Here is a 115,343-nt window from a genome sequence, read left to right as displayed (position 1 = left end):
TAGCATCTGCATTTGTAATTTCTGCAGCTGCAATAATGTTAGCAATTTTTAGATAAGATTCGCTACTTGCTGGTGGTCCAATGCAAACTGCTTCATCAGCAAATTTAACATGTAAACTATCTGCATCTGCCGTTGAGTAAACCGCTACGGTTTTTATACCCATTTCTTTGCAGGTTCTAATAACACGTAGTGCTATTTCACCTCTATTGGCAACTAGTATTTTTTTAAACATAACTTTTAAGTATTTAAAATTTCAAATTCCAAATTCCAACGTATTGGGATTTATGTTTTGGAATTTTAAATTTGGTTATGATGGATCAACTAAAAATAGAGGTTGATCAAATTCTACAGGTGAAGAGTCATCCACAAGTACTTTTACGATTTTACCAGAAATTTCTGATTCAATTTCGTTAAATAATTTCATCGCTTCAATAACACAAAGTACATCGCCTTCTTTAATTTCTGTACCAACTTCTACAAATACTGGTTTGTCTGGAGATGGTTTGCGATAAAATGTTCCAATAATTGGAGACTTAATCGTTATATATTTAGAGTCTTCACTAGCTGCTGGTGCAGCCGCTTCTGCCACTGGTGCAGCCGCCGCAACTGGTGCCGCTTGTTGAACTACTGGTGCCGCTTGCATTGGCACTTGCTGTACAATTGTTGTATCGTTTTCAGAGCCTGTTCTAATGGTAATTTTAACGTCATCCATTTCTAACTTAACTTCACTTGCACCAGACTTGGCAACAAATTTAATTAAGTTCTGAATTTCTTTTAAATCCATAATTTTTAGAGTTTGTTTAGTTAGTTTTTGTTAGGAATTATAAGCCCATTTAAAATAAATTGAGCCCCAAGTAAATCCACCACCAAAGGCAGCAAATACTATTTTATCACCTTTTTTAAGTTTTGATTCGTAATCGAATAAAAGTAATGGTAACGTCGCAGAAGTGGTATTACCATAACGTTGTATATTCATCATTACTTTTTCTTCTTCTAAATTAATTCTATTGGCTGTAGCATCAATAATTCGTTTATTAGCTTGATGCGCAGCTAGCCAAGAAATATCATCATTGGTAAGGTTGTTTCTTTTCAATATTTTTTCAGCAACATCTGCCATGTTAAAAACTGCATTTTTAAATACCGTTTTACCATCTTGAAAAACATAATGTTTTCCTTCTTTAAAAGTATCTTCAGTTATTGGATAAGAAGAACCTCCATAAGTTGCTTGTAAAAACTCTCTTCCTTCTCCGTTACTCCTAAGTAATTCATCCTGCAAGCCCAAACCTTCATTATTTGGCTCAAAAAGTACTGCTCCAGCTCCATCACCAAAAATAATACAGGTTGCTCTATCTTTATAATTAATGAAAGAAGAGTTTTTGTCTGCTCCTATTAATAGAATTTTTTTATAACGACCAGATTCTATATAAGCTGCAGCTGTGGACATTCCAAAAAGAAAACTAGAACACGCAGCTTCTAAATCGTAAGAAAACGCATTTATAGCTCCTATCTGTGTTGCTGTATAAGCTGCTGTTGCTGCTGCCTTCATATCTGGTGTAGCAGTGCAAACAATAACTAAATCAATTTCTTTTGGATCTAATCCTGTTTTTTGAATTAAATTTTCAGCTGCTTTTATTGCTAAAAACGATGTGCCTTTTCCTTCTTCTTTAAGAATTCTTCTTTCCTTTATACCAGTACGTGTAGTAATCCACTCGTCGTTTGTTTCAACCATAGTTTCTAATACTTTGTTAGTTAAAACAAAGTCTGGAACATAGCCTCCTACAGCTGTAATTGCTGCTGTGATTTTACTCATTATTAGGGTTTAGTTAATTAAAAGTATATAAAATTGCTAAAAATCAATGATTTTTAATCAATTTTCATCGTTTTGGGCAAATAATAGTGCAAAATAAGTAGTTTTTGCGCTAATCGGAAAATTAAAACAAAAAAAACGCTCACAAGTGAGCGTTTTCTTATATGCACGCATAATACTTATGCTACATTTTCTTCTTCTACAGAATTGTCAATTAATACTTGACCTCTGTAATATAATTTTCCTTCGTGCCAGTGAGCTCTATGGTATAAGTGTGGCTCACCAGTTGTTGGGCAAGTTGCTATTTGAGGTACAGAAGCTTTATAATGTGTTCTTCTTTTATCTCTTCTTGTTTTTGATATTTTACGCTTTGGATGTGCCATCTTAAATGTTATTTATCCGTTAATAGTTTTTTTAAATTATTCCAACGAGGATCAATATCCTCTGATGATTTTATTTTATTGTCCTCGCTAGGACTTAATTCTTCTAATTTTGAAAGTATATCAGATTGCAATGTGCCATCTTCAATACCTGGATGAATTCGTTTTGCTGGAACTGCTAAAACAATGAGCTCATATATATATTGTGCTACATTAATTTCATATTCTCCGTGAGGTACAATTAATATCTCCTCATTATCATCGTTATATTCATTACCAAACTTAACGACTAGTTTAAATTCGTCGTTAATAGGTTGATTATATGACTCGTTCGTCATATCGCAATTAACATTAACAGATCCTGAAGCAGAAAAATACAACTCTAAAAGCGTTGTTTTCTTTTCGAACTTGAGGTCAATTTTAACGTCTACTGCATTAAACTCATCATAGTCAAAATTTTGAAAGAACGTATTATCAATTTGATAATCAAAATGGTGCTCTCCGACTTTTAATCCCACAAAAGGGATTATATATTCCTTTAATGCCTTCATTACCACATTCATTTTGAGCGTGCAAATATATAAATTTTTCCTTATTTAATAGCTAGATATCAACAATTTTTGTTTATAACTATCTTGAGGCTTTTTTTAACGGATTTTTACTGTAAAAATTATAATCGTTTCTATTTCTAAAAATCTGAATTGCAGTATCAATGGCTTGCTTCATAGAGTTTTCGTCTGCAATACCTTTACCAGCTATTTCGTACGCGGTACCATGGTCTGGTGAAGTTCTAACTTTTTCTAAACCTGCTGTATAATTTACTCCTTGCCCAAAAGCAATCGTTTTAAAAGGGATTAAGCCTTGGTCGTGATAAGACGCAATAATTGCATCAAAATTTTTGTAAGTATTAGATCCGAAAAAACTATCCGCAGAATATGGTCCAAAAACCAAGTCCCCTTTAGATTTAATTTTTTCTAAAGTTGGCTTTAAAACTTTATCATCTTCATCACCTATTACACCATTATCACCAGCATGAGGATTTATAGCTAAAACTGCGACCTTGGGTTTTCTAATTCCAAAGTCTTGTTTTAGTGATTTTATAACGGTCGATATTTTTTCAGTTATAAGGTCTTCTGTTATAGTATTACTTGCTTCTTTTAGAGGTACATGATCTGTAAGAAGGCCAACCCTCAACTCATTAGAAACCATAAACATTAAACTTTTTCCGTTTAAAGCCTTGGCTAAATAATCTGTGTGCCCAGGAAAATTAAAAGTATCTGATTGTATATTATGTTTGTTGATAGGTGCAGTTACTAAAACATCTATAAAATTGTTTTTTAAGGCATTAGTGGCTGCCTCCAGCGATTTTATAGCATATTCTCCTATTTTTTTGTTTGGTTTTCCGAATTCAATCTTTACGGGTTCTTTCCATACATTAACAACATTTACTTTGCCATGAACAATTTTTTCTGGAGAATCAATATTAAAAAAATTGATTTTACTGTTAAAGTGATTTTTAAAAAATTGCATGGTTTTACCCGATGCAAAAATCACAGGAGTGTTTAATTCTAGAGATCGATTGTCTTCATACGCTTTTATAATAATCTCTGGTCCAATACCATTAAGATCTCCAACAGAAATACCAACAATTATATTTTCTTCTTTTTTCATGTATTTTCTCTTTCCTATTTTTTTATTGAAAATTGGTTATTGAGTTCGTTTATGTACTTAACTTTGTGATTGTAAATTTAACTAAATAAAATACAATTATGTTTACTGGTATTATTGAAGATTTAGGAGTTATTAATAACATTGTAAAAGATGATGGAAATCTTCATATTAGCGTTACATCATCCATTACTCAAGAATTAAAAATTGATCAAAGCGTTGCTCATAATGGTGTTTGTTTAACCGTTGTAAGTATTGATAATAATAGTTACACAGTTACGGCAATACAAGAAACATTAGATAAAACCAATCTTGGAATTTTAAAAAAGAATGATGTTGTAAATATTGAACGCGCTATGAAACTTGGAGATCGTTTAGATGGTCATATTGTGCAGGGACATGTAGATCAAACAGCGAAATGTACAACTATTACAGAAAAAGAAGGAAGTTGGGTTTTTACTTTTGAATATGATAAAGGACTCAACAATATCACCATAGAAAAAGGTTCTATTACTATAAATGGTGTAAGTTTAACCGTAGTTGACTCAAAGTTGCACAGTTTTTCTGTTGCAATAATTCCCTATACTTATGAGCATACCACTTTTAAAAATTTAGAAGTTGGTGATTCTGTAAATTTAGAATTTGATGTTATTGGTAAGTATGTAAAACGCCTAAATGACTTGAGAAATTAGGCTATTTTATTTTTAGATATCTTATTTGTTTTATAGATACCATAAACGAATGCAATTACGAATAAAACAATAATTCCACTATCGATTGGAAGTCCTGGTGGAGGAGGAGGTCCTGGAGGCGGAGGAGTCGCTCCTTGTGCCATGGACGCTAATCCTACGAAAGAAAGTGAGATTGAGGCTAACATATTTTTCTTCTGCATTCTATTATTAAAGGTGTAAATGTATAAAAAAATCTGAGCTAACAAAATTAATTTGGCTAAAAAACATCTTTAAACGGTAAATTTTATCGACAAAGTACTTAAAATGTAGTTGTTTTAGGGAAGATTCTTACATTTTAAGAAGATTATTTAACGTAAATATAATATTAATTCAATTATCTAAACCGTAGAATGATTCAAAAATAGAAATAAACGATTGTAATTAAATGTGTTTGAAATTATAACTAACTATATGATATAAAAAAAGAAAACCCTTCAATTGAAGGGTTTTTGTGTGGTCCCACTTGGGCTCGAACCAAGGACCACCTGATTATGAGTCAGGTGCTCTAACCAACTGAGCTATGGGACCTTTGACATGTGTCAATCACTTTATTTCTAAAGCGAGTGCAATATTACTACATATTTTAAAACTCTACAAGAAAAAATATACCGTTTTAATCCTTTATCTCTTGGCATAATTCTACCAAAACACCATTTGTAGATTTTGGATGCAAAAAAGCGATTAACTTATTATCCGCTCCTTTCTTTGGTGCTTTATGTATCATCTCAAAACCCTCTTTGGTTAATCTTTTAATTTCTTTCTCAATATTATCAACTGCAAAAGCGATATGGTGAATCCCTTCTCCTTTCTTTTCTATAAATTTAGCGATTGGGCTATTCTCGTTAGTAGCCTGAAGCAATTCTATCTTATTGGGTCCACACTTAAAGAAAGATGTTTTTACACCCTCACTTTCTACATCTTCTATTTTATAATGTTCCTTTCCAAATAGCAATGCGAAAAGGTCATTAGAACTATCTATATCCTTAACGGCAATACCTATATGTTCTATTTTTCTCATTCTGACTTCAATTTTGTACTGTAAAAATACTATAATACTTAAATAACCTCTACTTTTGCAGATGATTAGTGATTAATATTATCATGGAAGAATTTACACAGAGACAGAAAAAAATTGGAGGTATTCTCCAACAAGACTTAGCAGATGTTTTGCAAAAAGCAGCTATTGATGGTGGTTTAAGGGGTGTTATTATCTCTGTAAGCAAGGTAAATGTAACTACAGATTTATCTATGGCTAAGGTTTATCTAAGCGTTTTTCCCAATAAAGAGGCTAAACCTTTACTAGAAGGAATTAAATCTAATAAACCATTAATTAGGCATGAGTTAGCACAACGTACACGCAATCAATTAAGAAGAATGCCTCAGCTCGAATTCTTTATCGATGATTCATTAGAATATATTGATGGTATTGAGCGTTCGCTTAAAGGAGAGGACGACCCTCTTAAAGATCCAGATTTATTAGGTAAGCGCAAAAAATCTTAAGTGAATTTCCCTTTATATATAGCAAAACGTTATCTGTTTTCTAAAAGCAGTAATAATGCTATAAATATTATGACGGGTATTGCTTCTGGAGGAGTAATTATTGCCTCGGCAGCTCTTTTTATAGTTCTATCTGTTTTCGCTGGACTAAAAAATTATAGTCTTGAGTTTTCCTCTTTCGTTGATCCAGATTTAAAATTAATTCCTTCAGAAGGTAAATCCTTCTTGTTTTCTGAAGAAGATATATCTCAATTAAATGCTGTTAATGGAATTGCTTCTTATTCAAAAATAATTGAAGAGCGCATAATCATTAAAACGGAAAACAAGAATCTTTTAGCTACATTAAAAGGTGTAGATTCTAACTTTTTAAAGGTTACCAATATAGATTCAATGATATCGCGAGGTAATTGGATTTCTAATGAAAGTAATGAAGTTGTTGCGGGTTCTGGTATTGCTTATAATTTATCCTTTGGTGTATTAGATTATTTAAAACCATTATCTATCTATGTTCCCAAACCAGGAAAGGGACAAATTAGTTCTCTAAAAGGCGCATATAATTCTGCCTATGTTCAAAATGTTGGGCTTTTTAATATTAATGAAGAATTAAATAACGAATATGTTTTCGCGGATATTAATTTGGCTAAATCATTATTAAGTTATAAAACCAATCAATTAAGTGCCTTAGAATTAAAACTTAAACCTGAAATTGATGAATCTGAAATTAGAACAACATTAGAAAGCATTTTCCCAAATCGATTTATAGTTAAAAATAGAGAGCAGCTGAACGATGCTTTATTTAAAATGTTAAACACCGAAAATCTTGCTATTTATCTCATATTTACGTTAGTTATTATTATTGCTTTATTTAATGTAATTGGAGCTATTATTATGATGATATTGGATAAAAAGAAATCACTAAACACCTTATTTAACCTAGGAACAGAACCAAAAACAATTAAGTCCATTTTCTTTTGGCAAGGGAGTTTAATGACTATTGTAAGCGGAATTATAGGTGTATCAATTGGTTTGCTCATTGTATTTTTACAACAAACTTTTGATTTGGTAATGTTAACTCCAGAATTACCTTATCCTGTACGATTACATTTTATAAATGTGCTAATTGTATTGGCAACTATCTTTGCCTTAGGTATTATTGCATCGCGAATAGCATCTCAGCGTATTACCAAGAAGTTAATTCGGTCTTAATTGGTAAATTGGTAATCACCAAACTTCTCTAACACCTCATCAAAAGCAGCAAATACATCTTTAGAATCATCACTTGTTACCATTTTCATTCGGTATTCTTTAAAGTGTGGAATTCCCTTAAAGTAATTTGTGTAGTGTCTTCTAGTCTCAAAAACCCCAAGGACTTCCCCTTTCCAGTCTATAGACATTTGTAAATGACGTCTTGCCGCTTCAACGCGCTCTGCTAAAGAAATAGGTGGTAAATGCTCACCTGTTTTAAAAAAGTGTTTTACTTGTTTAAAAAACCAAGGATTTCCAATGGTGGCTCTTCCTATCATTGCTCCGTCTAATCCGTAGCTATCTCTCATTTCAGCTGCGCGTTCTGGAGTATTAATATCTCCATTACCAAAAACAGGTATATGCATTCGCGGATTGTTTTTTACCTCTGCTATAGGTTTCCAATCTGCATCGCCTTTATACATTTGAGCTCTAGTTCTACCGTGAATTGCGATTGCTTTACAGCCAACATCTTGCAAACGTTCTGCCACCTCAACAATTTTAATAGAATCATGGTCCCAACCCAATCTGGTTTTTACAGTCACTGGTAAGTTGGTGCGTTTTACCATTTCGGCAGTAAGCTGTTCCATCAAACAGATGTCTTTTAAGATTCCGGCACCAGCACCTTTTGAAACGACTTTTTTAACAGGACAACCAAAATTAATATCTATAATATCTGGATTAGACTTTTCTACAATATCAATAGTCTGCAACATACTTTCCATATTGGCACCAAAAATCTGAATACCAACTGGTCTTTCTTTTTCATAGATATCTAACTTCATAACGCTTTTTGCTGCATTACGAATTAAACCTTCACTAGACACAAACTCTGTGTATACTACATCTGCCCCTTGTTCCTTGCATAATGCACGAAAAGGAGGGTCACTAACATCTTCCATAGGTGCTAAAAGCAAAGGAAAGTCTGGTAATTCTATGTCGCCTATTTTAACCAACTCTTAAATTTTGATGCAAAATTAAGGTTTTTATTATTCATCATTAATTTGTTATAGAAAGTTTATAAATTTCGATTATATCTAAATATGTATATTTACCCAAAATATTTAAAATGAAAAAGATCCTACTTTCACTTTTCATTAGTTTTGGCATGCTCACAAGTTGCGATGTCATTGATGAATTAACCAAATTTGATTTAGACTACCAATCCAATTTTTCGGTCTCGTCTACAACTATAATCGATACTCCTTTTAGCTTTGATACACCAGATGTTACTACAGATTCTGAGTCGTCATTTGAAAATAATAATACGCACAAGGATCTTATAGAAAGTATTAAACTAAAGAAAATAAAACTGACCATTGAATCTCCTGAAGATGGTGACTTTAATTTTCTGAAAGAAATCCATGTTTTTATTAATGCCGAAAATGTTGAAGAAATAGAAATTGCAAATAGTTTTGATTTAGAAAACACCGATTCGAATGTTTTAGAATTAGACGTGTTAGGGCAAGAATTACAAGAGTATATTAAAAAAGATAGTTTTAATCTACGTGTTAAAACAGTTACTGATGAAACATTGAACCAAACACACGATATTATTATTGACAGTAAATTTAGAGTAGATGCTAAAATTCTGGGCGTGTAATTGAGTTTTATATATAAAATAATGTGCAAATCCCTTTTGAACCATACCTTTTTGGTTATCAAATAAATATTCACTTAATACTAGAATATTTAGCCTTTTTCGTTGCTTTTAGGTATTACATTTTTTTAAGAAGAAAGAGCACTGACAGTATAACTTCCAACAATCGATTATCTATTATTCTTGGTGCTGCTTTGGGTGCATTAATTGGTTCTCGATTGATAGGGTTTTTAGAAAACCCTTTAATTGAATTCTCTCAACAAAACCTGCTTCAATTACTCAATACAAAAACCATAATGGGAGGTTTATTTGGCGGTTTACTTGGTGTAGAATTAGCAAAGAAAATTATTGCAGAAAAACAGTCCTCTGGAGATTTGTTTGTACTTCCTATTATCCTCGGAATTTTTATAGGACGCATTGGTTGTTTTCTATCTGGCATCAATGAATTTACTTATGGAAAAGTAACAACTTCAGTATTTGGTATTGATTTAGGTGATGGCTTACTGCGTCATCCGACGTCCCTATACGAACTTGTTTTTTTAATTGTTTTGTTCTTTAGCTTAAAATGGATTCGGAACAATTCAAACTTAAAGAATGGAGAGCTATTCAAAATTTTTATGCTGCTTTATTTCGGATTCCGATTTTTTGTAGAGTTTTTAAAGCCGAATGTTTTTTATGTTATTGGAATGAGCACCATTCAACTATTATGTGTAATTTGTTGGTTGTATTATAGCTCTTTCATCATTCAAAAAATAAAAAATGCCCGTTAGAAAATATACGTATTACGATTTTACATTAAGTCTATGTCCTGAATGTTTAAAGCGTGTAGATGCAAAAATCGTGTTTGAAAATGATAACGTTTACATGCTTAAACGCTGTAACGAACACGGTAATTCTAAGGTGTTAATTGCAGATGATATTGAGTATTACAAAAACATTAGAAACTATAACAAACCCAGTGAAACTCCTTATACCTTTAATACAAAAACGCATTATGGTTGTCCTTACGATTGTGGTTTGTGTCCAGACCATGAGCAGCACAGTTGCTTAACAGTTGTAGAAGTTACAGACCGCTGTAATTTAACTTGTCCAACATGTTACGCAGGTTCTTCACCAACATATGGTAGGCACCGAACTTTGGAAGAGGTTAAAACCATGCTCGATACTATTGTGAAAAATGAAAAAGAACCAGATGTGGTGCAAATTTCAGGAGGTGAACCCACAATTCACCCTCAATTTTGGGAAATTATGGATTATGCAAAATCACTTCCTATTAGGCATTTAATGTTGAATACTAATGGAATTAAAATAGCCAAGGATTTTGAATTTGCTCAACGTCTAAAAACCTACGCACCAGATTTTGAAATCTATCTACAATTCGACTCGTTTCAAAATAGTGTTTTACAAGAGCTTCGTGGTGCTGATTTAAATTACATTAGAAAACAAGCGATTGAAAACTTAAATAAACTCAACCTATCAACAACATTGGTAGTAACGCTTCAAAAAGGTTTAAATGATGGTGAAATAGGAAAAATTATAGACTATGCTCTAAAGCAAAAATGTGTGCGAGGAGTAACGCTTCAGCCCACACAAATTGCTGGTCGTTTAGATAATTTTAATCCTGAAACGGATAGAATGACTTTAACCGAAGTCCGAAGAAAAATAATGGAACAAACCGACATTTTTAATCCTGATGATTTGTTGCCTGTTCCCTGTAATCCTGATGCTTTAGTTATGGGTTATGCACTAAAATTAGGAGATGAGGTCTTTCCTCTTACACGATATATAAATCCGAACGATTTACTCGACAATAGCAAAAACACAATTATTTATGAGCAAGATGATCAATTACAAGATAAAATGATTGAATTGTTTAGCACAGGAAATTCTGTTGAGGTTGCTGAAGAAAACTTAAAATCTATAATGTGCTGTTTGCCTAATATTGATGCACCAAATTTGGGTTATGATAATTTATTTAGAGTGATTATTATGCAGTTTATAGATGCCTATAATTTTGATGTAAGAGCCATTAAAAAATCATGTGTACATATCGTAGATAAAGACAATAAAATTATTCCTTTTGAAACCATGAATTTGTTTTATCGCGATGATAAGAAGGCTAGGTTAGAAGAACTCAGAAACGAAGTCGTATGACACGATTATTAATAGAGGGTAACGGTTTCGGTTTGTTTATTTTGTTGATGATATTTATTGCAATTGGAATTCCAATTGTCCTTTTTGTAGTTGGGCTATTAACGCTAAGAGAAAATAAAAAAAAGGCAAAGATTATTTTAATTATAGCTGCTGTTTACTCGATTATAAGTTTCGGTATTTGTGGAGGCCTATGATTTTAAATTATAAAATATGAAACTATTAGAGGTTGGAAATTTAGACGGTTTATTAACACTCATTATTGCCATAATGTTTGGGCCAGCTATTCTATTAGCAATTATTGGATTTGCTGTTCTCAAAAAGAATAAAAAGGCCGCAAAGATCTTGTTTATACTTGCAGTTGTTTATTTAATTATAAGTTTAGGAATTTGTGGTGCACTTATTAGTGGTTTTTAAAACCCAAAGTCCATAAAACCCCAAAAATAATTCTGCAAAAGCCCCAAATTGGTAACCAAAAGTTGGTGTGCCATCTATAAACCAACTCAGCATTCTTCCAAAACCTAAACCTAACATAAAAATGATGTTAGAAACTAATGCTAACTTTAAATAATTGGCTTTAAAAATTCCTAAAATCCACAAAATTGAAAAGCCTAAATACAGACCCATTATGGCTTTGAAGAAGTTGTGTTCGTCAATAGTGTTTAAATAAATATTAAACTCAGCGCTTGGTTTAAATCCATAAACAAACGAAACTGGAATTACAATCAGCACAGATATGATCAAATGAATTTTAGATATAAAGTCTTTCTTGTTCATTTGATTAGTGTTGCTTTAAAAAGCTTTTTAAGTAAATTATTGTCTAACCCAAACAGAGGATCCTTGGACGTTGCTAGTAACTGTAGTTCCTGTTGCAGCATCATCTGTTACAACAATCTCGTTTTGGGTAAACGTAAGTGTTTGGCCGTCTTCAGATAATTCAAAAGTTGCTGTCTGTTCACCTTCTAAGGCACTACTGTCCATTTCTCCTTCAAAAGAAAATTCAAAAAATTGTCCATCAACTGTCATTTCATTTCCATTAGTAGAATACGATCCGTTACCTGAAACATTATCTAAAGTATAAGGTTCATTTGAAAATTCTACTCCATCTACAACAACACTAGCGTTGTATGAATAATTTCCGTTAGTAGTAAAAGTATTTGCTGTAAATTCTAATATATAATTAGTCTCTGTACTGTAAACATCTAAATCGCTAGTAATTATTTGCCCGGCAAAATCCATTTCGTTACCTAAAGTTGTGCTAAATTCTACTAAATCCCAAGTGCCTATTAAATCTAAATTAGTATCTCCTGTTTCTAAATCTACATCAGAATCTAATGGCTCGTTTTCACAAGTAAAGGCTGTTAATAAAGTAAAAAGGCAGAAAAGTGATAAAAGTTTTTTCATGTGTTGAGGGAATTGGTTTTTTGGTAAAGCACCAAATTTACATTAATATTTTTATTAGCAATAATTATATTAAAATTTCACTTTAGTTTCAATTGTGTCTTCACCGCGCTTTACGGTAATAGCAGCTTCATCACCATTATCAAAAACAGACAATGCTCTCATATAACTCATCATATCTGTAACTGCACTATCACCTAGTTTTATTACCACATCCCCTTTTTGCAAACCTGCAGCAAAAGCCGGAGTATCTTCTCGTGTGCCATCAATTCGCATTCCTTTTCCGTCGTATAAATAATCTGGCACTACACCTAAACCTACTTTAAATCTTGGCGTTTCTTCACTTTCGTTCTTTGTTTTTCTAAAGGCTAGTTCACCGTTGTCATTTAAGTCAGTAATAATGTTAAAGATATAATCTGAAATCAAATTCATTCCTTCGTAATTCAACTTATCAGCATCATCACCTGGTTTGTGGTAATCTTCATGCTGACCAGTAAAGAAATGTAAAACAGGAATATCAATTAAATAAAAGGAAGTATGATCACTTGGACCTACTCCACTTTCATTTTCAACCAATCTAAATTTGTCGTTGTTAGATTTTAAAGTTTGTTTAAACATTGGCGAAGTTCCTGTGCCATAAACCGCTAAAGTGCTATCTGGTTTCATTCTACCAACCATATCCATATTAATCATGTAGTTGATAGATTTAGCCTCGATAGTTGGGTTTTTAGAAAAATAATTAGAACCTAATAAGCCCATTTCTTCACCAGAAAACGCCATAAACAAATAATTGTTTTTGTCTTTAATTTCGGTATTATCGTTTTTTACTTTTAAACGACTAGCTAAATTCAATAGTACAGCAACTCCACTGGCATTATCATCTGCTCCATTATGTACAGCTTTATCTTTTTCACGATATAAAGAACCTTCTCCTCCAAAACCTAAATGGTCATAATGTGCGCCGATTACAATGGTGGTTTTTGCTTTGTTGTCTATAAAACCAATAACATTGTGCCCTGTAATTGTGCTGTCTGCATTGGTGGTAAACTCTACTTCTTTATGAGGGTCCGTCTTTGGTTTAAAAGAAAATGATTGTAAAAAGCCTTCTGTTCCTTTTGGTTGCAGTCCAATAGATTTAAAACGTTTTATAATATATTCTGAAGCCAGTACTTCACCTTCTGTTCCGGTTTGGCGACCTTCTAATTTATCGTCTGCTAAAAACGCAACGTCGTCTTTAATTCTATTTTCATATATGAACTTACTTTCAGAACTATTCTTATCGTTTTTACACGATACTAATCCTACTAAAACAAATAAAAAAACAATTTTTTTCATATCTATACCTTATTTTTGCCCAAAATTAGGCATTAAAAGCCATTTATTATAATTCTTTATTATGAACAGATTTACTGTTGTTTTACTTCTACTTATAACATTTTCATCTTGTAAAAATGAAGCTTCAAAATACAATACAGATACGACATCTGGTGCAACCAAAAAAATGGAGTCTTTAATTTACCCTGAAGAAACTCACTTTAAATCTATAAGACAGGTCACTTATGGTGGTGATAATGCTGAAGCCTATTGGAGCTTTGATGATAAGCAATTAGTATTTCAGTCTAATAATGCCAAATGGAATGTAGGTTGCGACCAAATGTTTTTAATGAATGCTAATGAAACCTTTACAGACAGCATTGCTCCACCAATGGTTAGTACCGGAAAAGGAAGAACGACATGTGCTTATTTCTTACCAGATAATAAACATATAATTTATGCCTCCACACATTTAGGAGATGATGAATGCCCAGATACACCTCTACGTAAAAACGGAAAATACATTTGGCCAATTTACGATAGCTATGATATTTTTGTCGCTGATTTAGAGGGCAATATCGTTAAGCAATTAACCAATGAAGTGGGTTACGATGCCGAGCCTACTGTATCTCCAAAAGGTGATAAAATTGTATTTACTTCAACTAGAAGTGGCGATTTGGAGTTATACACCATGAATATTGATGGAAGTGATGTAAAGCAAATTACAAACGAATTAGGTTACGATGGTGGTGCTTTCTTTTCGCCAGATGGTACTAAATTAATCTTTCGTTCTTCACGTCCGAAAACGGATCAAGAAATTAAAGAATATAAAGATTTGCTAGCTGAAGGTCTGGTAGAACCAACAGATATGGAATTATATATCTGTAATGCAGATGGTTCTGAATTAAGACAATTAACCGAATTAGGAAATGCCAATTGGAGTCCGTTTTTTCATCCTTCGGGTGAGAAAATTTTATTCTCTTCTAATTTTGAAGCTGAGCGTGGCTTTCCTTTTAATTTATATCTCATTGATATTGACGGAAAGAACTTAAAACGTGTTACGCATGGCGAAACATTTGACGCCTTCCCAGTATTTTCTAATGATGGTAAGTATTTGGCGTTTTCATCTAACAGGAATAATGGCGGAGGACGGGATACGAACTTGTTTATTGCTGAATGGCAAGATTAATTTAAATCTTTAAGTCTTTCGCGTTCTTCTGCACTTGTTGTGCGTTCGTTAGTGTTAAGTTTGGTGTTACCAAAGTTATATCGAAAGCCTAGTTTTACATAACGATTATCTAGATCAATAAAACTTGAATTAAATTGATTTAAATATTTTGTTGAAGTATCAAAATCTTGTTTATTAAACAAATCGTGTATAGATAATGTTATCATTCCCTTTTTGCTAAAAATAGATTTAGTAATACTTAGCTCAGATATTAATTGTTCTTCAAGTAATGTAAAGTACTGTAGGTTTCTACTTCCATATACCAGCAACAAACTCACATTTAAACTTCTGTCTTCTAACAATGAAAGTGTGTTTGTTAGTTGACTATAATTAGACCATTGGTTTTGTTCCACAGACCCTTCTCCAAAATTAGTTTCTTCCTTAATATTATAAAACGACGTTAAAAAATACAAATTCCAAATATTTGTAGGATAATAATCAAATGCAAAGTCGAAACCATAATCTACCCTTTTATCTAAGTTTGTGGGTGAAAAAGCAATAATATTAGTGTCGTTATTTTGTCTTGGTAATTCTTCAAAGGCACCATCATAGTTCATATAATAAGCTTCAACAGTAAAATGCTCTAAAAAATTAGTTCCTATTTTATAATGATCTCTATAACTTGGCAATAGATTTGGATTACCCAAAACAACAGTGTTTTCATTTAAGAAAAACCTAAAGGGATTTAAATCCGTGTAACTCGGTCTAAGAATACTGCGTTTATAGCTACTATAAACACTTACTTTCTCTGCTAGTTGATAAGATAAGCTTGCGTTTAGAAACCAGTTTAAATAATCTTGTTTATTGGTTTCATTTAATGTTAAAGATTGACCTTCAATATTAGTCTGCTCTGCTCTTGACCCTAAATTAATGTCCCATTTACCCCAAGATTTAGTGTAATTTAAATAACCAGCAAACACTTTTTCGTCATATTTAAACGCATCCGTATTATCTGTATTTACAACTTCAGAACCATTAATAATATCCAATCTTGTGATATCGCTATCTGTGTTTATATTAGAATATTTAAAACCAGCATCAAAATTAGAAGACTCGTTAATCGGTAAACTATAATCTACCTTCCCTGTAATAATCTTTGTGTCTTGGTTTGCTAGTGTATTAAATTCAGAATCATCTACAAATGTGTTGTTTTGATCAAAAAAGTTGCTAAACACATTTTGGTCGCGCTCATAGTCGTAAACTGTAAAATGTCCATTAAACGTTATACTCGCATCATCATTAAACTCATGTCTAAATGTTAGGTCAGAACCAATGTTATATTTTGTATCTCTAGACAAGTTGTCTGATGTAAAACGTGATAAAAAGTTTTCGTTTTCATCAGAGATATTGGTGTTATTCTTTAATTTATATTTAAAATAAGGAGTGTATAAACCTGTACTGGTGAGGCTTATTGTGTTTTTATCGTCAATAAAGTAGTCGAAATTTAGATTAAGATTATGTGTTTCTGACCACGTGTTTCTATTTACGTTAGATTTCCAAATTTCATCAATTTGGTTAGAGTCATCTAAGAAATTAACTGTGTCATCTTGATCTCTATTGATCTTTTTATTAGAATAACTATAATTAACATTGAAGTTAACTTTATTGTTTTTAAAGTAATGACTAGTCCCAGCATTGTATCTAGGAAAAACACCTTGAGTGTAATTGGTTTCAACACTTCCGCGATAACCAGTCACTAAATTTTTGCTCATAATAATATTAATTACTGAGCCAGAATCAGCATCATAACTTGCAGGTGGATTTGTAATTACCTCAACCGACTTTATATTGTTGGCAGGTGAGCTTTCCAAGAGTTGAATAAGCTCATTTGTGGTCAATTGTACTTTGCGATTATTTATATAAACTGCGGCTGGTGCACTTTTAATATTAATACTACCATCCGAAACAATTACACTAGGTGTGTTTTTTAAAACACTAAGCGTTGAGCCCTCAGTTAAAGCAGTGTTTTCTATATTAAAAATTAATCGGTCTGGTTTTCGAGTTATTACTGGTTTTTTGGCAATAACTGTAACCTCATCTAAACTCTCAGGAATCACTTTAAGCTGAATGGTTTTTAAATCTAAATTTCCAGAGAGTACAATCTTCTGTTCAAAGTCCTCAAATCCTATATAGCTTATTTTAATAAAGTATGTTGTTACAGATAAGTTATCTAGTTTAAAAAAACCGTTGTCATCGGTTGAAGTTCCTTTAAAAAATGAATCTTCATTTTCAACAGAAATAATCACATTAGCAAACTCTATAGGGCTACCGTTTGCATCAATTACTTTCCCTGAAATGGATAAATTTTGAGCAAATAATGTAAAACTCAACGTAAAAAAAATTACGTTTAGGTAATATCGTAGGTGAGTGATCATTAGTTAGGCTTGTTCTGCAATATATAAATTGTTTTTTACTTTACATTACGGTTTTTACGTAATTACATTGCAATATAGCTACAATAACCGTAACTTTTATTGTGGTTTTAGATACTGTAAAGCTCGAGAAATCAATTATATTTGCACTCTTAATATTGCTATAGAAATCGATAGATGAAGAACATTCGCAATTTTTGCATTATTGCACATATAGATCACGGAAAAAGCACGCTTGCAGATCGCTTATTAGATTATACTGGCTCTGTAACTGCTCGTGAAAAACAAGACCAACTATTAGATAGTATGGACTTAGAGCGTGAGCGTGGTATTACAATTAAGTCGCATGCTATACAAATGGAATATGTACTCGATGGGCAAGACTATATCCTTAACTTAATTGATACACCTGGACACGTAGATTTTTCTTATGAAGTATCTCGTTCTATTGCAGCGTGCGAAGGAGCATTATTAATAGTTGATGCTGCACAAAGTATTCAGGCGCAAACCATTTCTAACCTGTATTTAGCTTTAGAGAATGATTTAGAGATTATTCCTGTGCTTAACAAAGTAGATTTACCAAGCGCAAACCCAGAGGAAGTTACTGATGATATCGTTGACTTATTGGGTTGTGATCCAGAAGAAGTGATACATGCTAGTGGAAAAACAGGTTTTGGTGTAGATGAAATTTTAAAAGCTATTATAGAGCGTGTTCCTGCTCCACAAGGAAATGTAGACGAGCCACTTCAGGCTTTAATTTTTGATTCTGTCTATAACACATTTAGAGGTATTGAAACCTATTTTAGAGTTTTTAATGGTGAAATTAAAAAGGGGCAAAAAATTAAATTTGTTGCTACAGGCAAGGAGTACTTTGCTGACGAAGTTGGAACTTTAAAATTAAATCAAGTCCCAAAACAAAGTGTAAAAGCTGGTGATGTTGGATATTTAATTACAGGTATTAAAACCGCTAAGGAAGTAAAAGTGGGAGATACCATTACAGATTTTGCAAACCCTACAACCAATATTGTAGAAGGTTTTGAGGATGTAAAACCGATGGTTTTTGCAGGTATATATCCTGTTGACACTGAAGATTACGAAGAATTGCGTGCCTCTATGGAAAAGTTGCAGTTAAATGATGCTTCTTTAGTGTTTCAACCAGAAAGCTCTGCTGCTTTAGGTTTTGGTTTCCGTTGTGGATTCTTAGGTATGTTGCACATGGAAATTATACAAGAACGTTTAGAGCGTGAGTTTGATATGACGGTTATAACAACAGTACCCAACGTATCTTACCATGCGTATACTAATAAAGAGCCAGATGTTGCTTTTATAGTTAATAACCCAAGTGATTTACCAGAAACAACCACAGTAAACCGTGTAGAAGAGCCTTATATTAAAGCTACAATTATTACAAAATCTGATTTTGTTGGTAACGTAATGAGTTTATGTATAGAAAAACGCGGTATGATTATTAATCAAACTTATTTAACCACTGAACGGGTTGAATTAATTTTTGAAATGCCATTAGCTGAAATTGTTTTCGATTTTTACGATCGTTTAAAAACGGTATCTAAGGGTTATGCATCTTTCGATTATTCGCCAATTGGTATGAAAGTATCTAAATTAGTGCGACTAGACGTATTATTAAATGCGCAGCCTGTTGATGCGCTTTCGGCTTTAATACACGCTGATAATGCACAGCATATTGGTAAAAAAATGTGTGAAAAATTAAAGGAGTTAATTCCGAGACAACAATTTGATATTCCTATACAAGCTGCTATTGGAGCAAAAATTATTGCTCGTGAAACTGTAAAAGCACTTCGTAAAGATGTAACAGCTAAATGTTATGGTGGTGATATTTCACGAAAGCGTAAATTACTCGAAAAGCAGAAAAAAGGTAAAAAACGTATGCGCCAAGTTGGTAATGTAGAAATACCTCAACAAGCGTTTATGGCTGTTTTAAAATTAAATGATTAGAACAACGTATTTGTTTTAATTAACCATTTATTCTTCTTGAGCCACTTTTTCTACGTCAAAAGGTTTACCTAAATACACAAGTTTAGATTCGGGTTCAATTGTTTCTATACCATTATTATTTGAAGAAATAATATGAAGTTCCCCTAGGTTATCCATAAAGAACAAAGGTATCATGTCTTTATCTTTATTAGTAATATCGATGAGGCTTTGGTAATGCGCTTTGTCTTTGATTTTTATTTCTTGAATTGATGGATATTTTCTTGTAACCTCAGAAAGATTTATATAATCATCGGTTTGAGAAAAAAGACCTTCTTTAGGATTATCATCTGGATTATTCATTTCATCTGTAGTAATTAATCTAAATGATCCATTCTCACCAAACTGTTTTCTAAACTTGTTAATAGCGTATTTATTGATATCAGAACTTCCAGTCATGGCCATTAAATAACCCACATCGTTAAGTTCTATATTATCTGTTAGTGTTTCGGAATAAATATTGGTGTCAAACGCTTCTAAACCTAATTCTTTGGCTTTAGCTATATTACTTTGATTGCTATCTATAAGAACAACATGTCTTCCATTTTTTTCAAGATAATGACCTAATAATCTCGAAATTTTAGACGCGCCAATAATTAAAATACCGTTAGAATTGGTTAAGAATACGCCAACTAATTTTGCAAACAGACGCGCTGTAGTGGCATTAAGTAAAACAGTTCCAAGAACTATCATAAAAACTAATGGAGTAATATACTCTGCACCTACTACTCCTTCTTTTAATAATTTGCTTCCAAATAATGAGGCAATACCTGCTGCAACAATACCACGTGGCCCTACCCAACTTATAAAGAGTTTCTCGTTTAAGGTAAGTTTAGAGCCCTGTGTACTTATAAAAACGGCCAAAGGTCTTATAACAAATACCACAATTGCAAAAAGAGCAGCAGTTTTCCATGTGTATAATAATTGTAAATCTTCAATATTTATATTAGCTGCTAACAAAATAAAAAGGATAGAAATAAGCAGCACACTTAAAGACTCTTTAAAGTATAGAAGTTCTTTAATATTATCTAATTTACTGTTGCCTAGCACCATACCCATTACTACAACCGCTAATAAGCCAGATTCGTGAGCAAATATTTCGGATTCTACAAAGACCAATAATACGGTAGAAAGTGACACCACATTAAGTAAGTAATGCGGAATAAATTTTTTGTTAATAGCAAAAGCTAAAGCATGTGCAAATGTGAACCCGAAAGTTGTACCAAATAGTACAATTTTTCCAAATTCTATCAATGCGGTTTTAGTAAAGCCACTATCGCCACCAACGCTTATAAACTCAAACACTAAAACGGCTACCAAAGCACCAATTGGATCAATTAAAATACCTTCCCATTTTAATACTGTAGAAATGTCTTTCTTTAAAGGAATATTTCGTAAAATAGGGGTAATTACAGTAGGTCCTGTAACTATAATAAGTCCAGCAAACAAAAAGGATAAGTCCCACCTTAAATTAAATATAAAATGAGCAACAATACCAGCTCCGAAAAAGGTCACAGCAGAGCCAAGTGTTATTAGCTTAGTAATTACAGGTCCGACATTTTTAATTTCTGATCGTTTCAATGTCAGCCCTCCCTCAAATAGAATAATGCTAATGGCTAATGATACAAAATAGTATAAGCTATCTCCAGGAAATAATCCTTTTTCACCATTCCAAATAGGTTCTATCCATTTACTACCATCTTCACTTAAGAATTCAGCCGCAATAGGGCCAACCAATAGACCAATTAAAATTAGCGGTAAAATTGCAGGAATTTTAAATTTCCATGCCACCCATTGCGCTAATATTCCTAATATAATGATTCCTGCTAACTCTAACATCTGCTTACTTTTTTGTGAAAATACTAAATAATTATAATTATTAAAGTATCATAATGTGATTTGGGTTCTTGTAAACGAAAATATAATAGATTATAAAGTGGAGACTTTGGTTTTTCTATTCCTAATGTGTGTTGAGTTTTAATTAAATTTTTAGTAATTGGTAAGCACTAAAAGACAATGATTTTTAATTAAACTCTATTTATTCTTTTATTTCGCTTTTATAATACAACCGCTTTAAACTTCTTTTTAAAAGCATAAATCGATAGACACCAATAGCAAAAAACACCACGCTAAAAATTAAAGCCACTAGTGCTAAATATTTGAAATTTTCAAATTCTTTTAGTTGATAAAACGCTATACTTCCAAGCAGTAAATATAATGATGATCTTACATAAGAAAGCAATGTTCTTTCGTTAGCTAAACGCGTACGCTCAATAGCCAAATAATCTCTTAAGATAACTTTTTGGTCTGGTTCAAAGTCACGGCCAAATCTCAATAATTTCATCTTTTTCACCTTTATTTTAGACTTTGCCATAATTTATTTAAAATTAGTTAATGAGCATAATATATAAATGTAACACTATTTTGAAAATACCTAAAAATCACCTTGATTAATTTTGTTAAATATCATTTAATTAATTGAGGTTTAGTTCTATTATTTTTAAAGCTTTTAGTAATTTGCGAGACTTTGAAAATTTTGTAGATGCAATTATATCCTATTAATGCTGGTAATTTTAAACTAGATGGTGGCGCAATGTTTGGCGTCGTCCCAAAATCATTATGGACTAGAACAAATCCAGCGGATAACAATAATATGATTGATATTGCGGCACGTTGTTTGCTAATTGAAGATGGTAATCGTTTAATTTTAATCGATACAGGGATGGGAAACAAGCAGAGCGAAAAATTTTATGGTTATTATTTTCTTTGGGGAAATGATACCATAGATAAATCACTTGCTACATATGGATTCCATAGAGATGATATTACTGATGTTTTTATGACCCATCTTCATTTTGACCATTGTGGCGGAAGTATTCAATGGAATAAAGATAGAACTGGTTATGAACCAGCTTTTAAAAACGCACACTTTTGGAGTAATAAAGACCACTGGGAATGGGCCACAAAACCTAATCGACGAGAGGCAGCTTCATTTTTAAAAGAAAATATCTTGCCCATGGAAGACAGTGGTCGGCTAAAGTTTACATCCGTTAGTAGAGACCCAATTTTGAAAAATTCTGAATTAGGATTTGACATTTTCTTTGCCGATGGCCATACTGATAAGCAAATGATTCCTATGATAAATTATAAAGGAAAAATCATTTGTTTTATGGCAGATTTATTACCAACCGTTGGACATCTGCCTTTGCCATTTGTTATGGGTTACGACACAAGGCCTTTATTAACGCTTAATGAAAAAGAGTTGTTTTTAAACATGGCAGCAGACCAAAATTTTTACCTATTTTTAGAACATGATGCGCATAACGAAATCATAACCGTTAAACACACCGAAAAGGGAGTGCGACTTAACGAAACTTATACTTGTAATACACTTCTTAACTAAATATATTTAAATGAAATTTAATCATAAACCCTTTGTTTATCTCTGTTTTTCCGCGACACTATTTTTAGCTTGTGGTGGTACATCAGATATTCTTTCCACTCCAATTGAAAATATTGATTCTTCACCATTAAAAGTAACTGACTTAACAGAAGCTGAAGAAAAAAATTGGGGACATTTAGACTTAGTCAATGATACTATTCCTGGTATGGCTGTAGATAAAGCCTATAAAGAAATCATTAAGAATAAAAAAGGCACTAAGGTTATTGTAGCTGTAATTGATTCTGGTATAGATATAGACCACGAAGATTTAGATGATGTTATTTGGACCAATAAAGATGAAATACCTAATAATGGAATAGATGATGATAATAATGGATATGTTGACGATATTCATGGTTGGAACTTTCTAGGAGATACCTATCACGAACAATTAGAATATGTACGTCTTTTAGCTAGTGGAAATACTTCTGACCCACGTTATAATGAAGCAAAAGCTTTATACGAAAAAGAATACCAGCAATACACTAGTAACAAAACACAATACGAACAAATTCTTCAAGTAGTTAAAAAATCTGACAATACATTAGCTAATCACTTTAAGAAAAGAGATTATACAATTGAAGAGGTTAATGCCATTGAAACAGAAAACCAAGAACTGGCTCAAGCAAAACAAGTTGCACAAAGTATATATGCTAGTGCAGACGGAGCAAGTTTATCTAAAGCAAAAGACGAAATTACTGGTATAATAGAAAGGGCTAATAATACATTAAATTATAATCTTAATAAAAACTTTTCTGGTCGTAAAACAGGTGATGATATTAATAATCTAAATGACATAGGTTATGGAGATGGTAATGTAAAACCAAGAGAAAAAACAGAATCTCATGGAACACATGTAGCTGGTATTATCGCTGCAGAACGTAATAACGGAAAAGGAGCAAATGGTGTAGCTAATAATGTAGAAATTATGGCAATTAGATCTACGCCAAGAGGTGATGAGTACGATAAAGATGTTGCCTTAGCAATTAGATATGCTGTAGATAATGGAGCTAAGGTTATTAACGGCAGTTTTGGTAAATCATTTTCACCTCATTCAGATTGGGTAAGAGATGCTATAAAATATGCTTCAGACAATGATGTTGTATTTGTACATGCGGCTGGTAATGATGGTGAAAATGTAGATGTAAAACCAAACTTCCCAGATGATAACGTTAATTTCGTTGAAGTTTCTAATACGTATATTAGAGTAGGTTCATTAGCCTCTAAATATGGCTCTAAAATGGTATCTAGTTTTTCTAACTACGGAAAAAAGAATGTCGATATTTTTGCTCCTGGCTCTGCCATATATTCCACAATGCCAGAAAATGAATATGATTTTAATAGTGGTACATCCATGGCAGCTCCAGCTGTTGCAGGTATTGCAGCACTAATTCGTTCTCAATATCCTAATTTAACAGCGGCACAGGTAAAACAAGTAATATTAGATTCTGGTTTATCTCTTACTAATAAAGTGGTTGTAGGTGGCGATGCATCAAACGTAAAACCATTTGCAGAATTGTCTAAATCTGGAAAAATAGCTAATGCTTATAATGCCTTAATAATGGCTTCAAAAATCAAATAAACATGAAAAATATTTTAATTCGTCTTTCAGTTATTGCGCTAATGTTTTCGTGTGGTGCAACGGAAAACCCAATTCAAAATTCTAAAAAAACTACAAAAGTTTCTGAAAATGGCTATTGGCAGCAACATGTTGATTACGCAATGGAAATTGATATGGATGTTAATAGTTTTCAATACAAAGGAAAACAGAAACTAGTTTATACCAATAATTCGCCAGATGTATTAAATCGTGTATATTATCATTTGTACTTTAATGCTTTTCAGCCTGGAAGTGAAATGGATGTGCGCTCACGTACCATTAAAGATCCAGATCCAAGAGTTGGTGATCGTATTAATAAACTACAACCTAATGAGATAGGTTATATTAAGGTAAATTCATTAAAACAAAATGGAACAACAATTTCTCATGAAACTGTAGGTACTGTTTTAGAAGTTAAACTAAATCAACCTATTCAACCGGGTGAAAGTGTAACTTTTGATATGGTTTTTGATGCTCAAGTACCTGTTCAAATTCGCCGTTCTGGTCGCAATAATAAAGAAGGAGTGGCTTTATCAATGACTCAATGGTACCCTAAGCTTGCTGAATATGATGATGAAGGTTGGCATGCCGATCCTTACATCGGAAGAGAGTTTCATGGTGTTTGGGGAGACTTTGATGTAAAGCTAACTATTGATAAAAATTATGTAGTGGGTGGTACTGGATATCAACAAGGAGAACCAAAAGTGAAATCTGGAAAGAAAACAATTCACTTTAAAGCACCAAAAGTTCATGACTTTACTTGGGCTGCAGATCCCGATTTTATCCATGATACAATGCAAGTGCCTAATGGACCAATGCTTCATTTTTACTACAAAAAAGACTTAGAGCAAAAATATCTAGATAACTGGAAAAATTTACAGCCAGAAACAGTAAAGTTAATGCAGTTTTTTAGTGAAAATGTTGGTAAGTATCCTTATGAGCAATATTCGGTAATACAAGGTGGAGATGGAGGTATGGAATATGCAATGAGTACTCTTATTACGGGTCAACGTAGTTTTGGTAGTTTAGTTGGTGTAACAGCACATGAGCTAGCACATACTTGGTTTCAATTTTTACTAGCAACAAATGAAGCTAAACACGAATGGATGGACGAAGGTTTTACAAGTTATATTTCTGCTTTAGCAATGAATTCTTTGCGTGAAGAACCAAGAGATAACCCATTAATAGGCTCTTATAGAGGCTACATAAGTTTAGCAAATTCTGGTATAGAACAACCGTTAACAACGCACGCAGATCGTTACGCCTTAAATGGAGCTTATGGCAGAGCTGCTTATAGTAAAGGAGCTGTTTTTATGGCACAATTAGGTTATATAATTGGTGAAGACAACTTAAAAAAGACCATAAAAAAATATTATAACGATTTTTCATTTAAGCATCCAAAACCAATGGATATTGTTCGTACAGCAGAACGAATTACAGATTTAGAATTGGATTGGTACTTAATCGATTTTGCGCAAACTACAAACACAATCGATTATGGTGTTAAAGCTGTTGAAGGAAAATCAATTATTTTAGAACGTATCGGTTTAATGCCAATGCCTATTGACCTTACAGTAACCTATACAGATGGATCTACAGAAGAATTTTACATTCCATTACAAATGATGCGCGGTGAAAAACCAACTTCTGCAACCATTATTAACGATTGGGCTTGGGCAATGCCAACATATACTTTTGAAGCAAATAAAGCTGTAAAATCAGTTGAAATTGATGCCTCGCAAATGTTGGCTGATGTAAAACGCGAAAACAATACATTTACCAAGGAATAATCACTAAATAGATATATGTATAATAAAACCGCATCTAATCAGTGCGGTTTTCTATTTTTGTAGAATCTTACTTTACTAAATGAGCTTCAAATATTCAAAAAAAGATAAACTAAAAAGTAAAAAACTTATTGAACAGCTTTTTACTGAAGGCAAGGCTATTACGGCTTATCCCCTTCGTTTAATCTACCTTAAAAACGAATTTGAAGACGGTAGTAAACTAAAAACAGGTGTTTCGGTAAGTAAACGCCTCCATAAAACTGCAGTAGCTAGAAATCGAATAAAACGCCTTTTAAGAGAAGCTTACAGGCTTAATAAACCACTATATTTTAACAATAGTTCAACATCTTATGCGTTTATGATTTTATACCTTAGCAAAGATGGAACAACTTTTGATAAACTAAACAAGAGTACGAAATTGTTGTTTGATAAATTTATCGACAAAACTTCTGAAACATGAAAAAACTATTACATAAAAAAATAATGCTTCCTCTATTGGCTGTAGTTATTTTTATAAGTACCACAGCTTTCAAAAACGATTTTTTTGAAATAGCGAAGCAAATAGAAATATTTACAACGCTTTTTAAAGAAATCAACATGAATTATGTGGATGACACTAATCCAGGTGATTTAATGGATACAGCCATTAAGAGCATGCTAGATGATTTAGATCCATACACTCAATTCTATAACGAACAAGATGTTGAATCTGCTAGAATTAATAACGCTGGTGATTACACAGGTATTGGTGCTAAAGTTTTAACTCTAAAAGATAAATTAGTTATTGTAGAACCCTACAAGAATTATGCAGCAGATAAAGCTGGTCTTAAAGCTGGTGATGAGATTATAAAGGTAGATAAAGTAACAGTAGCGGATTTTAAAGACGATGCAGCAAATTTATTACAAGGAGCAGCTGGTACAGAAGTGAGCGTAACCTATAAAAGACAAGGAAAAGTTAATACGGTTAAAATTACCAGAGAATCTTTAGAAATTAAAGCTGTACCTCACTACTCTATGGTTGATGATAAAACAGGTTACATTGTTTTAAGAAAATTTAATAGTAAAGCCTCTGCTGAAACTTTTAGCGCTCTAAAAGCTTTAAAAAATCAAGGAGCTACACAATTAATTTTAGACTTAAGAGGTAATCCTGGTGGCCTATTAAATGAAGCAGTAAATGTTACAAATCTTTTTGTTCCGAAAGACCAATTAGTCGTTACAACAAAATCCAAGGTTAAAAAGTATAATAAAACTTATTACACAAAACGCGAAGCTGTTGACACCGAAATTCCTTTAGTGGTATTAGTAGATGGCAGTAGTGCTTCTGCTAGTGAAATTGTATCTGGTGCATTACAAGATATGGATCGTGCTGTAGTAGTTGGCACACGTAGCTTTGGTAAAGGTTTAGTACAACGACCTAAACCTTTAACTTATGGTACACAAATGAAAATTACAATTTCAAGATATTATACTCCTTCAGGACGATGTATCCAAGCGTTAGATTACTGGAATAGAGATGAAAATGGCAAGGCAACTAGAACAAAAAAAGAAAACTATAATGCCTTTAAAACCAAAAATGGACGTGATGTATTTGATGGAGGTGGAGTTCAACCAGATATTGAGGTAGAATTTTCTAAGCAAACACCTATTACAAAAGCCATATTGAATGAAAACTTAGTTTTTAATTTTGCAACCGATTATTATTACAATCACAAGGCTGAAGATTTAAAAAGTTTTAAACTATCCGACTCGGAGTTTAAAAACTTTAAGAACTTTATAAAAGAAAGTGGATTTAACTTTGAAACTAAAACCGAAAAAGCACTACAAGATGCTATTGTAGTTGCTAAGGAAGAAGAGTTAGATGGAGTTATTAATTCTGAGTATAAAAATTTAACTTCAACACTACAGCAGTATAAATCTAATGCAATTAGTAGTAATAAAACACAATTAAAATCATTACTTACAGACGAAATTATTAAACGTTATTTCTATAGTGAAGGCTTATATACCTATTACACAGCTAACAATTTAGAAATAAAAAAAGCGTTAAGTATACTCAATAATCCTACACAATATGCAAGTATTTTGAGGTAGAAATTAATTTTTTTTATATTTAACATTATTTAAATTTTCGAATTGTAAGAAAATTAAAAGAAAATGAAAGCCCTACTTATTTTTTTAACCCTTAGTTTTCAACTTGCTTTTTCTCAGCAAGAGCTGAAACACGAAGTCTATTTTGACACTGATAAATTCAATATTCCAGAAACAGAACACAGTAGATTATTACTCTTTTTATCTGAAATAGAAAATATGGATATTGAAAAAATATCTATATATGGTTTCTGCGACGATAGAGGTAGTGATAACTATAATTTAGTCCTTTCGCAACAACGTGCAGACGCTATAAGAACCGTATTTTCTAATAACGAATTTGATGAATCCGTTATAACAAATGTTGATGGTAAAGGTGAAATTTTATTGAATATTGTACACGAAGAAAACCTCAGTAAAATAAGGGGTTTAAACCGTAAAGTTGAAATTATAGTAAAACCCGTTTTTCCTCCTAAACCAAAAGAGGTTAAAGAAAATAAAACAGAAAGTTTATTAAAAGGAGATTTAAAAGAAGGAGATAAAATTTTATTAGATAATTTGTTGTTTAGAACAGGTTATAGTTACCTAACAAAAGACTCTAAACCTGTACTTGATAAAATTGCTGAAATATTAGCAGAAAGAACAAATGTTTATTTTACAATAGAAGGTCATGTATGTTGTACACAAGGAGAAAGGGATGCAATTGATCGCAAAACTAAAAAAAGAAACCTTTCTGTAGCAAGAGCAAAATATATCTATGATTATCTTGTTAAAAAAGGTGTAAGACCTTACAGAATGAAGTTTGTGGGTATGCGAAGAAAAGAACCTTTAGGTGGAGCTCCAGAATTAGATAGACGTGTTGAAATATTAGTGACTAAAATTTATAAAAAAGATTCTGATTAAGATTTAATCATTACTATATGCGGAATACCATCTTCAAGGTACTCCTCTCCCACTTCAAAAAATTCTAAATTATTATAAAAACGTTTTAAATATGTCTGTGCAGATATTTTTATGGTTGTTTCATTATAATGCTGTTTTATAACTTCTATAGAGGCCTTCATTATATCATAACCGTATTTAAATTTTCTTTCGTTTTCTTTTACTACTACTCTACCAATGCTAGCATTTTCAAAATAATATCCTGGTTTAAACACGCGAGTATAAGCCACTAATTCTTCATCTTTATAGCCTAAAACATGAAGCGCTTTTTGATCTTTTCCATCCATATCTTGATATACACAATCTTGCTCAACCACAAAAACTTCAGATCTTAATTGTAGCAGATTGTAAAGTTCTTGAGTTGTTAATTCATTAAAGGTTTTAGTTGTTATCTTTATCATTAGTCTTGCACTATTACTTCTTTAGGATCTTCTTTATTATACTCAGGTTGAATGGTTACATGGTTAATACTAAATTCTTTATGTAGCACTTTTTCAATTTCTAATAGTAACTCATTAAATTCAGCAGTAGAAATATTTTCTCTTAAATCTAAATGCGCTTCTAAGTGTAATTCTTCATCGCTTAAATTCCAGATATGTACGTGATGTATTTTATTCACCTTAGGTAACTTATTTACTGCTCTTACCACCTCTTTAATATTAATATCATCTGGTGTAAATAACATCAACATTTTAGTAGATGTTTTTAGTAAGTCATAGCCAACCCAAATTAAATACAATGCAATTAACAATGTTAGTAGACTATCTACCCAGAACAATTGGTAATATTTCATTAATAATCCACCAATAAGTACTGCAACACTTGCTAACATATCTGTTAATAAATGTAGATATGCTGATCGCATATTTATACTGTTTTTAGAATCTTTTCTTAATAAAAGTACACTTAGACCGTTACCTATAATAGCAATAAGTGACAACCAAATTACTAAGTTAGACTCCACTTCTTGAGGATCTGTAAAACGCTTAATTGCTTCAATAATTAATAAGATAGCTACGATAACTAGAGTACTAGCATTAATAAAAGCAGCTAATATTTCGGCGCGCTTATAGCCAAAAGTTCTGTTTATAGAGGCTTTTTGTTTAGACAATTTAGCGGCAATATAACTTACTAATAAAGAAATAACATCGCTAAAATTATGTAAAGCATCACTTAATAATGATAAACTTCCTGAAACTAATCCACCTATAACTTGAGCTACAGTAATGACTATATTTAATACTATAGAAATTAAAAGCTTTCGACCTTGTAAATCTTTTTGATTGTGAGAATGATTATGAGAGTGAGAATAACCCATTGTATACCAATTTTATATTGGTATTAACAAGATAATGGAATTTTATCCACTCTATTTTGATGACGTCCTCCTTCAAATTTAGTATTTAAAAACGTATCAACCATTTTAATAGCCTGTGGTATTGACGTAAAACGTGCAGGAATACAGATTATATTAGCATTATTATGTAGACGTGTCAATTCAGTAATTTCATTTGTCCAGCAAACTCCAGCTCTTACATGTTGATATTTATTAGCCGTCATAGCAACACCATTAGCACTACCACAAATTAAAATTCCAAAATGGACTTTATTATCATTTACATCCTTTGCAACAGGATGTACAAAATCTGGATAATCTACACTATCTAAAGTATCAGTACCATAATTAGTAATAGTATAACCTTTGGTTTGTAAATGCTTAAGTATTGCAAATTTATAATCTGGACCTGCGTGATCGTTACCTATTGAAATTTTCATAATTTAAAATCTATGTTATATCCTTACAAAGTTAATAATTGCTAATAAGTAAGCATAACTAATAATACTATACTTATCCATAAGTTTTAAGTTTGATAATTAATTTTTAATAAGCAAGTATAGTTACTGTTCATAAGTGTATCTATAAATGATCACTACTTGTTAATAACTGTTTACAATTAGTGAAAAGATAAATTAGGATTATCTATTTATTTTTCCAATCAAATATTGTGTTGAAATAACCTAATTAGTTAGTCATTTTTTTAAAGTAAGTTATTAAGTATAATTTGTAAAGAAATGAACAGCTTTTTCTAATATATATATAAGCTTTTTATATTAACATCGATTATTAACAGATGTTAATAGCTTTTTAATTTAGCTTAAAAATGAAGTAGTTATATGTAAATTTAATGTTAACTAAATTATAGTAAAATGTAAACTACAACTTTTCAAAATAAAAGTCTAAAAAGTTATAGTAACTATTCACAGACTATAATAACCATTATTTTATTTTTTAAAATTTAAAAGAAAAATGATAATATGTATATATGTGTTGATAAGTAGATTTTTACCATTATTTAACATTGTAAATTTATAAGTATTTGTTTTAAAGTTTATTATTGTTATACAAATCTTTAAAATTTAGCTTTTATGAAAAAATTGTTACTATTATTTATTTTAATTCCTTTTATAGGTTTTAGCCAGACACAAATTGGTCAAGATATATTAGGAAATGATTATGAGAGTTCTGGAACAAGGGTTGATATTTCGTCTGATGGATCAATTATTGCTATTGGATCACCTGGTAACATTATTGGTAATAGTCCAGGGCGTATAAGTATTTATAGAAATTTAAATGGTACTTGGACTCAAATAGGACAAGATATAGTTGGTATTACTGGGGATGATGAAGAAGGTATTAGTCTCAGTTTATCTGGTGATGGATCAATTATTGCTATTAGTTCATATAGATATTATGATAATATTAATTCAGGTCATGTAAGAATTTTTAAAAATATCAATAATACTTGGACATTATTAGGTCAAGAAATTTATGGTACACCAAGTGTTGCTCAAAGTTTTGGTTACAGAGTTGAATTATCATCAGATGGGACTACTGTTATGGTTGCTTATGAATACACACCAGTTAAAATTCTTAGGTATATAAATGGTATTTGGACTCAAATAGGACAGGAAATAGATGGTGGTTATTCAAATTACAAATTTGGGAATAATATAGATATTTCAAGTGATGGAAATAGGATAGCTATTGGAGATCAAGATGGATTAAATGATTCAAGAGGAAAAGTACAAGTTTATGAATATAATGGGGTTAGTTGGACTCAAATAGGTCAAGATATAATTGGAACAGATATATTCGACACTTTAGGAGCTTCTCTTAGTTTATCTTCAAATGGTGAAATAGTAGCTGTTAGCGCATATTTTGCTGACCCTAATGGTTCAAATTCTGGAGAAGTAAAAGTTTTCAAACTAATAAATAATACTTGGACACAACTAGGTCAAAATTTAAATGGTGATGCTCAAGATAATAATTACGGTATGGGAGTAGCATTATCTAATGATGGTAATATTGTTGCAATTGGTTCCCCAAATAATAGTAATAATGCTAGTTTTTCAGGGCATGTTAAAGTTTTTCAATTTAATAATAGTAATCCAATATTTAGTAATTGGATTCAAAGAGGAATAGATATAGAAGGAAATATTAGTGATCAATTAGGTAATAGTGTTGCCTTATCTTCAGATGGACGCACATTGATAGCAGGTGCTTTTTCTGCAGGAACTAATGGAAATGGTTTAGCTAGGGTATATGATTTAGGTAATATATTATCAATAAATAAAATAAGTTTAGATAGCTTTATATTATACCCAAACCCAACAAAAAGCCAATTCACTATTCAATTAAATAATACTACAGAATTAAAAAATGCAAACATCTACAATAACTTAGGTCAGAAAGTTTTAACTTCTAAAAAAGCTATTATAGATACTTCAAAATTAGCACCTGGATTATATGTTGTAGAAATAGAAACTAACAAAGGAAAAAGCTCTAAAAAGCTAATCATTAATTAAACATATCTTATGAAAAAACTATTACTCTTATTTATTTTATTTCCTTTTTTAGCCTTTAGTCAAGTTCAAATTGGGTCAGATATAGATGGTTTGTTTCCTACAGATTATTGTGGTTGGTCTGTATCTTCTTCCTCAGATGGAACAAAAATAGCTATCAGTGCACCTAGTAATGATGGAAATGGAAGTAATTCAGGTCATGTACGTATATATGAAAATAACAATGGAAATTGGACTCAAATTGGTAATGATATAGATGGTGAAGCATCAGAAGATTTTTCAGGAAGTTCAATTAGCTTATCCTCAAATGGTAATATCATAGCTATAGGTGCGGATCGTAATGATGGAAATGGAAGTAATTCAGGTCATGTACGTATATATGAAAATAATAATGGAAATTGGACTCAAATTGGTAATGATATAGATGGTGAAGCATTAGAAGATTTTTCAGGAAGTTCAATTAGCTTATCCTCAAATGGTAATATCATAGCTATAGGTGCGGATCGTAATGATGGAAATGGAAGTAATTCAGGTCATGTACGTATATATGAAAATAACAATGGAAATTGGACTCAAATTGGTAATGATATAGATGGTGAAGCATCAGAAGATTTTTCAGGAAGTTCAATTAGCTTATCCTCAAATGGTAATATCGTAGCTATTGGTGCACCATATAATGATGGAAATGGAAATAATTCAGGTCATGTGCGTATATATGAAAATATAATTGGGAATTGGATTCAAATTGGTAATGATATTAATGGAGAGGCTCTAGATGATTATTCTGGTTGGTCTGTATCTTTATCCTCAGATGGAGTTATTGTAGCTATTGGTGCTCGTTACAATAGTGGTAATGGTTATAGATCTGGTCATGTACGTGTATATGAAAATATAGGAGGGAATTGGACTCAGTTAGGAGATGATATTGATGGTGAATTTAGTACTGATTTATCTGGTTCTTCGGTTTCAATATCATCTAATGGTGAGATTGTAGCTATTGGAGCACCTGTTAATAATTATGTTACTGGTCATGTACGTGTATATCAGAAAATTAATGGAAATTGGACTCAAATTGGTAGTGATATTGATGGAGAAGATACTTATAATGACTTTGGTTGGTCTATATCTTTATCTACAAATGGTTTAATTTTAGTAGTTGGAGCAATTTCTAATAATGATAATGGAAATAATTCAGGTCATGCGCGTGTTTTTGATTTAAGCACTATTTTATCAACTGACGAACAAACATTAACAAGTTTTAAACTCTTCCCAAACCCAACAAAAAATCAATTCACTATTCAATTAGACAATAGCAACGAGTTAAAAATTGTAAGCATCTACAATAATTTAGGTCAATTAGTTTTAACTACAAAAGAATCAACTATTGATTCTTCAAAATTATCAGCCGGAATCTATGTTTTAGAAATAGAAACTAATAATGGAAAAGGCACTAAAAAGCTGATTATAGAATAGTAGTTACAAACATATTTCAAACTAAAAACGCTGTAAATTTTACAGCGTTTATTAATTAATTTAACAATAACAAAACACTATTAAATATTTTAAACGTAACTTTGTAGCAAACTTAATAACCTCTCTTCGCCTTAATTAAGTTTAAATTAAAGAATTCCTAACACTTTTAGGAAACGAATATGATTACAAATTAAATGACAAAAAAGAAAAAAAGGAGATCATCAAATAATAAGATTTCCAACCTTACAAATACCATTCTAAGTATTTTAAAAAAAGATAGAAACCAATCCTTTAATTATAAACAAATTGCTGCTAAACTCGGTGTTAATGATGCTAGTAGTCGCAATCAGATTATAAAAAAATTAGCGCAATTAAAAGCTAAACAAGAGATAGAAGAAGTAGATCGTGGTAAGTTTAAAGCCATTGTAAATACAGAATATTACACTGGTATTTTAGATTTAGGATCTAAAGGAAATGGCTATATTATTTCAGATGATTTTGAAGACGATATTTTCATTGCTTCTAACAATATCAATAAAGCCTTAAATGGTGACGAAGTAGAATTTTACGCTTACAAAAGAAAACATAGAGGAAAGCAAGAAGGTGAAATAACCAATATAATTAAGCGTGCTAAGACGGAATATGTAGGTACCATTCAAATTCATGATAAAAAGAACTTTGCTTTTGTTGTACCAGATAGTCCTAAGATGTATACAGACATCTTTGTACCTATTAATAAAATTAACAAAGCAGAAGATGGTGATAAAGTTCTAGTATCTCTCGAAGATTGGCCAGAAAAAGCAGATTCACCAAATGGAAAAGTAATTCAGGTTTTAGGAAAACCAGGAGAACATGGTACTGAGATTAATTCTATAATGGCAGAATATGGCTTACCATTAGAGTTTCCTCACGAAGTTGAAGCTTATGCTAATAATTTAGATATTTCAATTAAGCCAGAAGAAATTGCGAAGCGTAGAGACATGCGTAAAGATTTAACCTTTACCATTGATCCTAAGGATGCAAAAGATTTTGATGATGCTTTATCATTTACAGTACTAGATAACGGTTTATACGAAATAGGAATTCATATTGCAGATGTATCGCATTACGTACAACCAGGAACGGTTTTAGATGACGAAGCTTACGAGCGTGCAACCTCTATTTATTTAGTAGATCGCGTAGTACCAATGTTACCAGAGCGTTTATCTAACGGAGCGTGTTCATTACGTCCACACGAAGAAAAATATACCTTTTCTGCAGTGTTTCAGATGAATGATAAATGCGAAATTAAAGATCAATGGTTTGGAAGAACAGTGACTTATTCTGATGCGCGTTTTGCATACGAAGAAGCACAAGCTGTCATAGAATCTAAAACCAATGACATTCCACAAGAAGTTTCTTTAACTGGTAAACCTTATAAAACAGATCAAGCTATTGCTGATGCCATCTTAAAAATGGACGAATTAGCAAAAAAAATGCGTTCTCAACGTATGCGAGAAGGAGCAATTTCTTTTGATAAAGTAGAAGTAAAGTTCAATTTAGACGAAGAAGCAAATCCGGTTGGTGTTTTCTTTAAAACGAGTAAAGATGCTAATAAATTAATTGAAGAATTTATGTTATTAGCCAACCGAAAAGTATCTGAGTTTGTTGGTAAAATGAAACCTCAAAAAACATTTGTTTATAGAGTACATGACGAGCCAGATGAATCTAAATTAGCACAATTACAGACTGTTGTTGGTCGTTTTGGACATAAATTAAATTTTAAAGATAAAGGAAGTGTTGCTTCATCTCTAAATAAATTACTAACGGATGTTGTTGGTAAAAAGGAACAGAATTTAGTTGATACATTGACCATTAGAACCATGTCTAAAGCAGAATATACAACTCATAATATTGGACATTATGGTTTAGCGTTCGATTACTATAGTCACTTTACCTCGCCAATTCGTCGATATCCAGATGTTATGGCACATCGTTTATTACAACAATATTTAGATGGAGAAAAATCTGCAAGTGAAGAAATTTATGAGGATAAGTGTAAGCATTCTAGTAATATGGAATATTTAGCAACCAAAGCTGAACGTGATTCTATTAAATACATGCAAATTCGTTTTATGCAAGATCATCAAGACGAAGAATTTTTAGGAGTTATTTCTGGAGTTACAGATTGGGGAATTTACGTAGAGATTATATCTAACAAATGTGAAGGTATGGTAAGTGTAAGAGATATGAAAGATGATCATTATTATTTTGACCAAGATCAATATGCCATGGTTGGTAAAAAAACAGATACTGTATATCAATTAGGTGATGAGGTTGTTGTAAAAGTGAAAAACACCGACTTAGTAAAAAAGCACTTAGATTTTTATATGGTTGGAAAACCAGAATCTAAATAAAATGATTTGTCATGCTGAATTTATTTCAGCATCTTGCATTTGATTTTTAAATAATATTTTAAGCATGATTTTAACCACTACTAATACAATAGAACACCATAAAATAATGGATTATTGTGGTATTGTAACAGGTGTAAGTATGAAAATGCGAGATATCTCCGCTTTTGCAGGAAAAGAGAAACATTCGCAACAAATGGAAGATGCTTTAAATGATTTAAAAGAGGAAGCTTTTAAAAAACTACAAAGCCACGCAAAAGCTTTAGGTGCTAATGCTGTTGTAGGTATCCATATAGATTTTGAACCTGTAGGTACAGGTTACTATTTTGGAGTTTCCGTTACAGGAACTGCTGTTAAAGTTGCCGTACCATAATGAAAACAAGTACAAAAGCAAGCCTATACGTTTTCTTAATTTTTCTCGTTACTTATTTAATACTTAGGTTTAGTATTCAAATGGTGTTTGGTGATATAAACACGTATTTGTTGTCAGCTATATCAGCTGCATTAACTGTTGTTTTATCACCACAAAGAAGAATTGTAAGAAAACAGTCTGGTGACCAAATTCAATTAAAATGGTTGTTCAGTAAAAAGGTAATTATCTTAAAATAATATAATGAAAAAAAACATATTAATAATCGTTTTAGTATTAGCTTTTCAAATACAAGCTCAAGAAACTTTAGAAAAAACAATAGGTGAATTTTCTACAGTAAAAGTCTATGATTTAATTAATTTAAAAATGATTAAATCAGATGAAAACAAAGTAATCGTATCAGGGAAAAATAGGAGAGATGTAGAAGTTGTTAATAAAAATGGAAAGCTTAAAATAAGAATGAATCTTGAAGAAAGCTACGATGGCAATGATACAGTTATAATATTACATTACACATCTGTTGATGTTATTGATGCTAATGAAGGAGCAAAAGTTACTATTGAAGAACCCATTGAACAATACGAAATTGATTTAAAAACGCAAGAAGGAGCTGAGATTACAGCAGAGTTAAATACAACTTATGCTAACTTTAGAGCAGTAACTGGTGGTGTTCTTAATGTTTCAGGTAGTTCTAAAAACCAAGATATTTCTATTTATACAGGTGGTGCTTTTAATGGAGAAGATTTTATTACAGAACAAACAGAAGTGAGCATTAATGCCGCAGGTGAAGCCTATATAAATGCTACAGAATATGTTGATGTGAGAATAAAAGCTGGTGGTGATGTATTTATTTATGGTAATCCAAAACAAGTTGATGAAAGTCGTGTGCTTGGAGGTAGAATAAAACGCATGTAAATTCTTAATAGATTTATTACATTTGTGTAAACCACCATATTTACATGTTTGATGATATCTTAACAGCCATCCCCTTTGGTATTATTTTAGCCTTTACAATTGGTCCTGTGTTTTTTGTTTTACTAGAAACCAGTGTTACTAAAGGAATTACAAGTGCTATTATATTTGATTTAGGTGTCATTTTAGCAGACGTAGTTTTTATTTTAGTCATTTTTAAAAGTACCGATACGCTTTTAGATAAAATAAAAGATGACCCTAAATTATTAGTCTTTGGAGGTGCTTTGCTTGTTATTTATGGGCTTATTAGCTTCATTAAAACCTCTAAATCATTCAGAACTATAGTAAGAGAACATCATAGAGTTGATATTCCTAAGAAAGATTATGGTAAACTTTTTATAAAAGGGTTTTTACTTAATTTTATCAATATAGGTGTTCTTTTAGGTTGGCTAGGTTTTATTGTTATTGGTACCTCCATTACAACTTCCGAAAATGGAGTGCTTATTTTTATTGTTACAATGCTTATTTCCTATTTTTTAGCAGATCTTTTTAAGATAGCAGCCGCTAAGCGCTTAAAAAGTAAACTCACACCAAGACGAATTTTTAAGACAAAAAAAATAGTAGCATTAATAATTTTAGGTTTTGGTGTTTTACTATTAACTCAAGGTGTCTTTCCAGATTTATACAAAAAGAGCAAAGAGCAGATAGAAAAGGTTAATCCTTTGGATTAAGATTTTGAAAGACCATCAGATAAAAATATTAACCTTACCAATTCGAGTAGCATTAGTTATTCTGCTTTTTGGTGCTTTATTTAAGGTAATGCATTGGCCGTATGCAACTGAATTAATGTTTAATGGAGGTATTTTACTAGGCGTGTTATATACGATTAGGTTTATGTATAAAACAAACAAAAAACAATTAGATTATGTGAAATTAGCTTTTGTTCTGCACTGGCTTTTTAATTATTTGGTTCAATCTTTTCATCTTTTTAATCTTCCGCTTGTGTTAGAAATTTGTCCATTAATCCTATTTCTGTGGTGGTTTATAAATGAAGGACTTACTTATTTCAAGAATAGAAAGTTTAAGATTAAAGGATTTGTAAGGGTAATCTATTATGTTTTAATAGGCATGACATCATTTGCATTATTCTTCGGATTACTTTTTAAGATTCAACATTGGCCTTATGGGTCGGAACTGTTTGTGTTTGGCATCGTATTACTAAACACAATATTAATTGTTGATTATTTTCTTTTTAAAAGAGCATAATAATAATTTGATTTCAAGAATAAAGAAAACCTTAATATTAGCAGAAGGCTTTTTGAAGTGGTTGCTTATTTTCGGATTCGAACCGCGTCATCATTACTACAAATTTTCTTAAAATTTAAAAATAAAAAACCTTCAACTAATGTTGAAGGTTTTTGAGGTGTCGAGCGGATTCGAACCGCTGTAGATGGTGTTGCAGACCACTGCCTAGCCACTCGGCCACGACACCCTTTTGCGAGGGCAAATATATAAATTATATACGTTTTACCCTATAGAGGCTTACTTTTTTCGCTTTTGCGATAATTTTATAGTCACCATTTCTACATCTCCACCAATTGGTGGATTAATTTTACTTACAGAAATAGTAGCTTTAGCAATCATTTTATCTTCATTAAAAAAACGCGTAAGAATACGTTGTGCAACAGTTTCAAGAAGTTTTGAGGGTTTACTCATTTCTTCTCTTACTACTTTATTTAAAAAAACATAATCAACGGTATCTTTAAGTTCATCAGATATGGATGATGGTTTTAAATTTACTTTAACTTCTAAATCCACTCTATAATCACTACCAATTGCGGTTTCTTCTTTTAAACAACCATGATTGGCGTGTATTTTAATATTTTCAACCTTTATTATTCCCATAATGCAAAAATAAGCCTTTTGTCATTCCTGCGAAGGCAGGAATCTCTAATTCGTAAACAAATCAAAAATATTACTTAAAGCACTTGTTTTAGCCTTAAAAAATTCTGTATAAGAACAATTTTTACATGTTACAGAAGTAAATTTTTTATTCTGAACATCAAATATTTTAGATAATGTGCCTCCTGTAGCTCTCATTTCACTGACTTCGTATGTAGAATTATTGCATTTAGGACATTTGTAATTCATTTTTATTTGTGTTTATGTGGTTTACACTATAAGTGTATAATGGTTGATAAATGTTACAATTTGCTTAATTTTACACTTTATTATTTTACAATGTCAGAAGAAACAAAATCACTCAATTTTATTGAGCATATTATAGAAGAAGATTTAGCTAACGGTTTACCAAAAGATAAATTGCGTTTTCGTTTTCCACCAGAACCTAATGGTTATTTGCATATTGGGCATACTAAGGCAATAGGTATTAGTTTTGGTTTAGGAGAAAAATATAATGCTCCAGTTAATCTTAGATTTGATGATACAAACCCAGCAAAGGAAGAGCAAGAATATGTTGATGCTATTAAAAGAGATATAGAATGGTTAGGCTATAAATGGGAAAATGAATTGTATTCTTCAGATTATTTTCAAAAGCTATATGATTGGGCTTTACAGATGATTAAAGATGGTAAGGCTTATGTAGATAGTCAATCTTCGGAAGCCATGGCAGAACAAAAAGGTACACCAACACAAGTAGGTGTTGCTGGTCCATATAGAAACAGAAGTGTAGAAGAAAATTTAGACTTATTCCAACGCATGAAAGCTGGAGAATTTCCTGCTGGTACGCATGTACTTCGTGCTAAAATAGACATGGAAGATCCTAATATGTTAATGCGAGATCCAATTATGTATCGCATTCTTTATGCACATCATCACAGAACGGGAGATGAGTGGTGTATTTACCCTATGTATGATTGGACGCATGGAGAAAGCGACTATATTGAACAGATTTCACATTCATTATGCTCATTAGAATTTAAGCCACATAGAAAATTGTATGATTGGTTTAAAGAACATGTTTATGAATATAGTAAGGATAAATTACCATTACCACCAAAACAGCACGAATTTGCACGTTTAAATCTTAGCTATACCATAATGAGTAAGCGTAAATTATTACGTTTAGTAGAAGAAGGTTTGGTGTCTGGTTGGGACGACCCTCGTATGCCTACTATTTCTGGTTTACGTCGTCGTGGTTATACGCCAAATTCTATCAGAAAATTTATTGAAAAAGTTGGTGTTGCTAAGCGCGAAAATGTGATTGATGTCTCACTTTTAGAATTTTGTATTCGTGAAGATTTAAATAAAACGGCAAATAGAGTAATGGCTGTTTTAAATCCGATTAAAGTCGTAATAACCAATTATCCAGAAGGTAAAGAGGAATGGTTAGATGCTGAAAACAATCAAGAAGATGAGTCTGCTGGATATAGAAAAGTACCATTTTCTAGAGAAATTTATATTGAAAAAGAAGATTTTAAAGAAGAGGCTGGCAGCAAGTTTTTTAGACTAAAATTAGGTGGTGAGGTAAGACTTAAAAATGCTTATATAATAAAAGCGGAACATGTAGTAAAAGCTGAAAATGGAGATATTGAAGAAATTCATTGCACTTATACTGAAGACACAGAAAAGAAAGTAAAAGGTACATTACATTGGGTATCTATTAAGCATGCTATCACAGCAGAAATAAGAGAGTACGACCGCCTATTTAGTGATGAAGCACCAGACAGTCATGCAGATAAAGATTTTATGGAGTTTATTAATCCAAATTCTTTAAATATCAAAACAGGTTACTTAGAGCCAAGTTTATCTGAGGCTAAAGTGGGCGAGCAGTTTCAATTTCAACGTTTAGGGTATTTTAATGTAGATAACGATTCTACAGCTGAAAAATTAGTATTTAATAAAACGGTTGGATTGCGAGATAGTTGGGCCAAACAAAAGCCTAAGTCTCAAAATAATCAAAGCCAACAAAATAAATCACAACAAAAAAGACCTCCCTTAAGTGTTATCCAGCAGTTTGGTAAAAAATACACCAATCTACCTGAAGAAAAACGATTAAAGGTGAAAGCTGAAATACAAGATCTTGCTAAAGATGTATCTTACGATGATTTAGAACCGTTATTTGGCACTGCTACAAAAAAAGCCGGTACACGTACTGTCGTAATGATTGCGTTAAAAGTGTTGCTTAAAAATGGTCTAGAGCGTAATGACGCAATTAACCAATTTATCTCCAAAGCGATTGAAGATAAAAATGAGCTTTTAGTTGCAGAAGCCACTGACATATTTTAACAATTTATTGAGAGTGATTTTTAATATTAATTAGTAAGTTATAAGTTAATATTGAATATCATGAAAACGACAAGAGACATACTTACTGAAATTTCTAAGGTTATTAGGAATATTGAAGAGAACTATCCTGAACTTCAAAAATATTTAGGAGAAACCAGGAGCACTTTACCAGGAGGCTCCAACGACAATGCTGAATTAAATAGAGAAGATTTAGAAAATTATTTAAATCAACTAAATCAAATGGTTGATAAATATAAAAAGGAACATTAAAAAATCTAAAATAGATATTGCTAAAACCTTGGAAATTATACTTCTGAGGTTTTTTTGTACATTTAATTTATACTAACTAATAAAATCAAAGAAAATGGAATTAAATTTTTTAGCAATTTTAGTTGCTGCCGTTGTACCAATGGTCTTAGGGTTTCTATGGTATAATCCTATATTATTTGGTAATACCTGGATGCGGGAAGCGGGTATGACAGAAGAAAAAATTAAGAGTGGAAATATGGGAGTTATTTTTGGAGTCTCTTTTCTTCTTTCAATTGTATTAGCGTTTTTTACTCAGACATTATCAATTCATCAGTTTGGTGCATTAGGAATGATAGGTGGTGATCCAGCTATAGATGATATTTTACCATCATTTCAAGCCTTTATGGATGATTATGGAACTGCCTATAGAACATTTAAGCATGGAGCATTTCACGGTTTATTAGCAGGTCTTTTTATTATTTTCCCAATAATAGCAATAAATGGTTTGTTTGAGCGCAAATCTTGGAAACTTATCTTTATTAATTCTGGTTATTGGACGGTTACCTTGGTTATAATGAATGCAATCGTTTGTGGTTGGGTTTAAAAAAAATTGCCTATCAAAAAAAAGCCTGAGTAAATTTTACTCAGGCTTTTCTTTTTAATCTTCTATAGGTTCCATTTGCATATCGTCTTCGGGTATATTGAGACTGGTTTCAAAATTTGGTAAAACCATATCTAACATAGCTTCATTTTTTAATTGTTTGGCTTCAATAAACCACCAATATTTATCAACATCATTGTAAATTCCTAAGAGATAGCTCTTAGATTTAATGCGTTGACCAGACATTTTCATTTGATTAAAACCTTCAATGACACAACGGTATTGCCCTTGTTCTTCTACTATTTCAGATACTCCATTAACATCCGCTTTTTCAAATACAAAACCTTGTGTTTTCATACCATCAAATGTGTTTTTTAGTAGAGTAAGAGCCGCATCTTCTCCGCCCATCAGTTCAACGACTTTAGGTAACGTATGTTTTAAAACGGTTTTAAAGTCCATTTTTAGCGTTGCCTTAGAGGTTGTTGTAGCATCTTTTAATGCATCCTCTTTTGTTTGAGCAAAGGCACTAATGCTAAGTGCCATAATAAGCACAAACATTGTTTTTTTAAATTTATTCATCATTATTCTTTTTGTTTTTTGCATTCTTCATAGCTTCTCCAATTTGATTACTTGCTGTAAAACTAGCGACCATATCATTTAGCATCTGACTTCCTGCTTGGGGTGAATTAGGTAATAATATTAAGTTACTATTTGTTTCTTGTCCTATAGACTGTAAGGTGTCATAGTGTTGGGTAACAACGATAAGCGCAGAAGCTTCCTGTGAATTAATACCAACTTTATTTAATACTTCAACGGACTCTTCTAAACCTCTAGCAATTTCTCGTCTTTGATCGGCAATACCTTGTCCTTGTAAACGCTTACTTTCGGCTTCAGCTTTCGCTTTTTCTACAATTAATATTCTTGCAGCATCACCTTCAAATTGCGCCGCAATTTTTTCACGTTCAGAAGCATTAATTCGGTTCATTGCTTCTTTTACCTGCGCATCTGGATCAATATCTGTTACTAAAGTTTTAATAATGTCGTATCCATATTCTATCATGGCGTCGTTTAGTTCAGATTTTACAGCGATAGCAATATCATCTTTACGAACAAATACATCATCTAATTTCATTTTTGGTACCTCTGCACGTACTACATCAAATACGTAAGATGTGATTTGGTCGTGTGGATAGTCTAACTTATAGAATGCATCATATACTTTGTCGCGAATTACCTTATATTGTACAGAAACCTTGAGACGAACAAATACATCATCTAGAGTTTTAGTTTCTATAATAACGTCTAATTGTTGAATTTTAAGGCTTAGTTTTCCTGCAATTCTATCTACTAAAGGTATTTTTAATTGTAAACCTGAGTGACGAATGCTTTGGAATTTTCCAAAACGTTCTATTATTGCTGCAGTTTGTTGCTTCACCACAAAGAATGAAGAAATTATAACGATTAATCCAAGAAAAATTATTGGAACATAAAGAAATTGACCCATAACACATTTTTTAAAGGTTAGATAATATGAAAGACTAAAAGTAAGTAATATTAAATTATTTTCTTAGGTTTGTTGTAATCAGCTCCAAAATCGCATGAAAAACACAAAACACTTCTTATTAGTAGCTATTTGTATCGGTTTTGTTACAATTAGTTTTGCACAAGGTAAAAATTACAAAATAAAAAACGGTATCGGTCTACAAGGTGGTATTACTCAGTTTGATATCATGACTGATAACTTTGAGACAAAAGCAAACTCTGGTTTTATAGGAGGTATGGCTGCGTCTGTAGATATTCCGCATAGGTGGTATAATTTGAGTTATAATATACAACTATCTCAAAACCATATTGATATTAACGCATCTTCTCTTGGAAGTTTAACTGAGGAATATGTTGAATACAAGATGTTTACAGCTAATATTTCCTTTTTATTCCATTTAAAGTTAATCAGTAATAATTTAACAATAGATGCAGGTCCAATGTTGCAATATAACAGTGAATTAGAACTTGAAGACGATTCTAAAGAAGGATATATTATTTCTGGCTACGACAATTTACTAACGGAAGACATTAGAGAAATATCTAACTTTAATGTTAATGGTGCTGTTGGCCTTTCTTTAGGTGTGAGAAGGTTAAAACTAAGAGCACAATACATTTATGGGTTTACAAATATCTTAGGAAAATTAAATGATAAAGACCTAGATATTGGTAATAACAAAGAATTTAAAGGCAATCAGTCCTTATTAGCCTTTACAGCAATAATTACCTTTTAAACATTATCTCTAACTGTCACGTTGTGCTAGTCGAGGTGATTGTTTCAAAATCTCGTAAAAATTATTTTGTTGTTTCTACCAAAGCCTCAATACGCTTAACGGTTTCAGCTTTACCTATCATATACATAATATCAAACACATCGGGTCCCTGTAAAGCACCAACAAGTGCTAAACGTAAAGGCATCATTACTTTTCCGAATCCAATTTCGTTATCAGTAATCCAATCTTTAATGTTAGTTTGAAGATTTTCTACAGTAAAATCATCTGTTGAATTAACTAAGTCAACAACTTTATTTAAAATCTCATCTGTACCTTCTTTCAAAGCTTTTTTAGATGCTTTTTCATCATAATCTGTGGGTGACACAAAGAAAAAATGACTTAGTTCCCAAAAATCACTTACAAACGTTGCGCGCTCTTTTATTAAACCAACAACTAAAGCAATATAATTAACATCAATATCCTTTAATAGGATGTTTTTGGTTTTAAATTCTGAAGCCAAATCCAAGTCTAATTGCTGTTGCATGTAATGATGATTAAACCACTTGGTTTTGTCCGGATCAAAACGTGCACCAGCTTTATTTACTCTTGCTAAATCAAAGTCGTTAACCAATTGTTCTAAGCTAAAAATCTCTTGCTCTGAACCAGGATTCCAACCTAAAAATGCTAAAAAGTTTACCACAGTATCAGCAAAATAACCATCTTCTTTATAGCCTCTAGAAACCGTACCATCTGGTGCTGTATATTCTAATGGGAACACAGGAAAGCCCATTTTATCACCATCGCGCTTACTTAATTTTCCTTTTCCTGTTGGTTTTAATATTAAAGGTAAATGTGCAAATTCTGGAGCTTCCCATCCAAAAGCATCGTATAATAGTTTATGTAATGCTAAAGATGGTAACCATTCTTCACCACGTATAACATGTGTAATTTCCATTAAATGGTCATCAACAATATTAGCTAGGTGATAGGTTGGCATACCGTCACTTTTAAATAATATTTTATCATCTAAAACATTAGTATCAATAGACATATCTCCACGTATAATATCATTTAAAGCCAACGTTTCATCTTGTGGAGACTTAAATCGAATTACATAATCCTCACCTGCTTCAATTTTAGCTTTTGTTTCTTCCTCAGTTAAAACCAAAGAGTTCACCAAACGTCCTTTTTCGCGGTTATGCCAATTATATATAAAAGTTTTTCCTTCAGCTTCATGTCCTTTTCTATGAGCATCGAGCTGTTCTGAAGTATCAAAAGCATAATATGCCTTACCAGCATCGATTAATTGATCTGCATATTGCTTATATAAATGCTTACGCTCACTTTGTCTGTAAGGACCAAATTTTTCATTTTTCCCAGGACCTTCATCAAATGGAATACCGCACCAATTAAGTGATTCTACAATATAGTCTTCAGCACCTTCAACATAACGGTTTTGATCGGTGTCTTCTATTCTAAGGACAAAGTCACCACCATGTTTTTTAGCAAACAAATAATTGAATAAAGCAGTTCTTACACCGCCAATATGCAAAGGTCCTGTTGGACTAGGCGCAAAGCGCACACGTACTTTTTTTGACATAACGAAAAATCGGAATAATTTGTCATTCTGAATTTATTTCAGAATCTCGCGCAAAGATAGATTTTTGAATTTCAAACGTCAAAGTTTCAAGTTCAAAGTTTCTTAATCGAGGAATAGAAATCTAATCTATAATCATAGTATTAGGCACACGCTTATTCATTATTTTAAACCATAATGGCGGAATCATAGCCAACACCATAGATGTAGGATAACCAAATGGCATTTGCGGACTCTCTTCATGGCAATCTAAAACCTGATATTTTTTAGATGATTTATAATGATGATCGCTATGTCTAGTTAACTCATACAGTACAATTCTACCGATAACATGGTTAGAGTTCCACGAATGAATTTCCTTAACGCGTTCGTAGCGTCCTGATTTTGTTTTTAAACGTAATAAGCCATAATGTTCAATATAATTAACAGTTTCGAGTAGTACAAAACCAACAATAGCAGCTAAAATGGCGAAAATGAATGCGGTCACCCCAAAAAATAACATAATTGCAGCCAAATAGGAAACTTGAATAACAGCAAACCAAAACATATCGTTTTTTACAGAAAGGAAACTTTTATTGTTATTCTTTAATAAGCTAAGTTGAATTTTCCAAGCTTTTAAATATTGTCTTACTGTTGAGGTGATCCAAAATGAGTAAACAGACTGATTATATCTGGCTGTTGCAGGATCTTCTGGTGTTGCCGCATGTAAATGATGTCCGAAATTATGTTCAATATAAAAGTGCATATATAAAGAAGGAAGCAGTAAAGCTTTACCTAAATAGCGTTCGTTAGTTGTTTGCCTATGGCCAAGTTCGTGTGCTACATTAATACCGTTGACACCTAAAACGATTCCGACTGAAAATACCATTCCAATAAATTCATACGTTTGTAAGGTGTTGTTTGAAACAATATTTAAACCAAAGATTAAGAGCCCAAAAACGATAGGTAAATTGAAGTAGAGTAACCAGTCAAAAAGCTTTAGCTTTAATTTACTATCTGCCTCATCTGGTTTAATATTATTTGTGTCTACGGGAAAAACAAGTTCTAATATAGGAATACAGACAAATGAAAAAACAGGAGTTGCCCACAACCAATAGCCTTTGTAGAATAATCCAAGAAAACAGACTAAGGGAATTGAAAATGCAGCTAAGTATTTAAGATCTTTCATTTAAATTTACCTCATTTAACACTCAAAACCTCTAAATTAACAGAATCTTACCACATTTAAGGAATTGGCTATTAAAATAAAATTGTAGATTAGTCAGTTAGAATAGTATATGAGCAATTTTGAAACCATAAAAAGTAAACTCGAGCAGTTCATTAAAAGGTATTACACCAACGAACTACTAAAAGGCGCAATATTATTTTTCGCCATTGGTTTGTTATATCTAATTGTAACATTGTTTGTAGAATATATGCTATGGCTAAATCCAGCCGCTAGAACCATCTTATTTTGGGTATTTATAGCAGTTGAACTTAGTTTGTTTATAAAATTTATCGCTATTCCGTTAGCGCATTTGTTTAAATTACGTCAAGGTATTAATTACGAAACGGCTTCAACATTAATCGGAAATCATTTTCCTGAGGTGAATGATAAGTTGCTTAATGTGCTTCAATTGAATCAGAACCCAACTCAATCCGATTTATTAATTGCTAGTATAGAGCAGAAGTCTCAAGAGCTACAGCCAATTCCGTTTAAATCGGCTATTAATTTTAAATCAAACACCAAATACTTAAAGTATGCTGCAATTCCGGTTGCAATTCTATTATTGTCTATAATTACTGGTAAGATAAATTGGTTTAGCGATAGTTATGAGCGTGTTGTAAATTATCAAACTGCTTATGAACCACCAGCGCCATTTCAATTTTTTGTAGTTAACGAATCATTGCAAGCGATAGAAAATAAAGATTTTAAGTTAAAAGTTTCAGCTGTTGGTGATGTTATTCCAGAAAACGCTCAGATTAAATTTAACGATCAATCTTACTTTTTACAACAATTAGCACCTGGTGAATTTCAATATACGTTTAGTCTACCTAAAGAAGAAGTTGAATTTACATTGTCTGCTAATAATGTAGTATCTAAACCCTATGTTTTAGAAATTATAAACACGCCCAATTTGGTAAATTTTGAAATGGTTTTAGATTACCCATCTCATACCAAAAAACAAGACGAAACACTAAAAAGCACAGGCTCAGCAGTAGTTCCCGAGGGCACAAAAGTAACATGGAGAGCAAAAACAAAATCTACAACTGCAGTTAATATTTATGCGGATGACACCCTAGCTTTTAGTAGTGATAAATCAGGTCAATTTGAAGCGACTAAGCGTTTATATAAAAATTATAATTATAGTATTACAACAAGCAATGGTGACTTGGTAGATTATGAAAATTTAGCCTATAATATTAATGTGGTTAGAGATATATATCCAGAATTGAGCATCAAAGTTCAAAAGGATTCTATTGACCAACAAAGTCTGTATTTCTACGGACAAGCTAGTGATGACTATGGATTAAGTAAACTACAATTGGTCTTTTATCCTACTGATGATGAGTCTAAAAAGCAAATAGAGCCTATAATTATCTCTAAGTCTAACTTTAGCGAGTTTGTAAGTGCCTTTCCTAATCAGCTGAATTTAGAAGCTGGAGTAAGCTATCAACTGTACTTTGAAGTATTTGATAATGATGCATTACACAATTATAAACGCACAAAAAGTTCTGTTTTTAGTTATAGAAAAAGAACCAAAGAAGAAGAAGAGCAAAAACAACTCAACGAACAAAATGAAACTATAAAAGATATTAGTAAAACATTTGATAAGCTTCAAGAACAAGACAAAAAACTCGAAGAATTTTCAAAAACACAAAAAGAAAAAGAACAACTAAATTTTAATGATAAAAAGAAGTTTGAAGAGTTTTTAAAGCGTCAGAAGAGTCAAGAACAGTTGATGAAAAATTTCAATAAAAAGCTTCAAGATAATTTAGAGGAATTTCAAAAAGACGAAAAGAAAGATGATCAATTCAAAGAAGATCTAAAGGAGCGTTTAAAAGAAAATGAAGAGCAACTTAAAAAGGATGAAAAACTGCTTGAAGAATTAGAGCAATTAAAAGATAAAATCAACAAAGAGGAATTTACACAAAAACTAGAAGAATTAGCTAAGCAAAACAAAAATAAAAAGCGCAGCATGCAACAGCTTTTAGAGTTGACTAAGCGTTTTTATGTAATGAAGAAAACAGAGAAAATCTCTAAACAATTAGATGATTTATCTAAAGAACAAGAAAAGCTATCAGAAAAAGAAAAAGAAAACACAAAAGAAGCTCAAAATAACTTAAATAAAGAGTTTGATAAACTTCAAAAAGATATTGAGGATTTAAAACGAGAGGATAGACAATTAAAAAAGCCTACAAATGTACCGAGAGATGAGTTTTTGGAGGATGAAATAAAGTTTGATCAAAAAGAGGCTAAGGAAGCTCTAGAAAAGAAAGAGCAATCTGAAGACGAGCAAAAGCCACAAGAAGCTCAAGAGCAACAAAAAAAGGCAAAAGAAAAGCAGAAAAAGGCAGCTAAGAAAATGAAGCAAATGAGCGAAATGATGAAACAAGCAGCAGCTGGAGGTGGTGGAGGTGGCGACCAAATGTCTGAAGACATTGATACGCTTCGTCAGATATTAGAGAATCTATTACTCTATTCTTTTGATCAAGAGGAACTTATGAACACTTTTAGTGAGATTGACATTAACAACAATAAGTACGGAAAGTATATTATAGAACAAAGTAATCTTAGAGAACACTTTGAACATATAGACGATAGTTTGTTTGCATTATCATTAAGACAGCCAAAACTTTCGGAAAAGGTAAATTCTCAAATAACTGACGTTTATTTTAATATAGATAAATCGCTTGGTCTACTTACTGAGAACAGATTATATCAAGGTGTGGCGTCACAGCAGTATGCTATAACGGCTAGTAATGAATTAGCAAGTTTTTTAAGTGATGTATTAGATAATATGGAAATGTCAATGAATCCATCACCTGGACAAGGAGGTGAAGGTGGACAACAATTACCAGATATCATTATGAGTCAAGAACAGCTGAATAAGCAAATGGAGGAAGGTGTTAAAAAAAGTGAGCAAGGCAAAGAAGGTGAGCAAGGAAAGGATGGTGAAAAACATGGTGAGGGAGAAAAGCCTGGTGAAGATGGTGAGAGTGGAAAGGACGGCAAAGGCAAAAAACCTGGTGAACAAGGACAAGCTGGTCAAGAAGGTCAAAATGGTCAGCAAGGTGAAAATGGAAAAAGCGGTAAGCAACAAGGTAAAGCTGGTGAAGGTGGACAAAGTGGAGAAAACGGTAAGCAAAATGGTGAGGGTAATCAAAATGGTCAGCAAGGTGAGAATGGTAATGGAGGTAAGAATAGCAAAACCGGAAAAAATGGTGGCGATGGAAATGAAGGTGAAGGAGACAAAAATGATGGTTATGGAGAAGGTGGAAGCGAAGAACAGAATGGTGAATTGTTTAAAATTTACCAACAGCAACAACAATTAAGACAAGCTTTAGAAGATAGATTAGCTAAGGATGGTAAGATACAATCTGCTGGACAACTTATAAAGCAAATGGAAGATATTGAGCTCGATTTGTTAAACTCTGGTTTTACTAATCAAACACTTCAAAAAATGATGGATCTACAGCATCAGTTATTAAAATTGGAGAATGCTACTTTTATGCAAGGACAAGATTCTAAGCGTAAATCTGAAACTAATCAGAAACAGTTCAACCAAACTAAGATCAGTCAAATACCTACAGCTAAACAATATTTTAATACTACAGAAATATTAAATCGGCAAGCACTACCTTTGCAGAATCATTTTAAGAAAAAGATTCAAGAGTATTTTAAAAGCAGCAATGATTAGTTTTAATTACGAAACCGATTTTCAACTAGACCATTCCGAAGAGGTTTCTAATTGGATTTCAAAAACCATTTTAGAAGAAAACTGTAAAGAAGGGGAGATCAATTATATCTTTTGTACGGATGAGTATCTACATAAACTAAATGTAGATTTCTTAAATCATGATACCTTAACTGATATTATTAGCTTTGATTATTCGGTAGGAAAAGAACTACATGGAGATATTTATATTTCTATTGATCGAGTGAGGGAAAATGCTCAAGATTTTAAGGTTAAATTCTCGGATGAATTATCTCGAGTGCTTATACATGGTATTCTTCATTATTGTGGCTATAAAGACAAATCTACTGAGGACGAATTATTAATGCGATCTAAAGAAGATTACTACTTAGCCAAGCGTTAGAAAATATCATCATTTCAATGTATCTTTGCAGACTGAATTTTTGAGAGTTATATAATGTTCCACGTGGAACAAATGGTAATATAATAATGAAGACACTGTTTTGTCATGATGAACTCGTTTCAGCACCTTGATTATTGTCATGTGTTAGATTCTGAAATAAATTCAGAATGACAGAATAGAAAATAGGTTGATTATTTAATTAAAATAATAAGTAATGTTTAACGAAGTTTATGATGTAATAGTTGTTGGTGCTGGACATGCAGGTAGCGAAGCTGCTGCAGCTGCTGCAAATATGGGTAGTAAAACTTTGCTAATTACCATGAATCTTCAAAACATTGCTCAAATGTCTTGCAATCCAGCAATGGGAGGAATTGCAAAGGGCCAAATTGTGAGAGAGATTGATGCGCTAGGTGGTTATAGTGGTATTGTGTCCGACACATCTGCGATTCAATTTAAAATGCTTAACAAGTCTAAAGGGCCTGCAATGTGGAGTCCAAGGGTACAATCAGATAGAATGCGTTTTGCTGAGGATTGGAGAAAGCTCTTAGAAGGAACTACGAATCTTGATTTTTATCAAGAAATGGTTTCTGGTTTGTTGGTAGAAAATCACAAAGTGGTTGGTGTAAAAACCTCACTTGGAGTAGAAGTAAAAGCGAAGTCTGTAGTACTTACAAATGGAACATTTTTAAATGGACTAATTCATATAGGTGATAAAAATTTCGGTGGTGGCAGAGCTGGTGAAAGAGCCGCAACCGGAATTACGGAACAATTAGTAAATCTTGGTTTTGATTCTGGTAGAATGAAAACAGGGACGCCTCCAAGAGTGGATGGAAGGTCGTTAGATTTTTCTAAAATGATAGAACAACCTGGTGATGATAATCCTGAAAAATTTTCATACTTAGATATTACAAAACCTCTGAAAGAACAGCGGTCTTGTCATATGTCTTATACTAGCGAATTGGTTCATGATTTATTGCGTGAAGGATTTGATCGTTCACCAATGTTTAATGGAAGAATAAAAAGTGTTGGGCCGAGATATTGCCCTTCTATTGAAGATAAGATTAACCGTTTTGCAGATAAGGATAGGCACCAGTTATTTGTAGAACCAGAAGGTTGGAATACATGCGAATATTATATAAATGGATTCTCAACATCCTTACCAGAAGATGTTCAATTTAAAGCGTTGCGTTCTGTAGTTGGGTTTCAAAATGTAAAATTCTTTAGACCTGGTTATGCTATAGAATACGATTATTTTCCACCTACACAATTAAAACATACTCTTGAAACAAAACTGGTGGATGGTTTATATTTCGCTGGACAGATTAATGGAACCACAGGATATGAAGAAGCAGCTTCTCAAGGTTTAATGGCTGGAATAAATGCGAGCTTAAAAGTACAAGAGAAAGATCCTTTTACTTTGCAAAGAGATGAAGCTTATATTGGTGTATTAATAGATGATTTAATTACAAAGGGCACAGAAGAACCATACAGAATGTTTACGTCTCGTGCAGAATATAGAACACTCTTAAGACAAGATAATGCTGATTTTAGATTAACGCCTAAAGGTTACGAATTAGGTTTAGCTTCTGAAAAACGATTAAAACGTATGGAAGAAAAGCAATCTAAGTCTGAGGCTTTTGTTCAGTTTTTTAAGGACACTAGTGTAACTCCAGAAGAAGCTAATCCGGTTTTAGAATCCAAAAAATCATCTCCAGTTAAACAACAAGACAAGATGTTTAAGTTGTTTGCAAGACCAAATATTACGACTCAAGATGTTAGAAAATTTAAAGCGGTTGAAGACTATATACAAGATAATAACTTAGACGCTGAAGTTATAGAGCAAACAGAAATTCAGGTTAAATATGCAGGTTATATAGAGAAAGAAAAAAACAATGCTGATAAATTAAATAGGCTCGAAAACCTAAAGATTCCTTCCGATTTTGATTATTCAATACTAAAATCTATGAGTATGGAAGCGAGGCAAAAGTTAGCAGAAATTCAACCTGTAACGATTTCTCAAGCATCAAGAATTAGTGGAGTATCACCAAATGATGTTTCTGTTTTGCTGGTTTATTTAGGTAGATAATATTAATGTTCCACGTGAAACAATTACAATAAGTTTTAGAATTTTGTTATTCTGAACTCACTTCAGAATCTATTTATATGAGCAGCAAATCAACATATCTTACTCTAAAAGATCATTCCGTTTCAGGAGAGAAATTCCAATTAATATACAATTCGGAGTTAGATATGTTAGAAACTTTTCCACAACCTGAAGCTGAAAAATTAGCCGACTATTATAAAAGTGAAGACTATATTTCACACACAGATACCAGAAGAAATCTTCTTGAAAAAGTATATCATTTAGTTCGTAATATTTCTTTAAAGCGAAAACTAAAATTGATCAATTCTTTTAATTCAGATCAAAAAACACTTTTAGATATTGGATGCGGAACAGGAGATTTTTTAGAAACAGCACAAAAGGATAATTGGTTAATTACAGGAATTGAGCCTAACGAAAGTGCAAGAAAAATTGCAAATTCAAAAACCAATAATTCTGTTTTTGAAATAGAGAAGTTAGCCAATCTAAAACCAAATAGTTTTGATGTCATTACACTTTGGCATGTGCTAGAACATTTGCCCAATTTAGATATGCATATAGCCTTATTCAAAAAACTTTTAAAACCAAATGGTACTTTGGTAATTGCCGTTCCGAATTATAAAAGTTTTGATGCTCAACATTACAAAAACTTTTGGGCAGCTTATGATGTGCCAAGACATCTTTGGCATTTTTCTAAAACAGCTATTTCAAAATTGTTTCAAAAGGAGCATCTAAATTTGGTAAAAGTCTTACCAATGAAATTTGATGCCTATTATGTTTGTTTACTATCAGAAAAATATAAGTCAGGATATATGAATCCGTTTAAGTCATTTTGGATTGGTTGGCGTTCAAATTTTAAAGCTATACGCACAGAAGAATATTCTTCCCACATTTATATACTTAAAAGCAGTAATTCTTAATTTAAAAACCGTTGCTTAAAGATTAAAGGTTAAAACAGGCATTGTTAAGGGGGAATTGTTAAAATCGCTTAGGGCGCTTTATTTGAGTTTAATTTCAATAGATTTATAAAATAGTTGTTTACTTAAATGATAGAAATTATCAATATTAAAAAAAATAGGTAAATCACAACCGAACTTTTATACATTTGCAAAAATTTAATTAGAATATAAAACCATGAGAAAAGTAATTATAGCATTAGTTGTTTTAGTAACATTTGCATCTTGCCAAGAACAACAAAAAATCGCATTTGTAGATAATACAAGAGTGGTAAGTGAATTTAATAAGAAAGTTGACTTTGAAGAAAAATTTAAAGTTAAGATTGATGCATTTAATAAAAAAGCAGATAGTCTTAACCAAGCATTACAAATGGAGGCTCAGTTATTTCAGACTAGAGCTGCAAAAATGAAAGAGAGTAAAGCACAAGAAGAGTACAATGTGTTAGTGCAGAAAAAGCAAATGCAAGATTACCAAATTGGTAACGAAGAAAAAGCTTTACAAGCGGAAGGACAAAAACAAATTGATACTTTAGTAAAAGAGGTGAAAGCGTTTGTAAAAGATTATGGAAAGAAAAACGGTTACACTTTTATCTTAGGGGCTAATGATGCTGGTAGTGTAATGTATGGCTCTGAAGCAAATGATATTACAGATAAAGTTTTAGAGGCTTTAAACAATAAAGGTTCTAAAGAAGAAGAGAAAAAAGAAGCTAAGACAGAAGAATAAAACTTTTGTCTTATTAGAATAAAAAAGCCAAGCTTAAATTGCTTGGCTTTTTTTATGTAATAAACGTGTTAACTTAATAGATAAATCCGTAAGAATAATCTTAGAATTTCCGTTTCGTTCTATATGATAAATAGCATCTTGCAACTCATTAGAAATTTCTAAAATATTACTATCATGAACAAAAGGAGCGAACTTTTCAAGTTTAAAATTTTCTGACTTAGGTTCTAAATACACCAAGTCATTTGCCTTGTAATTAAGCAGTAACGCTTGTCTAAAGTAATTTAAGCAAAACGCAAGAAATTTTTTCTGAGTTTCTCGTCCTGTTTTTGCAATTTCTTCGGACCAGGAAATTAAATCGTGAATAGCAGCCTTATTTCCTCGAGCCTTAAAGGCAGAACGCACCCAAAGTACAAACCACTTTTCAAACTGAATATCCTCGCTATCTTGATAGATTAAATCGCAAGCTTTATTAAAATTACCATTTGCTTGGTGTGCTATTTTAGTAGCGACTGCTTGTTCAATATGATATTTTTCAACAAGAGCATCTGCAATGGCTTCTTCAGCTAAAGGAGGAAAATGAAGAATTTGGCAACGCGATCTAATGGTATTTATAATCTGCTCTTCGTCCTCAGCAATTAGAATAAATATGGTTTTTTCTGGTGGTTCTTCTATAAGTTTAAGAAGTTTATTGGCAGCTGAACTATTCATTTTTTCTGCCATCCAAATAATCATCACCTTATAACCACCTTCATAAGATTTTAGCGAGAGTGATTTTACAATATTTAGTGCTTCTTCAACACCAATTTGTCCTTGTTTATTATCAACACCCAAAAGTTTGTACCAATCAAATAAGTTTCCGTAAGGTTGTTGTTCTAAAAGTTGTCTCCATTCTTCGAGATAATAACTAGAAACGGGTTTACTCTTTACTTTATCGCTTGTAGTAACAGGAAAGGCAAAGTGTAAATCTGGATGAGAGACATTTTTAAATTTTAAATTACAAGACTCGTTACCTCCAGTATTTTCTCCATTATTATTTCCACAAAGAATGTATTGTGCATAAGCTAATGCCATTGGTAACGTGCCAGAACCCTCTGGACCAACAAATAATTGAGCGTGTGCAATTCTACCAGCATCTACACTAGTGGTAAGGTGATTTTTTATGTGTTTTTGGCCTAAAACTTCAGAAAATAACATAAAGCAAAACTATATAAAAAATTTATGTTTCTAATCTTTATATTTGCTCAACAGAATAAATATTTATCACACCTTATTTTAAATCCATGAAGACATTAAAAGATTTCAATTTTAAAGATAAAAAAGCATTAATTAGAGTAGATTTCAATGTACCATTAAATGACGATTTTCAAGTTACTGATGCTACGAGAATAGTCTCTGCTAAGCCAACAATTATTAAAATCTTAGAAGATGGAGGTAGTTGTGTATTAATGTCGCACTTGGGCAGACCCAAAGGTGTTCAAGATGAGTTTTCATTAAAACACATCATTAATAAAATTGAAGATATATATGGTGTTGAAGTAAAATTTGCTAGTGATTGTGTGGGCGCAGAAGCAGAAGAAAAAGCAAATGCCTTACAGCCTGGTGAAATATTATTGCTAGAAAATTTACGTTTTCATGAAGAGGAAACAAAAGGTGATAAAGCATTTGCAGAGCAGTTATCTAAACTTGGAGACATTTATGTAAATGATGCTTTTGGAACAGCACATAGAGCACATGCTTCTACAACGATAGTTGCTGAGTTTTTTCCAGTTTCAAAATGTTTCGGAAGCTTATTAGCTAAAGAAATTGAGAGTATTAAAAAGGTAATGGAAGATGGTGAAAAACCTGTTTTAGCGGTTTTAGGTGGTGCAAAAGTATCTTCAAAAATTACAATCATTGAAAATATTTTAGAAAAAGTTGATCACTTAATAATTGGTGGTGGAATGACTTTTACTTTCATAAAAGCACAAGGCGGAAAAATAGGAGATTCTATATGTGAAGATGATAAAATGGAATTAGCAATAGATATCTTAAAGCAAGCTGAAGAAAAGGGGGTTAAAATACATTTACCTGTGGATGTTGTTGCTGCAAATGCATTTAGTAATGACGCCGAAACTCAAATATGTGATGTAAAACAAATTCCTGATGGATGGCAAGGTCTTGATGCTGGTCCAAAATCTATTGAATTGTTTGATGACGTTGTTAACCAATGCAAAACCATTCTTTGGAATGGACCTCTAGGTGTTTTTGAATTAGAAAGCTTTGCAAAAGGAACGATTGAATTAGGAAATTCTATAGCAAATTCAACTAAGAATGGAGCTTTTTCGTTAGTAGGTGGAGGCGACTCTGTTGCCGCTGTAAAACAATTTGGTTTTGAAGACAAAGTAAGCTACGTAAGCACAGGTGGTGGTGCAATGTTAGAGAGTTTAGAAGGAAAAACCTTACCAGGAATTGCAGCAATATTAGGTTAATAGCAAAAAAATACTATTTTTAGCGATTCCAGCGTTTCATTAACGTTGAATAATAAAAATGAATTTTTTATACTATGACCTTAAAAACAGTTTTATCGGTTTACCTAAGCATATTTGTGTTTATTGGGTTTTCTCAAACCAAAACAGATAGTATTGCCAATCAATCTGTCGTAGTAATTAATAAGGATTCTGTAATTGATGGTAAGCTTTTTAATTCGAAAAAAAGTATTCCACCCATTGTAGATACATTAGGCATTAAAGCGTTAAAAGATTTACCTCAAGCCTCGGAGCTAGACGAAAAATGGTTAGAAGAGCTTTATAGTAATTCCCTTTTCGATACTATTTACAAATCGGTAACAGAGCTTAAATACGATCCTGTTTATTATCCAGAATTATCATCAGATACCTTAAAAGCAAGGTTAGAACGTCTTAATGCTCGCACACCTTTTAATGTAGAATACAATACTTCTTTAGAAAGTGTTATAAAAAGTTATCTTAAACATAGAAGAGGTTCTTTAGAAAAATTGATGGGACTTAGCCATTTTTATTTTCCAATGTTTGAGCAGGAATTTGATAACTACAATATTCCTTTAGAGATGAAATATCTCGCCATTGTAGAGTCGGCATTAAAACCAAGAGCACGTTCTCGTGTTGGAGCCACTGGTCTATGGCAATTTATGTATGGTACAGGAAAAGAGCACGATTTACAGGTAAGCAGTTATGTTGATGATCGTAGCGACCCAATAAGATCTACAACAGCTGCAGCACAGTACTTAGGTAGATTATATAAAATTTTTGGGGATTGGGATTTGGCATTAGCCGCATATAATTCTGGTCCTGGAAATGTAAATAAAGCCATAAGGCGTTCTGGCGGTTACAAAAACTATTGGAATATCCGACAGAACTTACCAAGAGAAACTGCAGGTTATGTGCCAGCATTTTTAGCAACCATGTATATTTTTGAGTATGCAGAAGAGCACGGTTTTAAACCAGAACGTCCAATGTTTCAACATATACAAACAGATACGGTACATGTAAAACAAATGATTTCATTAGACCATGTGGCTGAAACTACAGGAGTAAAGATTGAGGAGTTGCAATTTCTTAATCCAGCGTATAAATTAGATATTATTCCTAAAATAGAAGGGCGAACTTATGTGTTAAGATTGCCTAGAGAAGCCGTTGGAGTTTTTACAACCAATGAAGAAAAGATATATGCTTATGCCAAAGCAGAATTTAACCAACGTGAAAAACCTTTGCCGCAACTTTTTAAAAATGATACTAAAATTAGATATCGTGTTAGAGAAGGAGATTACTTAGGTAAAATTGCTAGAAAATATGGAGTAAGAGTAAGTCAACTAAAACAATGGAATGGCTTAAGGAGTAATAACTTAAAGATTGGTCAACGCCTTACAGTTTATCCTAGAAACAGAGGAGTATCTAATCCTTCAAAACCTCCAAAAAAGGTAGTAAACACAGAGGGAAGACAAACCTATAAGGTAAAATCTGGAGATTCACTTTGGACCATAGCTCAAAAATTTTCTGGAGTTTCTGTTCAAAATATTAAAGATTGGAACGATATTAGTGGTAACAAACTCAAAATAGGAATGACATTAGTTGTTTCTAAATAGTTAAACCAACAAAAATCTAAACTTATGAGAGCTTTATATTCTATTTTATTTTGTGTATTGTTACTGGCCTGCGGCGACAAAAAAGATGACAGTAAATTGTATTTACCTGCATCAAGCGGAAATCTTAACACTATTTCTGTTGTCGTTGATAATATTCTATGGGAAGACAGTGTTGGCGAAAATATCAGAAACATATTTGCGGCTCCAATAAATGGTTTACCTACAAATGAGCCCATGTTTAACATGAAACAAATTCCGCCTCAAGTATTTGATGGCTTTGCTGCACGAAATAGAATTGTACTTAAAATTGAAAAAGGAGAAACGGAAGCCTCTACTAAAATTGTAAATGACGTTTTAGCAAAACCGCAAACGGTTGCAGTGATTTCGGGTAAAACAAATCAAGATATTATTGCTCAATTAAAAGAGAATAAAGCGAAGATAATAGACGCTTTTAACAAAGAAGAGGTACAAGAAAAACTAAGACTTATTAATAAATCTTTATTAGCTGATGAGGCTGTGGAAAATAAGTTAGGTATAACAATAGATATAGCTTCAGCATACAAGGTGAGTAAAGCAGAAGATAATTTTTTCTGGATTAGAAAAAACTTTAACAACTCTAAAACAATAGACTTAATGCTTTATGAAGTACCAATAGAAACCATCTCTAAAGGAGATAGTACGGTTGTGGATATTGTAAAAATGAGAAACCAAATTACTAAAACTAAAATCCCTGGTGAAGACGGTATTTATATGGCGGTTGAAGATGCTTACGCTCCATCTATGTTTAAAACAATTATAGATAATAAACCAGCTTACGAAGTAAGAGGTTTATGGGAAATGAAGGGTTATACTATGGGTGGACCTTTTATAACCTATGCTATAGAAGACAAAATAAACAACCGTTATTTGGTTGCAGATGGTTATGTTTATGCACCATCCTTAGATAAACGAGATCATGTTTTTGAACTAGAAGCGATGATTAAATCGATAACTATAAAATAACAAAAAAGCCAACTTTTTAAAAGTTGGCTTTTTTTATGTTTTTTTAAAAATACTTTACTCGCTTTCTTTAGTATTTGTTTTTTCATCTTTACTAGCATCTTTAAATTCCTTAATTCCGCTACCTAACCCTCTCATTAATTCAGGAATTTTTTTACCTCCAAAGAGTAATAAAACAACAACCACAATAAGAATTATCTGAGGCGCTCCAATTGCCAATGGTATAATATTTAAACTCATAACTTTTAATTTAGACCGCAAAGTTAGTAATTATAGTTTAATAAAAGCGTTGTTTAGTCAACTTTAAGACTTTATCATAGTGCTATTTCACTATTTTAACTAATTTTGTTTTAATGGCAAAAAAGAAAGTAAAAGAGAAAAAATTCACAAAAAAACTACTTCACAAGTACCGTTTGGTAATTCTAAACGAGGATACTTTTGAAGAACGTTTTGCTATTAAGCTAACACGTCTTAATGTGTTTATTCTTACATCACTTTCTGCAATATCGCTTGTTTTCTTTACCATTTTACTAATTGCTTTTACTCCGTTAAGAGAATATATACCAGGATACTCTTCAACGAAGTTAAAAAAGCAAGCAACATTATTAAATTATAAAACTGACTCTCTTGTTAACGAACTAGAGTTAAACAAAAAATACTATGCTTCTATAAGAAAGGTACTAACGGGAGATGTTGCTTCTTTAGAATTTAACAGAGATTCAATTTTACAAGCCGCAAAAAATGATGTTGATGTTTTACGCGTTCCCACAAATAAAGAAGATTCTTTGCTAAGGGAAAAAGTAGATAAGGAAGATAAATACAATTTATTTGAATCTTCTGGTGATCAATCTAATTACGTGCTTTTTCCACCAGTTAACGGTACAATTTCAGAAGGATATAATTTAGAAGAAAAGCATTATGCCGTTGATGTGGTTGTTGCTGCAGATACACCTGTAAAAGCAACTGCAGATGGTACAGTAATCTTTGCAGAATGGACAGTCGAAACAGGTTATGTTGTCATTATGGAACACAACCAGGAATTGATTTCTGTTTACAAGCATAACTCGGCAATTACAAAAGCTCAAGGTGATTTAGTAAAAGCAGGAGAGGTTATAGCTATGTCTGGCAATTCAGGAGAATTAAGTACAGGGCCGCATTTACATTTTGAACTTTGGAGTAAAGGTTATCCAGTAAACCCAACTAATTTTATTGATTTTCAGTAATGCCATCAGTTAAAGCAGCACTTTCAAAACCGTTTGCCAAATATATTGCTAAGCGCATTAAAAAATGGGCTTCTAAACCCGCAGAAACACAGCTAAAGGTGTTTAATAACCTTATTGCTGATGCCAAGTATACTGCATTTGGAAAAGATCATCAATTCAACTCAATTAAAACTTATCAAGATTTTAAACCTAAAGTTCCTATAAGAGATTACGAAGCGTTAAGACCCTATGTAGAACGTGTTGTTAAAGGTGAAGAAGATATCCTTTGGAAAGGCAAGCCTATTTACTTTGCTAAAACATCTGGCACAACCTCTGGCGCTAAATATATACCAATTACTAAAGAGAGTATGCCAACGCACGTAGAAGCGGCACGAAATGCTATTTTAATGTACATACATGAAACAGGCAATTCAAAATTTGTAGATGGTAAAATGATTTTTCTTCAAGGAAGTCCAATTCTCGAAGAAAAAAACGGAATTAAACTTGGGCGTTTATCTGGTATTGTGGCACATTATGTACCTAAATATCTCCAAAAAAATAGAATGCCTAGTTTAAAAACTAATTGCATTGACGATTGGGAAACTAAAGTAGAGGCTATTGTTGAAGAAACAATAAACGAAGACATGAGTATCATTTCTGGAATACCATCTTGGGTACAAATGTATTTTGAAAAACTTATTGAAAAGAAGAATAAAAAGGTTGGTGATATTTTTAAAAATTTCAATTTATTCATTTTTGGAGGTGTCAATTACGAGCCTTATCGTGCTAAATTTGAAAACTTAATTGGAAGAAAAGTTGATAGTATAGAACTGTATCCTGCAAGTGAGGGCTTTTTTGCATTTCAAGATAAGCAAGATGAAAAAGGGATGTTACTTCAACTTAATTCTGGTATTTTTTACGAGTTTGTAAAGGCAGATGATTTCTTTAACGAAAACCCAGAACGCATCACTATTGCAGATGTAGAGTTAGGTGTTAATTATGTAATGATAATATCTACAACAGCTGGTCTTTGGGCATATAATATTGGAGATACAGTAGAGTTTACATCCTTAAAACCTTATAGAGTTATTGTGAGTGGAAGGATAAAACATTTTATTTCAGCATTTGGGGAACATGTTATAGGAAAAGAAGTTGAACAAGCTTTAAAAGAAGCTACAGAAAACACTTCAATTTCGGTAAATGAATTTACAGTTGCACCTCAAATTAATCCCGAAGAAGGCTTACCATACCATGAGTGGCTAATAGAGTTTGAAAATGAACCTAAAAATGAAAAAGACTTTATTAAAAATTTAGAAACATCACTACAGCAACAAAACAGTTATTATTTTGATTTGATTACAGGTAAGGTATTACAGCCTTTAAAAATTACTAAAATCAAAAAAGATGGTTTTCAAACATACATGAAATCTATAGGAAAGTTAGGAGGGCAAAATAAAATACCAAGATTATCAAATGATAGAAAAATTGCTGATACTATATGGCAATTGCATTTAACAAAATAGCCTATATTAGTAGGTTAAAATAAAGTATGGATACAACTAAGAAAAAACACGAAAGAACAAGAGCTCAAGAAAGTTCGAGTGCCATAGAGCGTATGTATATTACTATGCGTCATCTCTTTAATCGTGGATTCTATAAACCAATGGGTGTTTCTGGCGAAACGTTAAGAGAGGCATTACTTCTACTACGTCCAGAAATTTATGGTTCCATCGGAGAAGAAAAAGCGGAACTAGAGGGTTTATTATATGTAATAGACCGATTACCTCAAGGTATAGAAGAATGTACTTTTATTAACCTTACAAGTGATGAAGGTTATGCAAATTCGCATTTTAAAGCTATAATACCACCTAAACGAAGACGAAATTGTTATCGTATAGATGACGAGCAAATGAATATTGAGATAACTCGAGGACGCTCAGAAATCTATGATATACTTACGCATTTAACGTTTTTGTTTGTTGAGTCTCATAAAATTAGCAAACGTGTTATTATTGATGAAGATGGATCAACAGTAAGAGATTGGAAGAAGTTAGAAAATGCTGTAAGCTCTGGTAAGAAACTTACGCAGAAAGAACGTGAAATTGCTATTACACATACAGCGAATATATTGGGCAGAACTTTTAATGAGTTAACAGAAGCTTATCCTAAATTTGCTACTGAAAACCAACCAGAGCGATTATTACACATTGTCTATTGGTTAGGTAAGCTCGCTATAGAGGAAACCATTAATAATAACAAAAGAACGATAACATTTAGTCCTGTACTTAGAGAACGATTAGGTCATCACATCCATGGAGAAATATGGGCAGATCGCATAAAATCAGTATTACATAGTAATGATTTATTAGAACGACCTATTCATATAATTAGTGCCAATATGCATAGCGTTATGAACTCTCTATTTGCTAAAGGAGTACTTAAAGCATCTGAAGCTAAAAAAGATATTTTTGAGGTTTATGAAACATTAAGCGACTCAAAAAATGCGGCTTTGCGCAATAAAGTAGAGAAATCTGCGTTGCAAAACGGAATGCTATACATTAAAGACAACTCAGGAACCAACATCGATGTTCAGATTTTTGACACAGATAAGATTGATTTTTCTAAATCGGGATTCAAATATCTTGAAGAAGAAAAGTCTAATAAAGCAGTTATCTTTGTTATGGATTATGCTTTTGGTGAACAAGCCTATGAAACTTTAGATGAGTTTTTAAAACCAATAAAAGTTGGAGGGAAGCAAGTTCACTTAGATGTTAAGTCTATTTCAATTATGGGAAAAGCAGGTATTTTGCAAGGAGGTAAAGGAGATGTTATGATTCCGTCTGCGCATATATTTGAAGGTACAGCTGATAACTATCCATTTAAAAATGAGTTGAGTAAAAATGATTTATTAGATTGTGGAGTTGATGTTTTTGAAGGTACCATGGTTACTGTTTTAGGAACATCACTTCAAAATAAAGAGATTTTAAAATTCTTTAAAAACTCAACATGGAATGTAATTGGCTTAGAAATGGAAGGTGCACACTACCAAAAAGCTATACAAGCGGCTTCTAAAGTAAGAGGAAGTATTAATGAAGATGTAAAGGTAAGGTACGCTTATTATGCAAGTGATAACCCGCTAGAAACAGGGAGTACTTTAGCCTCTGGAGGTTTAGGTACATCTGGTGTTAAACCAACTTATGTTATAACCAAGAAAATACTAGAACAAATATTTAATTCATAAATATATGAGCGAAAAATTACCACAACAACCACAAAGCGAAGAGGTAGATTTAGGGCAGTTGTTTAATGCAATTGGAAAATTGTTTGAAAGGTTCTTTTCATTTATAGGAAAGATTTTTAAAGCTATTTTTTCTGCTATTATTTATACCATAAAGCCACTTGTAGTTCATTTTAAATTGGTTGCCATTGCTTTAGTGATTGCTACCGCTCTCGGTTTTATTTTGCAGAAGACAAAAAAGCCAATGTATTATTCAAATATGGTGGTTAAACCTCATTTTGATTCAAAATATCAGCTAGCAAATAACATTGATTACTTTAATTCATTAATTGGCTCAGGTGACCTTAAAGAATTGTCAAACATTTTTGAAATAGATACAATTAGAGCAAAAGCCTTAGTGAGTTTTGATTTTGAAGCTGGACCAGAAACACAAAATGATTTATTTAAAGAGTATGATGAATATGTTATGTCTGTTGATACTTCTTTGGTAGACGAATTAAGCTATAAAGAGTTTGTAAACAATAGAGACTTATTGTCTGGGAGATTATTTTCTGTTATTGTAAAAGCACATGAAAAGGATATTTTTTTAGATCTAGAAGAGGGATTTAAAAAAACATTTGTGAATCCTCATTCAGTTTATAAGAAAAAAGTAAGAGACACAATGGCTCTTATTGAAAGAGAAAATTTATTAAAGCAATTAGCAAGTTTAGAAAACATACAAAACACCTATTTAGAGGTTATAAAAAACGAATCCGAAAAGAGTAAAGTATCATTAGATATAACTGGTGGATTACCGCTTCAAGAAGAGAAAACAGCCACTAAAGAATATGAATTGTTTTTAAAAGAACAAGAAATTAGAAGGGCTCTAAATAAATTAAATCAAACTATTGCAGAAGAAAACACCTATTTTGATGTGCTTTCTGGCTTTGACAGAATAGGTAATAAAGACCAAGGAATAACGAAGCGTTACCATATTTTATTCCCTGCTTTAGCATTACTTCTTTTCGTTTTATGGTTTTTATTATTGAAAGCGTTCAATTTTATTAAAAACTATGAGTAAAAAGATTTTAATAACTGGTGGAGCAGGTTTTATAGGATCTAATTTTATAATTCATTTTTTAAAACATAATGAGAACACAGAAGTTATAAATTTAGATAAGCTTACCTACGCAGGTGAGCTTTCTAATTTAAAAGAACTATCCAAAAATAAAAACTACACCTTTATTAAAGGTGATATTTGCGACAACAAACTCGTAAATGAACTTTTTAAAAAATATCAGTTTTCTGGTGTTATTCATTTTGCAGCAGAGTCTCATGTCGATAATTCTATAAAGGCACCAGATACTTTTATCAACACTAATGTATATGGAACCTTTAATTTGCTGCATACAGCTAAGAGTTATTGGATGGATGCGCCATTTATATTCAAAGAAGGTTGTGAAAATAATAGATTTCATCACATATCAACAGATGAGGTTTATGGCTCTCTCGGTAAAACGGGTTTTTTTACAGAAAACACTCCTTATGCACCTAATAGTCCGTATAGTGCTTCAAAAGCATCATCAGATTTTATAGTAAGAAGCTATTATCATACTTATGGTATGAATGTCGTTACGACTAATTGCAGTAATAATTATGGTCCAAAACAACATGACGAAAAATTAATTCCAACCATAATTAGAAAAGCAATTAATAATGAAGAGATTCCTATTTACGGAGATGGAAAAAATATTAGAGACTGGCTTTATGTAGCAGACCATTGCAAAGGTATTGAGTTAGCTTATTATAAAGGTAAAACAGGCGACACCTATAATATTGGCGGAAAAAATGAAAGAGATAATTTATATATAGCTCATAAAATATGTGGTATATTAGATGAGGTAAGGCCTAAAAACATGCCTTATTCTAAACAGATTACTTTTGTTGAGGATAGACCAGGACATGATTTTAGATATGCTATTGACGCTTCTAAAATAGAAAATGAATTAGGTTGGGATGCTAATGAAAATTTTGAAACAGGTATTGTAAAAACGATAGAATGGTATCTAAATAAGTATAATAAATAATGAAGGGAATTGTATTAGCAGGTGGCTCTGGCACAAGATTGCACCCATTGACTTTGGCGATAAGCAAACAGTTGATGCCAATCTACAATAAGCCAATGATATATTACCCAATTTCTACTTTAATATGGTCTGGAATTAAGGATATTTTAATTATATCTACACCGCAAGACTTGCCATTATTTAAAAAACTGTTGGGAGATGGCAAAAAGTATGGTTGCAACTTTGAATATGCGGAGCAAGAATCACCTAATGGATTGGCTGAAGCTTTTATTATTGCTGAAGATTTTATTGGAGACGACAAGGTAGCTTTAATTCTTGGGGATAATATTTTTTATGGTACAGGCTTATCAGAATTACTTCAACAGAATAACAATCCGGATGGTGGTATTATTTATGCATATCATGTAAATGATCCAGAGCGCTATGGCGTAGTTGAGTTTGATGATAATGGTATTGCAGTTTCGATTGAAGAAAAGCCTTTAAAGCCTAAATCTAGTTATGCTGTTCCCGGTATTTATTTTTACGATAATTCGGTAGTAGAGATTGCTAAAAGCATAAAACCAAGTAAAAGAGGTGAATTAGAAATTACAGATGTCAATAAAGCGTATTTAAGCCAAGGAAAACTAAAAGTGAGCATATTAGACAAAGGCACAGCATGGCTAGATACAGGCACCTTTAAATCTTTAATGCAAGCCTCTCAGTTTGTTCAAGTAATTGAGGAGAGACAAGGACTAATGATTGGTGCAATAGAAGAAGCTGCTTATAGAATGGGTTTAATTGATAAAAGCCAATTCAAGGAAGTGGTTGAGCCTTTAACTAAAAGCGGTTATGGTAAGCAATTGTTAAGTTTATTGTCTGAATAGTATGGTTGTAAAAGAAACAAAACTAAAAGGTTGCTTTATACTTCAACCACAAGTCTTTAAAGATAAACGTGGTTATTTTATAGAAAGCCATAACCAAAAAGCTTTTAATGATGCTCTAGGGCTAGAAATAGATTTTGTTCAAGATAATGAGTCACAATCATCAAAAGGTGTGCTTAGAGGTCTTCATTATCAAGTTGGTGACTATGCTCAGGCAAAATTGGTAAGAGTAATTAAAGGTAAAGTGTTAGATGTTGTTGTAGATTTAAGACCAAAATCTCCAACTTTTGGTGAACATTTGTCTGTAGAGCTTTCAGACAAAAATAAAACACAAATTTTTATACCAAGAGGATTTGCACATGGTTTTTTAGTTTTAGAAGATGAAACTATTTTTAGTTACAAGTGTGATAATTTTTATAACAAAGAGGCCGAAACTGGGATTATTTATAACGATGAAGATTTAGGTATTGATTGGAAACTTTCTAAAAATGAGCTAATCATATCTAACAAAGATTTAGTTCTGCCAAGTTTTAAATCGTTTAAGTTATGAAGAAAATAGTTGTACTTGGTGCTAATGGACAGTTGGGCAAAACAATTAAAAATTTAGATGAATTTGATGGCGTTGAGTTTCATTTTTTTTCTAGAGTTGATTTAGACATAACTGATAAAAACAAGTTAGCAACCATACTAGCTAATGCAGGTTTTGATTATTGCATAAATTGTGCAGCATACACTAATGTTGAAAATGCTGAAGAAAATACAGAAGAAGCTTTTAAGATAAATGCAGAAGGCGCAAGGAATATTGCTGAGGTTTGTAATACTAATGGCATTAAATTAATACATATTTCAACAGACTATGTATTCGATGGCAAAAATAAAGAACCTTATACAGTAAATGATATAACGAATCCAATTAACGAATATGGAAAATCTAAATTACAAGGAGAGTTATACATTAAAGAGGAATTAGATCACTACTATATTATTAGAACCTCATGGTTGTATTCATTATATGGCAAAAATTTTTTAAAAACGGTTATAGGTAAAATTGAAAATGATGAAGTTTTAAATATTACCACAGAAGAGGAGGGAACACCAACGAGTTGTATTGATTTATCTGAGTTTATTCTACACATTATTAAAGAAGATACTTTACCTTATGGAATTTACCATTTCTCTGCTAACGGAAGTACTACATGGTATGGGTTTGCAAAAGAAATTGTTAGAAATTTTAAACCTGAAAAGTTAGATAATATTAAACCAATAGAAAAGTTTAAAACACGTGCTAAACGGCCAAATTATAGTGTTTTGGACTTAAATAAGACGGAAGAATTTTATAAAGAACTTTTGAGTTGGGAAGAAAACTTAAGGTTTGTATTTAAGAGTTATAAAAACAAATGAAGATAAAACTTAAATGCTATAAAAAGGGATATTAAATAATTACCTTTGTTAATTAGTAAAAATTCAAAACATTTAGCTACGGAATGAAAAAAACAGCTATTATAACAGGAGTTACAGGGCAAGATGGAGCATATTTAAGTGAGTTTCTTCTTAAAAAAGGTTATATAGTGCATGGGCTTAAGCGCAGATCTTCTTTATTTAATACCGATAGAATAGATCATTTATATCAAGATCCACACGAGGAGGATGTCAATTTTATTTTACATTATTGTGATTTAACTGATAGTACTAATCTAATTAGAATAATTCAGGAGGTTCAGCCAGATGAAATCTATAATTTGGCAGCAATGAGTCATGTACATGTGTCTTTTGAAATACCAGAATACACGGCAAATGCAGATGGTATTGGTACATTACGAATATTAGAAGCGGTTAGAATTTTAGGTCTTGAGAAGAAAACTAAAATATATCAAGCATCTACATCAGAACTATACGGAAAAGTACAAGAAGTTCCTCAAACCGAAACAACACCATTTTACCCTAGAAGCCCTTATGCGGTGGCAAAAATGTATGCTTATTGGATTACAGTTAATTATAGAGAAGCCTACGGCATGTATGCCTGTAATGGTATTTTATTTAATCATGAATCTCCAATAAGAGGTGAAACTTTTGTAACCCGAAAAATAACTAGAGCAACATCTAGAATTGCGTTAGGGTTGCAAGATAAGATATACTTAGGTAATTTGGACGCTCAACGAGATTGGGGACACGCTAAAGATTATATAAGAATGATGTGGATGATTCTTCAGGCAAATGAACCAGAAGATTGGGTTATTGCAACTGGTAAAACTACAACTGTAAGAGATTTTGTAAAGATGTCTTTTGGACATGTTGGAATAGAATTAGAATTTAACGGAGAAGGAATTAAGGAAAAGGGATATGTTAAAGCATGTAAAAATCCTGATTTTCAAATTGAAATAGGAAAGGAGGTGGTTGCTGTAGATGAAAAATATTTTAGACCAACAGAAGTTGATCTTTTAATTGGTGATGCCTCAAAAGCTCGAGAAAAACTAGGATGGATACCAGAATATGATCTACCAGCCTTGATAGAAGATATGATGTCTAGCGATATTAAACTGATGCAAAAACAGCAGTATCTAAAAGATGGTGGATATAGAATTAAGAATTATTTTGAGTAAGAGATGAATAAAAACTCTAAAATTTACGTTGCTGGACATAGAGGTCTTGTTGGTAGTGCAATATTAGAAAATCTAGAACTTAAAGGCTACAATAATATTATTACTAGAACCCACTCAAAATTAGATTTAAGTAATCAGATCGAAGTTCAAGAATTTTTCAATACAGAAAAACCAGAATATGTCATTTTAGCGGCTGCAAAAGTGGGTGGTATTGTTGCAAATAATGTGTATAGAGCAGATTTTATCTATGAAAATTTAATGATTCAAAACAACGTAATTCATCAAAGTTATGTTAATGGAGTTAAGAAACTATTGTTTTTAGGGAGTACATGTATATACCCTAAAAATTGTCCTCAACCAATGAAAGAAGATTATTTACTAACAGATATTTTAGAATATACTAATGAGCCTTATGCTATTGCTAAAATAGCAGGTATAAAAATGTGCGAAAGCTATAATTTACAGTATGGCACCAACTTTATTTCGGTAATGCCAACTAATTTATATGGTCCAAACGATAATTTCGATTTAGAAAAATCACATGTTTTACCCGCTCTAATTAGAAAAATATATTTAGCAAAACTTCTTAATGAAGAAAATTATGAAGCTGTTCTAAAAGATACAAGTTTTAAAACTATTGAAGAGGCTAAGGAGTATTTAGCCTCCTTTGGTGTTTCAAAAAACAGTGTAGAAATTTGGGGCACAGGTAAACCAAGACGAGAATTTTTATGGTCAAAAGATATGGCGGATGCATGTGTTTTTTTAATGGAAAATAGAAGTTTTAGAGATACTTATAATGCAGATCAGAAGGAAATAAGAAATACCCATATCAATATTGGTACTGGCGAGGATATTTCAATAGCTGAACTTGCAGAAAAGATAAAAAGTATTATTGGATTTGAGGGTGAGTTGATCTATAATACCAATAAACCTGATGGAACCATAAGAAAACTTACAGATGTTTCTAGATTAAACGAATTAGGTTGGAAACACAGTATGAATATAGATGACGGGATTAAAATAGCCTTTGAATGGTATAAAAAAAATAATTAACTTAAGTTACTCAGCCAAGATTACTGATTTAATATAAATGTTATTTAAAACGAACAAGGAAACTAACTTTAATGAGCTTCTAAAAGGAAGCTCAATTTCTTTTCTACTAAAGTTAGTAGGCATGCTTTTTGGGTACATGGCGATGTTGTTTGTTACAAATAATTTTGGTGCTGAGACTTGGGGCTTACACTCATTATGTTTTACAATTTTAGGTATATTAACTTTAATACCTAAGTTTGGTTTTGATAATTCATTGGTAAGAATTATAACTGAGCTCAACATTAACAAGAGTAAAGAAATTTATAATGTCCTCAAAAAAGTAATTATTATCTCTCTTGTAACCTCAATTACGGTTATTTTGGTTACACTTATTTTTTCTGATTATCTAGTTGAACACCTTATTAAATCCAATGAAATAAAACCGCTAGTTAAAATAATTTGTTTTGCTATTATTCCTACTGTAGTTCTAACAATTATTAGCGGATATTTCCAAGCTATAAAAAATATAACCAAGCATGTTCTTTTTCAAACAACAGCTGTAAATATCTTGTTTTTCATTCTATTAGTGACTTTTTATGTTTTGAAAATAGCTATGCCTGTTTTTAAAGTGTATTTTATATCTATTGCGATTACTTCGATATTTTCGGTAATCTACTTTATTAATACCCTTAGGCATAAATCTCTAATAAATAACAGATCAAAAAAGGCTGAAATATATAGTTTCAAACGCATTATCAGTATTTCATCACCAATGTTGTTATCAACGTCATTTGCTCTTCTTATGGGTTGGTCTGATGTAATTATAATTTCGTTTTATAATACAACTTCTGAAATAGGTATTTATGATTCGGCATTGAAACTTTCTACGTTATCTGGTATTTTTTTAATTGCAGTTAATTCTATTGCGACGCCTAAATTTGTTGAGTTTTTTTCAAATAAAGATTTTGACGGCCTAAAAGAAACCGTACAGAAGTCTACAAAATTAATTTTTTATACCACTACACCAATCTTATTGATTTTAGTGTTATTTTCAAGTAGAATTCTATCTTATTTTGGCGAAGAATTCGTCGCAGGCTCTTTTGCTTTAATAGTGCTATGTATTTCGAGATTTGTTAATGCAATTTCCGGTTCTGTTGGTTACATTATGCAAATGACGGATCAACAAAAAACTTACCAAAATGTCATAATAATAGCATTTTTCATTAATTTAATATTAAATCTTGTTCTAATTCCATTATATGGAATTAATGGTGCGGCAATTGCAAGCTCAACAGCAATGATTTTTTGGAATATTACTCTGGTATTCATCATAAAGATGAAATTAGGTTTTTGGACAATTATAACCTTTAAATTATAATTTATGAGATCTCCAATTTTTATATTCTCTTTACCAAGATCTGGCTCAACACTTCTACAAAGAATTCTATTGAGCCATAAATCTATTGGAGGAACTAGTGAGCCTTGGTTATTATTACCATTAGTTTATTCTATAAAAGAGCAAGGAGGATTATCTGAGTACTCTAATAAACTATCTAATAAAGGAATAATAGACCTTTTAAGTACGCTTCCAAATGGTAATGAGATTTATTATAATGAAATTAGGAATTTTTCAACAAATATATATTCAAAATTTCTAAAGGAAGATGAGGTGTATTTTTTGGACAAAACACCAAGATATTACTATATCATTGATGATTTATATAAAATATTTCCTAACGCTAAGTTCATTTTTCTATTTAGAAATCCAATTCAAGTATATGCGTCTATCTTAACTACATGGTGCAATAATAATTTTTCAAAATTATACGGAAGTCACAATGATTTGTATTATGGATTTAAGAAATTGAGTGAATCTTACCAAAAATACGGACAAAAAAAAAACACATTTAAGGTTAATTATTCTGATTTAGTAAATAATCCACTTGAAACAATTAAATCGATTCAAGATTTTTTAGGAATAGAATACAACAAAGATTTAGAGTATAATTTTGTAAACACTAAGATTGATACCGAAAAATATCTTGGGGATCCAACAGGTATAAAGAAATATTCATCTATAACCCCAGAAACTTTATCCAAATGGAAAACGGTGTTCAATTCTAATGTTAGGAAATGGATTCTAAGAAAGTATATAGACAAAAGTCTTACTGACGAAGACTTGAAAACTCAAGGTTTTGATAAGGCACAATTATTATTAGAATTAAACCAATTAAAAACTAAAGGTAAGCACAATGCTATAAAAGACCTCTTTTCTTTTTTTATTTACAAAACAATCATAAGATTTAACTTATATTTATTCTTTTCAAAGTCCACTTCTTGGATAAAAAAAACTTTTATATCATAATAAAGCCCTGTGAAATTAAGTGTTATAACAGCTACTTATAATAGTGAGAAAACAATAAGAAAGACAATAAACTCTATTTTAAACCAAACCGTTAATGATATAGAATATATTATTATTGATGGAAAATCTAATGATAGTACTGTTCAAATTATTAAAGAATATGAGCAAGACTTTAATAAGGCTAATATCTCTTTTAAATGGATTTCTGAGAAAGATAGTGGAATTTATGATGCTTGGAACAAAGGCTTGAGGTTATCTACAGGTGAGTGGGTTTCGTTTCTTGGATCGGACGATTGGTATGTAGAAAATGCAGTAGAATACTACCAAAAAACAATTTTAAATACAGCTTCTAAATTAGACCTTGTCTATTCTAATGTTAATTTAATTCGCAACAATAAAGTATTAAAAAATATTAACGGTACATGGAAATGGAAGGTTTTTAAAAAATATATGAACATTGCTCATGTGGGAGCTTTTCACAACAAAATATATTTTGAAACCTATGGTTACTTTAATGATAGTTATAAAATAGCAGGAGATTATGAGCTTTTACTTAGGGCAAAGAAAGAATTAAAAACTATGAAAATAGAATTTAATTCTGCTTTTATGACCGATGGAGGTGTTAGTAATGATAATGTAATTTTAGCATTTAAGGAAACATTGAGAGCAAAAAGAGACACGGCAAACATTCCGTATATTGTCTGTTTATATGATTTTATGATTGCCTGGTTAAAAAATAAATACAGAAGAAACTTCCAATGGGTAAAGTAGATAAGTATATTATAAATTCTAGCATTTTTGCTTTATTTACAGAAGACTTCGTTTTTCATTTTATCATTGATTTAAAGCTCTTTTATTTAATTGTAATTATTAATTCTTTATTACTGATTTACAAAAAGAGTTTTGTAATTAACAAAAATCATTTATTGATTGTTCTATTTTTTATTGTTCATGGTGTTATAATGTCAATATTTGTCAGCAATGTAGTATTAAGTTTATTTGCGCAAATTACAGGTATATGTATTTCTAGTTTCTTTTTCTATAATTTACTAAAAACCTATGGCAAGGAGTGTTTATTTGAAGCGTATTTAAAATTTGCATTTGTAATTGCCTTACTTGCAATTCCTATGTTTTATTTAAGGATTAATGTGTTTGTTGGTGGAGATAGACTTAATGGAATTTTAAACGAACCCGCCCATTATGCAGCAATAATGTTGCCAGCTGTTTTCGTACTTTTAAAGAGGAAAAGCTACTTTAAGTTTGGATTAATAGTCACTACTATATTATTATCTAAATCTTCAATGGGCTATTTAGGCTTATTGCTAATTGTTTTTATACCAATGATTAAGGCAAAATATTTACTAAAATACTTAGGGGTATTTCTTGTTATTTCTTTGTCTTCTATATATTATTTAAGTTCTAATTGGGATAAGCCCACGAATAGAGAAGATTCTAATGTATTTGTAAGAAGAATAAAAGAAACCACTGAATCATTTGAAGAAGGCTTAAAAGGCAAATTTAAAAATGGTGTTAACCTTAGCACCTATGCTTTATTAAGTAATAGTTTTATTTCCATAAAAAGCATAAAGGATTACCCTTTGGGCACTGGTTTGGGTTCTTATCCTAATCAATATGAAAAATATTATCCTCTAATGACCCCTCCAAAATATTTATTAACCTTAGACCAATCTAAAATAAATAAGTTTGACGCTAATTCTCTTTTTTTAAGATTTTTTGTTGATCTAGGTGTTTTTTCTTTATTTTTTATTGTGTATTTTGTTTCAAGGTCAATTAAACTTTTTAAAACAGATAATAGTGATATTCAACAAGCAACATTTTTTTATCTGATAGTTAAACTAATAAGAGAGGGTCATTATTTTCCTCCAGAATTCTATTTTTTTCTATTAATTTTCGTAAAAAACTTTGATAAAGATATTACACATTCTAGAGAACTTGTCAATAGCTAGCTGAGGTAAATATTTAGTTTCTAATAGTCTTTGTAAAAATCTTTAATAAAAAGATATTCAATCCTTTATTATTTCCGAAGAATTAAATCAATAAGATACTATTTACAATAAAGTTAAGTTTAGCCTATTGAACAGCAACTTTTTATTAGATATAGGAACGAAAAATTATTTAGAATGCAGTGTCGGTATATTTGTTGACATTATATGTGTCTTGTTAACTCTAGTTTGCAAAATAATCCACAAAGATAATTTTGTTTTTACAGTATTTGTTATTTGTGCATTAGTTTATAAAGTAGTTCAGACTAAAAAATGAAATTAGTATAATTGCATAGACAATTTATAATTATTTTAAAAATACTGAGAGACAGTCATTATTTCTCACCTCCTAACTTTTATTTATTATAAATGTGATAAAATACAATTATGACTCAAGAAAATTTGAATAAAGCTAAAAGTTGGTCAGCCCAATTCTTATACCTGAGCACATTAAGCCTTTCATTATTTCCTATTTTAAAAGAGAATTATGGATCGATTACTATTATAATTTTTGGATTAGCTTTATTAATTTATTCTATCATAAATAAAGAAAAAGTTCAATTCAAATTCAAGTATTTATATCTCACAATTCCTTTTATTATTGTTTTTTGTAACTTATTGTTTTCTAATGGTATTTTAGATCACAGCATAATTCTTCAAAAAAATGTAAGCTTTTTACTAATTCCAATTTTATTTGGGTTTTTCCCTAGAGAACTGAATGTTCGTAATATTTTAAATAGAAGCTTAGATGTGTTTACTATAGCTTGTTGTTTATTAGCAATTTACTACTTCTATGAATTTTTGAAATCAAATGAAATAAATTATTTATTTAGCATAGACAATTCATATCAGTCATTATTTAGAGCCTCTGTATATGAGATTCCCTTATCTGGAATTCATCCAACTTACTCAAGTATGTTTTTTTTATTTTCTTTCACTCATAATAGTATTAAATTTTTTCAGGGGAGTTATTACAGAATCATTTTCTTGGCCATATGTGGGTTTATGATATTTATGCTGTCGGCAAAAGGAGTATTAATATTATTAGCTATAACAGTAGTAATTTGTGTTTTTACACTACTAAAAGTAACAATCTTCAAACGAGTTTTAATTTTTATTTTTTTCTCAATAATATTTGGCACCTTAATTTTTTGTATTCCAACAGTAAAAGCAAGAGTTGATGAAATTTATAATGAATACAATAGTGAATTAAAAGGGCTTTATACAACGGCCACTAATATAAGATTAGCGGTGTTTAAGTGCTCAATAGAATTAGCAAAGGAAAACTATATTTCTGGAGTTGGACTAGAAAATATTCAAGAGGAATTAAATAATTGTTATAAAAACAATTATGATTCTGATTTTTATTTAAAATCAAAATATGACACACATAATTATTATTTGTATATTTTAATTTCCACGGGTATTTTAGGGATAGTATTGTTTTTATTTTACTTGTTTAAGGTTTTAAACTATACTTTGGAAACTAGAAGTTTATTATTTTTTCTTTTTGTTTTACAGATTTTTTTAATCAATTTTGTTGAAAATTTTATGTACCGTCATCATGGTCAAATTTTTTGGAATTGGTATTTATGCCTATTTGTTTTAAGTCTTCATAATTACAAAAAAGAAATAAAATAATGCGAATATTACATGTTGTAGAAGATTACTCCTATTCGGGTGGTGGAGTTAGAACTGTAGTCGAAAATTTGCATAATTATTTAAACAATATTAATGTCAATTCGTATATATTAACTCTAAAGGCCGAGCCAGGTGATAAGGTATTTTTAATCCAAAAAACCTCTAAAATCTGGCTGTATTCAAGCAAACTAAAGGGCAAGATTAAAGAAATTTATAGTGAATTGAAGATTGATTTAATTCATATTCACGGTGTTTGGATGTATCCTCAATATTGTGCTGCAAATTTTGCATTACAAAATAACATCCCATTTGTATTAACCTCTCATGGAATGTATGAACCTTGGTACTGGTCACAAGGAAAAATTAAGAAGAATGCATATTTTAAATTTGTTATTAGTAAATATTTTAAAAAGGCTACAATTATACACGCCATAACTCCGAATGAAAAAAGTACTCAAAAATCACTTTTTCCTAATAATAAGATTATAGAAATTCCTAATTTAATTAATTACCAAGAGAATAATAGTAATTTGTTACCCTACGGGAATAATAAGCCATATTTGTTGTATTTAGGTAGATTGCATAGTGTTAAAGGTATCGACTTATTAATTGAAGCTTTTTGCTTAATTAATCAAAATAAGTATGATCTTCGTATTGCGGGTTCTATTAATGAATATAAAGTTGAATTAGATAAAATTATCAGTAAATATCAAAAAAGGAATAATATATTTTTTGAGGGCATGGTGCAGGGAGATAAAAAAGATTCTTTATATCAGAATGCGCATGTATTTATTCTGCCATCACGTGCAGAGGCTATCGGAATGGTAAATTTAGAAGCTGCAATGCATAAGATTCCTGTTATTACTTCTTGGAGAACGGGTTTAAGTCCAAATTGGAATAAAAATGGTGGTGTTTTGATTGAACCTAATATTAAGGAATTGAAAACAACCTTAGAGGAAGTGTTTAAGTGGTCTGAAATAGATAGGTTAAATAATGGGGATAAATTGTCTAAGTTTGTGAGATCAAATTATAGTTGGGAGTCAAGAGGAAACGATTGGTTAGAGTTATACAAAAAGGCTATATCAAATCAATAAAATGGACAAAATATTAATTACAGGAGGGTCTGGATTTATTGGTACTAATCTGGTTGAAAAGTATATAAATAATAAGATTATATTAAATGTTGATATACTAGAACCAAGAAATAAAAAACATTTACCTTATTGGAAAAGTGTTGATATATTAGATTTAGAAGAGTTAAAAAACACCTTTAAAAAATTCAACCCTGATTTTATATTTCATATGGCAGCAAGAACGGACTTAGATGGTGTGGATCTTGAGTCTTATTCTGCAAACACGGTAGGAGTGGAGAACCTAATCGAAGCCTCTAAGGAATGTAAAAATTTAAAAAAAATAATATTTGCTTCTTCTCGATTGGTGTGCAAAATAGGCTATTCTCCAAAAAATATGGACGATTATTGCCCTATAAACTATTATGGAGAAAGCAAAATTATTGGTGAGAATATTGTGAAAAACTCAAATGAGATACCATGTGATTGGACAATTGTAAGACCAACGTCAATTTGGGGACCATGGTTTGATGTACCATATAGAAACTTCTTTGATACTATATATAAAGGTTATTTTTTATATCCTGGAAATAAAAAAATCGAAAAGCATTTTGGTTATGTCGAGAATGCAACTTATATATTAAACTATTTACTAAGAGATCAATTGTTTAATCAAAAAGTAATTTATTTATCTGATTTTGAAACAACTAATTTATGGCAATGGGCAAATCTTATATCCCAAAACTTTGGGAAATCAAAAATTAGAAAAGTTCCGTATTGGACATTAAAGATTATGGCGATTATTGGAGATGTAATGAAAAAAGTTGGTATTATGAACGCTCCGCCTATAACGTCTTTTCGTCTTAATAATTTAGTAACGGAAATGATATACGATTTAAGTAAAGTTAAGAAAGAAATAGGAAATTTACCATATTCAATAGAAGAGTCTACCAAGAAAACCATTAAATGGATGGAGAAGCATTTAAATCAAACAAATAATCAATAAAATAATGACGTACAACTCCTTTCTTAAAAGATTATTTATTGTATTAAAAACAAAATGGCTGTTAAACCTAATAAAAGGAAGGGTTTTCTCATTTGCATCCTTTGATATGATTAACAATTTGTATAAAATCGAGTCTAATTTAACAACTATAATTGATGTAGGTGCCAATAAGGGGCAATTTCAAAAGGCTGCTAATTATTTTTATCCTAGTGCCAATATTTATTCTTTTGAGCCAATTCCTGAATTGTTTGAAGGCCTAGTCAAGGTTAGCAATAACAACATTACAAACTATAATTTCGCTCTAGGAAATGAGAAAGGAGAACTAGACTTTCAAAAAAATAAATATTTTCATATTAGCTCATTCCTAGATATATCTAAAAAAAACACAGACTATCCTAAAAACGATGTTGAAATAATAAAAGTTCAAATTAGAACTTTAGATGATATGCATGAAGAGTTGAATATCCATGGGAAAACATTACTAAAACTTGATGTTCAGGGTTTTGAGGTTGAAGCCTTGAAAGGAGCTGTTAATACTTTAAAAAAAATAGATTATATCATTGTGGAGTCAAATTTTGAAGAACTTTATAAAAACCAACCCTCATACACAGAATTAAATGCATTTTTAAATTTACATAATTTTGAGATGAGAACAATGTTAGACTTCAATATGGGAAAAGACGGAAATTATATTGAGGCCGATTTTCTATATAAAAAGAGGTAGAATTAATGAGTAATTCAAAAAAAAAAATTCTTCTAATTTCTCCTAATTTTTATCCTGAAGATACAGCTATAGGATTATACAACTCTCAGATGATGGAGTATCTTTCAGGGTATCATCAAACTTCTGTAATTACTGGTTTTCCTTATTATCCACAATGGAGAATTTATAATGATTATAAAGACCTGTCACGCTTCACAAAAGAAAAATTTAACAATGTCACTATTTATAGGCACAAACAATATGTACCAAAGAGGCCTAACTTTATTAAAAGAATTATTCATTTAATAAGTTTTACAATAGGTAATTTATGGAATATTTTTATCTTAAAAAATAAGCCAGATGTTGTAATTACAGTAGTACCATTTACAAGCTGTATTTTTTTAGGAATGGTTTGCAAACTATTATATAAATCTAAGATATGGATACACGTTCAAGATTTTGAATTTGATGCAGCACTACAAACAGGTGTCGGAAAACGTAAAAGCATTATTTTTTCATTGCTTTTTAAGTTAGAAAAGTGGTTGTTTTCTAAAGCAGACCTTGCAAGTACGATTAGTTATAGTATGCTAAATAAGCTTTCCGAAAAAACGAAATCAGATCAGTTTTTTTTACCAAACTGGATTGATGAAGATAAAATTAATCCAGCTACTTCTAAGACACATCTATATCTTAAATCAGAAAAAATAAAAATACTTTATTCAGGTAATATCGGCGATAAACAAGATTGGAAAGCATTTATTCAATTTTGTAATGACATAAATAAAAGTAAATATGAAATTATTATTGTTGGTGATGGTGCTAAAAAAGAATGGGTTTGTAATGCAATAAAAGTTTTTAATAATATAAGATATTACCCACCAGTCCCGTTTGAAGAATTATCTGATTTATTGTGTAGTACTGATGTACATATTTTGTTTCAAAAGCCAGAAGTTATTGATACAGTTATGCCCTCTAAAGTTTTAGGTATGATGGCAAGTGCTAAACCATCCATAATAATTGGTAATGATAAATCTGAAATAAAATCCATTTTTGAAGCCTCAGGCGCGGGTCTTTTTTACTCTAAATATTCTAATACAATTGTAAATGGTTTAGAGTACTTAACAACAGATAAAAATAAATCGCAAAAAAAAGGTCAAAAAGCTAGGGATTATGTGATTGAAAATTTTTCAAAAGATAAGATTTTATCAAACATGTTAAAAAAACTTAAGGAGCTGTAGTACAAAGCACTAATCTTGGATTTTTATAATGTTCACGACTTTTAAGCAAAATCTAAAACATTATTGTATATATTATAATTTTAGCCTAATTTTAGAATAGTAAAACTTTAACTATTAAAATATATAAACTCAGGAAAAGAACTACATTTGTTAATTATTTATACGAGCATTGAGTTTATTTAAACACGGAAGATATTCAGGGTATTTAAGACCTATTTCCTATATAATTGATTTAACAATTATCAATGGAATGGCGATATATTATTTGCTTAACGGAAAAGATCTTTTAATTTTTTCAATTTCCATATCTCTTGGTTGGTTGTTATTATCAGTTTATTCAGGGTTTTACGAAGTTTATAGGTATACAAGACCAATAAACATTCTTTCTCTTATTGTAAAGCAGTTAATTTTATTTTTACTCCTTGTTTTTGCTTTTTCCGGGTTTTTTCATGAGTTAAGAATTTATCCTAGACCAATAATAAAATATACACTTTTTTGTTTTTTGTCTATTGCAATTTTAAAATTTGCTATATATTATTTATTGCAAAAATATAGAGTGTCTTTTGGTGGTAATTTTAGAAAAACGGTGGTTTTAGGGTTAAATAAAAAAACCCAGGCACTAGAAAGTTTTTTCACTAAAAATCCTGAGTATGGTTATTTGCACAAAAAAACCTTTGACTTTAAAAACAAGCAAGGCACACTAGACCAATGTTTTCAATACATACTCAACGAAGGAATTGATGAGATATATTGTTCTATTTCAGAACTATCAAACACGCAAATTGCTGATATTGTTGATTTTGCAGATAATAATTTAAAGATTTTAAAATTTATACCAGACAGTAAAGAGATCTATTCTAAAAAACTACGCTATGAGTACTATGATTATATTCCAGTTCTTACATTAAGGAATATTCCACTAGAGGACTCCGTAAATACATTTATTAAAAGAGCATTTGATATTTTGTTTTCTAGTGTTGTTATTATTTTTGTATTATCCTGGCTAACTCCAATAATAGCCATCTTAATAAAGCTAGAATCTAAAGGCCCAGTATTTTTTAAACAATCTAGAAATGGGTTTAATTACAAGGAATTTGATTGTTACAAGTTTAGATCCATGACGCCAAATAAAGACGCACACTTATATCAAGCTACAAGAGGGGATGAACGTGTTACAAAAGTTGGCCGATTTCTTAGAAAAACAAGTATCGATGAACTCCCTCAGTTTTTTAATGTGCTTTTTGGTGATATGTCTGTTGTTGGGCCAAGACCACATATGGTAAGTCACACTAATATGTACGCTAAAAAAATCGACAAATTTATGGTAAGACACTTTGTTAAACCAGGAATTACAGGTTTAGCCCAAACCAGTGGATTTAGGGGAGAAGTGGAAACAGATAAAGATATTATTGGTAGAGTAAAATATGATATCTTCTATATAGAAAATTGGTCATTGCTTTTAGATATGAAAATTATATTTCAAACTTTTGTAAATGCTGTAAAAGGTGATGAAAAGGCCTATTAAAGGGTTTTTTTAAGGGACTCTAATTGTTTTTTAAAATCAAAGTGATGCCTTGCTGTATTCTGTATATTTGTTTTAAAATCCATACTTAAATCTTTTTTAGATATAGAGTTTAAAATAATGTTTAATTCCTTGTAATTTCCTTCCTTAGCAATCCAACCCAGCTTGTTTTTTTTAATAACATCTTCTCCTTCGCCACCTCCAAAATAAAGCATCGGAAGCCCTAATTTAGCGTATTCAAATAATTTTGATGGGACCGAACCATATATTCTATTTAACAACGGAATAATTGTTAGATCATAATTTAGAAGCTCTTTGTGCAATTGCTCCCTATTTACTCTACCATGAAAATAAAGTGGTAAATCTTTTTTTGACTCAATCAGACCTTTAATAGCTTCTTCCTCTGCTCCAGAACCATAAATGTGAAACTCAATAGATTTATAATCTACTTCATTACAAAGTTTATAAATACCTTGAGCAACACCCAAAAGACCTGCATAAACCACTTTCATTTTGTCTGGAGAAGATTCTTTTTCTATAAGTTTAGGATATTTAATTTCAGGAAAGTTTCTGTAAAGAAATAATTCTGGTTTGGTAGTTATTGTTTTTATATGAGAGAGTATCTCGTTACTTTGTCCTAATATTAAATTTGCTTTTTTATAGTTGAAAGCTTCAAGTTTTTTAAGTGTTTTGTATACAAAACCATCTTTCAAAGCCCCTAATTCTAATCCGGCACTTGGCCATAAATCACTCACATTAAGTATGAGTTTTCTTTTTTTAGATTTTAGGAAGAACATACATGTAAAAGACACTAAAAGTGGTGGAGACTGTACAATTACTTTATTGGGAATCTTATGCCATAGAAAAAACCACATTAAGCTAAAACTATAAGAAAGCATAGCAAATAGACGTAGAAATTTATTCTTAGAAACCGAAGCGTAAATCCATAAGCGGTTAATAACAATACCACTATCTTCAGTTTTAGAGCTAAATTTCCCTTTATAGTCTTTAAATATTTTTCCGGTTGGGTAATTAGGTAAAGGGGTAACAACACTTACGTTATAATCCTTTTTTAAACCTTCAGCTAAATGAAATATACGATTAGAAGCCGCACCAATTTCTGGTGGGTAATAACTCGTTATTATCATTAATTCATTCAATATTACCTTAATTTAGATGAGAAGTGAATTGTTTTAACTTACCAGATTTTGAGCGTATAAGTTGTTTTGTTCGTTCAAAGTTAATAGTAATATTAGGTTCTAAATAGTGAATGACTTCATTTTTAATCATAGTTTTTTTAGCTTCAGAAAGTTCTATCTTACTTACATAACTAATTTTAAAAGTATCTAAACGTGTTTGTTCTACAATAAATTCGGATACATTACCATCATTCTCAATGACACTTTTGGTAATGTAATAAAACGTAAGTCCTGCAGCTTTTTTACCACTAGGTAAAACGACAATATCATTAGTTCTACCGATTAATTTTTTAAGAAGAGGTATTTTAGTTGTACTGTTTTTATATAATATCCCAACATCTCCAATGTCATATCTAATAAAAGGATGTGCTTTATTATAAAGTGATGTTATAACTATTCTTCCTTCTTCACCATAAGGCAAAACAGTATTATTTTCATCTAAGATTTCTACAAATAGTGTTTCACTATTAACTTGCCATTCTTTATTAGAATTTTCAAAAGCAATTAAATCTAGTTCCGAAGCTCCGTATTCGTTGACAATGGGTACACCAAAATAAGTTTCCATCAACGTTTTATCATCTTCAAATAACATTTCTGAAGTTACAATACAAACCTTTAAGCTTGGGCAAATAGAAGTTAAAATAGTACCTTTTTGCTTTAAAAATTTTGCAAATTGTACAATCGGACTTGTATAACCATTTATAAATTCGAATTTTGAAGTTTTAAATTTATTCAAAGCGTTTTCAAATGCTTTATCGCTCAAATCAAAAACAGAAAACCGATAGCGGTTGCTAAACCAATCTTTTAAGCGCTCTTTATAATAGCCTTTTTTATTTAAAGGAATACCGTAAAAACGTGCTTGTTTACTTGTGTTAAAATCAATGTCATACCAAGAAAAACGATTCATAATTTCTGCCCAAGTCATAGCATGGCACCATTTATCTTTTGCAAAAATAAAAGGATCTCCAGAGCTTCCTGAAGTTTTGTTTAAGTAAACATTTTTAGTTGTAAAATCATGAGAAAGACGTTGTTCAATCGGTTGTTGCAGATGCCGTTTGGTAATGATTGGTATAGAATCCCAGTTATTTAAGTCTATGTCTTTTCCAAAATCTTTGTAAAACGCATTATGTTTTAAATGGTAAGAAATTATAGCTTTTTTCTGCTTTTCTACATAGGCTTTAAAATCTAAATCACTTTTAGCCTGAATTTCTGCCAATAAGGATTTTGCCTTGTCTATATCAAAGCCGTTTACTTTTAAAGAAAAGTCAAATAATCGCAAGGTGTTAATTGCCTTTTAAGGTTTCTGTAAATTAATTGTTTTTTAAGCTTAAAACCAATTATTTTTGCTCAAAGAATTTTTACACATGAATATTTTAGTACTTGGTTCTGGTGGAAGAGAACACACATTTGCTTGGAAAATTGCACAAAGTAACCGTTGCAAAAACCTTTTTGTTGCTCCTGGTAACTCAGGAACAGAAGCTATAGCAACAAATCTAGCAATTGGTGTAACTGATTTTAAGGCTATTAAAAATGCGGTTATTTCCAATAAAATTGAGCTAGTGATTGTTGGTCCAGAAGATCCATTAGTGCAAGGTATTCATGATTTCTTTTTAGAAGATGAAGCACTTAAGAATGTGGCCGTAATTGGACCGCAAAAAGCAGCAGCAGAATTAGAAGGTAGTAAAGAGTTTGCTAAAGAATTTATGATGCGTCATAACATTCCAACAGCAGCTTATGAAAGCTTTACAAAAGACAATGTTGAGGATGGGTATAAGTTTTTAGAAACATTAAAACCACCTTACGTTTTAAAAGCAGATGGTTTAGCAGCCGGAAAAGGCGTCTTAATTCTTAATGATTTAGACGAAGCGAAAGCTGAACTAAAAAGCATGTTAATTGATTCTAAATTTGGAGATGCAAGTACCAAAGTGGTTATTGAAGAGTTTTTAGATGGTATTGAATTGAGTTGTTTTGTGTTAACTGACGGTAAAGATTATAAAATCTTACCAACGGCGAAAGATTATAAACGTATTGGTGAAGGTGACACAGGATTAAATACTGGTGGAATGGGTGCAGTGTCTCCTGTACCATTTGCAACAAAAGAATTTTTAGATAGGATTGAAAATGAAGTGATTAAACCCACAGTAGAAGGCTTAAAAAAAGATAATCTTCCATATGTTGGCTTCATTTTTATTGGTTTAATTAAAGTTGGTGACAACCCAAAAGTAATTGAATACAATGTAAGAATGGGAGATCCAGAAACCGAAGTTGTATTACCAAGACTAAAAACAGATATAGTTGAGGTTTTTGAGGCTATGACTAATCAAACGTTAGCTAACGTTAATATTGAAATTGATGAGCGTGCAGCTACAACTGTAATGTTAGTTTCGGGCGGATATCCAGAAGCTTATGAAAAAGGTAAAGAGATTTTAGGAGTAGAAAAGATTACTGATTCCATTGCATTTCATGCTGGAGCTAAATCACTCGAAGGTAAAGTGCTTACCTCTGGAGGAAGAGTTATGGCAATAACTTCTTATGGAAACACCTACCAAGAAGCCATAAAAAAATCTTACCAAAGTATAGAAAAACTACATTTTGATAAGATGTATTATCGTAAAGATATTGGCTTCGATCTATAAATAAGAGTGCGAAGTAATACTTTTGTCTTCCTCGTTATTATCGTTGTATTTTTTTAATTGAAGCATCCAATAAACAAATGCAACAAAGCCAATAGCTGTAAATACCCACGACATAAAATTCGCAGCAAACCAGCTTTCTAACTCTAGAGACCTAAGTGCATCTAGTGGAGCAAAAAGAACATCAACAAATAAATCTTGTATTGCGTAAAAGAAATCTTTCATAACTTTATAAATTTACACCAGTTAAAAATTAGTACTAGTAATATCGAACAAAAATACAAAAAGAGTTAATGATTACAAGCATTTTTAGTAAATCTAAGCCTATAAACATCATAATTGTTGTTGTTGTAGTCATTTTGCTTTTTGTAATTACAAATTACACCCAACTTTTTAATGATCTCAATAACGTTTTACTTGCTCTGTCTAAATTAGGGATTACTTTATTTTTAATTTTTTTACTAGACTTTATTGTTTCAAAAAACGACCTTACTCAGAGAAATAGTTATACCATAATGACCTTTGGTCTATTGTTTGGTTTGTTTCCACAAGCTATGAAATATTCAGATTTATTATTATCTAATCTGTTTGTGTTTTTTGCCTTAAGGCGTTTAATTAGTTTACATTCTAAGTTGAGTATTAAAAAGAAATTATTTGATGCTGCCTTTTGGATTGCTTTGGCAACATTATTTTATTTCTGGTCAATTTTATTTTTTGCATTAGTACTTGTAGCATTAATTTATTATTCTCAAAACGATATAAAAAACACCCTTGTTCCGCTTACAGGTTTAGCAACGGTAATGGTTTTGTTGATGGTATATAATATTTTTATGTATGATGTTTTTATAAGACCTTCAAATTTTGAACGTTATACAAGCTTAGATTATACACCATACAACAGTACAGAAAACATACTTAAACTTACCGTATTATTTACTTCTTATATCTGGATTCTTATTTATTATTTTAGGACTTTATCTGATAAGAATAAAAAGTTAAAGCCTTCTTATTTTATAATTGCTTGGGCGTCGATTATTGCCGTTTTAGTGGCAATTATAGCACCAATAAAAAATGGAAGTGAGTTTTTATTTTTATTTGCACCATTTTCAATAATAATGGCAAATTATATGGAAGTTATAACAGAGCGATGGTTTAAAGAAGTCTTTATAGGGCTGTTAATTATAACTCCAATTATAGCATTATTGTTGTAATTTATTTCCAAAAGCTAAATCACCAGCATCACCTAAACCAGGAATAATATAGCCTTTATCATTTAATGTATCATCGATATCTGCAATCCAAAGGTGAGTATCAGAACTAAATGATTGCGAAACAAAATCAACACCCTTTTGCGCACCAATAACACTAACTAAATGGACTTCTTTTGCTGTTCCGAATGGTTTTAAAGCTTCAAATGTAGCTACCATAGATTGCCCAGTTGCAAGCATTGGGTCTGCTAAAATTAACGTTTTACCCTCTAAACTTGGGCAGGCCAAATATTCAACCACAATTTCAAAACTTTCAGGGTTATGTTTATGATGTCTATAGGCGGAAATAAATGCATTTTCAGCAGCATCAAAATAGTTTAATAAACCATTGTGTAGCGGTACTCCAGCTCTTAAAATAGAGCATAGTACAATTTCATTTTTATACAATTGAGTTGAAGAAATACCTAAAGGAGTTTCAATATTTCGGTTTTCAAAATGAAGAGATTTACTCAACTCGTAACCAAGAACTTCTCCAATACGTTCTATGTTTCGTCTAAAACGCATACTGTCTTTTTGAATGACTTTATCTCTAAGTTCAGATATAAAAGTATTTAATATTGAAGGCGTTTTAGATAGATTATGAATATGCATAGAATGACTTTTAGTTGATGCGCTAAGTTAATAATTCAAACTATATTTGCATATCCAGAAAAATTAATTGATTTATGTTTTCAGAAAAAGCTAATACTATATTTCAAGATGTCATTAAAACTTATAAGGTTTTAAACACGGTAGACCAGTCATTTACTAATAAGTATGATAAAAATGAAGATTTAATTGCACATTTATTATACAGAAAATGTTGGATAGATACTGTTCAGTGGGCTTACGAAGATATTATTAGAGACCCAAACATAGATCCTGTTGCGGCTTTAAAGCTTAAGCGTAAGATTGATGCTTCTAACCAAGATAGAACTGATACGGTTGAATTTATTGACAGCTATTTTTTAGATAAGTATAAATCTGTTGAAGTAAAGGCAAGTGCTAAGATTAATTCTGAAAGTCCGGCTTGGGCAATTGATCGTTTATCTATTTTGGCTTTAAAAATTTATCACATGCATGTTGAAACTATAAGAGAGGATGCAAGTGATGCGCATAAGACTGCCTGCCAAAAGAAGTTAGATGTTTTATTAGAACAGCGCATAGATTTAAGTACAGCCATTGACGATTTATTAGCTGACATTGCCAATGGAGATAAGTATATGAAAGTTTACAAGCAAATGAAGATGTATAATGATGATGAGCTTAACCCTGTTTTAAGAGGACAGAAATAAGACCTCGCAGGTTTTTAAAAACCTAGCAGGTCTATTCAAAAATGCCAAAACCAAAACACATACTTGTTATTAGGTTTTCTGCCATGGGTGACGTGGCAATGACTGTACCTGTTTTAAGAGCGCTTACAGAGCAACATCCTGAATTAAAAATCACAGTCTTAACAAGAGCATTTTTTAAACCTTTTTTTAAAGATTTAACAAATGTTGAAGTATATTCAGCAGACCTAAAGGGAAAACATAAAGGTGTTTTAGGGTTATATAAACTATCTAAAGAATTAAAATCGCTTCATTTTGATGCTGTTGCAGATTTACATAATGTACTTCGAAGCAACATCTTAAAATTCTTTTTCTTAGGAAAACAAGTTGAGCAAATCGATAAAGGCAGAACTGAAAAAAAAGCTTTAATTGCTGGGAAATCATTTCAACAATTAAAAACGACACACCAACGTTATGTAGATGTTTTTGAGAATCTCGGTTTTGCTATAGACTTGTCTAATCCCACTTTTGCGGATGTTAAACCATTAACTAAAAACTTACATTCATTTATCTCAAGCAAAGAACAAAAAACTGTTGGAATTGCACCTTTCGCAGCGCATAAAAGCAAGATGTATCCATTGGAACAAATGGAAGAAGTTATTGCAGAACTTTCAAAAACACACAATTTGGTTTTATTTGGTGGAGGCAAAAAGGAAATTGAGATTTTAAATCAATTAGAAGGTAAATATGAAAATGTGCATTCCGTAGCTGGAAAACTAAAACTAGAAGAAGAATTAGCACTAATTTCTAACTTAGACGTTATGCTTTCTATGGACTCAGGCAATGCACATCTAGCAGCTATGTTAGGTAAAAAGGTAGTTACAATTTGGGGAGTAACACATCCTTTTGCAGGTTTTGCCCCATTTAATCAACCATTAGAGTATGCACTTGTAGCAGATAGAAATAAATTTCCATTGATACCAACTTCTGTTTATGGCAATAAGTTTCCTGAAGGTTACGAAAGCGTAGCAGGTTCAATTCCCTCCAATAAAATAATTGAAAAGATTAGGAGTATTGACTCTTAAAACAAAGCGATCTCTTTTTTAAACATCATCATAATCCACAACCAAAGCGTCAGTAGCAGGTTGTGCTTGGCATGTTAGCACTAAACCTTCTGCAACTTCACTATCGGTAAGTATATTATTTTGTCTCATAGTAGCTTTACCTTCAGTTATTTTAGCAATACAACTACTACAAATACCACCTTGGCAAGAGTAAGGAGCATCAATATCTTGTTTTAACGCAGCTTCAAGAATAGTTTGTTCTTTAGACATTTCAAATTCAAACGTTTCGTCATCAACGAGAACTTTTATTTTAGAATTTCCAGATAGTGATTCTGTATTAGAGCTAGATTCTGTTTCTACAGGTGCAGTAAATAATTCAAACAAAATAGCTTTTTCTTTTACTCCATTTTCAATTAGTACATCTTTAACCGTATGAATCATTTGTTCAGGACCACATAGGTAGAATTTTTCTATGGTAACCCCTTTGTATTTGTTTTTTACAATAAGATTAACGGTGCTTTTTTCAATACGTCCAAGTAAAGCTCCGTCCTCTCTTGCTTGGCTATAAATAAAATGAACATGAAAACGATTGCCATATAAACCCTGTAAATCAACTAATTCTTTAAAAAACATGGTGTTTTCCGAAGATTTATTTCCATAAACGAGTATAAAATTACTAAACGGTTCGTCTTCTAAAAGAGTTTTAGCAATGCTTAATATCGGTGTAATTCCACTACCAGCAGCAAAAGCAGCAACAGTTCTAGTTTTTGCTTCGTTAGCTTCAAAAACAAAACGGCCATTTGGAGCAGAAACCTCTATAGTGTCGCCTGCTTTTAATTGAGAATTTGCAAATACAGAAAAGGTTCCACCTTCAACAGCTTTTACCGCAACGGTTACTTCGCCACTATTTTTAGAAGAACAGATGGAATAATCTCTTCTCACCTCTACTCCGTTAATCGTGGCTTTTAGTGTAATGTATTGCCCTGCTTTAAAACTGAATACATCCTTTAGATTTTCAGGTATATTTAGTGTAATTGCAACAGACTGTGCAGTTACTTTATCTATAGATTTTATGCTGAGTGAATGAAATTGTGCCATTAAAAAAAATTTTATGCAAAAATAAGGAAGCACTTTTTTTATAACTAGAAATTAAGATTAAAATAATACCTAAGATTCTTATACATAAGAAAATTATGTATATATTTGTCTCACTATGAGTAATTCAAAATTATATAAAGGGAGTTTAAATACCATTATTTTAAAACTGTTGAATGAGCATGATAAAATGTATGGTTATGAAATTACACAAAAAGTTAAAGCCTTAACTAAAGGAGAGCTAAATATCACTGAAGGGGCTTTATATCCTGCATTACACAAACTAGAAGCCGAAGGGCTTTTGGATGTTGAAGTAGCTAAAGTAGATAATCGCTTACGAAAATACTATAAGCTTACCGAAACCGGAACTAAAGAAACCGTTAGTAAACTCCAAGAATTAGCAGAGTATATTAAAACCATGCAAGCTTTGGTGAATCCTAAATTAGCTTAAGCTATGTCAATTTTAAATAAAGAGCACATACAATTTATAGATAACTATTTAGATAATTCTAATATTATTTTTTTAGACATTAGGATGGAAATGGTAGATCACGTTGCTTCTGCTATTGAATCTGAAATTAAAGCTGGTGACACCCGAGACTTTTATTATATCTTCAAAGATTACATGGTTAAAAACAAAACTATTTTGTTAGCTCAAAACAGAAAATTTACTTCTGCAGTTGATAAAGCTATTGGACGCAAATGGATAATAAACATGTTTTCAAAAACAGGATTGTTAACCTTGGTTTTGGCGTTTACGATTATCTTTCTATTGAATACATATTTTGAGTTTGTAAATGTAATTAAACATATACCTTTATTCGTTTTTATAGCAATTGTTGTTCTATATTTTATATACATAAAAAAGAAAAATAGGCGCTATTCTGCTATAGAACGGATTCCTTTTTATTTTTTAGCAACATACTACATTACAGATTTCTTAATAAAATTTGGAATTAGAAATTCTAGCTTTTTTAACGAATCTGTAGTTATAACTATTTTAATTTCTTCATTATTCATAACGCTTTTTGTCACATTGCTATTTACGGCTTATGCATATAAAAAGGAATATGATTTAAAGTTTAATAAACTTAGTTAATGAAACTTACCAAGGATGAAATAAAATTCATTGATGATTACCTCATTAAAAACGAGGTAAAGTTTTGGGATGTGCGTCTAGAATTATTAGATCACATTGTATCTGCTGTTGAAGACAAAATAACAAATGATGGTACTTCATTTAACGAAGCGTTATTAGAAATTCATAAAAGTTTCGGAAATCAATTTATAGAATTTGGAGTTTCTAAGACGGAAGTTTTAACAAAAGGCTTATATCAAAGTAATATTGGTTTTAAAAAATTTACTCGAAACAAACAAAAGGAGATAGGAAGAAAAAATAGAAAACGTTATTGGATTATTTTAAAGGACACTTTGATGAGCGTCAGTTTTTTTCTAGAATATATTATACTTATTCTTTTAGTACTTGCCTCTTATCAATACAAACCAAAAACAGCGCTTTTAATTACGTTAGTTGCATTGGTTATTCCAGAGTTATTGAAGTTTAAATATGTTTTTAAAAAAGGAGTTCGCCATTCATTAAATGCTAATATGGTCGGTTTACTTAATAGTTCCTTTTTATGTTTTCAAGGGTTAATATTAGATTTTTATAAAGAGGAATTTACCTTTAATGGTGTAGTTGATTATAGATACATTATATGTTTTTATTTACTTGTTTACCCTTTAACGAGAGCAAGTTTTAATCTATATAAAGAAGTGTTGAATACGGTCAAAGCGCGTTATAAATTATTAATATCTTGAGACTAAGTCAACTACAAATACAACAACTCTACACTTTCACCCAAAAGCATTATGTCGAATGGTATGATGTACAAACGGAACTCGTGGATCATTTAGCAAACGGTATAGAAGAACACTTAAAACATAACCCTAATGCAACTTTCGATTCTGCCTTAAATTCTGAATTTAAAAAATTTGGCATCATGGGTTTTTCTGATGTTATTGAAGAAAAAACAAAAGCTCTTAATAAGCGCTACCGAAAATTAGTGTGGAAGTATTTTAAGGACTTTTTTAGGTTACCAAAAATTATATTGACGCTGTTTTTAATTTGGGTTTATTATGTCGCTCTTCATAATGTTGAAAACAGGTTTGTCATTATCATTCCAACATTTATTATTCTATTTACGATACCACTATATTATTTTAGAGTTAGAATAAAATCAATGAAACGTATTAAAAAACAAACTGGTAAAAAATGGTTGTTTGATAATGCAACATTACAATTAGGTGGTCTAAATTCTATTTTAAATATAGGATTGTATTGTAGTATTATTTTCGACAGCAAATTACAATGGAATACCCTTCAAGAATTAATATGCTCGGTTTTAATTATTTCCTTTGCATTAGCGCTTTATGTTTCAATATATATAGTTTCACCGAAACTTAGAATTGAGGCAGCAAAACAGCATCCAGAATATAAATTCATTTAGAATCTGTAACAAATTACAGAAAAGCAATACTAACTCAACATACAAACCAACCAAATAACATTATGATAAAACATTTCATTAACCTAGAATGGAAGCAATATTTCCGTTCTTCTTATTGGCAAAAAAGCATAGCAATAAATATCCTAATGGTGTTTTTTGCTCTTTATTTTGTTGGTATGTTTCTTTTTCTTGGGGCTTTTCTATTTAAGATATTAGGAAATTTGGTTCCAGATCAAGACCCATTTACTGTAGTAAATAACTTTATTTTCTATTGGATTATAGGAGATCTCTTAATGCGTTTCTTTTTACAGAAACTACCCGTAATGAGTGTTAAGCCTTTGCTTACACTTCCAATTAAACGTTCTACAGTAGTAAATTATGTGCTAGGAAAGTCTGCTTTATCTTTCTTCAATTTTTTACCCCTGTTTGCCATTATACCTTTTAGTATTTCACTATTATCTAATGGTTATGATACTTCTATGGTATTGACATGGATGTTTACAATGATATTGATTGTTCTTATAATAAATTTTATAAACTTTATTATTGAGGCGTTTTCTGCAGAAACAGAATTATCATTTTTACCGGTAATAGCAGTAGTTGGCGTATTATATGGGTTAGATTATTTTAATATACTACCGATGAGATCACTTGTTGGTGATGGTCTTTTGAGTATAGCTAACAAACCAATTTTAATTCTAATACCAATAGCCGTTTTGTTACTCTGCTATATCTATAATTATAAAATCCTAAAAGGAAAATTGTTTTTAGATAGTTCATTAAAATCTAAAGTGACTGAAGTAAAAGCAGCAGATTTATCTTGGACTAATCGTTTTGGCGATATTGCACCTTTTATGCAGCTAGATTTAAAACTCATATGGAGAAATAAGCGAACTAAATCTATGGCTATGCTTTTGCTTATTGGTTTACTTTATGGCTTATTCTTCTACCCACAACCTATGTATAGAGACATGGAGTTTATGTTTGCATTTATAGGAGTATTTTCAACAGGGTTTTTCCTAATCAATTTTGGGCAATTCATTCCTGCTTGGGATAGTGGGTATTATAAAATGTTGATGAGTCAAAACATTAAATACGAGCAGTATTTACGTTCTAAATTTATATTAATGATAATGAGTGTGGCCATATTATTTATTTTAGGGATTCCTTATGTGTATTTCGGCTGGAAAATTTTAATAGCACATTTCGCAGCAGCTATTTATAACATTGGTGTTAACTCTCATGTCATTTTATATGGTGGTTCTTTCAACAGAAAAAAAATTGATTTAGATAAAAAAGCAGCCTTTAATTATCAAGGTACTGGCGCTGTACAATGGCTAATTGGTATTCCGCTCATGGTATTGCCTATGGCATTATTTGGACTTACAAATTGGTTAGTAGGTTTTGAAGCAGCAGTAGCATTATTAATCGTTCTAGGCGTTACAGGAATTGTACTCCACAAAAAATTAATGACGCTCATTACAAAAAAATACCTCGATTCTAAATACAAAATGATTGACGCTTTTAGTCAAGATAATTAATAACATATAAGATTCACAAATCATGATATATACAAAAGACCTTTCAAAATCATATAACGGAACAACTGTTCTTAATGTAGAAGAATTAAGCATTCCTAAAGGCCAAAGTTTTGGTTTGGTAGGTAATAACGGAGCTGGTAAAACAACTTACTTTAGTTTATTACTCGATTTAATAAAGCCTTCTACAGGAAATATAACCAACAATAATGTCGTTGTAGACGAAAGTGAAGACTGGAAACCTTATACATCGTCTTTTATTGACGAAAGCTTCTTAATTGGGTATTTAACACCAGAAGAATATTTCTATTTTATTGGTGATTTACGCGGGCAGAATAAAGCAGATGTAGATGCGCTTACTTCTAAATTTGAAGATTTTTTTAATGGAGAAATTATAGGAAAGAAAAAATATCTAAGAGATTTAAGTAAAGGAAATCAGAAAAAAGCAGGAATAGTAGCAGCACTAATAGGCAATCCAGAAGTTATTATTTTAGACGAACCCTTCGCTAACTTAGATCCAACAACGCAAATACGTTTAAAGCAAATCCTTAAAGATTTAGCCGAAAAACAAGGTGTTACTGTTTTAGTATCTAGTCACGATTTAATGCATGTTACAGATGTCTGCGAGCGTATCGTTGTTTTAGAAAAAGGAAATATAATTAAGGATTTAGAAACTAATCCTGCTACTTTAAAAGAGCTCGAAGCACATTTTGCAAGCGGAACAATGGCTACTCAAGAAGAAGAATAACCAACCAATCATTATATTTTAGCTCGTAATTAATTTTAGTTACGAGCTTTTTTTTGCTTTAAAGCATTGCATAACCTCGAAAAACCTCGAAATAACATCAAAAATTCAAAAAGATGTTTATTTTTACCACTTAACACACTAAACGCCCAACATTTTAGTTATCTATTAACCAAATAGAACCAACGTTGAAGACCTATTACAAAATTATACTATCGCTTTTTTGCATGGCATTTATTGCCCAAGGTTGCTCACGAAAAAAAGACACATTTATTAATAGAAATTTTCATGCTTTAGGCACAAAATACAATGTACTTTATAACGGTAATTTAGCATTAGAGCGAGGAAGAGAGGGACTTAACGACCAGTACACTGAAAATTTTTGGGAACTTTTGCCTGTAGAACGGATGAAAGTACAGGAAGATATTTTTCTTCCTGGGCAATCTAAAAATGAAGATTTTGATCGTGCTGAAGAAAAAGCTATTAAAGCAATTCAGGTTCATGGGATGAATATTGATGGCAAAGAAAAAAACCCACAGATTGACGAAGCCTATTTACTTTTAGGAAAAGCACGTTATTTCGATCAACGTTTTGTGCCAGCATTAGCTGCATTTAATAATATTTTAAATAAATATCCTACTAGTGATAAAATTAACCAAGTAAAAATCTGGCGCGAAAAAGCGAGTATTCGATTAGACAATAACGAAGGTGCCATAAAAAAACTAGAACGACTTCTGGATGAAGAAGAATTAGAAGATCAAGATTTAGCTGATGCTAAAGCAGCTTTAGCTCAGGCGTATTTAAACTTAAAACAGAAAGATAGTGCGCTAGCTCAGTTAAAAATTGCTGCAGAGCAGACTAAAATTAAAAATGAAAAAGCACGTTATCATTTTATAAGAGGTCAATTATATGATGAGGCTGGGAAAAAGGACAGTGCAAACATAGAGTTTGATGCTATTATAGATATGCATCGCCAAATTCCAAGATCGTTTTATATTAATGCACATATCCAAAAGTCAAATAATTTTGACGAAATAAATGGTGATCTTATTGAGTTTCAAGAATATCTAACAGATTTGGAGGAAAATAGAGAAAACAGACCTTTTTTAGATAAAATATATTATCGTATAGCTGAATTTCATCGCAATAATAGTTCCGACAGTTTATCAGAAGCATATTATAATAAGTCGCTTAGAAAAATAACTTCAGATAAATACTTAAAGTCTTTAAATTATGAGACTTTAGGCAATATGTATTTTGATCGTAATAGTTATAAAACCGCAGGAGCTTATTACGATAGTACAATGACAGCTATGGTTGTAAACTCAAAACCATATAGAGTTATAAAAAGAAAGCGAGAGAATCTCGATGATGTAATCTATTATGAAGGTATTGCACAAACTAACGATAGTATTTTAAAAATTATTAGTCTCCCTAGAGAAGAGCAGTTAGCTTTTTATACAGAATACACTGAAAACTTAAAAATAAAGGCTTTAGAAGAGGAACGTCTAAAGGCTGAAGCTTTAGAGAAACAAAACAATCAATCAGCACAAGCAACTAATTTAAGTCAAAGAACAACGAGAAGTGCTGGAGGTCCTCCAGGTATTTCAAGAGAACCTTCAACTAATATCAACAACGGAAATAGTAGTTTTTATTTTTATAATCAAACCACTGTAGCTTATGGTAAAAATGAGTTTTTAAAACTTTGGGGAAACCGAAAATTTCAGGATAACTGGAGACTTTCAGACCAATTTGCAAGTGCAAATGGCAACATTAAAGATGAAGTGGTGTCAACGGATTCAGCTAATAACGAACTATATAATCCAGAAACTTATATAGCAGCACTTCCCACAAAACAAAGTGATATAGATAGTATCTCTAAAGAACGAAACTTTGCGTATTATCAACTAGGCATAATTTATAAGGAGAAATTTAAAGAGTTTCAATTAGCTAAAACTAAATTAGAAACACTACTAGAAAACAATCCAGAAGATCGTTTAATTTTACCTTCAAAATATAATCTTTATAGAATTTATATAGAATTAGGTTTAAACAGAAAAGCTGAAGTTGTAAGAGAAGATATTATTAAAAACTATGCAGATTCTCGATATGCAGAAATTCTGTTAAACCCACAATCAGAATTATCTAAAGACGAAAACAGTCCAGAATTTATTTATACAAATCTTTATAAGCAATTTGAAAGTGAAAACTATGCTGAGGTAATCGCCAGAGCAGAAGAACAAATTAAACGGTTAGAAGGGGACGACTTTGTCCCTAAGTTTGAGATATTAAAAGCATCTGCAAAAGGCAGGCTTTATGGTTTTAAAGCTTATAAAGAAGGTATTGATTATATTGCCTTAACTTATCCCAATTCAGAAGAAGGTAAAAAGGCACAAGATCTATTAAAAAATGCAATTCCGGTTTTAGCCAAAAAGGAATTTGTATCAGATGATAAAGCACAAAACTTTAATGTTATATATAAATTTGACAATAATTCTAATGAGGATATTGAAGCATTTATCAAAACTTTAGACGAAGAGGTCGCTAAAATTGCATATTTCGATTTAAAAACTTCAAGAGATCTTTATGACGAAAACACTACCTTTGTAGTAGTGCATGGCTTAAAAAGTATTGAAGGAGCTAGAGGTTTTGCACAATTCCTTCTAACTGATGAAAAGGATAAAAGAGGACGACCTATAAAGCCAAAAATCACAAAAGAATACTTTGCGATTTCGTCACCAAACTATGCTATTATTCAACGACATAAAAACCTAAATGCGTATTTAAAATTACAGTAATTTAAAAAAATCAAACAAATCATGTTTTCTTCAGACAACAAAAAACCTAAACAAACAACTATGGAAACAAGTACTCAGCAGAACATAATAGCACAAGGCACTAAAATAGTGGGAGATATAGCTAGCCAAGGCCCTTTTAGAATCGACGGAACTGTTGAAGGTAACGTAAAAACTTCGGGTAAGGTTGTGGTTGGTAAATCAGGATTTATAAAAGGTACACTGCAAGGTGAAAATGCAGATTTTGAAGGTAAATTTTCTGGTAAACTTATTTTATCTGGTACATTATCTTTAAAATCGACTGCTCATATTGAAGGAGAAGTACATATAAGTAAATTGGCTGTTGAACCAGGAGCTACTTTTAATGCTACTTGTAGTATGAAAGGATCTGTAAAATCACTAACAAATGAGCCAGCCAAACCACAAGCAGCCAAACCAGTCCAACAAACAGCTCAACGACCGTAAAGACAAGCTAAAATCGGCCTCTTATGCTCGTTTTTCGGGAATTGCTTTTCAAATGATTGCTATTATAGGCATAGGGTCGTATTCTGGTGTTAAGTTAGATGAACTATACCCAAATAAGCACAATGTATATACAATAGTTCTATCTTTATTGTCCGTTATTATATCAATAGTTTTTGTAATAAGACGTATTATTGCGGGCTCAAAAGACAATTAGAAAATATAATGGAAGAGTTTAAGAAAAGACAAATTACATTTTTGTTACAATTAGTAGGAGTGTCTGTAGTATTATTTGCTATTCATAGTTATTTATTATACCACTTTGCTAAGGATGTTTTGTTCTTTTTTCCAATTTGGCAAGTTTATACATTTCATGTATTTATAACATTACTTTTTTATTCAGTTATTAATTATAAATTTTCTAACGGACAAAAGAATGTTTTCAATTTGTTTATGGTATTAACATTTTTAAAAATGATATTAGCCATATTATTTTTATTACCATTATTGCTGTCGGATTTTGAAAACAAACAGCCAGATGTTTTTAATTTTTTCATTCCGTATTTCATGTATTTGTTTTTTGAAGTTTTCTCATTAACCAAATTTCTTCAAAAAACATAGTTATAAGGTTTATTTACAACGATTAAAGGTTTGATTTTTAAACTGAAATCAGCTTAAAAATTAACGTTAAAATAATGTTTGTCATTTCATTTAATGTGCGTACATTTGCACGGAATTTAAAGTAAGGTATATTAAAGCCGTATATAATGACATTTTACACCTTTAAACGCGTAGCATTTACACTTCTGTTTTTATCAGTTTTTAGCTTCAGCTTTGCAAGCAACTCCAAAGACAGTGATTCTGAAAAAGAATTCGATGCTAAAGAAATGATTATGCACCACGTAAAGGATGCTTATGGTATGCATCTTTTCGATTATAATGGACACTCATATTCTATTCCACTTCCTATAATTTTATATACAGACAAAGGTTTAACAACCTTTATGTCTTCAGAATTTCATCACGATTATAATGGTGAAGTTATTGTAGAAAAGAATGGGCAACGTTTTGTAAATATTCACGAAAAAATCTACAAATTAAATGATGGTGAAACAGCAGTAACTTACGACGCTGAGCATCATCCAACAAACGCGGAACGTCCATGGGATTTTTCTATAACACGAAATGTGTTTATGATGTGGGTTTCTGTTGTAGTGTTATTATTAATCTTTTTAACTGCTGCTAGACGTTATAAAAAGTCAGGAGACTATGTACCTAAAGGTATTGCTAGTTTTGTAGAGCCTTTAGTAGTGTTTGTAAGAGATGAAATAGCAAAGCCAATGATAGGAGAGCATAAGTACAAGCGTTTTATGCCATATTTGTTAACAGTATTTTTCTTTATCTGGATAAATAATATATTCGGGTTAATTCCATTTTTTAACGGAGCTAACTTAAGTGGTAATATTGCGTTTACATTTGCCTTAGCACTTTGCACCTTTTTAATCACAACATTTAGCGGTAATAAAAATTACTGGAAGCATATTTTTTGGATGCCAGGTGTACCAGTGCCAATGAAAATATTTTTAATGCCAATTGAGATAGTTGGTATGTTTGTAAAACCTATATCATTAATGATTCGTTTGTTTGCAAATATTACAGCTGGTCACATTATTATACTAGCATTAATGTCGTTAATTTTTATATTTCAAACTATAGCCGTTGCGCCGGTTTCTGTAGGATTTGCATTATTTATTGGAATCATTGAAATTGTAGTAACAGCAATACAAGCTTATATATTTACAGTGTTATCTGCGCTTTACTTTGGTATGGCGGTTGAGGACGCACATTAAACTTAATATTATTAATTTAAATTTTATATTATGACTATTACAGGAATCGCAGCAATTGGTGCTGGTTTAGCAGCAATTGGAGCTGGAATGGGAATTGGAAGAATCGGTGGATCAGCTATGGACGCTATGGCTCGTCAACCAGAAATCCAAGGAAAAATTCAGACATCAGCACTTATCTTAGCAGCCTTCGTAGAAGCTGTTGCTTTATTTGGTGTTGTTGCAGCATTAATCGTTAAGTAAGATGATTAGATAAGATTACAGAAGTAGCGGTTGGCTACTTCTGTAGTTTTTCTTTAATTCTCTGTGGTATAGCCTAGGAGAATAAAATTTAAGTTTAAAAGAAATTACATTATGGAATTAATTAAACCAGGTTTTGGACTCGTTTTTTGGTCCCTAGTTACGTTTGCAATTTTACTTTTTATATTAAGAAAATTTGCTTGGAAACCAATCTTAGGTGCGGTTGAAGATAGAGAAGAAGGTATTAGAACAGCTTTAGCTTCTGCAGAAAGTGCACGTAAAGAAATGGAAAATCTTAAAGCGGATAATGAGCGTATTTTACAAGAAGCACGCAATGAGCGCGAAGCAATGCTTAAAGATGCTAGAGATATGAAGAACAAAATCATCTCAGACGCTAAAGAAGAAGCCCAAACTCAGGCAAGTAAAATGATTGAGCAGGCGCAAGCAGCAATCGAAAGCGAAAAGAAAGCAGCTATGGCAGAATTAAAAAGTCATGTTGCTGGTTTATCAATAGATATAGCAGAAAAAGTAGTACGTGAAGAATTATCTAACAAAGACAAGCAACTTAAGTTGGTTGAAAACATGTTAGGTGAAGCAACTTTAAACTAAGATACATGTCAGGATCAAGAGCAGCAATACGATATGCAAAAGCGGTTTTAAGCTTAGCGACAGATAATAAATCTGCTGAAGCTGTAAATAGTGATATGAAATCTATCACCAATGCAATTGTTCAGAGTGAAGATTTAAATCAAATGCTTCAAAGTCCTGTTGTAAGATCTTCAGATAAAAAAGCAGTACTCACGTCTGTATTTAAAGATGCAAATGTGGCTACTACAAATCTAATAGATACTTTAATCTCTAATAAGAGACTAGCACTTTTAAATGATGTAGCTACTAGTTATACTCAATTATTTGATCAGTTGAGAGGTACACAAGTGGCAACAGTAACTACCGCAGTACCATTAACGGCAGATTTAAAGACTAAAGTATTAGCTAAAGTGAAAGAACTTACGGGTAAGGAAGCAGAAGTAGAAAATATAATAGATGAAAGCATTTTAGGTGGTTTCATTCTAAGAGTTGGTGATATTCAGTATAACGCTAGTATTTCAAATAAACTCGATAAATTAAAAAGAGAATTTAAATTAAATTGATTTTAATCACAGAACGTAGTCGAAGTGATAAAAAATCTAATATCTAAAATAAGATGGCAGAAGTAAAACCAGCTGAGATATCAGCAATCTTAAAACAACAACTTTCAGGTTTTGAAGCAGGAGCTTCATTAGACGAAGTAGGAACAGTATTAACTGTAGGTGATGGTATTGTACGCGCTTACGGATTAGCTAACGCGCAATATGGTGAATTAGTAGAATTCGATGGCGGTGCAGAAGGTATCGTACTTAACCTTGAAGAAGATAACGTAGGTATCGTACTTTTAGGAACTTCAGTAGGAGTAAAAGAAGGTTCTACAGTAAAACGTACTGAGCGTATCGCATCTGTAAAAGTAGGTGAGGGTATTGTAGGACGTGTTGTAGATACTTTAGGTAACCCTATTGATGGTAAAGGACCTATTTCTGGTGAAACTTATGAAATGCCATTAGAGCGTAAAGCACCAGGTGTTATCTATAGAGAGCCAGTAACAGAACCATTACAAACAGGTATTAAGGCAATTGATGCTATGATTCCGGTTGGTAGAGGACAACGTGAGTTGGTTATTGGAGATAGACAAACAGGTAAAACAACGGTTTGTATTGATACCATCTTAAATCAAAAAGAATTTTACGATGCAGGTGAGCCTGTATATTGTATATATGTGGCTGTTGGACAAAAAGCGTCAACAGTTGCAAACATCGCGAAAACATTAGAAGAAAGAGGCGCTTTAGCTTATACTACAATTGTAGCTGCTAACGCATCAGATCCTGCAGCGATGCAGGTATATGCACCTATGACAGGAGCTTCTATTGGAGAATACTTTAGAGATACTGGTCGTCCTGCATTAATCATTTATGATGATTTATCTAAGCAAGCGGTAGCTTACCGTGAGGTATCGTTATTATTACGTCGTCCTCCAGGACGTGAAGCATATCCTGGTGATGTTTTCTACTTACACTCTCGTTTATTAGAGCGTTCAGCGAAAATTATCAATGATGATGCTATTGCAAAAGAAATGAATGATTTACCAGATACGCTTAAGCCAATGGTAAAAGGTGGTGGTTCATTAACGGCATTGCCAATTATCGAAACTCAAGCAGGTGATGTATCAGCTTATATTCCAACCAACGTAATTTCTATTACAGATGGTCAGATATTCTTAGATGGTGATTTATTTAACTCTGGTGTACGTCCAGCAATTAACGTAGGTATTTCTGTATCTCGTGTTGGTGGTAACGCACAGATTAAATCAATGAAGAAAGTATCTGGTACATTAAAATTAGATCAAGCTCAGTTCCGTGAATTAGAAGCTTTTGCTAAGTTCGGTTCAGATTTAGATGCTTCAACATTAAACGTTATTAATAAAGGTAAACGTAATGTTGAAATATTAAAACAAGCACAAAATGATCCGTTTACTGTAGAAGATCAGGTTGCTATCATATATGCAGGTTCTAAGAACTTATTAAGAGATGTTCCTGTAGAGAAAGTAAAAGAATTTGAAAGAGATTATATAGAATTCTTAAACGCTAAGCATAGAGGTGTTTTAGACACACTTAAGGCTGGTAAATTAACTGATGAGGTAATTGATACATTAACTAGTGTAGCCAAAGACCTTTCAAGTAAGTTTAGAGGATAGTTGTTGTCATTCCTGTGAAAGCAGGAATCTCATATTTTGAAATTTAACTAAAATAGATTCCGTATCAATTGCGGAATGACAAAAAGAGAATATGGCGAATTTAAAGGAAATTAGAAACAGAATATCATCAGTATCTTCAACGATGCAGATTACTAGTGCCATGAAAATGGTATCTGCTGCAAAGTTAAAGAAAGCACAAGATGCTATTACTGCAATGCGTCCTTACTCTAATAAGCTAACAGAATTACTACAGAGTTTAAGTGCAACTTTAGATGATGATTCAGGAAGCAAGTACTCAGTACAAAGAGAAGTTAAGAATGTTTTAATCGTATCGATTACATCTAACAGAGGGTTGTGTGGTGCATTTAACTCTAACATTATTAAGCAAACAAATGTCTTAATTAATGATGTATATGGAGATAAAAACGTTTCTGTTGTAGCTATTGGTAAAAAATCTAATGACGCTTTTGCTAAACAAGATAAAGTTATAGCTAATAAGAGTGAAGTATTTGATGATTTAACTTTCGATAATGTTGCTGACATTGCCGAAATGTTAATGGAAAAGTTTGTTGAAGGTGAATACGATAAAGTAGAATTAGTTTATAATAGCTTTAAAAATGCTGCGACTCAGATTGTAATGACAGAACAATTTTTACCAATTGTTCCTATTGAAGGTGACGAAGCTGATGTAAATTCAGATTACATTTTTGAGCCTTCTAAGCAAGAAATCGTTGAGACTTTAATTCCTAAATCGTTAAAAACACAATTATATAAGAGTGTGAGAGATTCTTTTGCTTCTGAACATGGTGCGCGTATGACCGCTATGCACAAAGCAACGGATAACGCAACAGAATTGAGAGATCAGTTAAAGTTAACATATAACAAAGCAAGACAGGCGGCTATTACAAATGAAATCCTTGAGATTGTTGGTGGCGCTGAGGCATTGAATAATTAATATGTTTTACTGAACCTGTTTCAGTATATAAAATTTTATAAACCTAACTTTTACGAGTTAGGTTTTTTTATGGCATTAATTTTAAAACCTATATTTATAATATGAAAACTATAAATAATGCATCAGTTTTAGTATTAATACTGTTATTAAGCCTATTTAATTGTGCTAGCGGACCAAAACTTCAAAAAGCTATTCCGAGCGAATTTAAGGATGCTTATTTCCAAAAATGGAATGCAGGTATTAAAGAAGGTGGATCAGGGATTAAAATCTTCATTGAGTTGAATGATGCATCAATTCAATTAGATAGTATATATTTTAGAGAAAGTGTTACCAAACTTTTCGTTTACCCTAATAATAAAAATTTATATGTAGGAAAATATAGATCTAACGTTACAAGGTCTAAGATTCCTTTTAACTTAAGCAATAACGATTGTGTTGTAAGCTACATATATAAAGAAGAAACCTTATATTTTAAGATATCTAATTTAACAGAAAAAACGCCGTTAAACTATCCTATTTCTCATCCAAATAATTAAAAACCACGGTTATATAATTGCATTTCGTCGATAAAAAGTACTTTTTAACGATGTATTTAAATTTTTTGTATATATTGCCCCTCCAAAACTTAACCTATTTTAAGATGAAACTATTAAAAAAGGCATGCTATGCCATCGTTTTTACTGGTATTTTTGCAACTACATTTCAGTGTGCAAGCCCCAAAGAAGTAGCAACGACTACTTTTGAACAACCAACGTCATTTACTGTGAAACCCGTTTCTTTTCAAGAATGGTATGCAGGAATTAAAGTCGGAGGAACTGGTATCAATGTTTTTGTACCTATTTCTGATGTGAAAGAAAATGTTGTTTTTAAAGACATTTATTTCAGAAATTTAAAAGGTAAACTTGTTAAGGAAGAAGGTAAATATGTAGCGGTTTTAAAGAACCCTTCAACGAATTACACCTTTCAAAAACCTGAAAAACCTGCTGATTATCCGTTTACACTTAATGACAACGAATGTGTTTTAAGTTATACAGAAAACGGACAAATTAAGTATTACAAAATTACATCACTTAACGAATACGCTGGTACGTATTATGAAAATGGACATCCTTCTATTTACACTAAAAGTGGCTCTGAAGGTATGGCGTCATTAGATGAAGAAGAGAGTGATAACTAGATTTTAGACTTATAATTAATAAAAGCCTTACTTATTGTGAGGCTTTTTTATTTTATCTAACCTCAAGACCCATTTATATTTAATACTTTTGAGCCAGACAATTACTTATTAAATTGAGCGGATTTAAATCACTTTTTAAGCAAACATTCTTTTATGGTTTAGCAACTGTATTGCCTAGAATGTTGAGTTTTTTATTAGTACCACTTTACACAAGCCAAGCTGTTCTTGCAAACCCAGCAGAATATGGAAAAATCTCGGTGATTTTTTCTTATTTTATTATATTAAATGTGGTTTTGTCCTATGGAATGGAAACTGCGTTTTTTCGTTTTTTTAATAAATCAGATGATAAGGAAAAGGTCATTGGTACGTCAATAATATCTTTAACCGTATCGTCATTAGGATTCTTTTTTTTAGCATTAATTTTTCAAAATCAAATCGCGAGTTTCATCGATATAAATGTTAAGTATATTAACCTAGTTATATGGATACTACTTTTAGATGCGTTAGTAATTATTCCATTTGTATGGTTAAGAGCTAATGAAAAACCGATGCGCTTTGCTATCATTAAAATTTTCAATGTTATTATTAACATTGGTCTAAACTTATTCTTTCTTTTGAAGTTAAAAGACTTAGCTGACAGTGGCGGTTTTTTTGAAACTATATACAAACCCAACTTCGAAATCAGTTATATTTTTATTGCCAATCTAGTTGCTAGTGCAGTTACACTATTAGTATTACTTCCTTTCTATACCAAACTTAGGTATAAGTTTGATAAAACCCTTTGGAAACAAATGATGCGCTATGCAATTCCAGTTTTGGTAGCTGGCATTGCATTTTCAGTCAATGAGACTTTTGATAGAATTTTGCTGAAAGAGTTATTACCTGCTGATGTTGCCGACAATGATATCGGAATGTACTCAGCATGTTACAAATTAGCGTTATTCATGACCCTCTTTGCTACAGCATATCGTTTAGGTATTGAGCCTTATTTCTTCAGTCATGCAAAAACTAAGAACCCACAAAAAAACTATGCTAATATTTTAGAGTTTTTTGTGGCGTTTGGTTCAATAATAATGTTGGCTGTTGTCGTATTTGCAGATGTATTAAAACCTATTATTATCAGAAGTGAAGCTTATTGGGAAGCCATGTGGATTGTACCAATAATACTTTTGGCAAACTTTTGCTTAGGGATATACCACAACCTTTCAGTTTGGTATAAAATAACCGACAGAACTAAGTTTGGCGCCTACATTTCTGTTGTTGGAGCCTTAGTAACACTTGTCATTAACTTTATGTTTATTGAGACCTATTCTTATAGAGCGTCTGCAGTAGCAACACTTATTGCCTATGCAGTAATGATGTTGTTATCTTATTATTTTGGAAGGAAATATTATCCAATTCCCTATAATCTCAAGAAAATAGGGTTATACTTATTCGTTTCTATCGGTTTATCGTCACTTTCATTTTATAAATATCGCGGAGAATATGTTATAGGAATTGCGATGTTAATTGTATTTTTGGGAATAGTTATTATGTTGGAAAAGAACCAACTAAAACAGGCTTTAAAAAGATAGATATTATGTCTTTCTGATTGATAACGAAGAATCTCAAGAAATAAAAGTATAATTTAAAAAATTCCCACTATTACGGGAAAGCAATATGAAAATTAAAATAATTAATAAATCAAGACACGATTTACCAAAATACGAAACCATAGCCTCAGCAGGTATGGATTTACGTGCAAGCTTAACGGAATCAAGAATACTAAAACCATTAGAAAGAACAATAGTTGGCACAGGTTTATTTATAGAGTTACCAATTGGCACTGAAGCACAAGTACGTCCAAGAAGTGGTCTAGCGGCCAAAAAAGGAATTACAGTACTTAATGCTCCTGGCACAATAGATGCAGATTACAGAGGGGAAATAGGTGTTATTTTAGTCAACCTATCAAACGAAGATTTTACAATTAATAATGGTGAGCGTATTGCTCAATTAGTCATAGCGAAACACGAACGTGCTGATTGGGAAGAAGTTACAGAATTGTCCTCTACAGACAGAGGAGAAGGAGGCTTTGGCAGTACAGGAACTAAATAAACGAATCAACAAATACACAAACATACATTTTAAGAATGAAAATAATAGTACCAATGGCAGGCAGAGGGTCTCGCCTTAGACCACATAGTTTAACAGTACCAAAACCATTAATTCCTGTTGCAGGTCAACCGATAGTGCATCGCCTAGTAAAGGATATTGCAAAAGTTTTAAAACAACCTATAGAAGAAATTGCTTTTGTACTAGGTGATCCAGCATTTTTTGGAGATGAAGTCGTTACTAGCCTAACTGAACTTGCAGAGGGTTTGGGAGCAAAAGCTTCAATCTACAGACAAGATCAACCTTTAGGTACAGGGCATGCTATTATGAGTGCTAAACCATCACTTTCTGGTCCTGCAGTAATTGCTTATGCAGATACTTTGATACGAGCAGAATTCGACTTAGATCCAACAGCAGATAGTGTTATTTGGACAAAGCGTGTGCAAAACCCAGAAGCTTATGGTGTTGTAAAATTAAACAGCGATGAAAATATCGTTGAGCTAGTAGAAAAGCCAGAAACTTTTGTAAGCGATCAAGCCGTAATAGGGATCTATTATTTTAAAGATGTAGCAGTTTTGAAAGCTAAATTGCAAGAAGTTTTAGACGAAAACGTGATGAATGGTGGAGAGTACCAAATAAATGATGGTATTAAACGTATGATGGCTGATGGCAAAATATTTAAAACAGGAACTGTTGACGAATGGATGGATTGTGGAAACAAAGCTGTGACTTTAGAAACTAATACTAAAATGTTAGGCTTTTTAGCATCAGACGGAGAAGAACAATTGATTGATGATTCTGTTGTTATAGAAAACTCAAAAATTATTGAACCATGTTTTATTGCATCAGGAACAGTTTTGCGCAACACAACAGTAGGACCAAACGTTTCTATAGGTAAAGATTGCGTTATTGAAAATTCATCCGTTAAAAATAGCTTAATACAAAACAAAACAAGTATTAAAAATGCTAATTTAGACGAAGCTATGATTGGTAACCACGTAAAGTATAATGGAGAGTTTACTAAGATTAGCATAGGTGATTATACAATAATGGAATAATTATTGAAATAAAATAGTTAAGCTATTATGTATATCGTTCTGTACACAATTAAGATAATACCTAAACAAGAAGAAAGTTTTATAGAAGCTTGGAAAGGTTTAACTGCATTGATTTACAAACATGAAGGAAGTTTAGGATCTAGATTACATAAAAAGGATGAACTAAATTTCTTTGCTTATGCACAATGGCCAGATAAAAATACATTTAATAATGCTGGTGGAAACTTACCAGAAGAAGCTAATCTTTTTAGAGAAAAAATGAAACTATCTTGTGAAAAGTTTGAAGTGCTAGAAAAATTTGAAATGATTGAAGACTTGTTAAAGCAACAACAAAGTGAATAAGAAATTTATTTTGATATTGGTTTTTATCTTCGGAATGTTAACCGTTCCGCAAGTTGCGTATACCCAAGTTGATTTCAATAAAAGACCAGACGACGATTTAGGTAATGTAGAAGACGAATTTCAAGAACACTTTTTTGAAGCCTTAAAACAAAAAGGAATTGAAAATTATGATAGAGCTGTTGATGCGCTTCATAAATGTTTAAACCTTAACAGTAAACTTCCTGTTATTTATTTTGAGCTTGGAAAAAACTATAACAAACTCAAAAATTTTGGTGCAGCTGAAGAAAACCTAAAGAAAGCTATTAGCATGCAACCAGATAATGTTTGGTTTTTAGATGAACTTTACGATGTTTACTACCAGCAAGAGGATATTAAAAATGCTTTAAAAACCATAAAGCAATTGGTTAAGTATCATCCAGATTATAAAGAAGATTTAGCAGCACTTTATGTAAGGGAGGAAAAGTACAAACAAGCCTTAGATATATTAGATGAGCTTGATGATGAGTTTGGACTGAGCGAATCTAGAGATGCAATGCGTAATGATATTTATAGTATTACGGGCAATGCAGATGACAGAATTGAAAACTTAGAGCAACGGATTGCTAACAACCCAAACAATGAGGATAATCATTTAAAGCTTATTTACAGATACAGCCAAACTGGTGATAGAAAAAAGGCTTTTAAGGCTGCGGAAAATTTATTAAAAGTAAAACCAGAATCTAAGTTTGTACATTTAGCACTTTACAAGTTTTACCTTCAAGACGGTAAGGTAGAAGACGCTATAAACTCAGTAAAAATTGCATTAACAAGTCCAGAGATTAATTCAGATGCTAAGGCAAAGGTCCTAAAAGACTTTGTTGGTTTCGTGTCTAAAAATCCTGAGTACGAATCGGAATTAATAGATATAACAGCATTAGTTGATGACAATAAAAATGCTCAAACCCATAGCGATTTGGGTCAGTACTATCTAAAAGCAGGTGACAAGGTTAAAGCGCTTTCAAACTTTAAAGAAGCTCTAAAACAAGATCCTAACGACTTTAAATTAATAAGGGATGTGCTATTACTTCAATTAGATATTAAAGATTATAAAGCGGTTGTAAATGATAGTGAGCAGGCTTTAGAATTATATCCTGCACAGCCAATTTTGTATTTAGTGAATGGCGTAGCCAATAATAATTTAAAAGCCTATAAAAAAGCAGCGAACAACTTAGAAATGGGATTAGATTTTTTAATAGATGATCCAACTATGGAAGCAGATTTCTATTCGCAATTAAGTATGGCATACAAAGGCTTAAATAATATTAGTAAATCTGAAACGTTTGCTAAAAAGGCACAAGCTATAAAAGCGCAACAATAGATGAAGGTTTTGTCATTCTTGCGAAGGCAGGAATCTAAATTTACTTTTTAAAAAATGAAAAAAAGATATAATCATATAAGGTTTGGACTTCCCAAAATTACTTCAGTACTAATTTTAGCGCTGTTAATAGTTAGTTGTAAATCTGCTAAAAAAGTGATAGCGTCTGGTGAAGCAAGTAATAAGCTTTCTGCTAAACAAGTGATAAAAGAGCATCAAAAAAATGATGCTAATTTTAAAACTATGAATGCTAGAGTTGCAATTAACTTAATTCAAGGAGAGAAAGAACAAGGGCATACATTTACGCTACGGGTAGAAAAGGATAAAGTGATTTGGTTAAGTGCTACATTGGGTATGGCACGCATGATGATAACACCAGAGAAAGTTAGATTTTATAATAAATTAGATAATGAATATTTTGATGGTGATTACAAATTACTAAGTGATTTTGTTGGTGTGGATTTAGACTTTATGAAAGTTCAGAACATTCTTTTAGGACAAGCCATTTATAACCTCAAAGATGAGCCATATAGAGTGGAGGTTAATCAAAATTCTTATGCTTTAAGTCCTAAAGATCAAAATGCACTTTTAGAGCTGTTTTACTTAATTAATCCATCGCATTTTAAGATGGATAGTTTGCAATTATTTCAGCAATTAAAGAAGCGTATACTTCAGGTAGATTATAAGTCGTATCAAGAAGTAGATAAACAAGTTCTTCCTAAAAATATAAGAATAGTCGCTGTTGAAGACAAGGATGAAGTTGCAATTAATATGGAATTTAAATCTGTATCTCTAAATGGAGAGGTACGTTTTCCGTTTAAAATTCCTAAAGGTTTTAAAGAAATTGAAATAAAATAATGAGTATAAAACGTTTCCATATTACACTAGTTTTTGCATTGTTATTGTCTTGCTTTGCTGTATCAGCGCAAAGCGATAGACAAAAAAAATTAGAAGCTCAACGTAAACAAATGTTGAGAGAAATTAAGGAAATGAATGTGTTGTTGTTTTCAAAAAAGAAAGAAGAAAAATCGGCAATTACGCTTATTGAAGATCTGAATTATAAAGTTAGTACTAGAAAAAACCTTATTAGAATTACTAACGAACAAGCTAATCTGCTGACTAGAGAAATAAATACCAATCAAAAAGAAATTACGAGTCTTAGAACACAATTACAAGAGTTAAAAGACGATTATGCTGCTATGGTAGTTAAATCATACAAAAGCAAATCTGAGCAAAGTAAATTGATGTTTTTGTTGTCTTCAGATAACTTTCAACAAGCCTATAAAAGACTGCAATATATTAAGCAATATAGAACTTATCAAAAAGAGCAAGGTGAAGCTATTAAAAGTAAAACCAAAGAGCTTCAAGAGCGTAATATTCAATTATCTAAACAAAAGGAAGACAAGAAAAAGCTCATAGAAGAAAACCGAATTGCTAAGCGTCAATTAGAGAAGGAAGTTAAGGAACGTGAAGTATTAATGGCTTCTATAAAGTCTGATATGAGTAAATTTGCAGCTCAGATTAAAAAGAAAAAACAGGAAGCAGACAAATTAGATAGGGAAATCAATCGCTTAGTTAGAGAGGCTATTGCAGCATCGAACAAAAAAGCAGGAAAAAAATCGTCAACTGGTAATTTTGTATTAACACCGGCAAATAAAAAGCTTGCCGTTAATTTCGAAGCTAATAAAGGTAAACTTGGTTGGCCTGTAACTAGAGGAGTTATTAAGGCAAAATTTGGTAAAGGACGTTCTTTAACTGATAGTTCTGTTGAGGTAAATAATCCAGGTGTAAAAATTGCCACAGAAAAAAACGCTGAGGTTAAAGCCGTTTTTAATGGTGAAGTTTCTAGAGTAGTTATCGTAAAAAATGGTAATCCTGCAATAATAATTAGACATGGTAATTATCTTACGATCTATACGAATTTATCTAAAATAAAGGTGAAATCGGGTGAAAAAGTTAAAACAGGTCAAGTTATAGGTGAAGTTTTTACTAGTAAAACTACTGGTGAAGCACTATTGGGCTTCAGAATATATAAAAATAGTCAGAAGTTAAATCCTCAATACTGGTTAGCAAAGCACTAGACATATACATGTAGTCATTCTGAACTTATTTCAGAATCTAAAATCTGAAAACAAATTTCACTTTTAGAGTTTAATATTTTCAAAAGGTTAATTATAACACCTATACCCTTACCACGACATAACCCTTGCGAGTTTTTCTATAATGTTTTCCATTAAAATAATAATAACGCTTCCCTTTTAACCTCACCACTTTATATTGCCTAGGCAACTTTTTTACTACGGTAACTTTTGCCGGCTCTTTTACCACAACTCTACTTGCACAAGAATTAAAGCTTAGTGCAAAAATTAATACTAAAGTGTAAACTAAATATTTCATCATTAATACATTTGGTTAATGATAAGACTAGAGTGATTTAAAAAGGTTTAATGAAGCAATTCCTGAGATACTGAAATAAATTCAGCATCTCAGTATGTACGGTTTTTATTAGAGTAACTTAGTTTGTCATTCTGAACTTGTTTCAGAATCTGCTACTCAAAAAGCGCCTTTAACTCAGTAGCGTCAGAGGGTTTAATCTTACCAGCCAAGAGTAAACTCAACTGCTTACGTCTCAGTGCAGCATCGAAACGTTGTTTTTCTAATTCAGTTTCTGGGACAAGGGCTGGCACTTTTACAGGGCGTCCGGTTTCATCTACAGCAACAAATGTATAAATAGCTTCATTAGCCTTAACACATTCACCAGATTCTCTATCTTCAATCCAAACATCCATATATACTTCCATAGATGAAGTAAATGCTCTCGATACCTTAGCCTCAATCATTACAACACTTCCTAAAGGCACAGAACGATTAAAAGCAACGTGATTAACAGATGCTGTAACTACAATACGCCTAGAGTGACGTCTGGCAGCAATACTTGCAGCTCTATCCATTCGCGCTAGTAACTCACCACCAAATAGATTATTGATTGG

118 protein-coding genes and 2 tRNA genes (2 of these 120 running past the window's edge) are annotated in these 115,343 nt (G+C 31.6%); 85 read left to right on the top strand and 35 right to left on the bottom strand.

Annotated features, from left to right (window positions below):
* The 6 genes from accC to pdxA form a co-directional block, all read right to left on the bottom strand.
* A protein-coding gene (gene accC / locus H8K90_RS05445; RefSeq protein WP_186844906.1) for an acetyl-CoA carboxylase biotin carboxylase subunit crosses the window boundary here: on the bottom strand, positions 1 to 232 show its 5' end (the start). 1,121 nt of this gene lie to the left of the window's left edge; 232 of the gene's 1,353 nt are visible here — the first part of the coding sequence; the start codon lies at positions 230 to 232; the stop codon falls past the left edge of the window.
* 75 nt (positions 233 to 307) lie between these two features.
* Positions 308 to 784, bottom strand: a complete 477-nt coding sequence (accB, locus tag H8K90_RS05440; protein WP_186844905.1) for an acetyl-CoA carboxylase biotin carboxyl carrier protein — start codon at positions 782 to 784, stop codon at positions 308 to 310.
* Positions 785 to 814: 30 nt separating this feature from the next.
* Complete coding sequence (locus H8K90_RS05435) at positions 815 to 1,810, bottom strand: beta-ketoacyl-ACP synthase III (protein ID WP_186844904.1); 996 nt, start codon at positions 1,808 to 1,810, stop codon at positions 815 to 817.
* A 176-nt stretch (positions 1,811 to 1,986) separates the two neighbouring features.
* Positions 1,987 to 2,190: a 50S ribosomal protein L32 gene (rpmF, locus tag H8K90_RS05430; RefSeq protein WP_076619181.1), complete on the bottom strand. Its 204-nt coding sequence runs from the start codon at positions 2,188 to 2,190 to the stop codon at positions 1,987 to 1,989.
* A gap of 8 nt (positions 2,191 to 2,198) precedes the next feature.
* Complete coding sequence (locus tag H8K90_RS05425; RefSeq protein ID WP_186844903.1) at positions 2,199 to 2,738, bottom strand: YceD family protein; 540 nt, start codon at positions 2,736 to 2,738, stop codon at positions 2,199 to 2,201.
* 79 nt (positions 2,739 to 2,817) lie between these two features.
* Positions 2,818 to 3,858 (bottom strand): 4-hydroxythreonine-4-phosphate dehydrogenase PdxA, encoded by a 1,041-nt coding sequence (gene pdxA / locus H8K90_RS05420; RefSeq protein ID WP_186844902.1) that lies wholly within the window; start codon positions 3,856 to 3,858, stop codon positions 2,818 to 2,820.
* A gap of 98 nt (positions 3,859 to 3,956) precedes the next feature.
* Here pdxA and H8K90_RS05415 point away from each other — a divergent pair, with 98 nt between their 5' ends.
* Positions 3,957 to 4,547: a riboflavin synthase gene (locus H8K90_RS05415; RefSeq protein WP_186844901.1), complete on the top strand. Its 591-nt coding sequence runs from the start codon at positions 3,957 to 3,959 to the stop codon at positions 4,545 to 4,547.
* On the opposite strand, the gene H8K90_RS05410 is transcribed toward H8K90_RS05415, so the two are convergent.
* From H8K90_RS05410 to mce, 3 genes are all read right to left on the bottom strand, one after another.
* Positions 4,544 to 4,732 carry a hypothetical protein gene (locus H8K90_RS05410; protein ID WP_186844900.1) on the bottom strand — a complete coding sequence of 63 codons (189 nt, stop codon included), beginning with the start codon at positions 4,730 to 4,732 and terminating at the stop codon, positions 4,544 to 4,546. The genes H8K90_RS05415 and H8K90_RS05410 overlap by 4 nt on opposite strands.
* 308 nt (positions 4,733 to 5,040) lie before the next feature.
* Positions 5,041 to 5,114: transfer RNA gene (locus H8K90_RS05405), tRNA-Ile, on the bottom strand.
* An 85-nt stretch (positions 5,115 to 5,199) separates the two neighbouring features.
* Positions 5,200 to 5,604 carry a methylmalonyl-CoA epimerase gene (mce, locus tag H8K90_RS05400; RefSeq protein WP_186844899.1) on the bottom strand — a complete coding sequence of 135 codons (405 nt, stop codon included), beginning with the start codon at positions 5,602 to 5,604 and terminating at the stop codon, positions 5,200 to 5,202.
* An 83-nt stretch (positions 5,605 to 5,687) separates the two neighbouring features.
* On the opposite strand from mce, the gene rbfA reads away from it, so the two are divergent.
* Together rbfA and H8K90_RS05390 are read left to right on the top strand one after the other, a co-directional pair.
* Positions 5,688 to 6,086 carry a 30S ribosome-binding factor RbfA gene (gene rbfA, locus H8K90_RS05395; RefSeq protein WP_186844898.1) on the top strand — a complete coding sequence of 133 codons (399 nt, stop codon included), beginning with the start codon at positions 5,688 to 5,690 and terminating at the stop codon, positions 6,084 to 6,086.
* A complete protein-coding gene (locus H8K90_RS05390) occupies positions 6,087 to 7,289 on the top strand; it encodes an ABC transporter permease (RefSeq protein ID WP_186844897.1) in 1,203 nt (400 codons plus the stop codon). It abuts the gene before it with no gap.
* Here the strand turns inward: H8K90_RS05390 and dusB are convergent.
* Positions 7,286 to 8,281: a tRNA dihydrouridine synthase DusB gene (gene dusB / locus H8K90_RS05385; RefSeq protein WP_186844896.1), complete on the bottom strand. Its 996-nt coding sequence runs from the start codon at positions 8,279 to 8,281 to the stop codon at positions 7,286 to 7,288. The genes H8K90_RS05390 and dusB overlap by 4 nt on opposite strands.
* 113 nt (positions 8,282 to 8,394) lie before the next feature.
* On the opposite strand from dusB, the gene H8K90_RS05380 reads away from it, so the two are divergent.
* Genes H8K90_RS05380 through H8K90_RS05360 form a run of 5 tightly spaced genes read left to right on the top strand, consistent with a single transcriptional unit; the run spans position 8,395 to position 11,493 of the window.
* On the top strand, positions 8,395 to 8,928 hold the full coding sequence (locus H8K90_RS05380) for a hypothetical protein (protein WP_186844895.1): 534 nt from the start codon (positions 8,395 to 8,397) through the stop codon (positions 8,926 to 8,928).
* Between the two features lie 23 nt (positions 8,929 to 8,951).
* Positions 8,952 to 9,695: a prolipoprotein diacylglyceryl transferase gene (locus H8K90_RS05375; RefSeq protein WP_186844894.1), complete on the top strand. Its 744-nt coding sequence runs from the start codon at positions 8,952 to 8,954 to the stop codon at positions 9,693 to 9,695.
* Entirely contained in the window at positions 9,685 to 11,079 is a 1,395-nt protein-coding gene (locus tag H8K90_RS05370; protein ID WP_186844893.1) for a radical SAM protein, read from the top strand. Before H8K90_RS05375 ends, H8K90_RS05370 begins: the two co-directional genes overlap by 11 nt.
* On the top strand, positions 11,076 to 11,273 hold the full coding sequence (locus H8K90_RS05365; protein WP_186844892.1) for a hypothetical protein: 198 nt from the start codon (positions 11,076 to 11,078) through the stop codon (positions 11,271 to 11,273). The genes H8K90_RS05370 and H8K90_RS05365 overlap by 4 nt, the downstream gene beginning before the upstream one ends.
* 16 nt (positions 11,274 to 11,289) lie before the next feature.
* Entirely contained in the window at positions 11,290 to 11,493 is a 204-nt protein-coding gene (locus tag H8K90_RS05360) for a hypothetical protein (protein ID WP_186844891.1), read from the top strand.
* On the opposite strand, the gene H8K90_RS05355 is transcribed toward H8K90_RS05360, so the two are convergent.
* From H8K90_RS05355 to H8K90_RS05345, 3 genes are all read right to left on the bottom strand, one after another.
* On the bottom strand, positions 11,458 to 11,853 hold the full coding sequence (locus tag H8K90_RS05355; RefSeq protein WP_186844890.1) for a DUF4345 domain-containing protein: 396 nt from the start codon (positions 11,851 to 11,853) through the stop codon (positions 11,458 to 11,460). The two genes, H8K90_RS05360 and H8K90_RS05355, sit on opposite strands and share 36 nt — an antisense overlap.
* A gap of 36 nt (positions 11,854 to 11,889) precedes the next feature.
* Entirely contained in the window at positions 11,890 to 12,480 is a 591-nt protein-coding gene (locus H8K90_RS05350; protein WP_186844889.1) for a hypothetical protein, read from the bottom strand.
* 69 nt (positions 12,481 to 12,549) lie between these two features.
* Positions 12,550 to 13,812, bottom strand: a complete 1,263-nt coding sequence (locus H8K90_RS05345; protein ID WP_186844888.1) for a M28 family peptidase — start codon at positions 13,810 to 13,812, stop codon at positions 12,550 to 12,552.
* 61 nt (positions 13,813 to 13,873) lie between these two features.
* Between H8K90_RS05345 and H8K90_RS05340 the strand changes: the two genes are divergently transcribed.
* Positions 13,874 to 14,980, top strand: a complete 1,107-nt coding sequence (locus tag H8K90_RS05340; protein ID WP_186844887.1) for a TolB family protein — start codon at positions 13,874 to 13,876, stop codon at positions 14,978 to 14,980.
* Here the strand turns inward: H8K90_RS05340 and H8K90_RS05335 are convergent.
* Complete coding sequence (locus tag H8K90_RS05335) at positions 14,977 to 17,349, bottom strand: TonB-dependent receptor domain-containing protein (protein ID WP_246457528.1); 2,373 nt, start codon at positions 17,347 to 17,349, stop codon at positions 14,977 to 14,979. The genes H8K90_RS05340 and H8K90_RS05335 overlap by 4 nt on opposite strands.
* Positions 17,350 to 17,568: 219 nt before the next feature.
* Between H8K90_RS05335 and lepA the strand changes: the two genes are divergently transcribed.
* The gene (gene lepA / locus H8K90_RS05330) at positions 17,569 to 19,365 is read left to right on the top strand and encodes a translation elongation factor 4 (RefSeq protein ID WP_186844885.1); all 1,797 of its coding nucleotides are present in this window, start codon (positions 17,569 to 17,571) and stop codon (positions 19,363 to 19,365) included.
* A gap of 27 nt (positions 19,366 to 19,392) precedes the next feature.
* On the opposite strand, the gene H8K90_RS05325 is transcribed toward lepA, so the two are convergent.
* Positions 19,393 to 21,240 carry a cation:proton antiporter gene (locus tag H8K90_RS05325; protein ID WP_186844884.1) on the bottom strand — a complete coding sequence of 616 codons (1,848 nt, stop codon included), beginning with the start codon at positions 21,238 to 21,240 and terminating at the stop codon, positions 19,393 to 19,395.
* Between the two features lie 199 nt (positions 21,241 to 21,439).
* On the bottom strand, positions 21,440 to 21,775 hold the full coding sequence (locus H8K90_RS05320) for a DUF202 domain-containing protein (protein ID WP_246457524.1): 336 nt from the start codon (positions 21,773 to 21,775) through the stop codon (positions 21,440 to 21,442).
* A 168-nt stretch (positions 21,776 to 21,943) separates the two neighbouring features.
* On the opposite strand from H8K90_RS05320, the gene H8K90_RS05315 reads away from it, so the two are divergent.
* The 6 genes from H8K90_RS05315 to H8K90_RS05290 all read left to right on the top strand — a co-directional run bounded on the left by H8K90_RS05315 (position 21,944) and on the right by H8K90_RS05290 (position 29,221).
* Positions 21,944 to 22,804, top strand: a complete 861-nt coding sequence (locus H8K90_RS05315) for an MBL fold metallo-hydrolase (protein WP_186844883.1) — start codon at positions 21,944 to 21,946, stop codon at positions 22,802 to 22,804.
* 10 nt (positions 22,805 to 22,814) lie between these two features.
* On the top strand, positions 22,815 to 24,425 hold the full coding sequence (locus tag H8K90_RS05310; RefSeq protein WP_186844882.1) for a S8 family peptidase: 1,611 nt from the start codon (positions 22,815 to 22,817) through the stop codon (positions 24,423 to 24,425).
* A gap of 2 nt (positions 24,426 to 24,427) precedes the next feature.
* Entirely contained in the window at positions 24,428 to 26,233 is a 1,806-nt protein-coding gene (locus H8K90_RS05305) for a M1 family metallopeptidase (protein WP_186844881.1), read from the top strand.
* A gap of 79 nt (positions 26,234 to 26,312) precedes the next feature.
* Positions 26,313 to 26,690: a ribonuclease P protein component gene (gene rnpA / locus H8K90_RS05300; RefSeq protein ID WP_186844880.1), complete on the top strand. Its 378-nt coding sequence runs from the start codon at positions 26,313 to 26,315 to the stop codon at positions 26,688 to 26,690.
* Positions 26,687 to 28,321: a S41 family peptidase gene (locus H8K90_RS05295; protein WP_186844879.1), complete on the top strand. Its 1,635-nt coding sequence runs from the start codon at positions 26,687 to 26,689 to the stop codon at positions 28,319 to 28,321. The genes rnpA and H8K90_RS05295 overlap by 4 nt, the downstream gene beginning before the upstream one ends.
* Before the next feature lie 63 nt (positions 28,322 to 28,384).
* On the top strand, positions 28,385 to 29,221 hold the full coding sequence (locus H8K90_RS05290; RefSeq protein WP_186844878.1) for an OmpA family protein: 837 nt from the start codon (positions 28,385 to 28,387) through the stop codon (positions 29,219 to 29,221).
* Here H8K90_RS05290 and H8K90_RS05285 read toward each other — a convergent pair.
* The 3 genes from H8K90_RS05285 to rpiB are packed head-to-tail and all read right to left on the bottom strand — an operon-like array spanning position 29,218 to position 31,036.
* Positions 29,218 to 29,661 (bottom strand): GNAT family N-acetyltransferase, encoded by a 444-nt coding sequence (locus H8K90_RS05285; RefSeq protein WP_186844877.1) that lies wholly within the window; start codon positions 29,659 to 29,661, stop codon positions 29,218 to 29,220. The genes H8K90_RS05290 and H8K90_RS05285 overlap by 4 nt on opposite strands.
* Positions 29,661 to 30,578 carry a cation diffusion facilitator family transporter gene (locus H8K90_RS05280; RefSeq protein WP_186844876.1) on the bottom strand — a complete coding sequence of 306 codons (918 nt, stop codon included), beginning with the start codon at positions 30,576 to 30,578 and terminating at the stop codon, positions 29,661 to 29,663. Before H8K90_RS05280 ends, H8K90_RS05285 begins: the two co-directional genes overlap by 1 nt.
* Positions 30,579 to 30,601: 23 nt before the next feature.
* Positions 30,602 to 31,036, bottom strand: coding sequence for a ribose 5-phosphate isomerase B (gene rpiB / locus H8K90_RS05275; protein WP_186844875.1), 435 nt, complete (start codon positions 31,034 to 31,036; stop codon positions 30,602 to 30,604).
* A gap of 651 nt (positions 31,037 to 31,687) precedes the next feature.
* Between rpiB and H8K90_RS05270 the strand changes: the two genes are divergently transcribed.
* The 8 genes from H8K90_RS05270 to H8K90_RS05235 all read left to right on the top strand — a co-directional run bounded on the left by H8K90_RS05270 (position 31,688) and on the right by H8K90_RS05235 (position 39,538).
* Positions 31,688 to 33,127, top strand: a complete 1,440-nt coding sequence (locus H8K90_RS05270; protein WP_186844874.1) for a T9SS type A sorting domain-containing protein — start codon at positions 31,688 to 31,690, stop codon at positions 33,125 to 33,127.
* 9 nt (positions 33,128 to 33,136) lie between these two features.
* Complete coding sequence (locus tag H8K90_RS05265) at positions 33,137 to 34,597, top strand: T9SS type A sorting domain-containing protein (RefSeq protein ID WP_186844873.1); 1,461 nt, start codon at positions 33,137 to 33,139, stop codon at positions 34,595 to 34,597.
* Positions 34,598 to 34,791: 194 nt separating this feature from the next.
* Positions 34,792 to 36,993 (top strand): ribonuclease R, encoded by a 2,202-nt coding sequence (rnr, locus tag H8K90_RS05260; protein ID WP_186844872.1) that lies wholly within the window; start codon positions 34,792 to 34,794, stop codon positions 36,991 to 36,993.
* A 64-nt stretch (positions 36,994 to 37,057) separates the two neighbouring features.
* Positions 37,058 to 37,363 carry a heavy metal-binding domain-containing protein gene (locus H8K90_RS05255; RefSeq protein ID WP_186844871.1) on the top strand — a complete coding sequence of 102 codons (306 nt, stop codon included), beginning with the start codon at positions 37,058 to 37,060 and terminating at the stop codon, positions 37,361 to 37,363.
* Positions 37,363 to 37,599: a hypothetical protein gene (locus H8K90_RS05250; protein WP_186844870.1), complete on the top strand. Its 237-nt coding sequence runs from the start codon at positions 37,363 to 37,365 to the stop codon at positions 37,597 to 37,599. The genes H8K90_RS05255 and H8K90_RS05250 overlap by 1 nt, the downstream gene beginning before the upstream one ends.
* 4 nt (positions 37,600 to 37,603) lie before the next feature.
* The gene (locus tag H8K90_RS05245; RefSeq protein WP_186844869.1) at positions 37,604 to 38,275 is read left to right on the top strand and encodes a head GIN domain-containing protein; all 672 of its coding nucleotides are present in this window, start codon (positions 37,604 to 37,606) and stop codon (positions 38,273 to 38,275) included.
* 44 nt (positions 38,276 to 38,319) lie between these two features.
* Positions 38,320 to 39,003, top strand: a complete 684-nt coding sequence (locus H8K90_RS05240) for a LysE family translocator (protein WP_186844868.1) — start codon at positions 38,320 to 38,322, stop codon at positions 39,001 to 39,003.
* Positions 39,004 to 39,007: 4 nt separating this feature from the next.
* Positions 39,008 to 39,538: a hypothetical protein gene (locus tag H8K90_RS05235; protein ID WP_186844867.1), complete on the top strand. Its 531-nt coding sequence runs from the start codon at positions 39,008 to 39,010 to the stop codon at positions 39,536 to 39,538.
* A gap of 155 nt (positions 39,539 to 39,693) precedes the next feature.
* Here H8K90_RS05235 and H8K90_RS05230 read toward each other — a convergent pair.
* From H8K90_RS05230 to H8K90_RS05220, 3 genes are all read right to left on the bottom strand, one after another.
* A tRNA-Cys gene (locus H8K90_RS05230) sits at positions 39,694 to 39,764 on the bottom strand.
* A 50-nt stretch (positions 39,765 to 39,814) separates the two neighbouring features.
* Complete coding sequence (gene folB / locus H8K90_RS05225; RefSeq protein WP_186844866.1) at positions 39,815 to 40,177, bottom strand: dihydroneopterin aldolase; 363 nt, start codon at positions 40,175 to 40,177, stop codon at positions 39,815 to 39,817.
* A 45-nt stretch (positions 40,178 to 40,222) separates the two neighbouring features.
* Positions 40,223 to 40,423 (bottom strand): zinc ribbon domain-containing protein, encoded by a 201-nt coding sequence (locus tag H8K90_RS05220; protein WP_186844865.1) that lies wholly within the window; start codon positions 40,421 to 40,423, stop codon positions 40,223 to 40,225.
* Positions 40,424 to 40,513: 90 nt separating this feature from the next.
* Between H8K90_RS05220 and H8K90_RS05215 the strand changes: the two genes are divergently transcribed.
* The 3 genes from H8K90_RS05215 (at position 40,514) to H8K90_RS05205 (ending at position 43,373) form a co-directional block, all read left to right on the top strand.
* A complete protein-coding gene (locus tag H8K90_RS05215; protein ID WP_186844864.1) occupies positions 40,514 to 42,520 on the top strand; it encodes a glutamine--tRNA ligase/YqeY domain fusion protein in 2,007 nt (668 codons plus the stop codon).
* 60 nt (positions 42,521 to 42,580) lie between these two features.
* Positions 42,581 to 42,790 carry a hypothetical protein gene (locus H8K90_RS05210; RefSeq protein ID WP_222611310.1) on the top strand — a complete coding sequence of 70 codons (210 nt, stop codon included), beginning with the start codon at positions 42,581 to 42,583 and terminating at the stop codon, positions 42,788 to 42,790.
* A gap of 94 nt (positions 42,791 to 42,884) precedes the next feature.
* Entirely contained in the window at positions 42,885 to 43,373 is a 489-nt protein-coding gene (locus H8K90_RS05205; RefSeq protein ID WP_186844863.1) for a DUF1761 domain-containing protein, read from the top strand.
* A gap of 54 nt (positions 43,374 to 43,427) precedes the next feature.
* On the opposite strand, the gene H8K90_RS05200 is transcribed toward H8K90_RS05205, so the two are convergent.
* Positions 43,428 to 43,952, bottom strand: coding sequence for a hypothetical protein (locus H8K90_RS05200; RefSeq protein WP_186844862.1), 525 nt, complete (start codon positions 43,950 to 43,952; stop codon positions 43,428 to 43,430).
* The gene (locus tag H8K90_RS05195) at positions 43,942 to 44,874 is read right to left on the bottom strand and encodes an SPFH domain-containing protein (RefSeq protein ID WP_186844861.1); all 933 of its coding nucleotides are present in this window, start codon (positions 44,872 to 44,874) and stop codon (positions 43,942 to 43,944) included. Before H8K90_RS05195 ends, H8K90_RS05200 begins: the two co-directional genes overlap by 11 nt.
* Positions 44,875 to 44,968: 94 nt before the next feature.
* Between H8K90_RS05195 and H8K90_RS05190 the strand changes: the two genes are divergently transcribed.
* Positions 44,969 to 45,646, top strand: coding sequence for a hypothetical protein (locus H8K90_RS05190; RefSeq protein WP_186844860.1), 678 nt, complete (start codon positions 44,969 to 44,971; stop codon positions 45,644 to 45,646).
* A gap of 61 nt (positions 45,647 to 45,707) precedes the next feature.
* Here the strand turns inward: H8K90_RS05190 and gltX are convergent, their stop codons facing one another.
* Positions 45,708 to 47,225, bottom strand: a complete 1,518-nt coding sequence (gene gltX, locus H8K90_RS05185; RefSeq protein ID WP_186844859.1) for a glutamate--tRNA ligase — start codon at positions 47,223 to 47,225, stop codon at positions 45,708 to 45,710.
* Between the two features lie 121 nt (positions 47,226 to 47,346).
* A complete protein-coding gene (locus H8K90_RS05180) occupies positions 47,347 to 48,390 on the bottom strand; it encodes an alkane 1-monooxygenase (RefSeq protein WP_186844858.1) in 1,044 nt (347 codons plus the stop codon).
* A 109-nt stretch (positions 48,391 to 48,499) separates the two neighbouring features.
* Here H8K90_RS05180 and H8K90_RS05175 point away from each other — a divergent pair, with 109 nt between their 5' ends.
* The 5 genes from H8K90_RS05175 to H8K90_RS05155 all read left to right on the top strand — a co-directional run bounded on the left by H8K90_RS05175 (position 48,500) and on the right by H8K90_RS05155 (position 56,304).
* On the top strand, positions 48,500 to 52,123 hold the full coding sequence (locus H8K90_RS05175) for a DUF4175 family protein (protein WP_186844857.1): 3,624 nt from the start codon (positions 48,500 to 48,502) through the stop codon (positions 52,121 to 52,123).
* Positions 52,116 to 52,523, top strand: coding sequence for an rRNA maturation RNase YbeY (gene ybeY / locus H8K90_RS05170; RefSeq protein ID WP_186844856.1), 408 nt, complete (start codon positions 52,116 to 52,118; stop codon positions 52,521 to 52,523). Before H8K90_RS05175 ends, ybeY begins: the two co-directional genes overlap by 8 nt.
* 214 nt (positions 52,524 to 52,737) lie before the next feature.
* A complete protein-coding gene (mnmG, locus tag H8K90_RS05165) occupies positions 52,738 to 54,609 on the top strand; it encodes a tRNA uridine-5-carboxymethylaminomethyl(34) synthesis enzyme MnmG (protein ID WP_186844855.1) in 1,872 nt (623 codons plus the stop codon).
* Between the two features lie 77 nt (positions 54,610 to 54,686).
* Positions 54,687 to 55,544, top strand: a complete 858-nt coding sequence (locus H8K90_RS05160; RefSeq protein WP_186844854.1) for a class I SAM-dependent methyltransferase — start codon at positions 54,687 to 54,689, stop codon at positions 55,542 to 55,544.
* Positions 55,545 to 55,758: 214 nt separating this feature from the next.
* Entirely contained in the window at positions 55,759 to 56,304 is a 546-nt protein-coding gene (locus tag H8K90_RS05155; RefSeq protein ID WP_186844853.1) for an OmpH family outer membrane protein, read from the top strand.
* 33 nt (positions 56,305 to 56,337) lie between these two features.
* On the opposite strand, the gene H8K90_RS05150 is transcribed toward H8K90_RS05155, so the two are convergent.
* A complete protein-coding gene (locus tag H8K90_RS05150) occupies positions 56,338 to 57,498 on the bottom strand; it encodes a DNA polymerase III subunit (RefSeq protein WP_186844852.1) in 1,161 nt (386 codons plus the stop codon).
* A gap of 86 nt (positions 57,499 to 57,584) precedes the next feature.
* Here H8K90_RS05150 and H8K90_RS05145 point away from each other — a divergent pair, with 86 nt between their 5' ends.
* The 3 genes from H8K90_RS05145 (at position 57,585) to H8K90_RS05135 (ending at position 61,405) form a co-directional block, all read left to right on the top strand.
* On the top strand, positions 57,585 to 58,772 hold the full coding sequence (locus H8K90_RS05145; RefSeq protein ID WP_186844851.1) for a phosphoglycerate kinase: 1,188 nt from the start codon (positions 57,585 to 57,587) through the stop codon (positions 58,770 to 58,772).
* Positions 58,773 to 58,846: 74 nt separating this feature from the next.
* Positions 58,847 to 60,403, top strand: coding sequence for a LysM peptidoglycan-binding domain-containing protein (locus tag H8K90_RS05140; RefSeq protein WP_222611309.1), 1,557 nt, complete (start codon positions 58,847 to 58,849; stop codon positions 60,401 to 60,403).
* A gap of 24 nt (positions 60,404 to 60,427) precedes the next feature.
* Positions 60,428 to 61,405 carry a DUF4837 family protein gene (locus tag H8K90_RS05135; RefSeq protein ID WP_186844850.1) on the top strand — a complete coding sequence of 326 codons (978 nt, stop codon included), beginning with the start codon at positions 60,428 to 60,430 and terminating at the stop codon, positions 61,403 to 61,405.
* Between the two features lie 54 nt (positions 61,406 to 61,459).
* On the opposite strand, the gene tatA is transcribed toward H8K90_RS05135, so the two are convergent.
* Positions 61,460 to 61,642: a twin-arginine translocase TatA/TatE family subunit gene (gene tatA, locus H8K90_RS05130; protein WP_186844849.1), complete on the bottom strand. Its 183-nt coding sequence runs from the start codon at positions 61,640 to 61,642 to the stop codon at positions 61,460 to 61,462.
* A gap of 113 nt (positions 61,643 to 61,755) precedes the next feature.
* Between tatA and H8K90_RS05125 the strand changes: the two genes are divergently transcribed.
* From H8K90_RS05125 to H8K90_RS05030, 20 genes are all read left to right on the top strand, one after another.
* Entirely contained in the window at positions 61,756 to 62,625 is an 870-nt protein-coding gene (locus tag H8K90_RS05125; RefSeq protein ID WP_186844848.1) for a M23 family metallopeptidase, read from the top strand.
* A complete protein-coding gene (locus H8K90_RS05120) occupies positions 62,625 to 64,127 on the top strand; it encodes a GH3 auxin-responsive promoter family protein (RefSeq protein WP_186844847.1) in 1,503 nt (500 codons plus the stop codon). Before H8K90_RS05125 ends, H8K90_RS05120 begins: the two co-directional genes overlap by 1 nt.
* Positions 64,128 to 64,153: 26 nt before the next feature.
* Positions 64,154 to 65,845, top strand: a complete 1,692-nt coding sequence (locus tag H8K90_RS05115; RefSeq protein WP_186844846.1) for a DUF6909 family protein — start codon at positions 64,154 to 64,156, stop codon at positions 65,843 to 65,845.
* Between the two features lie 4 nt (positions 65,846 to 65,849).
* Entirely contained in the window at positions 65,850 to 66,902 is a 1,053-nt protein-coding gene (locus H8K90_RS05110) for a hypothetical protein (protein ID WP_186844845.1), read from the top strand.
* Complete coding sequence (gene rfbB / locus H8K90_RS05105) at positions 66,895 to 67,908, top strand: dTDP-glucose 4,6-dehydratase (protein WP_186844844.1); 1,014 nt, start codon at positions 66,895 to 66,897, stop codon at positions 67,906 to 67,908. Before H8K90_RS05110 ends, rfbB begins: the two co-directional genes overlap by 8 nt.
* The gene (gene rfbA / locus H8K90_RS05100) at positions 67,908 to 68,771 is read left to right on the top strand and encodes a glucose-1-phosphate thymidylyltransferase RfbA (protein WP_186844843.1); all 864 of its coding nucleotides are present in this window, start codon (positions 67,908 to 67,910) and stop codon (positions 68,769 to 68,771) included. The genes rfbB and rfbA overlap by 1 nt, the downstream gene beginning before the upstream one ends.
* Position 68,772: 1 nt before the next feature.
* Positions 68,773 to 69,318: a dTDP-4-dehydrorhamnose 3,5-epimerase gene (rfbC, locus tag H8K90_RS05095; RefSeq protein WP_186844842.1), complete on the top strand. Its 546-nt coding sequence runs from the start codon at positions 68,773 to 68,775 to the stop codon at positions 69,316 to 69,318.
* The gene (gene rfbD, locus H8K90_RS05090; RefSeq protein ID WP_186844841.1) at positions 69,315 to 70,169 is read left to right on the top strand and encodes a dTDP-4-dehydrorhamnose reductase; all 855 of its coding nucleotides are present in this window, start codon (positions 69,315 to 69,317) and stop codon (positions 70,167 to 70,169) included. Before rfbC ends, rfbD begins: the two co-directional genes overlap by 4 nt.
* A gap of 83 nt (positions 70,170 to 70,252) precedes the next feature.
* Positions 70,253 to 71,368 carry a GDP-mannose 4,6-dehydratase gene (gene gmd, locus H8K90_RS05085; RefSeq protein ID WP_186844840.1) on the top strand — a complete coding sequence of 372 codons (1,116 nt, stop codon included), beginning with the start codon at positions 70,253 to 70,255 and terminating at the stop codon, positions 71,366 to 71,368.
* Positions 71,369 to 71,371: 3 nt separating this feature from the next.
* Positions 71,372 to 72,421 carry a GDP-L-fucose synthase family protein gene (locus tag H8K90_RS05080; protein WP_186844839.1) on the top strand — a complete coding sequence of 350 codons (1,050 nt, stop codon included), beginning with the start codon at positions 71,372 to 71,374 and terminating at the stop codon, positions 72,419 to 72,421.
* 37 nt (positions 72,422 to 72,458) lie between these two features.
* Positions 72,459 to 73,778, top strand: coding sequence for a flippase (locus H8K90_RS05075; RefSeq protein ID WP_186844838.1), 1,320 nt, complete (start codon positions 72,459 to 72,461; stop codon positions 73,776 to 73,778).
* Positions 73,779 to 73,781: 3 nt separating this feature from the next.
* Positions 73,782 to 74,765, top strand: coding sequence for a sulfotransferase family protein (locus tag H8K90_RS05070; protein WP_186844837.1), 984 nt, complete (start codon positions 73,782 to 73,784; stop codon positions 74,763 to 74,765).
* A 9-nt stretch (positions 74,766 to 74,774) separates the two neighbouring features.
* Positions 74,775 to 75,536 carry a glycosyltransferase family 2 protein gene (locus H8K90_RS05065; RefSeq protein WP_186844836.1) on the top strand — a complete coding sequence of 254 codons (762 nt, stop codon included), beginning with the start codon at positions 74,775 to 74,777 and terminating at the stop codon, positions 75,534 to 75,536.
* Positions 75,524 to 76,732 (top strand): O-antigen ligase family protein, encoded by a 1,209-nt coding sequence (locus H8K90_RS05060; RefSeq protein WP_186844835.1) that lies wholly within the window; start codon positions 75,524 to 75,526, stop codon positions 76,730 to 76,732. The genes H8K90_RS05065 and H8K90_RS05060 overlap by 13 nt, the downstream gene beginning before the upstream one ends.
* A 423-nt stretch (positions 76,733 to 77,155) precedes the next feature.
* Positions 77,156 to 78,409 (top strand): O-antigen ligase family protein, encoded by a 1,254-nt coding sequence (locus tag H8K90_RS05055; protein WP_186844834.1) that lies wholly within the window; start codon positions 77,156 to 77,158, stop codon positions 78,407 to 78,409.
* Entirely contained in the window at positions 78,409 to 79,503 is a 1,095-nt protein-coding gene (locus H8K90_RS05050; RefSeq protein WP_186844833.1) for a glycosyltransferase, read from the top strand. The genes H8K90_RS05055 and H8K90_RS05050 overlap by 1 nt, the downstream gene beginning before the upstream one ends.
* A 1-nt stretch (position 79,504) precedes the next feature.
* Positions 79,505 to 80,485 (top strand): NAD-dependent epimerase/dehydratase family protein, encoded by a 981-nt coding sequence (locus H8K90_RS05045; RefSeq protein WP_186844832.1) that lies wholly within the window; start codon positions 79,505 to 79,507, stop codon positions 80,483 to 80,485.
* 4 nt (positions 80,486 to 80,489) lie between these two features.
* Positions 80,490 to 81,209, top strand: coding sequence for an FkbM family methyltransferase (locus tag H8K90_RS05040; RefSeq protein WP_186844831.1), 720 nt, complete (start codon positions 80,490 to 80,492; stop codon positions 81,207 to 81,209).
* 5 nt (positions 81,210 to 81,214) lie between these two features.
* Positions 81,215 to 82,426, top strand: a complete 1,212-nt coding sequence (locus tag H8K90_RS05035; protein WP_186844830.1) for a WcaI family glycosyltransferase — start codon at positions 81,215 to 81,217, stop codon at positions 82,424 to 82,426.
* A gap of 169 nt (positions 82,427 to 82,595) precedes the next feature.
* On the top strand, positions 82,596 to 83,951 hold the full coding sequence (locus tag H8K90_RS05030; RefSeq protein WP_390622203.1) for an undecaprenyl-phosphate glucose phosphotransferase: 1,356 nt from the start codon (positions 82,596 to 82,598) through the stop codon (positions 83,949 to 83,951).
* Here the strand turns inward: H8K90_RS05030 and H8K90_RS05025 are convergent.
* Complete coding sequence (locus H8K90_RS05025; protein ID WP_246457520.1) at positions 83,948 to 85,096, bottom strand: glycosyltransferase family 4 protein; 1,149 nt, start codon at positions 85,094 to 85,096, stop codon at positions 83,948 to 83,950. The two genes, H8K90_RS05030 and H8K90_RS05025, sit on opposite strands and share 4 nt — an antisense overlap.
* A 19-nt stretch (positions 85,097 to 85,115) precedes the next feature.
* Positions 85,116 to 86,426 carry a phenylacetate--CoA ligase family protein gene (locus H8K90_RS05020; protein ID WP_186844827.1) on the bottom strand — a complete coding sequence of 437 codons (1,311 nt, stop codon included), beginning with the start codon at positions 86,424 to 86,426 and terminating at the stop codon, positions 85,116 to 85,118.
* 85 nt (positions 86,427 to 86,511) lie between these two features.
* On the opposite strand from H8K90_RS05020, the gene purD reads away from it, so the two are divergent.
* Positions 86,512 to 87,783, top strand: a complete 1,272-nt coding sequence (gene purD, locus H8K90_RS05015) for a phosphoribosylamine--glycine ligase (RefSeq protein WP_186844826.1) — start codon at positions 86,512 to 86,514, stop codon at positions 87,781 to 87,783.
* On the opposite strand, the gene H8K90_RS05010 is transcribed toward purD, so the two are convergent.
* Positions 87,778 to 88,005 carry a DUF6341 family protein gene (locus H8K90_RS05010; RefSeq protein WP_186844825.1) on the bottom strand — a complete coding sequence of 76 codons (228 nt, stop codon included), beginning with the start codon at positions 88,003 to 88,005 and terminating at the stop codon, positions 87,778 to 87,780. The two genes, purD and H8K90_RS05010, sit on opposite strands and share 6 nt — an antisense overlap.
* Before the next feature lie 68 nt (positions 88,006 to 88,073).
* On the opposite strand from H8K90_RS05010, the gene H8K90_RS05005 reads away from it, so the two are divergent.
* Positions 88,074 to 88,991, top strand: a complete 918-nt coding sequence (locus H8K90_RS05005) for a DUF6427 family protein (protein ID WP_186844824.1) — start codon at positions 88,074 to 88,076, stop codon at positions 88,989 to 88,991.
* Here H8K90_RS05005 and upp read toward each other — a convergent pair.
* A complete protein-coding gene (gene upp, locus H8K90_RS05000) occupies positions 88,980 to 89,639 on the bottom strand; it encodes a uracil phosphoribosyltransferase (protein WP_186844823.1) in 660 nt (219 codons plus the stop codon). The genes H8K90_RS05005 and upp overlap by 12 nt on opposite strands.
* A 74-nt stretch (positions 89,640 to 89,713) precedes the next feature.
* Here upp and H8K90_RS04995 point away from each other — a divergent pair, with 74 nt between their 5' ends.
* Complete coding sequence (locus tag H8K90_RS04995) at positions 89,714 to 90,322, top strand: DUF4254 domain-containing protein (RefSeq protein WP_186844822.1); 609 nt, start codon at positions 89,714 to 89,716, stop codon at positions 90,320 to 90,322.
* A gap of 41 nt (positions 90,323 to 90,363) precedes the next feature.
* A complete protein-coding gene (locus H8K90_RS04990; protein ID WP_246457518.1) occupies positions 90,364 to 91,383 on the top strand; it encodes a glycosyltransferase family 9 protein in 1,020 nt (339 codons plus the stop codon).
* 18 nt (positions 91,384 to 91,401) lie between these two features.
* On the opposite strand, the gene H8K90_RS04985 is transcribed toward H8K90_RS04990, so the two are convergent.
* On the bottom strand, positions 91,402 to 92,460 hold the full coding sequence (locus tag H8K90_RS04985; RefSeq protein WP_186844821.1) for a ferredoxin--NADP reductase: 1,059 nt from the start codon (positions 92,458 to 92,460) through the stop codon (positions 91,402 to 91,404).
* A 115-nt stretch (positions 92,461 to 92,575) separates the two neighbouring features.
* On the opposite strand from H8K90_RS04985, the gene H8K90_RS04980 reads away from it, so the two are divergent.
* The 25 genes from H8K90_RS04980 (at position 92,576) to H8K90_RS04860 (ending at position 114,434) form a co-directional block, all read left to right on the top strand.
* Positions 92,576 to 92,908: a PadR family transcriptional regulator gene (locus tag H8K90_RS04980; RefSeq protein WP_186844820.1), complete on the top strand. Its 333-nt coding sequence runs from the start codon at positions 92,576 to 92,578 to the stop codon at positions 92,906 to 92,908.
* Between the two features lie 3 nt (positions 92,909 to 92,911).
* Positions 92,912 to 93,556: a hypothetical protein gene (locus tag H8K90_RS04975; RefSeq protein WP_186844819.1), complete on the top strand. Its 645-nt coding sequence runs from the start codon at positions 92,912 to 92,914 to the stop codon at positions 93,554 to 93,556.
* On the top strand, positions 93,556 to 94,275 hold the full coding sequence (locus H8K90_RS04970; RefSeq protein WP_186844818.1) for a hypothetical protein: 720 nt from the start codon (positions 93,556 to 93,558) through the stop codon (positions 94,273 to 94,275). The genes H8K90_RS04975 and H8K90_RS04970 overlap by 1 nt, the downstream gene beginning before the upstream one ends.
* Positions 94,272 to 94,964: a hypothetical protein gene (locus H8K90_RS04965; protein ID WP_186844817.1), complete on the top strand. Its 693-nt coding sequence runs from the start codon at positions 94,272 to 94,274 to the stop codon at positions 94,962 to 94,964. Before H8K90_RS04970 ends, H8K90_RS04965 begins: the two co-directional genes overlap by 4 nt.
* Positions 94,965 to 95,026: 62 nt before the next feature.
* The gene (locus H8K90_RS04960; protein ID WP_186844816.1) at positions 95,027 to 96,505 is read left to right on the top strand and encodes a DUF5687 family protein; all 1,479 of its coding nucleotides are present in this window, start codon (positions 95,027 to 95,029) and stop codon (positions 96,503 to 96,505) included.
* 22 nt (positions 96,506 to 96,527) lie between these two features.
* Positions 96,528 to 97,250: an ABC transporter ATP-binding protein gene (locus H8K90_RS04955; RefSeq protein ID WP_186844815.1), complete on the top strand. Its 723-nt coding sequence runs from the start codon at positions 96,528 to 96,530 to the stop codon at positions 97,248 to 97,250.
* A 224-nt stretch (positions 97,251 to 97,474) separates the two neighbouring features.
* Positions 97,475 to 100,045 (top strand): type IX secretion system periplasmic lipoprotein PorW/SprE, encoded by a 2,571-nt coding sequence (gene porW / locus H8K90_RS04950; RefSeq protein ID WP_186844814.1) that lies wholly within the window; start codon positions 97,475 to 97,477, stop codon positions 100,043 to 100,045.
* Positions 100,046 to 100,066: 21 nt separating this feature from the next.
* Entirely contained in the window at positions 100,067 to 100,507 is a 441-nt protein-coding gene (locus tag H8K90_RS04945; protein WP_186844813.1) for a bactofilin family protein, read from the top strand.
* On the top strand, positions 100,449 to 100,721 hold the full coding sequence (locus tag H8K90_RS04940) for an AtpZ/AtpI family protein (RefSeq protein ID WP_186844812.1): 273 nt from the start codon (positions 100,449 to 100,451) through the stop codon (positions 100,719 to 100,721). The genes H8K90_RS04945 and H8K90_RS04940 overlap by 59 nt, the downstream gene beginning before the upstream one ends.
* Positions 100,722 to 100,729: 8 nt before the next feature.
* On the top strand, positions 100,730 to 101,125 hold the full coding sequence (locus tag H8K90_RS04935; protein ID WP_222611308.1) for a hypothetical protein: 396 nt from the start codon (positions 100,730 to 100,732) through the stop codon (positions 101,123 to 101,125).
* Between the two features lie 146 nt (positions 101,126 to 101,271).
* Entirely contained in the window at positions 101,272 to 102,354 is a 1,083-nt protein-coding gene (gene atpB, locus H8K90_RS04930) for a F0F1 ATP synthase subunit A (RefSeq protein WP_186844811.1), read from the top strand.
* A gap of 30 nt (positions 102,355 to 102,384) precedes the next feature.
* On the top strand, positions 102,385 to 102,594 hold the full coding sequence (atpE, locus tag H8K90_RS04925; protein WP_186844810.1) for an ATP synthase F0 subunit C: 210 nt from the start codon (positions 102,385 to 102,387) through the stop codon (positions 102,592 to 102,594).
* A 111-nt stretch (positions 102,595 to 102,705) separates the two neighbouring features.
* Positions 102,706 to 103,200: a F0F1 ATP synthase subunit B gene (locus H8K90_RS04920; RefSeq protein WP_186844809.1), complete on the top strand. Its 495-nt coding sequence runs from the start codon at positions 102,706 to 102,708 to the stop codon at positions 103,198 to 103,200.
* Positions 103,201 to 103,205: 5 nt separating this feature from the next.
* Positions 103,206 to 103,742, top strand: a complete 537-nt coding sequence (gene atpH, locus H8K90_RS04915; protein WP_186844808.1) for an ATP synthase F1 subunit delta — start codon at positions 103,206 to 103,208, stop codon at positions 103,740 to 103,742.
* Positions 103,743 to 103,795: 53 nt separating this feature from the next.
* Complete coding sequence (atpA, locus tag H8K90_RS04910; RefSeq protein WP_186844807.1) at positions 103,796 to 105,376, top strand: F0F1 ATP synthase subunit alpha; 1,581 nt, start codon at positions 103,796 to 103,798, stop codon at positions 105,374 to 105,376.
* Positions 105,377 to 105,467: 91 nt separating this feature from the next.
* Positions 105,468 to 106,331, top strand: a complete 864-nt coding sequence (atpG, locus tag H8K90_RS04905) for an ATP synthase F1 subunit gamma (RefSeq protein ID WP_186844806.1) — start codon at positions 105,468 to 105,470, stop codon at positions 106,329 to 106,331.
* A gap of 101 nt (positions 106,332 to 106,432) precedes the next feature.
* Positions 106,433 to 106,867: a hypothetical protein gene (locus H8K90_RS04900; RefSeq protein WP_186844805.1), complete on the top strand. Its 435-nt coding sequence runs from the start codon at positions 106,433 to 106,435 to the stop codon at positions 106,865 to 106,867.
* Between the two features lie 104 nt (positions 106,868 to 106,971).
* Complete coding sequence (locus H8K90_RS04895; RefSeq protein WP_186844804.1) at positions 106,972 to 107,508, top strand: hypothetical protein; 537 nt, start codon at positions 106,972 to 106,974, stop codon at positions 107,506 to 107,508.
* 113 nt (positions 107,509 to 107,621) lie between these two features.
* Positions 107,622 to 109,082: an oligosaccharide flippase family protein gene (locus tag H8K90_RS04890; protein WP_186844803.1), complete on the top strand. Its 1,461-nt coding sequence runs from the start codon at positions 107,622 to 107,624 to the stop codon at positions 109,080 to 109,082.
* An 85-nt stretch (positions 109,083 to 109,167) separates the two neighbouring features.
* Positions 109,168 to 109,602, top strand: a complete 435-nt coding sequence (gene dut / locus H8K90_RS04885) for a dUTP diphosphatase (RefSeq protein WP_186844802.1) — start codon at positions 109,168 to 109,170, stop codon at positions 109,600 to 109,602.
* Between the two features lie 35 nt (positions 109,603 to 109,637).
* A complete protein-coding gene (locus tag H8K90_RS04880) occupies positions 109,638 to 110,657 on the top strand; it encodes a sugar phosphate nucleotidyltransferase (RefSeq protein ID WP_186844801.1) in 1,020 nt (339 codons plus the stop codon).
* A 27-nt stretch (positions 110,658 to 110,684) separates the two neighbouring features.
* The gene (locus tag H8K90_RS04875; protein ID WP_186844800.1) at positions 110,685 to 110,999 is read left to right on the top strand and encodes an antibiotic biosynthesis monooxygenase family protein; all 315 of its coding nucleotides are present in this window, start codon (positions 110,685 to 110,687) and stop codon (positions 110,997 to 110,999) included.
* Complete coding sequence (locus H8K90_RS04870) at positions 110,992 to 112,356, top strand: tetratricopeptide repeat protein (protein WP_315970266.1); 1,365 nt, start codon at positions 110,992 to 110,994, stop codon at positions 112,354 to 112,356. Before H8K90_RS04875 ends, H8K90_RS04870 begins: the two co-directional genes overlap by 8 nt.
* Positions 112,357 to 112,410: 54 nt before the next feature.
* Positions 112,411 to 113,211, top strand: a complete 801-nt coding sequence (locus tag H8K90_RS04865; RefSeq protein ID WP_186844799.1) for a DUF4292 domain-containing protein — start codon at positions 112,411 to 112,413, stop codon at positions 113,209 to 113,211.
* Positions 113,211 to 114,434 (top strand): murein hydrolase activator EnvC family protein, encoded by a 1,224-nt coding sequence (locus H8K90_RS04860; RefSeq protein ID WP_186844798.1) that lies wholly within the window; start codon positions 113,211 to 113,213, stop codon positions 114,432 to 114,434. Before H8K90_RS04865 ends, H8K90_RS04860 begins: the two co-directional genes overlap by 1 nt.
* Before the next feature lie 100 nt (positions 114,435 to 114,534).
* On the opposite strand, the gene H8K90_RS04855 is transcribed toward H8K90_RS04860, so the two are convergent.
* Both H8K90_RS04855 and H8K90_RS04850 read right to left on the bottom strand, forming a co-directional pair.
* On the bottom strand, positions 114,535 to 114,753 hold the full coding sequence (locus H8K90_RS04855) for a DUF6515 family protein (RefSeq protein ID WP_186844797.1): 219 nt from the start codon (positions 114,751 to 114,753) through the stop codon (positions 114,535 to 114,537).
* A gap of 149 nt (positions 114,754 to 114,902) precedes the next feature.
* Positions 114,903 to 115,343: the 3' portion of an acyl-CoA thioesterase gene (locus H8K90_RS04850; RefSeq protein WP_186844796.1), read on the bottom strand. 69 nt of this gene lie beyond the right edge of the window; the window shows 441 of its 510 coding nt (coding positions 70-510); its start codon lies beyond the right edge, outside the window; it ends in the stop codon at positions 114,903 to 114,905.

It is taken from the genome of Winogradskyella echinorum (genome assembly GCF_014297365.1).
GTDB lineage: Bacteria > Bacteroidota > Bacteroidia > Flavobacteriales > Flavobacteriaceae > Winogradskyella > Winogradskyella echinorum.
Note: the sequence above shows the minus strand (reverse complement) of the source record. Positions and strands in the feature narration are given on the sequence as shown.

Bases quoted from the DNA above. Each gene is read 5' to 3' on its own strand.
- accB (WP_186844905.1), bottom strand. From the start codon at position 784: ATGGATTTAAAAGAAATTCAGAACTTAATTAAATTTGTTGCCAAGTCT.
- H8K90_RS05435 (WP_186844904.1), bottom strand. From the start codon at position 1,810: ATGAGTAAAATCACAGCAGCAATTACAGCTGTAGGAGGCTATGTTCCA.
- rpmF (WP_076619181.1), bottom strand. From the start codon at position 2,190: ATGGCACATCCAAAGCGTAAAATATCAAAAACAAGAAGAGATAAAAGA.
- H8K90_RS05425 (WP_186844903.1), bottom strand. From the start codon at position 2,738: ATGAAGGCATTAAAGGAATATATAATCCCTTTTGTGGGATTAAAAGTC.
- pdxA (WP_186844902.1), bottom strand. From the start codon at position 3,858: ATGAAAAAAGAAGAAAATATAATTGTTGGTATTTCTGTTGGAGATCTT.
- H8K90_RS05415 (WP_186844901.1), top strand. From the start codon at position 3,957: ATGTTTACTGGTATTATTGAAGATTTAGGAGTTATTAATAACATTGTA.
- H8K90_RS05410 (WP_186844900.1), bottom strand. From the start codon at position 4,732: ATGTTAGCCTCAATCTCACTTTCTTTCGTAGGATTAGCGTCCATGGCA.
- mce (WP_186844899.1), bottom strand. From the start codon at position 5,604: ATGAGAAAAATAGAACATATAGGTATTGCCGTTAAGGATATAGATAGT.
- rbfA (WP_186844898.1), top strand. From the start codon at position 5,688: ATGGAAGAATTTACACAGAGACAGAAAAAAATTGGAGGTATTCTCCAA.
- H8K90_RS05380 (WP_186844895.1), top strand. From the start codon at position 8,395: ATGAAAAAGATCCTACTTTCACTTTTCATTAGTTTTGGCATGCTCACA.
- H8K90_RS05370 (WP_186844893.1), top strand. From the start codon at position 9,685: ATGCCCGTTAGAAAATATACGTATTACGATTTTACATTAAGTCTATGT.
- H8K90_RS05365 (WP_186844892.1), top strand. From the start codon at position 11,076: ATGACACGATTATTAATAGAGGGTAACGGTTTCGGTTTGTTTATTTTG.
- H8K90_RS05360 (WP_186844891.1), top strand. From the start codon at position 11,290: ATGAAACTATTAGAGGTTGGAAATTTAGACGGTTTATTAACACTCATT.
- H8K90_RS05355 (WP_186844890.1), bottom strand. From the start codon at position 11,853: ATGAACAAGAAAGACTTTATATCTAAAATTCATTTGATCATATCTGTG.
- H8K90_RS05350 (WP_186844889.1), bottom strand. From the start codon at position 12,480: ATGAAAAAACTTTTATCACTTTTCTGCCTTTTTACTTTATTAACAGCC.
- H8K90_RS05345 (WP_186844888.1), bottom strand. From the start codon at position 13,812: ATGAAAAAAATTGTTTTTTTATTTGTTTTAGTAGGATTAGTATCGTGT.
- H8K90_RS05340 (WP_186844887.1), top strand. From the start codon at position 13,874: ATGAACAGATTTACTGTTGTTTTACTTCTACTTATAACATTTTCATCT.
- lepA (WP_186844885.1), top strand. From the start codon at position 17,569: ATGAAGAACATTCGCAATTTTTGCATTATTGCACATATAGATCACGGA.
- H8K90_RS05325 (WP_186844884.1), bottom strand. From the start codon at position 21,240: ATGTTAGAGTTAGCAGGAATCATTATATTAGGAATATTAGCGCAATGG.
- H8K90_RS05320 (WP_246457524.1), bottom strand. From the start codon at position 21,775: ATGGCAAAGTCTAAAATAAAGGTGAAAAAGATGAAATTATTGAGATTT.
- H8K90_RS05315 (WP_186844883.1), top strand. From the start codon at position 21,944: ATGCAATTATATCCTATTAATGCTGGTAATTTTAAACTAGATGGTGGC.
- H8K90_RS05310 (WP_186844882.1), top strand. From the start codon at position 22,815: ATGAAATTTAATCATAAACCCTTTGTTTATCTCTGTTTTTCCGCGACA.
- H8K90_RS05305 (WP_186844881.1), top strand. From the start codon at position 24,428: ATGAAAAATATTTTAATTCGTCTTTCAGTTATTGCGCTAATGTTTTCG.
- rnpA (WP_186844880.1), top strand. From the start codon at position 26,313: ATGAGCTTCAAATATTCAAAAAAAGATAAACTAAAAAGTAAAAAACTT.
- H8K90_RS05295 (WP_186844879.1), top strand. From the start codon at position 26,687: ATGAAAAAACTATTACATAAAAAAATAATGCTTCCTCTATTGGCTGTA.
- H8K90_RS05290 (WP_186844878.1), top strand. From the start codon at position 28,385: ATGAAAGCCCTACTTATTTTTTTAACCCTTAGTTTTCAACTTGCTTTT.
- H8K90_RS05285 (WP_186844877.1), bottom strand. From the start codon at position 29,661: ATGATAAAGATAACAACTAAAACCTTTAATGAATTAACAACTCAAGAA.
- H8K90_RS05280 (WP_186844876.1), bottom strand. From the start codon at position 30,578: ATGGGTTATTCTCACTCTCATAATCATTCTCACAATCAAAAAGATTTA.
- rpiB (WP_186844875.1), bottom strand. From the start codon at position 31,036: ATGAAAATTTCAATAGGTAACGATCACGCAGGTCCAGATTATAAATTT.
- H8K90_RS05270 (WP_186844874.1), top strand. From the start codon at position 31,688: ATGAAAAAATTGTTACTATTATTTATTTTAATTCCTTTTATAGGTTTT.
- H8K90_RS05265 (WP_186844873.1), top strand. From the start codon at position 33,137: ATGAAAAAACTATTACTCTTATTTATTTTATTTCCTTTTTTAGCCTTT.
- rnr (WP_186844872.1), top strand. From the start codon at position 34,792: ATGACAAAAAAGAAAAAAAGGAGATCATCAAATAATAAGATTTCCAAC.
- H8K90_RS05255 (WP_186844871.1), top strand. From the start codon at position 37,058: ATGATTTTAACCACTACTAATACAATAGAACACCATAAAATAATGGAT.
- H8K90_RS05250 (WP_186844870.1), top strand. From the start codon at position 37,363: ATGAAAACAAGTACAAAAGCAAGCCTATACGTTTTCTTAATTTTTCTC.
- H8K90_RS05245 (WP_186844869.1), top strand. From the start codon at position 37,604: ATGAAAAAAAACATATTAATAATCGTTTTAGTATTAGCTTTTCAAATA.
- H8K90_RS05240 (WP_186844868.1), top strand. From the start codon at position 38,320: ATGTTTGATGATATCTTAACAGCCATCCCCTTTGGTATTATTTTAGCC.
- folB (WP_186844866.1), bottom strand. From the start codon at position 40,177: ATGGGAATAATAAAGGTTGAAAATATTAAAATACACGCCAATCATGGT.
- H8K90_RS05220 (WP_186844865.1), bottom strand. From the start codon at position 40,423: ATGAATTACAAATGTCCTAAATGCAATAATTCTACATACGAAGTCAGT.
- H8K90_RS05215 (WP_186844864.1), top strand. From the start codon at position 40,514: ATGTCAGAAGAAACAAAATCACTCAATTTTATTGAGCATATTATAGAA.
- H8K90_RS05210 (WP_222611310.1), top strand. From the start codon at position 42,581: ATGAAAACGACAAGAGACATACTTACTGAAATTTCTAAGGTTATTAGG.
- H8K90_RS05205 (WP_186844863.1), top strand. From the start codon at position 42,885: ATGGAATTAAATTTTTTAGCAATTTTAGTTGCTGCCGTTGTACCAATG.
- H8K90_RS05200 (WP_186844862.1), bottom strand. From the start codon at position 43,952: ATGATGAATAAATTTAAAAAAACAATGTTTGTGCTTATTATGGCACTT.
- H8K90_RS05195 (WP_186844861.1), bottom strand. From the start codon at position 44,874: ATGGGTCAATTTCTTTATGTTCCAATAATTTTTCTTGGATTAATCGTT.
- H8K90_RS05190 (WP_186844860.1), top strand. From the start codon at position 44,969: ATGAAAAACACAAAACACTTCTTATTAGTAGCTATTTGTATCGGTTTT.
- gltX (WP_186844859.1), bottom strand. From the start codon at position 47,225: ATGTCAAAAAAAGTACGTGTGCGCTTTGCGCCTAGTCCAACAGGACCT.
- H8K90_RS05180 (WP_186844858.1), bottom strand. From the start codon at position 48,390: ATGAAAGATCTTAAATACTTAGCTGCATTTTCAATTCCCTTAGTCTGT.
- H8K90_RS05175 (WP_186844857.1), top strand. From the start codon at position 48,500: ATGAGCAATTTTGAAACCATAAAAAGTAAACTCGAGCAGTTCATTAAA.
- ybeY (WP_186844856.1), top strand. From the start codon at position 52,116: ATGATTAGTTTTAATTACGAAACCGATTTTCAACTAGACCATTCCGAA.
- mnmG (WP_186844855.1), top strand. From the start codon at position 52,738: ATGTTTAACGAAGTTTATGATGTAATAGTTGTTGGTGCTGGACATGCA.
- H8K90_RS05160 (WP_186844854.1), top strand. From the start codon at position 54,687: ATGAGCAGCAAATCAACATATCTTACTCTAAAAGATCATTCCGTTTCA.
- H8K90_RS05155 (WP_186844853.1), top strand. From the start codon at position 55,759: ATGAGAAAAGTAATTATAGCATTAGTTGTTTTAGTAACATTTGCATCT.
- H8K90_RS05150 (WP_186844852.1), bottom strand. From the start codon at position 57,498: ATGTTATTTTCTGAAGTTTTAGGCCAAAAACACATAAAAAATCACCTT.
- H8K90_RS05145 (WP_186844851.1), top strand. From the start codon at position 57,585: ATGAAGACATTAAAAGATTTCAATTTTAAAGATAAAAAAGCATTAATT.
- H8K90_RS05140 (WP_222611309.1), top strand. From the start codon at position 58,847: ATGACCTTAAAAACAGTTTTATCGGTTTACCTAAGCATATTTGTGTTT.
- H8K90_RS05135 (WP_186844850.1), top strand. From the start codon at position 60,428: ATGAGAGCTTTATATTCTATTTTATTTTGTGTATTGTTACTGGCCTGC.
- tatA (WP_186844849.1), bottom strand. From the start codon at position 61,642: ATGAGTTTAAATATTATACCATTGGCAATTGGAGCGCCTCAGATAATT.
- H8K90_RS05125 (WP_186844848.1), top strand. From the start codon at position 61,756: ATGGCAAAAAAGAAAGTAAAAGAGAAAAAATTCACAAAAAAACTACTT.
- H8K90_RS05120 (WP_186844847.1), top strand. From the start codon at position 62,625: ATGCCATCAGTTAAAGCAGCACTTTCAAAACCGTTTGCCAAATATATT.
- H8K90_RS05115 (WP_186844846.1), top strand. From the start codon at position 64,154: ATGGATACAACTAAGAAAAAACACGAAAGAACAAGAGCTCAAGAAAGT.
- H8K90_RS05110 (WP_186844845.1), top strand. From the start codon at position 65,850: ATGAGCGAAAAATTACCACAACAACCACAAAGCGAAGAGGTAGATTTA.
- rfbB (WP_186844844.1), top strand. From the start codon at position 66,895: ATGAGTAAAAAGATTTTAATAACTGGTGGAGCAGGTTTTATAGGATCT.
- rfbA (WP_186844843.1), top strand. From the start codon at position 67,908: ATGAAGGGAATTGTATTAGCAGGTGGCTCTGGCACAAGATTGCACCCA.
- rfbC (WP_186844842.1), top strand. From the start codon at position 68,773: ATGGTTGTAAAAGAAACAAAACTAAAAGGTTGCTTTATACTTCAACCA.
- rfbD (WP_186844841.1), top strand. From the start codon at position 69,315: ATGAAGAAAATAGTTGTACTTGGTGCTAATGGACAGTTGGGCAAAACA.
- gmd (WP_186844840.1), top strand. From the start codon at position 70,253: ATGAAAAAAACAGCTATTATAACAGGAGTTACAGGGCAAGATGGAGCA.
- H8K90_RS05080 (WP_186844839.1), top strand. From the start codon at position 71,372: ATGAATAAAAACTCTAAAATTTACGTTGCTGGACATAGAGGTCTTGTT.
- H8K90_RS05075 (WP_186844838.1), top strand. From the start codon at position 72,459: ATGTTATTTAAAACGAACAAGGAAACTAACTTTAATGAGCTTCTAAAA.
- H8K90_RS05070 (WP_186844837.1), top strand. From the start codon at position 73,782: ATGAGATCTCCAATTTTTATATTCTCTTTACCAAGATCTGGCTCAACA.
- H8K90_RS05060 (WP_186844835.1), top strand. From the start codon at position 75,524: ATGGGTAAAGTAGATAAGTATATTATAAATTCTAGCATTTTTGCTTTA.
- H8K90_RS05055 (WP_186844834.1), top strand. From the start codon at position 77,156: ATGACTCAAGAAAATTTGAATAAAGCTAAAAGTTGGTCAGCCCAATTC.
- H8K90_RS05050 (WP_186844833.1), top strand. From the start codon at position 78,409: ATGCGAATATTACATGTTGTAGAAGATTACTCCTATTCGGGTGGTGGA.
- H8K90_RS05045 (WP_186844832.1), top strand. From the start codon at position 79,505: ATGGACAAAATATTAATTACAGGAGGGTCTGGATTTATTGGTACTAAT.
- H8K90_RS05040 (WP_186844831.1), top strand. From the start codon at position 80,490: ATGACGTACAACTCCTTTCTTAAAAGATTATTTATTGTATTAAAAACA.
- H8K90_RS05035 (WP_186844830.1), top strand. From the start codon at position 81,215: ATGAGTAATTCAAAAAAAAAAATTCTTCTAATTTCTCCTAATTTTTAT.
- H8K90_RS05025 (WP_246457520.1), bottom strand. From the start codon at position 85,096: ATGATAATAACGAGTTATTACCCACCAGAAATTGGTGCGGCTTCTAAT.
- purD (WP_186844826.1), top strand. From the start codon at position 86,512: ATGAATATTTTAGTACTTGGTTCTGGTGGAAGAGAACACACATTTGCT.
- H8K90_RS05010 (WP_186844825.1), bottom strand. From the start codon at position 88,005: ATGAAAGATTTCTTTTACGCAATACAAGATTTATTTGTTGATGTTCTT.
- H8K90_RS05005 (WP_186844824.1), top strand. From the start codon at position 88,074: ATGATTACAAGCATTTTTAGTAAATCTAAGCCTATAAACATCATAATT.
- upp (WP_186844823.1), bottom strand. From the start codon at position 89,639: ATGCATATTCATAATCTATCTAAAACGCCTTCAATATTAAATACTTTT.
- H8K90_RS04995 (WP_186844822.1), top strand. From the start codon at position 89,714: ATGTTTTCAGAAAAAGCTAATACTATATTTCAAGATGTCATTAAAACT.
- H8K90_RS04990 (WP_246457518.1), top strand. From the start codon at position 90,364: ATGCCAAAACCAAAACACATACTTGTTATTAGGTTTTCTGCCATGGGT.
- H8K90_RS04985 (WP_186844821.1), bottom strand. From the start codon at position 92,460: ATGGCACAATTTCATTCACTCAGCATAAAATCTATAGATAAAGTAACT.
- H8K90_RS04980 (WP_186844820.1), top strand. From the start codon at position 92,576: ATGAGTAATTCAAAATTATATAAAGGGAGTTTAAATACCATTATTTTA.
- H8K90_RS04975 (WP_186844819.1), top strand. From the start codon at position 92,912: ATGTCAATTTTAAATAAAGAGCACATACAATTTATAGATAACTATTTA.
- H8K90_RS04970 (WP_186844818.1), top strand. From the start codon at position 93,556: ATGAAACTTACCAAGGATGAAATAAAATTCATTGATGATTACCTCATT.
- H8K90_RS04960 (WP_186844816.1), top strand. From the start codon at position 95,027: ATGATAAAACATTTCATTAACCTAGAATGGAAGCAATATTTCCGTTCT.
- H8K90_RS04955 (WP_186844815.1), top strand. From the start codon at position 96,528: ATGATATATACAAAAGACCTTTCAAAATCATATAACGGAACAACTGTT.
- porW (WP_186844814.1), top strand. From the start codon at position 97,475: ATGGCATTTATTGCCCAAGGTTGCTCACGAAAAAAAGACACATTTATT.
- H8K90_RS04945 (WP_186844813.1), top strand. From the start codon at position 100,067: ATGTTTTCTTCAGACAACAAAAAACCTAAACAAACAACTATGGAAACA.
- H8K90_RS04940 (WP_186844812.1), top strand. From the start codon at position 100,449: ATGAGCCAGCCAAACCACAAGCAGCCAAACCAGTCCAACAAACAGCTC.
- H8K90_RS04935 (WP_222611308.1), top strand. From the start codon at position 100,730: ATGGAAGAGTTTAAGAAAAGACAAATTACATTTTTGTTACAATTAGTA.
- atpB (WP_186844811.1), top strand. From the start codon at position 101,272: ATGACATTTTACACCTTTAAACGCGTAGCATTTACACTTCTGTTTTTA.
- atpE (WP_186844810.1), top strand. From the start codon at position 102,385: ATGACTATTACAGGAATCGCAGCAATTGGTGCTGGTTTAGCAGCAATT.
- H8K90_RS04920 (WP_186844809.1), top strand. From the start codon at position 102,706: ATGGAATTAATTAAACCAGGTTTTGGACTCGTTTTTTGGTCCCTAGTT.
- atpH (WP_186844808.1), top strand. From the start codon at position 103,206: ATGTCAGGATCAAGAGCAGCAATACGATATGCAAAAGCGGTTTTAAGC.
- atpA (WP_186844807.1), top strand. From the start codon at position 103,796: ATGGCAGAAGTAAAACCAGCTGAGATATCAGCAATCTTAAAACAACAA.
- atpG (WP_186844806.1), top strand. From the start codon at position 105,468: ATGGCGAATTTAAAGGAAATTAGAAACAGAATATCATCAGTATCTTCA.
- H8K90_RS04900 (WP_186844805.1), top strand. From the start codon at position 106,433: ATGAAAACTATAAATAATGCATCAGTTTTAGTATTAATACTGTTATTA.
- H8K90_RS04895 (WP_186844804.1), top strand. From the start codon at position 106,972: ATGAAACTATTAAAAAAGGCATGCTATGCCATCGTTTTTACTGGTATT.
- dut (WP_186844802.1), top strand. From the start codon at position 109,168: ATGAAAATTAAAATAATTAATAAATCAAGACACGATTTACCAAAATAC.
- H8K90_RS04880 (WP_186844801.1), top strand. From the start codon at position 109,638: ATGAAAATAATAGTACCAATGGCAGGCAGAGGGTCTCGCCTTAGACCA.
- H8K90_RS04875 (WP_186844800.1), top strand. From the start codon at position 110,685: ATGTATATCGTTCTGTACACAATTAAGATAATACCTAAACAAGAAGAA.
- H8K90_RS04865 (WP_186844799.1), top strand. From the start codon at position 112,411: ATGAAAAAAAGATATAATCATATAAGGTTTGGACTTCCCAAAATTACT.
- H8K90_RS04860 (WP_186844798.1), top strand. From the start codon at position 113,211: ATGAGTATAAAACGTTTCCATATTACACTAGTTTTTGCATTGTTATTG.
- H8K90_RS04855 (WP_186844797.1), bottom strand. From the start codon at position 114,753: ATGATGAAATATTTAGTTTACACTTTAGTATTAATTTTTGCACTAAGC.